Annotated in this window: 114 protein-coding genes (2 of these 114 cut by a window edge); 59 read left to right on the forward strand and 55 right to left on the reverse strand. The window is 62.6% G+C overall.

Annotation, left to right across the window (positions count from 1 at the left end; genetic code table 11):
* The 3 genes from CDO35_RS15875 to CDO35_RS15885 all read right to left on the reverse strand — a co-directional run.
* On the reverse strand, positions 1–78 hold the start of the coding sequence (locus tag CDO35_RS15875) for a PilZ domain-containing protein (protein WP_017362687.1). 279 nt of this gene lie to the left of the window's left edge; the window shows 78 of its 357 coding nt (coding positions 1–78); the start codon lies at positions 76–78; its stop codon lies beyond the left edge, outside the window.
* A 59-nt stretch (positions 79–137) separates the two neighbouring features.
* The gene (locus CDO35_RS15880; RefSeq protein WP_099525660.1) at positions 138–560 is read right to left on the reverse strand and encodes a DUF4124 domain-containing protein; all 423 of its coding nucleotides are present in this window, start codon (positions 558–560) and stop codon (positions 138–140) included.
* A gap of 74 nt (positions 561–634) precedes the next feature.
* Positions 635–1,009 (reverse strand): tetratricopeptide repeat protein, encoded by a 375-nt coding sequence (locus tag CDO35_RS15885; protein ID WP_099525661.1) that lies wholly within the window; start codon positions 1,007–1,009, stop codon positions 635–637.
* Between the two features lie 226 nt (positions 1,010–1,235).
* Between CDO35_RS15885 and CDO35_RS15890 the strand changes: the two genes are divergently transcribed.
* Together CDO35_RS15890 and pyk are read left to right on the forward strand one after the other, a co-directional pair.
* On the forward strand, positions 1,236–2,144 hold the full coding sequence (locus CDO35_RS15890; RefSeq protein ID WP_099525662.1) for a universal stress protein: 909 nt from the start codon (positions 1,236–1,238) through the stop codon (positions 2,142–2,144).
* A gap of 71 nt (positions 2,145–2,215) precedes the next feature.
* On the forward strand, positions 2,216–3,667 hold the full coding sequence (pyk, locus tag CDO35_RS15895) for a pyruvate kinase (protein WP_099525663.1): 1,452 nt from the start codon (positions 2,216–2,218) through the stop codon (positions 3,665–3,667).
* 61 nt (positions 3,668–3,728) lie between these two features.
* Here pyk and ycaC read toward each other — a convergent pair whose 3' ends face one another.
* Positions 3,729–4,343 (reverse strand): isochorismate family cysteine hydrolase YcaC, encoded by a 615-nt coding sequence (gene ycaC / locus CDO35_RS15900; RefSeq protein ID WP_079783123.1) that lies wholly within the window; start codon positions 4,341–4,343, stop codon positions 3,729–3,731.
* Between the two features lie 188 nt (positions 4,344–4,531).
* Here ycaC and CDO35_RS15905 point away from each other — a divergent pair, with 188 nt between their 5' ends.
* Positions 4,532–5,440 carry a LysR family transcriptional regulator gene (locus CDO35_RS15905; protein ID WP_099525664.1) on the forward strand — a complete coding sequence of 303 codons (909 nt, stop codon included), beginning with the start codon at positions 4,532–4,534 and terminating at the stop codon, positions 5,438–5,440.
* A 1-nt stretch (position 5,441) separates the two neighbouring features.
* Here the strand turns inward: CDO35_RS15905 and CDO35_RS15910 are convergent, their stop codons facing one another.
* From CDO35_RS15910 to CDO35_RS15920, 3 genes are all read right to left on the reverse strand, one after another.
* Positions 5,442–6,215, reverse strand: coding sequence for an enoyl-CoA hydratase (locus tag CDO35_RS15910; RefSeq protein WP_099525665.1), 774 nt, complete (start codon positions 6,213–6,215; stop codon positions 5,442–5,444).
* A gap of 61 nt (positions 6,216–6,276) precedes the next feature.
* On the reverse strand, positions 6,277–7,215 hold the full coding sequence (locus CDO35_RS15915; RefSeq protein ID WP_099525666.1) for an iron-sulfur-binding ferredoxin reductase: 939 nt from the start codon (positions 7,213–7,215) through the stop codon (positions 6,277–6,279).
* Positions 7,208–8,335, reverse strand: a complete 1,128-nt coding sequence (locus CDO35_RS15920) for a GGDEF domain-containing protein (RefSeq protein WP_099525667.1) — start codon at positions 8,333–8,335, stop codon at positions 7,208–7,210. The genes CDO35_RS15915 and CDO35_RS15920 overlap by 8 nt, the downstream gene beginning before the upstream one ends.
* A gap of 472 nt (positions 8,336–8,807) precedes the next feature.
* Here CDO35_RS15920 and CDO35_RS15925 point away from each other — a divergent pair, with 472 nt between their 5' ends.
* Positions 8,808–10,331 (forward strand): fumarate hydratase, encoded by a 1,524-nt coding sequence (locus tag CDO35_RS15925; RefSeq protein WP_099525668.1) that lies wholly within the window; start codon positions 8,808–8,810, stop codon positions 10,329–10,331.
* Between the two features lie 51 nt (positions 10,332–10,382).
* On the opposite strand, the gene dsdA is transcribed toward CDO35_RS15925, so the two are convergent.
* Positions 10,383–11,738 (reverse strand): D-serine ammonia-lyase, encoded by a 1,356-nt coding sequence (gene dsdA, locus CDO35_RS15930; RefSeq protein WP_099525669.1) that lies wholly within the window; start codon positions 11,736–11,738, stop codon positions 10,383–10,385.
* 140 nt (positions 11,739–11,878) lie between these two features.
* Here dsdA and CDO35_RS15935 point away from each other — a divergent pair, with 140 nt between their 5' ends.
* Entirely contained in the window at positions 11,879–12,553 is a 675-nt protein-coding gene (locus CDO35_RS15935; protein WP_099525670.1) for a DUF1028 domain-containing protein, read from the forward strand.
* Here CDO35_RS15935 and zapE read toward each other — a convergent pair.
* The 3 genes from zapE to CDO35_RS15950 are packed head-to-tail and all read right to left on the reverse strand — an operon-like array spanning position 12,550 to position 15,151.
* Positions 12,550–13,683, reverse strand: a complete 1,134-nt coding sequence (gene zapE / locus CDO35_RS15940) for a cell division protein ZapE (protein ID WP_099525671.1) — start codon at positions 13,681–13,683, stop codon at positions 12,550–12,552. The genes CDO35_RS15935 and zapE overlap by 4 nt on opposite strands.
* Positions 13,680–14,564, reverse strand: a complete 885-nt coding sequence (locus CDO35_RS15945; protein ID WP_099525672.1) for a carbon-nitrogen hydrolase family protein — start codon at positions 14,562–14,564, stop codon at positions 13,680–13,682. Before CDO35_RS15945 ends, zapE begins: the two co-directional genes overlap by 4 nt.
* A complete protein-coding gene (locus tag CDO35_RS15950) occupies positions 14,561–15,151 on the reverse strand; it encodes a GNAT family N-acetyltransferase (RefSeq protein ID WP_099525673.1) in 591 nt (196 codons plus the stop codon). The genes CDO35_RS15945 and CDO35_RS15950 overlap by 4 nt, the downstream gene beginning before the upstream one ends.
* 111 nt (positions 15,152–15,262) lie before the next feature.
* Between CDO35_RS15950 and CDO35_RS15955 the strand changes: the two genes are divergently transcribed.
* The 8 genes from CDO35_RS15955 to CDO35_RS15990 all read left to right on the forward strand — a co-directional run bounded on the left by CDO35_RS15955 (position 15,263) and on the right by CDO35_RS15990 (position 22,188).
* Positions 15,263–15,661: a nuclear transport factor 2 family protein gene (locus CDO35_RS15955; RefSeq protein WP_099525674.1), complete on the forward strand. Its 399-nt coding sequence runs from the start codon at positions 15,263–15,265 to the stop codon at positions 15,659–15,661.
* Positions 15,662–15,784: 123 nt separating this feature from the next.
* Entirely contained in the window at positions 15,785–16,474 is a 690-nt protein-coding gene (locus CDO35_RS15960; protein WP_099525675.1) for a thermostable hemolysin, read from the forward strand.
* Entirely contained in the window at positions 16,458–17,906 is a 1,449-nt protein-coding gene (locus CDO35_RS15965; protein ID WP_099525676.1) for an AMP-binding protein, read from the forward strand. The genes CDO35_RS15960 and CDO35_RS15965 overlap by 17 nt, the downstream gene beginning before the upstream one ends.
* Positions 17,903–18,562 (forward strand): iron-containing redox enzyme family protein, encoded by a 660-nt coding sequence (locus tag CDO35_RS15970; RefSeq protein WP_099525677.1) that lies wholly within the window; start codon positions 17,903–17,905, stop codon positions 18,560–18,562. Before CDO35_RS15965 ends, CDO35_RS15970 begins: the two co-directional genes overlap by 4 nt.
* Positions 18,563–18,566: 4 nt before the next feature.
* Complete coding sequence (locus tag CDO35_RS15975; RefSeq protein WP_099525678.1) at positions 18,567–19,358, forward strand: SDR family oxidoreductase; 792 nt, start codon at positions 18,567–18,569, stop codon at positions 19,356–19,358.
* Positions 19,359–19,369: 11 nt separating this feature from the next.
* The gene (locus tag CDO35_RS15980) at positions 19,370–20,020 is read left to right on the forward strand and encodes a tetratricopeptide repeat protein (protein ID WP_099525679.1); all 651 of its coding nucleotides are present in this window, start codon (positions 19,370–19,372) and stop codon (positions 20,018–20,020) included.
* A gap of 27 nt (positions 20,021–20,047) precedes the next feature.
* On the forward strand, positions 20,048–20,704 hold the full coding sequence (locus CDO35_RS15985; RefSeq protein ID WP_099525680.1) for a response regulator: 657 nt from the start codon (positions 20,048–20,050) through the stop codon (positions 20,702–20,704).
* Complete coding sequence (locus tag CDO35_RS15990) at positions 20,701–22,188, forward strand: ATP-binding protein (RefSeq protein WP_099525681.1); 1,488 nt, start codon at positions 20,701–20,703, stop codon at positions 22,186–22,188. Before CDO35_RS15985 ends, CDO35_RS15990 begins: the two co-directional genes overlap by 4 nt.
* 235 nt (positions 22,189–22,423) lie before the next feature.
* Here the strand turns inward: CDO35_RS15990 and CDO35_RS15995 are convergent, their stop codons facing one another.
* From CDO35_RS15995 to CDO35_RS16030, 8 genes are all read right to left on the reverse strand, one after another.
* On the reverse strand, positions 22,424–22,726 hold the full coding sequence (locus CDO35_RS15995) for a ribbon-helix-helix domain-containing protein (RefSeq protein WP_017675012.1): 303 nt from the start codon (positions 22,724–22,726) through the stop codon (positions 22,424–22,426).
* Positions 22,727–22,816: 90 nt separating this feature from the next.
* Positions 22,817–23,401 (reverse strand): DJ-1/PfpI family protein, encoded by a 585-nt coding sequence (locus CDO35_RS16000; RefSeq protein ID WP_208019969.1) that lies wholly within the window; start codon positions 23,399–23,401, stop codon positions 22,817–22,819.
* Between the two features lie 199 nt (positions 23,402–23,600).
* The gene (locus CDO35_RS16005; protein ID WP_099525683.1) at positions 23,601–24,512 is read right to left on the reverse strand and encodes an SDR family oxidoreductase; all 912 of its coding nucleotides are present in this window, start codon (positions 24,510–24,512) and stop codon (positions 23,601–23,603) included.
* A gap of 112 nt (positions 24,513–24,624) precedes the next feature.
* Positions 24,625–24,900: a hypothetical protein gene (locus tag CDO35_RS16010; protein WP_099525684.1), complete on the reverse strand. Its 276-nt coding sequence runs from the start codon at positions 24,898–24,900 to the stop codon at positions 24,625–24,627.
* A 106-nt stretch (positions 24,901–25,006) separates the two neighbouring features.
* Positions 25,007–25,537, reverse strand: coding sequence for a DUF1569 domain-containing protein (locus tag CDO35_RS16015; RefSeq protein ID WP_099525685.1), 531 nt, complete (start codon positions 25,535–25,537; stop codon positions 25,007–25,009).
* Positions 25,530–26,423, reverse strand: coding sequence for an alpha/beta fold hydrolase (locus CDO35_RS16020; RefSeq protein ID WP_099525686.1), 894 nt, complete (start codon positions 26,421–26,423; stop codon positions 25,530–25,532). The genes CDO35_RS16015 and CDO35_RS16020 overlap by 8 nt, the downstream gene beginning before the upstream one ends.
* The gene (locus CDO35_RS16025) at positions 26,420–27,196 is read right to left on the reverse strand and encodes a class II aldolase/adducin family protein (RefSeq protein ID WP_425048542.1); all 777 of its coding nucleotides are present in this window, start codon (positions 27,194–27,196) and stop codon (positions 26,420–26,422) included. Before CDO35_RS16025 ends, CDO35_RS16020 begins: the two co-directional genes overlap by 4 nt.
* Positions 27,197–27,385: 189 nt before the next feature.
* Positions 27,386–27,835 (reverse strand): flavodoxin, encoded by a 450-nt coding sequence (locus CDO35_RS16030; protein ID WP_099525688.1) that lies wholly within the window; start codon positions 27,833–27,835, stop codon positions 27,386–27,388.
* A 102-nt stretch (positions 27,836–27,937) separates the two neighbouring features.
* Here CDO35_RS16030 and CDO35_RS16035 point away from each other — a divergent pair, with 102 nt between their 5' ends.
* On the forward strand, positions 27,938–28,384 hold the full coding sequence (locus CDO35_RS16035; protein ID WP_099525689.1) for a PAS domain-containing protein: 447 nt from the start codon (positions 27,938–27,940) through the stop codon (positions 28,382–28,384).
* Between the two features lie 66 nt (positions 28,385–28,450).
* Positions 28,451–29,059, forward strand: a complete 609-nt coding sequence (locus CDO35_RS16040; protein ID WP_099525690.1) for a hypothetical protein — start codon at positions 28,451–28,453, stop codon at positions 29,057–29,059.
* A gap of 21 nt (positions 29,060–29,080) precedes the next feature.
* Here the strand turns inward: CDO35_RS16040 and CDO35_RS16045 are convergent, their stop codons facing one another.
* Complete coding sequence (locus CDO35_RS16045; RefSeq protein WP_099525798.1) at positions 29,081–30,034, reverse strand: MerR family transcriptional regulator; 954 nt, start codon at positions 30,032–30,034, stop codon at positions 29,081–29,083.
* 367 nt (positions 30,035–30,401) lie between these two features.
* Between CDO35_RS16045 and CDO35_RS16050 the strand changes: the two genes are divergently transcribed.
* The 7 genes from CDO35_RS16050 to CDO35_RS16080 all read left to right on the forward strand — a co-directional run bounded on the left by CDO35_RS16050 (position 30,402) and on the right by CDO35_RS16080 (position 34,406).
* Positions 30,402–30,968: an antibiotic biosynthesis monooxygenase gene (locus CDO35_RS16050; RefSeq protein ID WP_099525691.1), complete on the forward strand. Its 567-nt coding sequence runs from the start codon at positions 30,402–30,404 to the stop codon at positions 30,966–30,968.
* A 316-nt stretch (positions 30,969–31,284) separates the two neighbouring features.
* Positions 31,285–31,995, forward strand: a complete 711-nt coding sequence (gene folM, locus CDO35_RS16055; protein ID WP_099525692.1) for a dihydromonapterin reductase — start codon at positions 31,285–31,287, stop codon at positions 31,993–31,995.
* 22 nt (positions 31,996–32,017) lie between these two features.
* Positions 32,018–32,578, forward strand: coding sequence for a GTP cyclohydrolase I FolE (gene folE / locus CDO35_RS16060; protein ID WP_003462453.1), 561 nt, complete (start codon positions 32,018–32,020; stop codon positions 32,576–32,578).
* On the forward strand, positions 32,578–32,949 hold the full coding sequence (gene folX / locus CDO35_RS16065; RefSeq protein WP_003462464.1) for a dihydroneopterin triphosphate 2'-epimerase: 372 nt from the start codon (positions 32,578–32,580) through the stop codon (positions 32,947–32,949). Before folE ends, folX begins: the two co-directional genes overlap by 1 nt.
* Before the next feature lie 74 nt (positions 32,950–33,023).
* Complete coding sequence (locus CDO35_RS16070; RefSeq protein WP_099525693.1) at positions 33,024–33,317, forward strand: DUF1244 domain-containing protein; 294 nt, start codon at positions 33,024–33,026, stop codon at positions 33,315–33,317.
* The gene (locus tag CDO35_RS16075) at positions 33,314–33,655 is read left to right on the forward strand and encodes a HopJ type III effector protein (RefSeq protein ID WP_099525694.1); all 342 of its coding nucleotides are present in this window, start codon (positions 33,314–33,316) and stop codon (positions 33,653–33,655) included. The genes CDO35_RS16070 and CDO35_RS16075 overlap by 4 nt, the downstream gene beginning before the upstream one ends.
* A gap of 163 nt (positions 33,656–33,818) precedes the next feature.
* A complete protein-coding gene (locus CDO35_RS16080) occupies positions 33,819–34,406 on the forward strand; it encodes a putative glycolipid-binding domain-containing protein (RefSeq protein ID WP_099525695.1) in 588 nt (195 codons plus the stop codon).
* Positions 34,407–34,515: 109 nt separating this feature from the next.
* On the opposite strand, the gene CDO35_RS16085 is transcribed toward CDO35_RS16080, so the two are convergent.
* Both CDO35_RS16085 and CDO35_RS16090 read right to left on the reverse strand, forming a co-directional pair.
* Positions 34,516–34,845, reverse strand: a complete 330-nt coding sequence (locus CDO35_RS16085; RefSeq protein ID WP_003462471.1) for an AzlD domain-containing protein — start codon at positions 34,843–34,845, stop codon at positions 34,516–34,518.
* Complete coding sequence (locus CDO35_RS16090) at positions 34,845–35,555, reverse strand: AzlC family ABC transporter permease (protein WP_099525696.1); 711 nt, start codon at positions 35,553–35,555, stop codon at positions 34,845–34,847. Before CDO35_RS16090 ends, CDO35_RS16085 begins: the two co-directional genes overlap by 1 nt.
* Positions 35,556–35,810: 255 nt before the next feature.
* Between CDO35_RS16090 and CDO35_RS16095 the strand changes: the two genes are divergently transcribed.
* The 3 genes from CDO35_RS16095 to CDO35_RS16105 are packed head-to-tail and all read left to right on the forward strand — an operon-like array spanning position 35,811 to position 39,401.
* Complete coding sequence (locus CDO35_RS16095) at positions 35,811–37,223, forward strand: di-heme oxidoreductase family protein (protein ID WP_099525697.1); 1,413 nt, start codon at positions 35,811–35,813, stop codon at positions 37,221–37,223.
* Between the two features lie 10 nt (positions 37,224–37,233).
* Complete coding sequence (locus tag CDO35_RS16100; protein WP_099525698.1) at positions 37,234–38,295, forward strand: imelysin family protein; 1,062 nt, start codon at positions 37,234–37,236, stop codon at positions 38,293–38,295.
* 2 nt (positions 38,296–38,297) lie between these two features.
* Positions 38,298–39,401 (forward strand): DUF1513 domain-containing protein, encoded by a 1,104-nt coding sequence (locus CDO35_RS16105; protein WP_099525699.1) that lies wholly within the window; start codon positions 38,298–38,300, stop codon positions 39,399–39,401.
* On the opposite strand, the gene CDO35_RS16110 is transcribed toward CDO35_RS16105, so the two are convergent.
* Entirely contained in the window at positions 39,402–40,427 is a 1,026-nt protein-coding gene (locus CDO35_RS16110) for a LacI family DNA-binding transcriptional regulator (RefSeq protein WP_099525700.1), read from the reverse strand.
* Positions 40,428–40,799: 372 nt separating this feature from the next.
* On the opposite strand from CDO35_RS16110, the gene CDO35_RS16115 reads away from it, so the two are divergent.
* The 9 genes from CDO35_RS16115 (at position 40,800) to CDO35_RS16155 (ending at position 49,668) form a co-directional block, all read left to right on the forward strand.
* Positions 40,800–41,627: an NAD-dependent epimerase/dehydratase family protein gene (locus CDO35_RS16115; protein ID WP_099525701.1), complete on the forward strand. Its 828-nt coding sequence runs from the start codon at positions 40,800–40,802 to the stop codon at positions 41,625–41,627.
* 55 nt (positions 41,628–41,682) lie between these two features.
* The gene (locus tag CDO35_RS16120) at positions 41,683–42,564 is read left to right on the forward strand and encodes a glucurono-1,5-lactonase (RefSeq protein WP_099525702.1); all 882 of its coding nucleotides are present in this window, start codon (positions 41,683–41,685) and stop codon (positions 42,562–42,564) included.
* Between the two features lie 41 nt (positions 42,565–42,605).
* The gene (locus tag CDO35_RS16125; protein WP_099525703.1) at positions 42,606–43,577 is read left to right on the forward strand and encodes a TRAP transporter substrate-binding protein; all 972 of its coding nucleotides are present in this window, start codon (positions 42,606–42,608) and stop codon (positions 43,575–43,577) included.
* 60 nt (positions 43,578–43,637) lie between these two features.
* Entirely contained in the window at positions 43,638–44,468 is an 831-nt protein-coding gene (locus CDO35_RS16130; RefSeq protein ID WP_158233727.1) for an amidohydrolase family protein, read from the forward strand.
* The gene (locus CDO35_RS16135) at positions 44,465–45,463 is read left to right on the forward strand and encodes an NAD(P)-dependent oxidoreductase (RefSeq protein WP_099525705.1); all 999 of its coding nucleotides are present in this window, start codon (positions 44,465–44,467) and stop codon (positions 45,461–45,463) included. Before CDO35_RS16130 ends, CDO35_RS16135 begins: the two co-directional genes overlap by 4 nt.
* Positions 45,464–45,827: 364 nt before the next feature.
* Positions 45,828–46,802 carry a TRAP transporter substrate-binding protein gene (locus CDO35_RS16140; RefSeq protein ID WP_099525706.1) on the forward strand — a complete coding sequence of 325 codons (975 nt, stop codon included), beginning with the start codon at positions 45,828–45,830 and terminating at the stop codon, positions 46,800–46,802.
* 59 nt (positions 46,803–46,861) lie between these two features.
* Positions 46,862–47,389 (forward strand): TRAP transporter small permease, encoded by a 528-nt coding sequence (locus CDO35_RS16145; protein WP_099525707.1) that lies wholly within the window; start codon positions 46,862–46,864, stop codon positions 47,387–47,389.
* Positions 47,390–48,670, forward strand: a complete 1,281-nt coding sequence (locus CDO35_RS16150) for a TRAP transporter large permease (protein WP_099525708.1) — start codon at positions 47,390–47,392, stop codon at positions 48,668–48,670.
* A gap of 92 nt (positions 48,671–48,762) precedes the next feature.
* Entirely contained in the window at positions 48,763–49,668 is a 906-nt protein-coding gene (locus CDO35_RS16155; protein WP_099525709.1) for an EamA family transporter, read from the forward strand.
* 80 nt (positions 49,669–49,748) lie between these two features.
* Here CDO35_RS16155 and CDO35_RS16160 read toward each other — a convergent pair whose 3' ends face one another.
* A complete protein-coding gene (locus tag CDO35_RS16160; RefSeq protein ID WP_099525710.1) occupies positions 49,749–50,504 on the reverse strand; it encodes a FadR/GntR family transcriptional regulator in 756 nt (251 codons plus the stop codon).
* Between the two features lie 107 nt (positions 50,505–50,611).
* Here CDO35_RS16160 and CDO35_RS16165 point away from each other — a divergent pair, with 107 nt between their 5' ends.
* On the forward strand, positions 50,612–51,487 hold the full coding sequence (locus tag CDO35_RS16165) for an aldose 1-epimerase (protein ID WP_099525711.1): 876 nt from the start codon (positions 50,612–50,614) through the stop codon (positions 51,485–51,487).
* A gap of 244 nt (positions 51,488–51,731) precedes the next feature.
* Positions 51,732–51,950: a hypothetical protein gene (locus CDO35_RS16170; RefSeq protein ID WP_099525712.1), complete on the forward strand. Its 219-nt coding sequence runs from the start codon at positions 51,732–51,734 to the stop codon at positions 51,948–51,950.
* Between the two features lie 48 nt (positions 51,951–51,998).
* Here CDO35_RS16170 and CDO35_RS16175 read toward each other — a convergent pair whose 3' ends face one another.
* Positions 51,999–53,483 carry a helicase HerA-like domain-containing protein gene (locus tag CDO35_RS16175; protein ID WP_099525713.1) on the reverse strand — a complete coding sequence of 495 codons (1,485 nt, stop codon included), beginning with the start codon at positions 53,481–53,483 and terminating at the stop codon, positions 51,999–52,001.
* 155 nt (positions 53,484–53,638) lie between these two features.
* Between CDO35_RS16175 and CDO35_RS16180 the strand changes: the two genes are divergently transcribed.
* Entirely contained in the window at positions 53,639–55,516 is a 1,878-nt protein-coding gene (locus tag CDO35_RS16180; protein WP_099525714.1) for a methyl-accepting chemotaxis protein, read from the forward strand.
* Positions 55,517–55,557: 41 nt separating this feature from the next.
* Here the strand turns inward: CDO35_RS16180 and CDO35_RS16185 are convergent, their stop codons facing one another.
* The 3 genes from CDO35_RS16185 to purU are packed head-to-tail and all read right to left on the reverse strand — an operon-like array spanning position 55,558 to position 57,071.
* Positions 55,558–55,737 carry a hypothetical protein gene (locus CDO35_RS16185; protein WP_099525715.1) on the reverse strand — a complete coding sequence of 60 codons (180 nt, stop codon included), beginning with the start codon at positions 55,735–55,737 and terminating at the stop codon, positions 55,558–55,560.
* 11 nt (positions 55,738–55,748) lie between these two features.
* Complete coding sequence (locus CDO35_RS16190; RefSeq protein ID WP_099525716.1) at positions 55,749–56,174, reverse strand: CBS domain-containing protein; 426 nt, start codon at positions 56,172–56,174, stop codon at positions 55,749–55,751.
* Between the two features lie 45 nt (positions 56,175–56,219).
* On the reverse strand, positions 56,220–57,071 hold the full coding sequence (purU, locus tag CDO35_RS16195) for a formyltetrahydrofolate deformylase (protein ID WP_099525717.1): 852 nt from the start codon (positions 57,069–57,071) through the stop codon (positions 56,220–56,222).
* 296 nt (positions 57,072–57,367) lie between these two features.
* On the opposite strand from purU, the gene mvaT reads away from it, so the two are divergent.
* Positions 57,368–57,742: a histone-like nucleoid-structuring protein MvaT gene (gene mvaT, locus CDO35_RS16200; RefSeq protein ID WP_099525718.1), complete on the forward strand. Its 375-nt coding sequence runs from the start codon at positions 57,368–57,370 to the stop codon at positions 57,740–57,742.
* 197 nt (positions 57,743–57,939) lie between these two features.
* On the opposite strand, the gene sbcB is transcribed toward mvaT, so the two are convergent.
* Positions 57,940–59,388, reverse strand: a complete 1,449-nt coding sequence (gene sbcB, locus CDO35_RS16205) for an exodeoxyribonuclease I (RefSeq protein ID WP_099525719.1) — start codon at positions 59,386–59,388, stop codon at positions 57,940–57,942.
* Between the two features lie 181 nt (positions 59,389–59,569).
* Between sbcB and CDO35_RS16210 the strand changes: the two genes are divergently transcribed.
* The 8 genes from CDO35_RS16210 to CDO35_RS16245 all read left to right on the forward strand — a co-directional run bounded on the left by CDO35_RS16210 (position 59,570) and on the right by CDO35_RS16245 (position 68,056).
* A complete protein-coding gene (locus tag CDO35_RS16210; protein WP_099525720.1) occupies positions 59,570–60,328 on the forward strand; it encodes a hypothetical protein in 759 nt (252 codons plus the stop codon).
* 90 nt (positions 60,329–60,418) lie between these two features.
* Entirely contained in the window at positions 60,419–61,144 is a 726-nt protein-coding gene (locus tag CDO35_RS16215; protein ID WP_099525721.1) for an RDD family protein, read from the forward strand.
* Positions 61,141–62,121: a stage II sporulation protein M gene (locus CDO35_RS16220; protein ID WP_099525722.1), complete on the forward strand. Its 981-nt coding sequence runs from the start codon at positions 61,141–61,143 to the stop codon at positions 62,119–62,121. The genes CDO35_RS16215 and CDO35_RS16220 overlap by 4 nt, the downstream gene beginning before the upstream one ends.
* Positions 62,108–63,694, forward strand: coding sequence for a DUF4129 domain-containing protein (locus CDO35_RS16225; protein WP_099525723.1), 1,587 nt, complete (start codon positions 62,108–62,110; stop codon positions 63,692–63,694). The genes CDO35_RS16220 and CDO35_RS16225 overlap by 14 nt, the downstream gene beginning before the upstream one ends.
* Positions 63,691–64,872 carry a DUF4350 domain-containing protein gene (locus tag CDO35_RS16230; protein WP_099525724.1) on the forward strand — a complete coding sequence of 394 codons (1,182 nt, stop codon included), beginning with the start codon at positions 63,691–63,693 and terminating at the stop codon, positions 64,870–64,872. Before CDO35_RS16225 ends, CDO35_RS16230 begins: the two co-directional genes overlap by 4 nt.
* The gene (locus CDO35_RS16235; protein ID WP_099525725.1) at positions 64,869–65,903 is read left to right on the forward strand and encodes an AAA family ATPase; all 1,035 of its coding nucleotides are present in this window, start codon (positions 64,869–64,871) and stop codon (positions 65,901–65,903) included. Before CDO35_RS16230 ends, CDO35_RS16235 begins: the two co-directional genes overlap by 4 nt.
* Positions 65,900–67,231, forward strand: a complete 1,332-nt coding sequence (locus CDO35_RS16240; RefSeq protein ID WP_099525726.1) for a DUF58 domain-containing protein — start codon at positions 65,900–65,902, stop codon at positions 67,229–67,231. The genes CDO35_RS16235 and CDO35_RS16240 overlap by 4 nt, the downstream gene beginning before the upstream one ends.
* Before the next feature lie 243 nt (positions 67,232–67,474).
* Positions 67,475–68,056 carry a superoxide dismutase gene (locus CDO35_RS16245; RefSeq protein WP_003462535.1) on the forward strand — a complete coding sequence of 194 codons (582 nt, stop codon included), beginning with the start codon at positions 67,475–67,477 and terminating at the stop codon, positions 68,054–68,056.
* A gap of 66 nt (positions 68,057–68,122) precedes the next feature.
* Here CDO35_RS16245 and CDO35_RS16250 read toward each other — a convergent pair whose 3' ends face one another.
* A complete protein-coding gene (locus CDO35_RS16250; RefSeq protein ID WP_099525727.1) occupies positions 68,123–68,767 on the reverse strand; it encodes a hypothetical protein in 645 nt (214 codons plus the stop codon).
* A gap of 2 nt (positions 68,768–68,769) precedes the next feature.
* Positions 68,770–70,065 (reverse strand): ammonium transporter, encoded by a 1,296-nt coding sequence (locus tag CDO35_RS16255; protein ID WP_099525728.1) that lies wholly within the window; start codon positions 70,063–70,065, stop codon positions 68,770–68,772.
* A gap of 302 nt (positions 70,066–70,367) precedes the next feature.
* Here CDO35_RS16255 and CDO35_RS16260 point away from each other — a divergent pair, with 302 nt between their 5' ends.
* Positions 70,368–72,422, forward strand: coding sequence for a putative bifunctional diguanylate cyclase/phosphodiesterase (locus CDO35_RS16260; RefSeq protein WP_099525729.1), 2,055 nt, complete (start codon positions 70,368–70,370; stop codon positions 72,420–72,422).
* A 62-nt stretch (positions 72,423–72,484) separates the two neighbouring features.
* Here CDO35_RS16260 and CDO35_RS16265 read toward each other — a convergent pair whose 3' ends face one another.
* The gene (locus CDO35_RS16265; RefSeq protein WP_099525730.1) at positions 72,485–73,390 is read right to left on the reverse strand and encodes a GIDE domain-containing protein; all 906 of its coding nucleotides are present in this window, start codon (positions 73,388–73,390) and stop codon (positions 72,485–72,487) included.
* 10 nt (positions 73,391–73,400) lie between these two features.
* A complete protein-coding gene (locus CDO35_RS16270) occupies positions 73,401–73,973 on the reverse strand; it encodes a LemA family protein (protein ID WP_074917075.1) in 573 nt (190 codons plus the stop codon).
* Between the two features lie 190 nt (positions 73,974–74,163).
* Between CDO35_RS16270 and CDO35_RS16275 the strand changes: the two genes are divergently transcribed.
* Positions 74,164–75,501: an imelysin family protein gene (locus CDO35_RS16275; RefSeq protein ID WP_099525731.1), complete on the forward strand. Its 1,338-nt coding sequence runs from the start codon at positions 74,164–74,166 to the stop codon at positions 75,499–75,501.
* Between the two features lie 142 nt (positions 75,502–75,643).
* Here the strand turns inward: CDO35_RS16275 and CDO35_RS16280 are convergent, their stop codons facing one another.
* Positions 75,644–76,471, reverse strand: a complete 828-nt coding sequence (locus tag CDO35_RS16280; RefSeq protein ID WP_099525732.1) for a helix-turn-helix transcriptional regulator — start codon at positions 76,469–76,471, stop codon at positions 75,644–75,646.
* Between the two features lie 5 nt (positions 76,472–76,476).
* A complete protein-coding gene (locus CDO35_RS16285) occupies positions 76,477–77,046 on the reverse strand; it encodes a GNAT family N-acetyltransferase (protein ID WP_099525733.1) in 570 nt (189 codons plus the stop codon).
* A 205-nt stretch (positions 77,047–77,251) separates the two neighbouring features.
* Between CDO35_RS16285 and CDO35_RS16290 the strand changes: the two genes are divergently transcribed.
* Positions 77,252–80,740, forward strand: a complete 3,489-nt coding sequence (locus CDO35_RS16290) for a hybrid sensor histidine kinase/response regulator (RefSeq protein WP_099525734.1) — start codon at positions 77,252–77,254, stop codon at positions 80,738–80,740.
* 74 nt (positions 80,741–80,814) lie between these two features.
* Here CDO35_RS16290 and CDO35_RS16295 read toward each other — a convergent pair whose 3' ends face one another.
* The 4 genes from CDO35_RS16295 to CDO35_RS16310 form a co-directional block, all read right to left on the reverse strand.
* Entirely contained in the window at positions 80,815–82,176 is a 1,362-nt protein-coding gene (locus CDO35_RS16295) for a DNA recombination protein RmuC (protein ID WP_166432421.1), read from the reverse strand.
* A 179-nt stretch (positions 82,177–82,355) separates the two neighbouring features.
* Complete coding sequence (locus CDO35_RS16300) at positions 82,356–82,607, reverse strand: SEL1-like repeat protein (RefSeq protein WP_013716752.1); 252 nt, start codon at positions 82,605–82,607, stop codon at positions 82,356–82,358.
* 439 nt (positions 82,608–83,046) lie between these two features.
* Entirely contained in the window at positions 83,047–83,799 is a 753-nt protein-coding gene (locus CDO35_RS16305; protein WP_099525736.1) for an RES family NAD+ phosphorylase, read from the reverse strand.
* A 233-nt stretch (positions 83,800–84,032) separates the two neighbouring features.
* The gene (locus CDO35_RS16310; protein ID WP_099525737.1) at positions 84,033–84,404 is read right to left on the reverse strand and encodes an antitoxin Xre/MbcA/ParS toxin-binding domain-containing protein; all 372 of its coding nucleotides are present in this window, start codon (positions 84,402–84,404) and stop codon (positions 84,033–84,035) included.
* 132 nt (positions 84,405–84,536) lie between these two features.
* On the opposite strand from CDO35_RS16310, the gene CDO35_RS16315 reads away from it, so the two are divergent.
* Genes CDO35_RS16315 through CDO35_RS16325 form a run of 3 tightly spaced genes read left to right on the forward strand, consistent with a single transcriptional unit; the run spans position 84,537 to position 87,668 of the window.
* A complete protein-coding gene (locus CDO35_RS16315) occupies positions 84,537–87,092 on the forward strand; it encodes an intermembrane phospholipid transport YdbH family protein (RefSeq protein ID WP_099525738.1) in 2,556 nt (851 codons plus the stop codon).
* Between the two features lie 4 nt (positions 87,093–87,096).
* On the forward strand, positions 87,097–87,288 hold the full coding sequence (locus CDO35_RS16320; RefSeq protein ID WP_099525739.1) for a YnbE family lipoprotein: 192 nt from the start codon (positions 87,097–87,099) through the stop codon (positions 87,286–87,288).
* Positions 87,289–87,329: 41 nt separating this feature from the next.
* Positions 87,330–87,668 carry a YdbL family probable chaperone protein gene (locus tag CDO35_RS16325; protein ID WP_099525740.1) on the forward strand — a complete coding sequence of 113 codons (339 nt, stop codon included), beginning with the start codon at positions 87,330–87,332 and terminating at the stop codon, positions 87,666–87,668.
* A 62-nt stretch (positions 87,669–87,730) separates the two neighbouring features.
* Here the strand turns inward: CDO35_RS16325 and grxD are convergent, their stop codons facing one another.
* Both grxD and CDO35_RS16335 read right to left on the reverse strand, forming a co-directional pair.
* The gene (grxD, locus tag CDO35_RS16330) at positions 87,731–88,057 is read right to left on the reverse strand and encodes a Grx4 family monothiol glutaredoxin (RefSeq protein ID WP_074682640.1); all 327 of its coding nucleotides are present in this window, start codon (positions 88,055–88,057) and stop codon (positions 87,731–87,733) included.
* A gap of 352 nt (positions 88,058–88,409) precedes the next feature.
* Entirely contained in the window at positions 88,410–90,518 is a 2,109-nt protein-coding gene (locus CDO35_RS16335; protein ID WP_099525741.1) for a molybdopterin oxidoreductase family protein, read from the reverse strand.
* Between the two features lie 382 nt (positions 90,519–90,900).
* Between CDO35_RS16335 and argF the strand changes: the two genes are divergently transcribed.
* Both argF and CDO35_RS16345 read left to right on the forward strand, forming a co-directional pair.
* Entirely contained in the window at positions 90,901–91,821 is a 921-nt protein-coding gene (gene argF / locus CDO35_RS16340) for an ornithine carbamoyltransferase (protein WP_099525742.1), read from the forward strand.
* Entirely contained in the window at positions 91,818–92,924 is a 1,107-nt protein-coding gene (locus CDO35_RS16345) for an ABC transporter ATP-binding protein (RefSeq protein ID WP_099525743.1), read from the forward strand. Before argF ends, CDO35_RS16345 begins: the two co-directional genes overlap by 4 nt.
* Here the strand turns inward: CDO35_RS16345 and CDO35_RS16350 are convergent, their stop codons facing one another.
* The 4 genes from CDO35_RS16350 to ybaK all read right to left on the reverse strand — a co-directional run bounded on the left by CDO35_RS16350 (position 92,925) and on the right by ybaK (position 96,642).
* Entirely contained in the window at positions 92,925–93,731 is an 807-nt protein-coding gene (locus CDO35_RS16350) for a PhzF family phenazine biosynthesis protein (RefSeq protein ID WP_099525744.1), read from the reverse strand.
* Positions 93,732–93,828: 97 nt separating this feature from the next.
* The gene (locus tag CDO35_RS16355; protein WP_099525745.1) at positions 93,829–94,590 is read right to left on the reverse strand and encodes a substrate-binding periplasmic protein; all 762 of its coding nucleotides are present in this window, start codon (positions 94,588–94,590) and stop codon (positions 93,829–93,831) included.
* A gap of 11 nt (positions 94,591–94,601) precedes the next feature.
* Positions 94,602–96,089: a glycerol kinase GlpK gene (glpK, locus tag CDO35_RS16360; protein ID WP_099525746.1), complete on the reverse strand. Its 1,488-nt coding sequence runs from the start codon at positions 96,087–96,089 to the stop codon at positions 94,602–94,604.
* Between the two features lie 82 nt (positions 96,090–96,171).
* The gene (gene ybaK, locus CDO35_RS16365) at positions 96,172–96,642 is read right to left on the reverse strand and encodes a Cys-tRNA(Pro) deacylase (RefSeq protein ID WP_099525747.1); all 471 of its coding nucleotides are present in this window, start codon (positions 96,640–96,642) and stop codon (positions 96,172–96,174) included.
* A gap of 98 nt (positions 96,643–96,740) precedes the next feature.
* Between ybaK and CDO35_RS16370 the strand changes: the two genes are divergently transcribed.
* From CDO35_RS16370 to bfr, 3 genes are all read left to right on the forward strand, one after another.
* Complete coding sequence (locus CDO35_RS16370) at positions 96,741–97,499, forward strand: DeoR/GlpR family DNA-binding transcription regulator (protein WP_099525748.1); 759 nt, start codon at positions 96,741–96,743, stop codon at positions 97,497–97,499.
* A 211-nt stretch (positions 97,500–97,710) separates the two neighbouring features.
* Positions 97,711–99,240: a glycerol-3-phosphate dehydrogenase gene (gene glpD / locus CDO35_RS16375; RefSeq protein WP_099525749.1), complete on the forward strand. Its 1,530-nt coding sequence runs from the start codon at positions 97,711–97,713 to the stop codon at positions 99,238–99,240.
* Positions 99,241–99,509: 269 nt separating this feature from the next.
* Positions 99,510–99,980 (forward strand): bacterioferritin, encoded by a 471-nt coding sequence (bfr, locus tag CDO35_RS16380; protein WP_003462607.1) that lies wholly within the window; start codon positions 99,510–99,512, stop codon positions 99,978–99,980.
* A 114-nt stretch (positions 99,981–100,094) separates the two neighbouring features.
* On the opposite strand, the gene CDO35_RS16385 is transcribed toward bfr, so the two are convergent.
* Both CDO35_RS16385 and CDO35_RS16390 read right to left on the reverse strand, forming a co-directional pair.
* Positions 100,095–103,169 carry an efflux RND transporter permease subunit gene (locus tag CDO35_RS16385; protein ID WP_099525750.1) on the reverse strand — a complete coding sequence of 1,025 codons (3,075 nt, stop codon included), beginning with the start codon at positions 103,167–103,169 and terminating at the stop codon, positions 100,095–100,097.
* A gap of 6 nt (positions 103,170–103,175) precedes the next feature.
* Entirely contained in the window at positions 103,176–104,279 is a 1,104-nt protein-coding gene (locus tag CDO35_RS16390) for an efflux RND transporter periplasmic adaptor subunit (RefSeq protein WP_099525751.1), read from the reverse strand.
* Positions 104,280–104,421: 142 nt separating this feature from the next.
* On the opposite strand from CDO35_RS16390, the gene CDO35_RS16395 reads away from it, so the two are divergent.
* Positions 104,422–105,057 carry a TetR/AcrR family transcriptional regulator gene (locus tag CDO35_RS16395; protein WP_099525752.1) on the forward strand — a complete coding sequence of 212 codons (636 nt, stop codon included), beginning with the start codon at positions 104,422–104,424 and terminating at the stop codon, positions 105,055–105,057.
* 12 nt (positions 105,058–105,069) lie between these two features.
* On the opposite strand, the gene CDO35_RS16400 is transcribed toward CDO35_RS16395, so the two are convergent.
* On the reverse strand, positions 105,070–105,855 hold the full coding sequence (locus CDO35_RS16400; RefSeq protein WP_099525753.1) for a class I SAM-dependent methyltransferase: 786 nt from the start codon (positions 105,853–105,855) through the stop codon (positions 105,070–105,072).
* 106 nt (positions 105,856–105,961) lie between these two features.
* Between CDO35_RS16400 and CDO35_RS16405 the strand changes: the two genes are divergently transcribed.
* Positions 105,962–106,729, forward strand: a complete 768-nt coding sequence (locus CDO35_RS16405) for a hypothetical protein (protein WP_243699100.1) — start codon at positions 105,962–105,964, stop codon at positions 106,727–106,729.
* Here CDO35_RS16405 and CDO35_RS16410 read toward each other — a convergent pair.
* From CDO35_RS16410 to ppc, 7 genes are all read right to left on the reverse strand, one after another.
* Positions 106,726–107,427, reverse strand: coding sequence for an extensin-like domain-containing protein (locus tag CDO35_RS16410; RefSeq protein ID WP_099525755.1), 702 nt, complete (start codon positions 107,425–107,427; stop codon positions 106,726–106,728). The two genes, CDO35_RS16405 and CDO35_RS16410, sit on opposite strands and share 4 nt — an antisense overlap.
* 12 nt (positions 107,428–107,439) lie before the next feature.
* Positions 107,440–108,309, reverse strand: coding sequence for a DUF72 domain-containing protein (locus CDO35_RS16415; protein ID WP_099525756.1), 870 nt, complete (start codon positions 108,307–108,309; stop codon positions 107,440–107,442).
* A gap of 42 nt (positions 108,310–108,351) precedes the next feature.
* Complete coding sequence (locus CDO35_RS16420) at positions 108,352–108,696, reverse strand: hypothetical protein (protein ID WP_099525757.1); 345 nt, start codon at positions 108,694–108,696, stop codon at positions 108,352–108,354.
* Between the two features lie 113 nt (positions 108,697–108,809).
* Positions 108,810–109,493: a tRNA (adenosine(37)-N6)-threonylcarbamoyltransferase complex dimerization subunit type 1 TsaB gene (gene tsaB, locus CDO35_RS16425; RefSeq protein ID WP_099525758.1), complete on the reverse strand. Its 684-nt coding sequence runs from the start codon at positions 109,491–109,493 to the stop codon at positions 108,810–108,812.
* Between the two features lie 250 nt (positions 109,494–109,743).
* Positions 109,744–110,505 carry a 5'-nucleotidase, lipoprotein e(P4) family gene (locus tag CDO35_RS16430; protein ID WP_099525759.1) on the reverse strand — a complete coding sequence of 254 codons (762 nt, stop codon included), beginning with the start codon at positions 110,503–110,505 and terminating at the stop codon, positions 109,744–109,746.
* Positions 110,506–110,685: 180 nt separating this feature from the next.
* Positions 110,686–111,333 (reverse strand): adenylate kinase, encoded by a 648-nt coding sequence (gene adk / locus CDO35_RS16435; protein WP_099525760.1) that lies wholly within the window; start codon positions 111,331–111,333, stop codon positions 110,686–110,688.
* A gap of 223 nt (positions 111,334–111,556) precedes the next feature.
* Positions 111,557–111,728, reverse strand: partial view of a phosphoenolpyruvate carboxylase gene (gene ppc, locus CDO35_RS16440; protein ID WP_099525761.1) — the final stretch only. It continues 2,465 nt past the right edge of the window; the window shows 172 of its 2,637 coding nt (coding positions 2,466–2,637); the start codon falls outside the window, past its right edge; its stop codon occupies positions 111,557–111,559.

A 111,728-nucleotide genomic window follows, 5' to 3' on the forward strand; every position in this document is an offset into this window, starting at 1 on the left:
CGGTTTGTCGGTAATGCGATTGAACACCTTCAGGTAGTAGGGCAACTGATGGCGTTCGATTCGGCGCTGGCTACGCATAGTGGCAAATCGCTACAAAGGGACTTGAGTATGGCCCTACTACGACCACTTAACCACCCTCAAGAACAGCGTTGAGCTATCCGCTCGCGCAACTGGCGACGAGCGGTGTCGGTTTCTTCATCACTGTAGTAGATGCGCTCGCCGCCGGCGCCTTCGCGATAGTAGCGAAAACCCTCCGGCATCTGCGCCAGGTGTCGGCGCAGATCGCGGCATTCACTGGCCCGCTCTTCGCGCTGCGCAGTTGCTGTCGCCGCAGCCTGTTGTTGCTCTTCACGCCGCGCATCGTAGAAACGCTGACGGCGCTCCTCACGCTCACGCGTATGTTGGTCGCGCTCGATCACCTGCGGCTTCACCTGCACGGTTTCAGCCCCGGCCACGGGCCTTTGGCCAAAATGCACCCGCCCCTGCTCGTCCGTCCAGCGATAGATTTCCGCCGTGACCAGCGTGGGCAGCAGTGCAGCAATCAACAACCAGTAGCGCATGTTCATCCTCCATGAGAGACATACGCCAGCTTATACCGCCACGCGCCCCTGAAGAACGCCGAACGACCGAAGGCTCAGAGTGTGGCCGGGCTGACCTTGGCTGCCGGCGCCGGGCTGTGATGCCCCAACTGCTCCAGCGTCTGCAGACGCGCGCGGGCGCGGTAGGCGTACTCGCTGGCCGGATAGCGCGTGATGATGAACTGGTAAGTCTGCGCGGCATCGACGAACAGGCTCTCGCGCTCCAGGCATTGACCGCGCAACAGGGAAATCTCCGGCTGCAGGTAATTGCGCGAGCGGCTCTTGCGCTCGGCCTGCGACAGCTCCAGCGCGACCTGCGCACAATCACCTTCGTTGTAGGCGCGGTAGGCGTTGTTCAGATGATGGTCGAGCGAGACACGGGTACAGCCCGTGGCAACCAGGGCCACGGCCAGAATGATCAGGGTACGCATGGGCAATTCCTCCAATGAGCAGTGTATCGACAGCCGAGGGAAAAACTGAACAGCGATAGTTGTTCTGGAAACGCCCCGCATGACGCCATTGCCTCACCTTTTTGTCCGCGCCAGCGCCACGACCACTCGCCCTCTCGAACCAGCGCCAAATCGCTGATCCATATCAATGCCGCTTGCCTGAACATGGCCTGTAATGCAGGCACAGACTCCAGGTGAGGACGCTGCCATGAAACTGCAACGGCTGATGGTCGTCATCGACGCCGAACACCAGCAACAACCGGCTCTGCAGCGGGCCGTCGAAGTGGCGCGCGAGACCGGCGCCGCCCTGCACTTGCTGCAGGTCGAGTATCACCCGAGCCTGGAAAGCGGCCTGTTGGACAGCCGCCTGCTCGACCGCACCCGCGAAACCATCGTGCGGCAAGGCTGCGAGGCACTGCGCACCAGCGTCGCGCACCTGAGCGCTGAAGGACTCCAGATCGAAGTCGATGTGCGCTGGGGCAAACGCCGCCACGAGGAGATACTTTCACGCGTCGCGGGGCTGCAACCGGACATCCTGTTTAAATCGACCCATCCCAGCAGTGCGCTGCGCCGTCTGATATTCAGTGATACCAGCTGGCAACTGATCCGCCGCTGTCCGGTGCCGCTGTGGCTGGTGCACGACGCCGAATCTCGCGGCAAACGCCTGTGCGCCGCGCTGGACCCGCTGCACAGTGCCGACAAACCTGCCGCCCTCGATCATCAGTTGATTCGCACCAGCCAGGCTCTGCAGACTGCGCTTGGCTTGCAAGCCGAGTACCTGCACGCGCAGGCACCGCTGCCACGCTCGCTGCTGTTCGACGCCGAGGTAGCGCAGGAATATGAAGACTACGTGACCCAGTGCAGCCGTGAGCACCGCGAGGCCTTCGACAAACTGATCGCCCAGCACGCCATCGATAGAGCGCAAGCCCACCTGCAGGAAGGTTTTGCCGAGGAAGTCATCCCGCGTTTCGTGCGTGAGCACAATATCGGCCTGCTGGTAATGGGCGCCATCGCCCGCGGCCATCTGGACAGCCTGCTGATCGGCCACACCGAAGAGCGGGTGCTGGAACGCGTCGAGTGCGATCTGCTGGTGATCAAACCGGAGCACAAAGGGTAGTGCACAGGAACAATGACTACAGCTGAAGGGCGTAGTAGCCTCCCGAACATAGTTCACTAGGGAGTTCGTGCATGACCTTTCGCCGCACCAAAATCGTCGCCACCCTGGGCCCGGCCAGCAGCTCGCCGGAAGTACTGGAGCAACTGATCCTCGCCGGTCTCGACGTGGCCCGTCTGAACTTCTCCCACGGCACGCCGGACGACCACAAGGCGCGCGCCGCCCTGGTTCGCGAGCTGGCCGCCAAGCACGGCCGCCATGTTGCCCTGCTCGGCGACCTGCAAGGCCCGAAGATCCGCATCGCCAAGTTCGAAAACAAGCGTATCGAGCTCAAGGACGGCGACCTGTTCCGACTCTCCTCCAGCCACTCGCGCACGGCCGGCACCCAGGAAGTGGTCGGCATCGACTACCCGGCGCTGATCCAGGACTGCGGTGTCGGTGACGAACTGCTGCTCGACGACGGCCGCGTGGTCATGCGCGTCGAACTCAAAGGTGCCGATGAACTGCACTGCCGCGTACTGATCGGCGGTCCGCTGTCGGACAACAAGGGCATCAACCGCCGCGGTGGTGGTCTCACCGCGCCTGCCCTGACCGAGAAGGACATGGTCGACATCAAGGTTGCCGCCGAGATGGACCTGGACTACCTGGCCGTGTCCTTCCCGCGTGATGCCGCCGACATGGACTACGCCCGCCGCCTGCTCACCGAAGCCGGCGGTACCGCCTGGCTGGTGGCCAAGATCGAGCGCGCCGAAGCCGTGGCCGATGACGAAGCGCTGGACGGCCTGATCCGCGCCAGTGACGCGGTGATGGTCGCCCGTGGCGACCTGGCCGTGGAAATCGGCGACGCCGAACTGGTCGGTATCCAGAAGAAAATCATCGCCCACGCCCGACGCCTGAACAAAGCCGTGATCACTGCCACGCAGATGATGGAGTCGATGATCCACAGCCCGATGCCGACTCGCGCCGAAGTCTCCGACGTGGCCAACGCCGCGCTGGACTACACCGACGCAGTGATGCTGTCGGCCGAGAGCGCCGCTGGGGAATACCCGGTCGAAGCCGTGCAGGCCATGGCCCGCGTGTGCCTGGGCGCCGAGAAGCACCCGACCAGCAAGCAGTCCAGCCACCGCCTGGGCCGCACCTTCGAGCGCTGCGACGAAAGCATCGCCCTGGCGACCATGTACACCGCCAACCACTTCCCCGGCGTGAAGGCAATCATCAGCCTCACCGAGAGTGGCTACAGCCCGCTGATCATGTCGCGCATCCGCTCGTCGATCCCGATCTTCGCCTTCACCCCGCACCGTGAAGCCCAGGCCCGCGTGGCACTGTTCCGTGGCGTATACACCGTGCCGTTCGACCCGGCCTCGCTGCCAGCGAACAAGGTTAGCCAGGCGGCGGTGGACGAACTGCTCAAGCGCGGCGTGGTCGAGCCGGGCGACTGGGTGATCCTGACCAAGGGTGACAGCTACCACGGTACCGGCGGCACCAACACCATGAAGATCCTGCATGTCGGCGACCAGATGGTGTGATCCACCCTTGAACGCAAAAGGCCGCTCATCGAGCGGCCTTTTGCGTTTCAGCAGCCTCGTTTCACTTCTGGTTGTAGCTTTGGATCAGGTTGGCGTATGCCGGCAGGTGACCACCAAGAATGCCGCCGAACCCCTCGACATCGTTACGCCAGTCACGATGCAGTTCGCCACCGACGCTGAACCAGTTGAGCAGTTGGGCACCGGCATGAGCCATACGCGCCAAGGCAGCATCGCGCACCGCGGTGTTGAAGGTGCCGGAAGCGTCCGTCACCACGAATACGTCATAACCAGCCTCCAGCGCGGAGAGAGTGGGAAATGCCACGCAAACGTCGGTAACCACACCGGCAATGATCAGTTGCTTGCGCCCAGTGGCCTTGATCGCGTTGACGAAGTCCTCATTATCCCAAGCATTGATCTGCCCCGGACGAGCGATATAGGGCGCGTCGGGAAACATGGCCTTGAGCTCCGGCACGATCGGCCCGTTCGGCCCGGTTTCGAAGCTGGTGGTAAGAATGGTCGGCAGCTTGAAGAACTTGGCGATATCCGCCAGCGCCATGACGTTGTTCTTGAACTCGTCGGGCGAATAGTCGCGTACCAGCGAGAGCAAACCGGCCTGGTGATCGATCAACAATACGACGGCATCGTCCTTGTCCAAACGCTTGTAAGTGAAAGCCATGGGAAAACTCCTGTACGGTGATGAGGCTGAACCTCGAGACCATTGCAATCTCGAAGGACGCTCAGCCTAGTGGCCAAGGCCGCTGACAATCGACCGCGCAGAGGGAAAATAGCTTTTCGAAAAAACCGAACAAAAAACCGCGGCGAAGGCATTACCCTCACCTCATCGAATCGATGGGACACCCGCATATGAAGCTTGATCTGCAGGAAATCGAAACCTATCTGCGCGTGGTGGAACTGGGTGGCGTAAGCCGGGCAGCGGAAGACCTGGCGCTATCCAAGTCGGTGGTCAGCAAGCGTTTGAGCGATCTGGAACAACGTCTAGGTAGTAATCTGCTGCATCGTTCCACCCGCAAGGTCACGCCGACCGACACTGGCCTGGCCTTCTACCAGCAGGCCAAGCAGGCACTGCTGGAACTGAGCGAAGCAGCCGAGGCGGCAGCCTTCAATGACAGTAGTCTGTGCGGACGCCTGAACATGCTGGCGCCGATGAGTTTCGGCACGCTCTGGCTGGCGCCGCTGATCGCCGAATTCATGCGTCTGCATCCACAGCTGGAAGTCAGCCTGTATCTAGAGGATCGCATCAGCGATTTCGAGCGCGAAGGGTATGACCTCTGTGTACGGATCTCACGCATCGGTGACAGCGCGCTGATCGCCCGCAAGCTCGCCAGCAGCGCCCGGATACTCTGCGCCAGCCCGGAGTACCTGCAACGACAAGGCACGCCAGAGAATGTCGAAGCGCTGCGCGAGCACGACTGCATCGGCTACAGCAACGTCGCTTCACGGCAATTCTGGTCCTTCGAAAACGACGATGAGCAAGGCGAACTGGCGAACGTGGCACCACGCGGACGGTTTTCCAGCAACAACGGCGAAGTCATGCGCGAACTGGTGCTGGCCGGCCAGGGTCTGGCGCTGCTGCCAAGCTTTCTGGTCCACCAGCATCTGAAAGACGGCTCGCTGGTCGAGATACTGCCTCAGGCAAGGCCCAAGCCTTACTCAATCTATGCCATGTACCCGCGTTCCCGACGGGCGTCACGCAAGGTCATGGCGCTTTGCGAGTTTCTCCAGCAGCGCCTGCTCGAACCGCCTTGGGAATAAATCAGGCAAACCGAGAGAAATCCGGCTTTCTGCGCTGCATGAAGGCCGTCAACGCCTCAATGGCCTCTGGCGAACGCAGGCGCTGGCCGAACAACGCGCCCTCCTCCTCGATCACTTGGCGCAACTGCTCGCGATCCGGCGCGCGCATCAGGCGTTTGCTGTCGGCGACCGCCGAGGGTGCCAGCTGGAGAAAACGCTGTGCCATCTCGCGCGCCTTGTTCAACGTTGCCGCGCCATCCTCCAGCGCCTGGTTGGCGATGCCCCACTCTGCAGCCTGCTCCCCGCTGAAGCCCTGCCCGAGCAGCAACAACTCGGCAGCTCGCGCGTGTCCCAGCAGGCGCGGCAGAATCAGGCTGGAACCGTACTCCGGGCACAGACCAAGATTGACGAAGGGCATTTTCAACTGCGCATCACGGCTGACGTAGACCAGGTCGCAGTGCAGCAACAAGGTGGTACCAATGCCCACCGCCGGACCAGCCACTGCGGCGACCACCGGTTTGCTGAATTCGAACAGCGCGCGCATGAACTGGAACACTTCGCTGTTCAGGCCGGTGGGCGGCGCCTGGATGAAGTCGGCGACATCGTTACCGCTGGTGAAACACGCCTCACCACCAGTGAGTAGCACCACGCGCACGCTCGGGTCGCGCTCGGCCTCGTCCAGCACCTCGGCCATGCTGGCGTACATGGCGCGGGTCAGCGCATTCTTCTTGTCTGGACGATGCATGCGCAGGGTCAACAGACCGCCGTCGCGCTCGATATGCAGGTGCTCGCTCATGCCAGGGCTCCAATGGGTGCGTCATACGCACCGGCGCCAGGCCTGACCGGCCCGGCACAGCCTATGCGCGAGTGAGAAAGACGTCGGCGAGCATCTGACTGCGTGGCAAACCGGCCATATAGAGGCGCCGCGCGAAGCTGTCGACCGTCAAGGGATGGCCGCAGAGTAAGGCGAGGGTTTGCCGCGAAACAAGGCGCAGTTCGGCCAAAGCAGCCGGCAACTGCGCCGCCGTCACCAGTTCCACCTGCAGGTTGGCGTGCTGCGCAGCCAGTGCCTGAAGTTCGTGCGCCAGATAATGCTCGGCCGGCTCATGCGCCACGTGCAGCAGGCGGATGACGCCCTGGTGCTCCTGACGCAGCGCGTCACGCAAGACCCCGTACAACGGCGCCAGCCCCGTACCGGCGGCAAGCAACCATATTGGTCGCGCCTGCCAATCGGCGTCGTAATGCAGAGCACCACCGCGCAGCTCGCCGAGCCGCAGCGTGTCGCCAACCTGCAAGCGCCGCGCAGCATCGCAGAACGCGCCGGGCAGGCGGCAGTCGATGTGAAACTCCAGCCAGTCGTCCTCACCCGGCACGCTGGCCAAAGAATAAGGACGCGCTACACCCTGCTCATTCCAAAGCAGCAGGTGCTGGCCGGGGCGATAGCGCAGTGGTTTGGCCGGCTGCAAGCGCAGGCGCAAAACCTGCGGGCTGGGCCAGTCCAGTGCGAGCACCTTGGCTGACAGGCCGTCACGCTGCGGGTCGAAAGGCTCTACCTGCAGATCCTCCATTACCTGGCACTGGCAGGCCAGGCGCCAGCCCTCGGCGCGCTTGTCGACCGCCAGTGCCTCAGGCTGACGATCCAGCGGTTCGCCAGCGATGCAACGCACAAGGCAAGCATGGCAGCTGCCGGCACGACAGCTGTAGGGCACCGCCACACCGCCGCTGAGCAACGCATCGAGCAAGTTGGTTTGCTGGGCGACTTGCAGTAGCTGGTCACCGACGCGCAGCTCAGGCACCCGCGTTCTCCCAGCTGGCGTCGCAACGATTGCGGCCGCCGCGCTTGGCCTGATAGAGCGCCTGATCGGCACGCTGCAGCGCTTCATCGAGATCGTCACCGGCGACCAACAGTGTCATGCCGGCGGAGAGGCTCAGATTATCGACCTTCACGCCCACTGGCTCGGCCTTGGCGAAGGCTTCGCGCAAGCGCTCGCAGCAGGCGGTGAACTGATCAGCATCGGTATTGGGCAATAGCAGCACGAATTCCTCACCGCCATAGCGGGCAATGATGTCGCCGTCACGCAGACAGGCACGGGCCACAGCGGCGAAGGTTTGCAGCACCCGATCGCCCGCAGCATGGCCATGAGCATCGTTGATTCGCTTGAAATGGTCCAGGTCGATCAGCGCCAGACCGTGATGCCGCCCGTGGTCCAGATGCCCCAGTTCGCGAGTGGCCAGACGCAGGAAATGACGACGATTGAACAGGCCGGTGAGCTCATCGGTGGCGACCAGGTCCTCAAGCTGGCGCATCATCCCACGCAGGGTGTCCTGGTGCGCTTGCAGGGCGAAGCGGCGTTGGCGCATGCGTTTGCGCATGGCCTGCACGTAGCTGGAGAACAGACATAGCCAGACCAGCAGGATGAACAGCACCCACACCTGTAGCCACGCCATGCTCGGGTCCACCAACTGCATGCGGTAGGCCTCGACCAGTATCATCGCAGTGAAACCGAAGAAAGCGAACGCGGCGCAACGCACGAACACCCGCGGAGGTAGCTGGAACACGCCGAACAGCAGGATCAGTACATAGAAGACCATCATCACGCCACGCGCGCTATCGAACAACGCCAGCACCGGTGGCTGCCAGGCCAGCGCCACCAGTACCTGGGCTTCGGTCAGGCTGGGATCTTCACATCGCAGGTTGCGGCCGGACAGAAACAGCCAGAGAAACACCAATTGGCTGCCGAACACGCCCAAGGTCAACCAGACGGCGGCACTGATCTCACCGATGAAAAGGCCATTGAATACAGCGAACCAGCAGACGAGCGCCATCATCGCGTAAGTAGCGAAGGCCATGGCGAAGCGTTTGAGCAGGAGGCTCTGCAGGCTGCGTTGCGTTCCCCGGCGAGTCGTTGAGCTCATGGGCTCCATCCCATACTGGCATCTGGCCGTACTCTACCCCTGTGATCACAAAAAACCTAGGCCGCGGTAGGGGGCCGCCTAAAATCGCGGCGAACCAGTCGCGCAATAGAGAACAGTCGAAAACGCTTGCAGTCGTGCTCGACATTACAAGCGATGAATGAGCATTTAACCCGGCTGGCGTCCCGCCAATTATCAAATAGCGCTGACAACGCACGACCGTGTGGATGTAGTTGGCAGAGCGACGCAGAAAGCCAAAACCGAGGTCGTCCTGCAAACGCCCGATTACCGCCCACTGCGCTTGCCATCGACCTTTGGCTGCTGTGCCCGTCACGGCTGGCTGCGGTATACTGCCGCGCCTTTTTGGGCAGCTCTGAAAAATATCAAAGATAATTTTCAGAGCTGCCCTTCCGCCGTTGCGCCGGGTCTTGTCCGGCGCTTCCTTGTTGATGTTCCCTGATAGAGGAGCGCCCCAATGACCGTGATCAAGCAGGACGACCTGATTCAGAGCGTTGCCGACGCACTGCAGTTCATCTCCTATTACCACCCCGTCGACTTCATCCAGGCGATGCACGAGGCCTACCTGAAGGAAGAGTCGCCGGCCGCCAAGGACTCCATGGCGCAGATCCTGATCAACTCGCGCATGTGTGCCACCGGCCACCGCCCGATTTGCCAGGACACCGGCATCGTCACCGTGTTCATCAAGGTCGGTATGGATGTGCGCTGGGACGGCGCCACCATGAGCGTCGACGACATGATCAACGAGGGCGTGCGTCGCGCCTACAACCTGCCCGAGAACGTCCTGCGCGCCTCGATCCTGGCCGACCCGGCCGGTGCCCGCAAGAACACCAAGGACAACACCCCGGCGGTGATCCACTACTCCATCGTCCCTGGCGACAAGGTGGAAGTGGACGTCGCAGCCAAAGGCGGCGGTTCCGAGAACAAGTCGAAGATGGCCATGCTCAACCCGTCCGACTCGATCGTCGACTGGGTGCTCAAGACCGTGCCGACCATGGGCGCCGGCTGGTGCCCGCCCGGCATGCTCGGTATCGGCATCGGCGGTACCGCCGAGAAGGCCGCGGTAATGGCCAAGGAAGTGCTCATGGAGCACATCGACATCCACGAACTGCAGGCCCGCGGCCCGCAGAACCGTATCGAAGAGATCCGCCTGGAGCTGTTCGAGAAGGTCAACCAACTGGGCATCGGCGCCCAGGGCCTGGGCGGCCTGACCACCGTGCTCGACGTGAAGATCATGGATTACCCGACCCACGCAGCTTCGCTGCCGGTGTGCATGATCCCCAACTGCGCCGCCACCCGTCACGCCCACTTCGTGCTCGACGGCTCCGGCCCGGCCGAGTTGGAAGCACCGGATCTGGACGCCTACCCGGAAATCGTCTGGGAAGCCGGCCCGAGCGCGCGTCGCGTCGACCTCGACACCCTCACCCCGGAAGACGTGCAGAGCTGGAAGCCGGGCGAAACCATCCTGCTCAACGGCAAGATGCTCACCGGCCGCGACGCCGCGCACAAGCGCATGGTCGAGATGCTCAACAAGGGTGAACAACTGCCGGTCGATCTGAAAGGCCGCTTCATCTATTACGTGGGCCCGGTCGATCCGATCGGTGACGAAGTGGTAGGCCCGGCTGGCCCGACCACCGCCACGCGGATGGACAAGTTCACTCGCCAGATCCTCGAGCAGACTGGCCTGCTGGGCATGATCGGCAAATCCGAGCGCGGCCCGACCGCCATCGAAGCGATCAAGGACAACAAGGCCGTGTACCTGATGGCCGTCGGCGGCGCTGCCTATCTGGTGGCCCAGGCGATCAAGAAGTCCAAGGTGCTGGCATTCGCCGAACTGGGCATGGAAGCGATCTACGAGTTCGACGTGAAAGACATGCCCGTTACCGTAGCTGTCGACAGCAACGGCGAATCGGTACACATCACCGGCCCGGCGATCTGGAACAAGAAGATCGCCGAAAGCCTGGCGGTGGAAGTGAAGTAAGCGTCAACGCTGCAAAGCAGAAGCCCGGCCAAGTTCCGGGCTTCTGCGTTTTCAGGCGTCCCGCAGCAGCTGCCGGCCACGCGCGAGGTAATGGTCCATCTCCGCTTGCGGCACCATGCTACCGCCGGTCGCCCATACCAGATGGGTCGCCTGCGCCATGCGCTGCGGCGTAAAGCCCATGCGCTGGCGATAGCCCTGCTGCTCGCCCAGCACACGCAGCACACCCGGCATACCGGCCAGCGCCGAAGGTTCAAGGCGCTGACCTTCAGCGCGCTCAAGCAGTGCCAGGTAACGGAACAGCTGCTCATCACTGACCGTGTAATAGCCATCGATCAGGCGCTGCATGGCGCGGCCGACGAAGCCGGATGGTCGCCCCACGGCCAGTCCGTCAGCAGCCGTGCGGTTGTCGATACCGAAATCCTGCACCGCCAATGCCTCATGCCGTCCGGTATGCACGCCGAGCAGCATGCACGGTGAATGGGTCGGTTCGGCGAACAGGCAGTGCACCGCATCGCCGAACGCCAGTTTCAGGCCGAAGGCCACGCCACCCGGCCCACCACCGACGCCACAAGGCAGGTAGACGAACAGCGGATGCTCGGCATCGACAACGACATCGGCTGTCGCCAGTTGCTGCTTGAGACGCTCACCGGCCACCGCGTAGCCGAGGAACAGGTGCCTGGAATTTTCGTCATCGACGAAGTGGCAGCGCGGATCGGCCTCGGCCTGACGCCGCCCCTGCTCCACCGCAACGCTGTAATCGCTGGCGTACTCGACCACCGTCACACCATGGGCACGCAACTTGTCCTTCTTCCACTGACGCGCATCGGCGGACATGTGCACCGTGGCCTGAAACCCCAACTGCGCACTGATGATGCCGATGGACAACCCCAGGTTACCGGTAGAGCCGACAGCTACCTGGTAGCCACCGAAGAAGGCGCGCATCTCTTCGCTGTCGAGGCAGGCGTAATCGTCGTCGAGGCTCAGCAGCCCGGCGGCCAGTGCCAGGTCCTCGGTATGCTTGAGCACCTCGTAGATACCGCCGCGGGCCTTGATCGAGCCGGAAATGGGCAGATGGCTGTCACGCTTGAGCCACAGGGCGCCGATCTCGCCGTCTGCCTGGGCCTCTTCGCGAAGCAACTTGCGCATCTGCGGCAGGGGCAGGATGTCCGACTCGATAACCCCGCCGCTGGCGGCCGTCTGCGGGAACGCGCGAGCCAGATATGGCGCGAAACGCGCGAGACGGGCGCTGGCATCGGCCACGTCTGCTGCGTTCAAGCCCACATCGCCCAGCGCCTCGCTGGCAGGTGCCACGGCAGGGTTGAACCAGCTGGTTTCACGCAGGGCGATCAGCTCGTCGAGCAGCGGGTATTGCGCACGCCACTGGGCGAGCGGCTGACCAAGGATCATCGGCAGTTTCCTCATTGCAGGCCGTTAACAACGCCCATTAGATGACGCTGACAGCCATCTGGCAAAGGCCGCGAGCGGCAGGCAAGCGGAACGATACCTGCCCAGGCGTGGCCTAACCGGGAAACCGCCAAGGAGTTGCCATGACCTTTTCCATCGTTGCCCGCTGCCCACGTACCGGACAGTTCGGCGTCGCAGCGGCCACTGCCATGCCAGCCGTCGGCAAACTGCTCAGCCACGCCGCCGCTGGTGCGGGGGCGGTGGCGACCCAGGCACAGGTCAACCCCTATCTGGGTCTGGATGGACTGGCGCTACTGCGTCAAGGGTTATCGGCGAAAGAAGCGCTGGAGCGGCTGAAAGGCACCGACCCGTGCATGGAGCTGCGCCAATGCGCGCTGATCGACGCACAGGGCGACAGCCTGTGTTGGACCGGCGACAAGTGCCTGCCCTGGGCCGGCTCGCTGAGCGGCGAACAGTTCTCCGTGCAGGGCAATCGCCTGGTCGGCCCACAGGTGCTGGACGCCGTGGCCGAAGCCTTCCGCCACGCGGAGGAACGCCCACTGATCGAGCGCCTGATCGAAGCCCTGGCCGCTGGCGACCGCTGCGGCGGCGACCGTCATGGCGAATCCTCCGCAGTGATCTACGTGGTCGATCAGGAGGAGTATCCGCTGTGGGATATCCGCGTCGACCATAACCTCGACCCGGTGGCCGAGCTGCGCCGCCTGCATAAGGTGTTCGCCCGTGAAGTGCTGCCGGAGATTCTCGCTATGCCGACACGCGATAATCCAGCGGGCCTGGCGGCAGAGGATTCGGTCTAGGCCTTGCGGCCAACAGTGGGGCCAAAACGCTCCAGTTGCATCTCACGCAGACGACTCAACGTACGGCGGAAGGCAAAATCGAGGTAGCCCTGGGTGTAGAGTTCATCCAGTGCCACCGCGGCCTCGATGTAGAGTGGCACGCGACGGTCGTAGCACTCGTCGACCAGGGCGATAAAACGTCGTACCGCATCATCGTTACGCGACAGCGCCGGCAACTGTCGATCCCCGGCATCGACCCGTTCGGCACCATCCTCGGTGCCACGGGCGATGCGACCTTCACGCTGCTCACCACCCAGGCATGGCACCTCGCCGAGCAGGATGGCCGGAAAGCGCTCGCACAGTTCGATGAAGTCGGACGCGGCCAGCGGCTGTTCACACAGATCAGTGAAGCGACACCATAGCGCTGCCGGGCTATGACCGGCGGCCGAGACGCGGCGGTGAGCCAGCTCGATCGGCTCGCGGCTGATGGTTTGCCCCTCGCTCAGACCGGCGAACAGCTCGCCCAACGCCTGTGGCTGCCGTACCCAATAGCGCTGCACCTCAGCACCGGGATGCAGGCGGTGATCCTGCTCGCCGTCAACCGCCACCACCTGCATATGCGCCTCAAGCGCGGCGATAGCCGGGAGGAAGCGCTCGCGGTTGTAGCCCTCGGCGTAGAGCTGATCTGGTGGCTGGTTGGAGGTCGCCACCAGTACCACGCCCTGCTCCACCACCAGGCTGAGCAGGCGGCCGAGCAGCATGGCATCGCCGATATCGCTGACGAACAGCTCGTCGAAACACAGCACGCGCACCTCACGCCCCAACTCCTCGGCCAGCAGGCGCAGCGGGTCGGCATTGCCAGTGAGCTGAAACTGCCGGCGATGCACCCACTGCATGAAGTGATGAAAATGCTGCCGCCTCGCCGGCACGCGCAAAGCGTTGAAAAAGCTGTCCATCAGCCAGGTCTTGCCACGCCCGACCGGCCCCCAGAGGTAGACGCCAAGGGGCCGTTCGCCACGCTGCGCAGCCTCGAAGCACTGCTGCAGCGCCTCGACCGCACGGCGCTGCGCGGCATCGACCACGAAACCGGCAGCAAGCGCACGCTGATAGGCGGCCTGGGGCGAGTCCGGCAGGGCCTGCGGGGCGTTCAACGCAGCACCAGCCGGCCGTCATCGAACTGCCGTGGCCAGTCACGACGGGTGAACACCTGGCCCTGCTCACGCACGCGGCGTACTTCATCCAGATCCAGCTCGCAGATCAGCCAGTGGCTGCGCGTGGGGCACAGATCCTCGCTCTCGGCGACGATACCGCTGGCCGGCATGCCGTAGTCCGATGGTACGTACAGCGAGGCGCGGCCATAGCCTTCGTCCAGCGACGGCGACCAGGGTGCCAGGCCGACGGTGGGCGAATGCAGCACGGCGATCTGGTTCTCCAGCGCACGGGCCTGGGCGCCGATGCGCACGCGGTGAAAACCGGCCACGGTGTCGGTGCAACTGGGCGCGAGAATCAGGTCGACCCCGGCTTCGGCCAGGGTATGCGCCAGCAGCGGAAACTCGTTGTCGTAACAGATCAGGATACCCAGCTTACCCAACGCGGTATCGAACACCTTGAGGCCGTTACCCGCTGCGATGTGCCACTGCTCAAGCTCGAAGCGGGTCATGATCAGCTTGTCCTGAGTGCCCAGGCAGCCGTCCGGGCCGAACAGCCAGCCGCGATTGCGGTAAATGCCGTCATCATCCAGCACTGCCACCGAACCGGGCTGCAGGTAGATATTCAACCGCCGCGCCAGGCTCTCGCACAGTTCCAGCCAGCGTGGCAGCAGCGGCTGGATGCCGGCGATGGAGCCGTGCAGATCGCCCCGTTCAGCTTCCGGCAACTGGCCTGTCAGCACCAGGCCGGCGTATTCCGGCAGCAGCAGCAGCTCGGCGCCCTGCCCGGCCGCATCCTCACACAGCGTGGTGAGGTGCTCGGCATAGGCGTCCCAGGTGACGAACAGGTCGATGTGATATTGGCAGGCGGCGACCTTGATCATGAAGCGAGCTCCTTCAACCAGAACGACATGGGTTTGGCCGACTCCTCGGCCTCGTCCAGATCGCGCCAGTGGTAATAGGTGTGCAATTCGGGGTGATGGCGATAGCCGCGGCGCGCCCAGAAGGCGTCCAGCGGCTGGTAGTCGGCTGGCCGCCTCGGATGATCGACGGGGCGCTGCACGGCGCAGAAGGCGCACCAGTCGAAGCCGCCCAGTTTGCGCGCATGGGCCTCGCGCTCGACGAAGAAGCGTACGCCGAGGCCACGCCCTCGCCAGGCCGGCAGGACCACCGATTCGGCGCAGTAGAAAATCCGCGCAGGATCCCAGCCCGCAGCGATGAATGGCTGCTGGAATTCCTCGGTTTCATCAGCCAGCGGCAGTGCCGTGGACGCGCCGACCACATGGCCCTCGTCACGTACCAGCACGCAAAGACTATCGACACTGCGCACGTAGGTAGCCAGGTACTCGGCCTCGTAATCGAGGTTGCCGTCGTAGAGGTAGGGAAACTCGCGGAACACCTGGATGCGCAGGCGCGCCAGGTCGTCGATATGGGGTTCGATCTCCGCGCCCCGGAGCAGTCGGATATCCATTGCAGTCGCTCGCCAGCAACAGGGTGACGCCGGCAGCTATACCAGCGGTAAACGGCGAACTTATCATGCGGGCCAACGAACCACTAACCACGCTACGAAAGGAACTTAGCCATGACCGCCACCGAACTGGTTCAGGCCTACTACACCGCCTTCAACGCCGGCGACATGACCGCGTTCCTCGACCTGCTAGCAGACGACGTGGTGCACGACATCAACCAGGGTGAACGTCAGGTCGGCAAGGCCACCTTCGCTGCCTTCATGGACAAGATGAACCGTTGCTACCGCGAGCGCCTGAGCGACATCGTGGTGATGCAGAACGCTGACGGCGACCGCGCTGCCGCCGAGTTCGTGGTGCACGGCGAATATCTGGCCGACGACGAAGGCCTGCCACCGGCCAACGGCCAGACCTATGTGCTGCCGGCCGGTGCATTCTTCGAGATCAGGAACGGCAAGGTGGCGCGCATCAGCAACTACTACAACCTCAACGACTGGGTTGCGCAGGTCGGCTGAAAAGCACGAAAGCCACGTGGGCGTCCATCTGCGCAACGCCTGAAACATTCTGCAAAGGCTTAATACAGCGTTAAGCCAACCCCTCACACAATTGGCCCCAGGTTCATCACCGAGGTTCCGAGCATGGAACTACCCTGGGCGCATCATGATCGTCCCGTTGCCCGTATCGGGCGCGGCGATAGTTACGAACTCCACCTGGCGTCTCCCGGCAGCGCACGTCGCGTTGCCCTGGAGCAGTTCGTCCGCCAGCGCTTCGAACTGCAGCACGGCGCACGCATCCGTCACTTCATGCCCTGCCTGTTCGGCCTGGAAAACCAGACCGGCCAGTTGCTCGGCGCAGTCGGCGTGCGCAGCGGCAACAGCGGCCCGCTGTTTCTCGAACGTTACCTGGACGAGCCGATCCAGAGCGCCATCGGTGCACGCCTTGGCAACAGCGTGCCGGGCCGTGGCGAGCTGGTGGAAGTCGGCAACCTGGCTGCCGATAGCCCCGGCGCCGCGCGCCTGCTGATCGTCGCCCTGACCGATCTGCTGGTGGCCCTGGGTTTTCGCTGGGTCACCTTCACCGGTACCCCGACCCTGCTCAACAGTTTCCAGCGCCTGGGCCTGACTCCAATCGCCCTCGGCGAAGCCGATCCGGCGCGCATGGGTAATGAGCTGGCCGACTGGGGCAGCTACTACGACAACCGTCCGCTGGTGATGGCCGGCGACATCCATGGCGGCCATCAGCGTCTGCTGCAGCTGGGCGCCTATCCGCGTCTCGGTCATCAACCGCTGTATGCCCTGGAGGACATGCCCGATGTGGTCTGCAGCTGAATCCTTCTTCAACCGTCTTGGTGAGTTCGGCCCGCACATCGCCCTGGCCGAAGGCGAACGTACCCTGACCTATGCCGAAATGCTCGGTGCGGTCGCCGCACGAGGCAGACACCTGCGGGCCCTCGGCGCCCACCGCGTGGCACTGGCCCTGGACAACGGCATCGACTGGGTACTGTGGGACTTGGCGGCTCTACACGCAGGCCTGGTCTGCGTACCGGTGCCGGCGTTCTTCTCTGCCGAGCAGCAGCGTCATGTGCTCGACAGTGCCGGCATCGACTGCCTGATCGGCAACGGCGCTCCTGGTTTCGCTACCGTCGAGAACGACATTCATCGACGCATGGTGGCGCAACCGGCCGAGCTGCACGCCGGCACCTGCAAGATCACCTACACCTCCGGCACCACCGGTCAACCCAAGGGCGTGTGCCTGGACCTGGACACGCAACTGGCGGTGGCCGACAGCCTGGTCAAGGCCAGCGCCAGCCGCGAGGTGCAGCGGCACCTGTGCATCCTGCCGCTGGCCACCCTGCTGGAGAACATCGCCGGGGTTTACGCGCCGCTGCTGGCCGGCGCCCGGATCGAGCTGATGCCCATGGCGCAGATCGGCCTGACGGGTGCCAGCGGCTTCGATCTGGCGCGCTTTCTCCAGGCGCTGCACGCTGCTCAACCGCACAGCCTGATCCTGTTGCCACAACTGCTGCTGGCGCTGGTCAGCGCCAGCGAGCGCAAGTTGCCGGTACCGAATTCGCTGCGCTTCGTCGCGGTCGGTGGCGGGCGCGTCTCCACCCAGTTGCTGCAACGCGCCGATGCACTGGGCCTGCCGATCTTCGAGGGCTACGGGCTATCCGAGTGCGCCTCGGTGGTGTGCCTGAACACCCCCGAGCAGCGCCATATCGGCAGCACCGGCAAACCGCTCGGCCATCTGCAAGTCAGGCTGGCGGACGATGGCGAGGTGCTGGTCAAGGGCGCGCGCATGCTCGGCTACCTCGGTGAGCCGGCGCCGCAAGGCGAATGGCTGGGCACCGGCGATCTCGGTCATTTCGAGCACGGTTTTCTGGTGCTGCACGGGCGCAAGAAGCATCAGTTCATCACCGCCTTCGGGCGCAACGTCAACCCGGAATGGGTCGAGTCCGAGCTGGTGCAACAGTTGCCCATCGCCCAGGCCTGGCTGCACGGCGAGGCGCTGTCAGCCAACGTCGCGGTGCTGGTGCCGCGCTTCGCCAATACCCCTGATGTGCAGTTGCAGGAAGCCGTGGACGCCGTCAATCACGGCCTGCCGGACTACGCCCGCGTGCACCACTGGTTGCGCGCCGATGCCCCTTTCAGCGCGAGCAATGACCTGGCTACAGCCAATGGCCGCCTGCGCCGCGCTGCCCTGTTCAACCATTACCAAAGCGCCATCCATGACCTGGTGGCAGAAGGAGTACACGCATGAGCTTCTACGAATCCCTGCTGGCCCAGACCCAAGCCGAGCGCGACTACCTGCTCGGCGCACCGATCATCCAGCAGGCCATGACCGGCCAGGTCGCCCTGCGCAGCTACATCGCCTTCCTTACCGAGGCATACCACCACGTCAAGCACACCGTGCCGCTGTTGATGGCCTGCGGTGCGCGTCTGCCGGAACGTCTGGAATGGCTGCGCGAGGCCATCGCCGAGTACATCGAGGAGGAAACCGGCCACCAGGAGTGGGTACTCAACGACATCGCCGCCTGCGGTGCGGACAAGGAAGCGGTGCGCCATGGCACGCCGCACATGTCCACCGAATTGATGGTGGCCTATGTCTACGACCGCATCGCGCGGCACAACCCGGTGAGCTTCTTCGGCATGGTCAACGTGCTCGAAGGCACCAGCATCGCCCTGGCCACCCAGGCCGCCGGCATCATTCAGGACAAGCTGCAGTTGCCGAACAAGGCCTTCAGCTACCTCAACTCCCACGGCAGCCTGGACCTGGAGCACATCGAGTTCTTCAAGAAGCTGATGAACCAGCTGGACAACGACGATGACAAGGCTGCCGTGGTGCACACCGCCAAGGTCGTCTACCGCCTGTATGGCGACATGTTCCGCAGCCTGCCGCTGTCGAGCGAGGAGTAAGGTCATGCAACCGACGGATTGCCGTGCCCTGCTGACCGGTGCCAGTGGTGGCATCGGCCTGGCCCTGGCGCATCGTCTGGCCAGCGAGGGTGCCCATCTGCTGCTGGTGGGCCGTCGCCTGGAGCCCCTGCAACCGCTGCTGCAACGCTTCCCGCAGAACGTGCAGCTGGTGCAGGCCGACATCGCCACCCGCGGCGGCCGTGATGCACTGGTCTCTGCGGCGCAGAACTTCGGCGGGCTGAACTGCCTGATCAACGCGGCGGGGGTCAACCGCTTCGGCCTGCTCGACCAGCAGGACGAGCAGCAGATCGCCGAGCTGATCGGCCTCAACGTAACCGCCACGCTGCAACTGACCCAACGCCTGCTGCCATTGCTGCGCGCGCAACGGCGTGCCCTGGTGATCAACGTCGGCTCCACCTTTGGCGCCATCGGCTACCCCGGCTTCGCCGCCTACTGCGCCAGCAAGTTCGCCGTGCGCGGCTTCTCCGAGGCGCTGCGCCGCGAACTGGCCGACACTCACGTACGCGTCCTCTACTTCGCACCGCGCGCCACACGCACGTCGATGAACGCCCCTAGCGTGGTGGCGATGAACGATGAGCTTGGCGTAGCCATGGACGACCCCGCGCAGGTGGCCGAGGAACTGCTCGACACCATCCGCCGCGAGCAGGAGGAACGTCACCTGGGCTGGCCGGAACGCCTGTTCGTGCGCCTCAACGGCCTGCTGCCACGCGTGGTCGACCAGGCCCTGCGCAAGCAGTTGCCGATCATTCAACGCTTTGCCCGCCACAAGCACTGAGGAGATTTCCCGTGAACGCATTTCGCACCCTGATCATCGCCGCCCTCGGTTTCACCGCCCTGCCCGCCTTCGCCCTCAGTGACAACGGCCAGGCTCAGTTGCATCAGTTGCAGACACGTTGGGCAGAGATCAACTACCAGACGCCGGAGAAGCAGCGTGAAGAAGCCTTCGCCAAGCTCGTCACGCAAGCCGACGCGGCCCTGGTCAGCGAGCCCAAGGCACCGGAGCTGCTGATCTGGCGCGGCATCATCCTCAGCACAGAGGCCGGCGCCAAGGGTGGTCTCGGCGCCCTGGGCCTGGTCAAGGAAGCCAAGGCCAGCCTGGAACAGGCCCTGGCCATCGATCCGCAAGCCCTGGCCGGCTCGGCCTACACCAGCCTCGGCAGCCTGTACTATCAGGTACCGGGCTGGCCGATCGGCTTCGGCGATGACGAGAAGGCCGAGAAGATGCTTATCCAGGCCCTGGCCATCAACCCGGACGGTCTCGACCCGAATTACTTCTACGGCGACTACCTGCAACGGCAGAAACGCTACGAGGAATCCCGCGCAGCCCTGGAGAAAGCCCTGGCCGCCAAGGATCGCCCCGGCCGTGAACTGGCTGACAAGGGCCGCCGCGCAGAAGCCACGGCGCTTTTGCGGCAAGTCGAGAGTAAACTCCAGTAACTCGGACGCATCCCTACAGGAGTTGCCATGCGCATTCTTCTCGTCGAAGACGATCAGGCCCTGGGCGAAGGCATTCGCACCGCGCTGAAACCCGAAGGCTACACCGTGGACTGGCTGCAGGATGGCGCCAGTTCGCTGCATGCGCTGAGCCACGAGAGTTTCGAGCTGGCCATTCTCGACCTCGGCCTGCCGCGCATGGACGGCCTGCAGGTGCTCAAGCACCTGCGCGCCGCGGCCAATCCGGTGCCGGTGCTGATACTGACCGCGCGTGATGCCACCAGCGACCGCATCGCCGGGCTCGATGCCGGCGCTGACGACTACCTGATCAAGCCCTTCGACGTCGCCGAGCTCAAGGCGCGTCTACGCGCTTTGCTGCGGCGCAGCTTCCAACGCCCGCAACCGGCGCTGGAGTACCGCGGTATCAGCCTCGACCCGGCCAGCCAGGTGGTCGAATACCAGGGCCAGACCATCAACCTGCCACGCAAGGAATTCCTCTTGCTGCACGAGTTGCTGATCCAGCCCGGTCGCGTACTGACTCGCGACAAGCTGCAACAGGCGCTGTACGGCTGGGATGAGGAAGTGGAAAGCAACGCCCTGGAAGTGCACGTGCACCACCTGCGCAAGAAATTCTTCCCGGAACTGATCCGCACGGTACGCGGCGTCGGTTATCTGGTGGACAAATGAGGTTGCTGAAAACCTTCGGCTCCATCCGCACCCGTCTGCTCGCCCTGCTGCTACTGCTGGTAGCGGCCAGCTTTGGGTTGATCAGCCACAAGATCTACAACGACTCGGTGCATGAAGTACGCGAGCTGTTCGATGCGCAGCTGGCGCAGACCGCCCGCCTGCTCATGGGCTTGGTACGCCACGACCTCAGCGAGACCGAGCGCCGTGAGATGCAGGCAGTGCTCGATGAAGCCCTGCTGCTGCACAGCTCGCGCAATCCGGAGAACCTGTTCGGCCACGAATACGAAGGCAAGCTGGCCTTCCAGATGCTCGACGATGATGGCGAGCTGCTGTTCCAGTCTGCCAGCGCGCCACCCGGTCTGCTCAACGACATGATCCAGCAGCTTGGCCTGGCTCTGCCCAATGATGACCAACCGATGCGCGAACGCCTGGCGCAGCTGGCTCGCTACCTGATCGGCTACCACAACCTGACCATCGGCGAGCACAACTGGCGGGTGTTCGTCCTGCATGACAGCCGCGACTACCACTGGGTATTGGCGGGCGAGCGCGAGGATGTGCGCGGCGAGCTGATCGGCAAGATCGCCCGGCGCAGCCTGCAACCGCTGCTGATCGGCCTGCCCATCGTCGGCCTGCTGCTGTGGCTGACCGTGGGTTGGGGCCTGTATCCGCTCAAGCGCATGGCCGATGCCATTCGCGGCCGCGCACCGGACAACCTGGCGCCACTGGTCTTTCCGCCCTTGCCTAACGAACTGGAGCCGATGGCCGCCGCACTCAACCGCCTGCTGATGCAGGTCAACCAGTTGCTCGAGCAGGAAAAGCGCTTCATCGCCGATGCCGCCCACGAGTTGCGCACGCCGCTGGCGGTGCTGCGCATCCACGCGCAGAACGCCCTGGAGGCGCCGGACCCCGGTGACCGCGAAGAGGCGTTGAAACAGTTGGGTAGCGGCGTCGACCGTGCCACCCGCGTGGTCGCCCAACTGCTGACCCTGGCGCGACTGGACCCCAATGGCGTGCGCCTGAACATGAATGACCTCGACCTGCTGGCCTTCCTGCGCAGCGAACTGGCCGAGCTGACCCCGTTGGCCCTCAATCGCGGCCAGGAGCTGATCCTCGAGGCCCAGGAGCCGGGCGACTATCAGCTGCCGGCTGACGGCCCCAGCCTGGGTATCCTGCTGCAGAATCTGGTGAGCAATGCCGTGCAGTACACCCCGGCAGGCGGCTGCATTCAGGTGCAACTGCAAGCCACACCGCAAGAGCTAGTGCTGCAAGTGCTCGACAGTGGCCCAGGTGTGCCGGTGGAATTGCGCGAGCGCTTGTTCGAGCGCTTCTTCCGCGTTGGCGAAGGCCAGGGCGCTGGCCTGGGGCTGTCCATCGTGCGCCGCGTGGTGGAATTGCATCAGGGCAGCATCGCCCTGGACGAGTCACCGCTTGGCGGCCTGCGCGTCAGCGTGCGCCTGGCCCGGCGTCCCGGCAACCATGCTTGAGTGATCGCGATGGCACGTATCAAGATCAGGTATAGCCATACCCAATCACCAAGATAGAGACAATCCGTTTTATCAATCGAAGCGCATCTCCGATCATGCCCACCTGTTCAACAACCCCTACAGGAGTAACGTCGCATGAGCCTGATCAAACGCTTCTTCCAACCATCCCAGCCTAGCCAGCAACCGAACACCCCTAGCGCGCAGGAACATCCGAACTTCTGGATGTACCAGTGACTCAGCCGCTCGCCCCAACCACCCTCAGCGGCACCTGACGCCCGGCCTTCTGTGCCAGGTAGCGGGTGCAACTGACGCGCAGGAACGAGGCGAAATTGACCACTTCGCCGCGAAAATCCATGACTTCGTCATGCAGCTTGGCGATCAGCTGGTTGGTGGTCATGCCATCGACTTCGGCGATTTCGCGCAGGATGTCCCAGAACTGATTTTCCAGACGCAACGTGGTGACCACACCGCGGATGCGCAATGAGCGTGAGCGCGATTCGTAGAGGATGGGGTCGGCCTTTACATAGAGTTCGCACATCGGCTTTATCTCCTCAGTAGCGGCGTAGCCCGGATGCAATCCAGGGATGCCGACAATGGCGCTGCACCGGATAACATCCGGCTACGGAGGTTACAGGCGAATTTTCGTGCCGAGCACCTTGAGAAACGCTGCCAGCCATGCCGGATGCGCGGGCCAGGCCGGCGCGCTGACCAGCTTGCCCTGTACGTGCGCCTGGTCCACCGGGATTTCCACGTACTTGCCACCGGCCAGCGCCACTTCCGGCGCACAAGCAGGATAGGCGCTGCATTCACGTCCCTCCAGCACCCCTGCTGCCGCCAGCAACTGGGCACCGTGGCAGACGGCAGCGATGGGCTTGTCAGCCGCCGCGAACGCCTTGACCAGAGCAATGACATCGGCGTTCAGGCGCAGGTACTCGGGGGCGCGTCCACCGGGTACCAGCAACGCGTCGTAATCGTCGGCACGCACCTTGGCGAAGTCATAGTTGAGGGCGAAGTTGTGGCCAGGCTTTTCGCTGTAAGTCTGGTCGCCCTCGAAATCGTGGATGGCGGTGCGTACCGTCTGCCCGGTCACCTTGTCCGGGCAGACCGCATGCACGGTATGGCCAACCATCTGCAGTGCCTGGAACGGCACCATGGTTTCGTAGTCCTCGGCGTAGTCGCCGACCAGCATGAGAATCTTCTTGGCAGCCATGATCGTCTCCTGAAGGTAGGTGGAACGAACGCCATTATTCGCCCCTATTTCTTCCGACAGGTAACAGCCGAGTACTACTCCGCAAATGGTCAAGCGTCGATACAGCGACTGTGGATGGGCGGCGCCCCGCCGCGAACCAGAGCAGGACCACGAAACACCGCGTTGCCTGATCGCTACCGGCCTTACGGTGATCGCTCGCGATCTAGAGCGCGTACTTCTGCAGGTTCGCCATCATTTCCTTGAGCGCTTCGACGTTGTCCGCCGGGTGCGCAGCGCCCTCGAAATCGCAGATGCGTTTCCATTGCGCGGCAACGTCATCGGGGCTGAAGCCGGCCTTGGGGTCGAAGCCTGCGCCGAGGCTGCGCTCCCAGCGCACCTTGCCAACCCAACCACCACCGACCTCGAACAGGCCACCGGTGTCCTGGCAGGCGGCGCTACCGAGATACACCACCAACGGGCTGACCAGCTCGGGCTTGAGCTGTTCGAACACCTGCGGCGGGATCAATCCTTCGGTCATGCGCGTGGCACCGGTGGGGGCGATGGCATTGACCAGGATGTTGTTCTTGCGGCCTTCGATGGCCAGGGTGCGCGTCAGCCCGTACAGGCCGAGCTTGGCCATGCCGTAGTTGCTCTGACCGAAGTTGCCGTAGATACCGGATGTAGACGAGGTGAAGATAACGCGGCCGAAGTTTTGCTCGCGCAAGTGAGGCCAGGCAGCGTGAGTGGTCTTGTAGGCGCCCTCGACATGGACCTTGTAAACCAGATCCCAGTCGGCATCTTCCATTTTGTGGAAGCTCTTGTCGCGCAAGATGCCGGCGTTGTTGACCAGCACATCGATACGACCGAAATGATCCAGCGCGGTCTGCACGATCTTGTCGCCGTCAGTCACCGAATCATGGTTGGCCACCGCGGTCCCACCGAAGGCGCGAATCTCTTCCACTACCTTGTCGGCAGCAGAGGCGTTGGCTCCTTCACCGTGGGTGCTACCACCGAGGTCGTTGACCACCACCTTGGCACCGTGGCGGGCGAACAACAGCGCGTGGGCACGGCCCAGGCCACCGCCGGCACCGGTGACTATGACTACTTGATCTTCGAAACGGATGGCATCGCTCATCGACAGCGTCCTCGGGGCAGGTTGTTAATGCGCCGAGTGTCAAACAGCCCCACGCGCTTCACAAGGCGCGCGGGGCTGCTGAATGACGGCCGATAATGCGACCTTATGCGGATCAGTTACCGGCGCCGGAACCCGAGCCGTCGCCGCCACTGCCATCACCCGAACCACCCCGATCACCACCGGGATTGCCATCGGTTTTGGGCCCCTGAACAGGAGGGATACCCTCACCGTCATCGCCCGGGTTCATCGGATTGGTGTCGCCCGGAGTGGTCGGCGTAGTAGTCCCCGGAGTGCCCGGAGCATTGGTGTCGCTGCTAGCGAAGGCAGGCAAAGCAGCCATCGCGCCCAGAATCCCGCTCAGCAGCAGTGCAGATAACTTCTTGTTCATGGTTAACCTCTACTTTCCTGTGAGTGACAGAGTTACTGAGTCACTCCCGGCGGCAGAGGTTCGACAAAAATTGTTTCAGCGCCAACTGGTTCAAATTCACGCGTGCTCAAGCAATGCGGATCAAGCTCAGGTGGTTGTACAGGTGCAGCACGTGAGCCTCGGCATACTCGGCATGATCGAGCGCACCGTAGGCAAAGTGCGGTTGTAACTCGCCCGCGTGACCGGCAAAGCGTTCGAACGCCGCCTGCAAGCGCTGCAACGCCAACGCCTGACTGGCCGGCTCATTAAGCGTGGCGGCGCCGGGGATCGCTTCATCCAGCGGATGACGCATGGCGCCACGGGCGCTGAACACGGCGAATGCGGCTGGCCCGACGCTGTGGCGAAACCAGGCCGGCTTCAGCTCGGGATAACCGTCGATGGAATAGTCGATGCTCTGCGCACAGTGATTGAACACCTCGGTCGAACTCCAGCCACGCAGGCTTTGCAGCGTCTTGCCGTGTAGGTCCGCCAACACCTGGCGAGCGCCCTCCAGGCTGACAGCCGCAGGTCGCGGCCCCGCAGGCAACGCCCAGTAACCGACTCCGAGCGCTGCGACACCACCGAGCGCAGCGCCTTTCAACAGGGTACGTCTACGCATGCAAGCTCCTTGCGTGGCGAAATTGCAGGTAATGATCGAGCACCGCAGCCGGCGCTTCTAGCTGCGGATAGTGGCCGATGCCGTCGAGCAGCACCGTGTCGGCGTCCGCGATCAACTCACGGTAACGCGCCACCATGTGCGCTCCTGAAATGGGATCGAAGGCGCCATCTATCACCCGCATCGGCAGGGTCGTCGCCTGCATCGCTGCCACCCAGAGTTGCCGCTGCTGGCGGCGCTCGGGCATGTAGCGAATCAGACGATGCATCACCGCCGGGCCGTTGTTGTAGGCCACCAGTTGCCACAGGGCATCCAGTTCGGCCTCACTGGCCTGGGTGTGCGGGCCGAAGATGCGGGCAAAACTCTGCGCCAGCTTGCGCCGCGAAAACAGACGCCCGATCAGCGGTCCCAGCGGCCCGAGCAGCAACTTCTGCACCCGCACCGGATGATGCGTTTCAGGGAACAGGCCGCCGTTGAGGAACACACAACTCGCTAGTTTTATCCGCCCCTCCTGATGCCGCGCGATCAGCTCCTGCGCGACGCTGTCGCCGTAATCATGGGCCAGCACATGCACCGCGCGCTGCTCGTCGATATGGGCCAATAGTGCCTGCTGCAGGTCGGCCTGCTCCAGCAGGCTATAGGCGTGCCCACGCGGCTTGGCCGAATAACCGAAGCCGAGCATGTCGCAGGCGATAACCCGGTAACGCTCGGCCAGCGGCGCCCAAAGGCGATGCCAGTCCCAACTGGCGCTGGGAAAGCCGTGAATCAGCAGCAACGGCTCGGCATCGGCGTCACCGGCGACCCAGTAACGAATGGCATGGCCGCGAAAATCCAGCGTCCGGCTCTGAGCGCGCCAATCGTCCAGGGCGATGCCCGGCAAGTCGCTCACTGGTCGTAACCCGGCATCTGCAGGTCGAGCTTGCGCAGCAACGCTGGCCAGGGCAGCGAGCCCCCCATGCCCTGTGGCGTTTTCATCACACCGGCGATCATCGCCCGCGCACCGTCGAGAATCTGCTGCGGAATATGGATCAGTTCGGTTCCGCCGCTCTGCGCCATGATCTGGATCTCGCAGGCACGCTGCAGGATGAACATACCCAGGAAAGCGTCGGCGATGCCGCCGAAAGCAGTAAGCAAACCATGGTTGGGCAGGATCATGAAATTCTTGTCGCCCAGGTCCGCCTGCAGCCGCGCCTTCTCGTCATGATTCAGCGCCACCCCTTCATAGCCGTGGTAGGCCAGGCTGGCGAGGACGAACAGCGACTGCTGCGACAGCGGCAGCAAGCCCTGCTTCTGTGCCGATACGGCGATACCGGCAGGCGTATGGATGTGCAGTACGCAGCCGACGTCGTGGCGTACCTCGTGCACGGCGCTGTGGATGGTGTAGCCGGCCGGGTTGATGTCGAACGGGCTGTCCATCAACTTGTTGCCCGCCAGGTCTACCTTGATCAGGCTCGACGCGGTGATTTCATGAAACATCAGGCCATAGGGGTTGATGAGGAAATCCTCGGTGCCCGGAATCTTGGCGGATATGTGAGTGAAGATCAGGTCGTCCCAGCCATAGAGGGCGATCAGTCGGTAGCAGGCGGCAAGATCGACGCGCGCGCGCCATTCGGCCTCGGAAACCAGATTCTTCACAGCAGGGAGTTTCAGCGGAGCATTCACGGCGGTCACCTCGATATTCTTGTTGATCGGTGGTGTCCGCAGTCTAGCCAGGCGCGCCGCTGGCGGTAGTTGCCCTGGCAGCCATCTTGATGGCTTTGCAGGTCACGGCGCTGGCGCGCCGCGGTGCGATGGTGTGGTATTCGCCGCTTTTATCGGCTGCTCAAACCCGCTCAGGGTATTGGGTGCATGTCAGGCCTTCAGCGCAGCAGCGAATGCTTGCAGCCAGGGCTCGGCATCGGTTTCCGGGGTCACCGTCTCACTGGAATCCAGGCGCAGCATCTCTACCACTTCGCGCAGACCCAGCTCGGCATACAGCTCACGAATCAGCTCGCCGCCGCCGCAGAAGGTGTCGTAGCTGGAGTCGCCCAGCGCCAGCACCGCAGCCGGTTTGCCGCTCCAGGCCGGCAGACGATCGCGGATTTCGCTGTACAGCGGCAGCAGGTTGTCAGGCAGCTCGCCCATGCCGGTGGTGGAGGTCACGGTGAGGAACGCGTCCGGCGCGAAGGCCAGCAACTCCTCGAGGCTCATATTCGCTTTGTGCCAGGCATCCAACCCGGCGGCCTTGAGCTGGCGCTCGGCGTGGCGTGCAACTTCTTCGGCCGTACCGTAGACCGAACCCGAGACAATGGCGACTTTCATGACAACTCCGGAAACAGGAAAAACGCCGCGCATTATGCCGCAAGTGGACAGCCCGACCCGATGTTTTAGAATGCAGCGCATATCCATCGCGGAACCGGACTCATGATCAATGCCAAACTGCTGCAACTGGTAGTCGACGCCTCCAACGATGGAATCGTGGTGGCCGAGCAGGAGGGCGAAGACAATATCCTGATCTACGCCAACGCGGCATTCGAACGCCTGACTGGCTACCCCAGCGATGACATCCTCTACCAGGACTGCCGCTTCCTACAGGGCAGTGACCGGGCCCAGTTCGGCTTGCAGGCCATTCGCGAAGCCGTCAAGGCCAGCAAACCCTGCCGACAGATCATCCGCAACTACCGCAAGGACGGCAGCGCTTTCTGGAACGAGCTGTCGATCACTCCAGTGCTCAATGAAAGCGACCAACTGACCTACTACATCGGTATCCAGAAGGATGTCACCGAACAGGTCGAAGCCAAGCAGCGCGTACGCGAGCTGGAGGTGGAAGTGGCGGAGCTGAAGGCCGAACTGGCGCGTCTGAAAAGCTGACGAACGGATAAAACTATCGTCTGGCGCGGCAGTCAGAAGGGTTTGCCCCCTTGCAGTATTTACTCCATGCAAAGCGACCCGCTGCTGACTCAGGACGAACTGGATTTCCTCCAGAAGATCCTCTTCAAACCTCCGCAAAAGCGGCGCTCTACCGCAGCGCCGCAGTTGGCTCTGGGCGATCGACTCAGTGAGCTTCTGGCTCGCCTGGGCAACGAAGAGCAGCTAAGCCTAGACACTCATAGCGACAATCAGCATCTGAGCTTTCCCCTGCACCTGATTCAGGACGACCACAGCCAGTCGCGCCTGGAACTGGGGGCCCCGCTGATCTTCGAACAAGGGGTGAACGAACGCCCATGGCGCCTCGTTCTACCCACTGCGCTGACGCTACTGGACAGCAGCGACCAGCCAAGCGGCCTGAAGGCGCTGGAGCTATCGAACAATGGAATCCTGGTGGAATACAGCAAAGCAGGCATGCCGGCCAAGGATCAGTTGCTGCAACTGATCTTGCCTCAGGAGCGTCGCGTTCAACTGCGCGCGCAGCTGGCAAGACGTGTCAGCCAGACGTGTTACGCCTACAGCCTGCAGACGCTACATGAAGAAGATGAACAGACCCTGCGTCAGTACCTGTTCGAACAGCACAACGAACAACAACCGCAGACCGTAGCAGCCAACTGAGACTCAGCAGCCAGGGCCATCTCAGGTATCGAGATGGCCAGCCAGGAACTGCTGGAGACGACGCTGCATCAGACGCCCTTCGTTACCCAGGCACGCGATGGGCGAGCCGGCCAAGCTCTCCTCCGCCAGATCGGCACTGTCTCCGGCCAGCAGCACCGGACATTCCAGACCAAGCGCCAGGCGCGCCAGTTGCCGCGGAAATTCATCACCTGGCGGCTGATTGCTGAAAACCACCAGCGCCTGCGGCTGCATGCGTTCGCAAACCAGGGCCAGATCGGCCATCGGAACACCGGGCCCCATCACCGCCACGTCGACGTCCTGATTGCCCAACAGCAACGCTGCAACCAGCAGCTCAAGCTCTCGGCAGTGGCCAGGTAGCGCCACCAGCAGCACGCGCTCGCGCGAATCATCGCGTCCCAGTTGCAGTCGCTGCCAGCAACGCCCACGCAGGAAGCCGTCGAGCATCAGCCACTCGCCGCGCTGACCGACTTCATCCTGACGCAGCAGAAGCTCCTGCCAGACCGGCATGAAGATGCTCTGAAATACCACCGGCAGCGGATAGCAGGAGAAAATCTGCCCGTACACACGCTCAAGACGAGACTCATCGAAGTTCTGCAGCGCGCTGCGCAGTTGATCCTGCCACTGGCTCCAGTCGTCACTGACGACGTCGTTATAGGCGGGCGTGGCGACGCTGCGACTGCTGGCGCTCTTGGCCAGGATCGAACCGACCTTGCTGACCGCGACGCCACGCTCGATCCAGGCGAGGATGCTGCGCACCGCGTCTATGTCGGCCTGCGAATACAGGCGATGGCCGCTATCGGTCCGTGTCGGCTGAATCAGACCGTAACGCCGTTCCCAGGCACGCAGGGTGACCGGATTGACACCGGTAAGGCGGGAAACCTCGCGAATGGGGAACAGCTCTTCCTGTTTCAAAGCGCTGGACGCGAGCGATGTGACGGAGGCGAGTTCGGGCATGGCTTCGGGCATCACGGCAACGAATATTCGGCAATTGTAACCCAGCAACAGCTCACTGGCATTGTGCAAGATATGTACAAAACCGCACCAAGCACAACAACAAGGATAACGGCAGCCTCAAGCGCGGTGTTTATCCATGCCTGGCGCCCTTCACCGAACCATCGCACACAGCTCATGCCCTTGAATGGTGCAAATTCCGACCAAGATTTCTCCTTTAACCCGTCTGGAGCCCCTTGTCAGGCGGGGCTGGCTAATTTTCGTAAAACGGGAATAATCCTTGCTGCAATTTTCGTCGAGCACACCACCCCGTGCTTGATCGTGCCCTACGCCACACCCCGGCTGACGGCAATACTCGAGGAGATACACAATGTCCCCCGTAACCCTGATGGTGGCGCGCCGCGTCGCCAATGGTCGTTATCACGACTTCATTGCCTGGCTGCGTGAAGGAGAACACCTGGCCACCGACTTTCCCGGTTATCTTGGCTCCGGCGTACTGGCACCACCAGCCGGTGACGATGAGTTCCAGATCGTTTTCCGTTTCAGCGACGAACAGACCATGGCCTCCTGGGAGCATTCCGCCTCACGCCAGGCCTGGCTGCAGCGTGGCGCAGGTCTTTTTGCCCAACCACAGGAAAAGCGCGCAATCGGCCTCGACGCCTGGTTCGGCAGTGCCCATCGCCAAGCGCCGCGCTGGAAGCAGAGCGTGGCGATATGGCTGGCGTTCTTTCCGGTGTCGCTGGCCTTCAATCTGCTGCTCGGTCCCTGGCTCGCCGACCTGTCGCTGGTGACCCGTGTGCTGTTGTCGACGCTGGCCCTGACGCCCCTGATGACCTACTTGTTCATCCCGCTGTCCACCCGCTTGCTGGAACCCTGGTTGCAGGGCAACTGCCCGCAGCGCCTGAACCGGCGAGTTGCCAGCGTCGGCAAATCCTGATCGCCCCCTACCTACTCCATCGGCCAGCCTCGTGCTGGCCGATTTCGTTGTACAAGCAGCCAACACCTGTACAAAAAGGACAACACGTACAGGTAAAGTACAAAAAACCTTCTCAAGACACCCGAAAAAAAAGCCTTGAAACTCAATAAAATAGGCCTAATCGCCGGCCGCAACACCAAAACCACATGGCGCGCATGGTTGTACAACTTGTAGCTCTGGTATAGCTTTATCCCAGGTCTGGTGAGTACCGCCTGCCGCGGACCCACTAACCCGAGGCGTAGACGCCTAGCCCCTCCACCTCTTACACGAGTTGCACATGAGCGCTGCCAGCTTCCCCATTCTGATCACCGGCGCCGGCCAGCGGGTGGGCCTCTACTGTGCCGCGCGCCTGCTCGACGCGGGCCAGCCGGTGATCATCAGCTACCGCCAGGAGCGCGATAGCATCGCGCGGCTGCGTGAGCGCGGCGCCATCGCCTTGCAGGCCGATTTCAGTGACGAGGCTGGCATTCTGGCATTTATCGAACAGGTCAAGGCGCAATGCAGCGGCCTGCGCGCGATCGTACACAACGCCTCGGATTGGCTGGCCGAAACACCCGGCGAAGAAGCCGATGCGTTTCGCCAACTGTTCAGCGTGCACATGCTCGCGCCCTACCTGATCAACCTGCACTGCAGTGACCTGCTGCTGCAGTCGGAACAGGCCGATATCGTTCACGTCAGCGATGACGTGGTGCGCAAGGGCAGCGCCAATCGCCCCGCCTACTGCGCCAGCAAGGCAGGCCTGGAAAGCCTGACGCTGTCGTTCGCCGCACGCCTGGCGCCGCGCATCAAGGTCAATACCATCGCCCCGGCCTTGCTGATGTTCAACACTGACGATGACGACACCTACCGTACCAAGACGCTGGCCAAATCGGCGCTGGGCATAGAACCCGGCCCGCAGGCCTTCTACCAGACCTTGCGCTACTTGCTGGACAACTCCTACGTAACCGGAACCACCCTTACCCTCAACGGCGGCCGCCACCTCAAGTGACGCGACTGCTCAGGACACTGCCATGAGCCAACCTCTTTCCCAGCAATACCGTGAGATTCTCGTAGGCCTCGGTGAAAACCCGGAGCGCGAAGGTCTGCTCGATACGCCCAAACGCGCGGCCAAGGCCATGCAGTATCTATGTCATGGTTACCAGCAGTCGCTGGACGAGATCGTCAACGGCGCGCTGTTTGAGTCCGACAATGACGAGATGGTGATCGTCAAGGACATCGAGCTGTACTCGCTGTGCGAACACCACCTGCTGCCCTTCATCGGCAAGGCACATGTCGCCTACATCCCCACCGGCAAGGTACTCGGGTTGTCCAAGGTGGCGCGCATCGTCGACATGTACGCACGGCGCCTGCAGATCCAGGAAAACCTCACCAAGCAGATCGCCGATGCCATCCAGCAGGTGACAAATGCCGCTGGCGTCGCGGTGGTGATCGAGGCCAAGCACATGTGCATGATGATGCGTGGCGTGGAGAAGCAGAACTCGGTGATGAGCAGCTCGGTGATGCTTGGCGCTTTCCGCGAGTCCTGCAACACTCGCCACGAATTCCTGCAACTGATCGGACGGAACAACTAATGCCGCGACTGGAACCCGGAATGGCGCGAATCCGCGTCAAGGACCTGCGCCTGCGCACCTACATCGGCATCAAGGAAGAAGAGATCAACAACAAGCAGGACGTGTTGATCAACCTGACCATCCTCTACCCCGCCGTGGATGCGGTAGAGGTCAACGATATCGAACATGCGCTGAACTACCGCACCATCACCAAGGCGATCATCGCCCACGTCGAAGGCAATCGCTTCGCTCTGCTCGAGCGCCTGACCCAGGAAATCCTCGACCTGGTGATGACCCATCAGGCCGTGCGTTACGCCGAAGTGGAAGTGGACAAACCGCATGCCCTGCGTTTCGCCGAGTCGGTATCCATTACTCTGGCAGGCCATCGCTGACAGCCGCCTTCGGCGGCTTGTCGCCTCCCTGCGCGGCTCTTATCATCGCCGCCACCTAATCCGGAGAGCCCACCATGACCGAGCAAGAACGCCTCGAACTGGAAGCTGCAGCCTTTCGCGCACTGGTGCAGCACCTGCGCAGCCGTCCTGACGTGCAGAACATCGACCTGATGAACCTGGCCGGTTTCTGCCGCAACTGCCTGTCCAAGTGGTACAAGGCCGCCGCCGACGACTTCGGTGTCGAGGTCAGCGCCGACCAGGCCCGCGAGACCGTCTACGGCATGCCCTATGCCGACTGGAAGGCCAAGTACCAGAAAGAAGCCTCGGCCGAGCAGAACGCTGCATTTGCAAAAGGAAAGCATGAATGACCGCTCTCAACGAGCTACGTAAGCGCCTGCAACAGGATGACTACGTGTTCAGTGAAACCCTGGCGTTCGTCGCCGCGCACTACGACTATCAGCCCAGCGCCTTCCGCAACGGTGACGTGGAAAACGCAACCGGGCAGAACGAAGGCTCCTGCAAGACCCTGGGCCTGGCCCTGCTGGAAGGGTTCAGCAACGACGAGGCGCTGCGTGCCTTCGGCGAGCACTACCGCAGCGTGCTGGCCACGCCGCAAGGCAGCGACCACGGCAACATCCGCGCGCTGATGGTGCATGGCCTGGACGGCGTGAAGTTCGAACAGCAACCACTGAAGTCGAAAGCCTGAATCCATAGCGCAAAAACCTGCGCAACTGTCGGCAAAAGCTGACAGACATCACATCGCTATCGCTTTATCCTGCGCGCCACAACAAACATGGAACACGAGGGAATGTGTTCTGCGCGCAGTGGCGCCCTTCCCTCCTGTTTCGCGCTCGGCATGGAGTCGACCGATGCAGCAAACCCTGGTATGGAAGCCCTGGTACACCCCTGGCGTGGAAACCCTGCGCCTGAGTCAGGATGCCAATGGCATCCACGCGACCAGCCATCTCATGCAAGTCATCAAGGGCGACAGCATCGTTGCCAACTATCTGATCGATTGCGACCCGCGCTGGCGCTTCCGTCGTCTCTGGCTGAAAGTCGACAACCACGGCCAGCGCAACCTCTGCCTGCAGCGTGATCTGCGCGGTAACTGGCTGCTCAATGGCGTACCACGTCCCGATCTGCAGCAATGCCAGCACGTCATGCTCTCGGCCTCGCCCTTCACCCACACCCCAGCCCTGCAACGCAGCGCTCTGGAAGCCGGGCAGAGTGATGAGATGCAGGTCGCCTATATCGACATGCTCAGCCTCAAGGTGGAACCGCGCCAGCAGCGCTATCACTGCCTGCGTCGTCGCCCAGGCGAAAGCCTCTATCGCAGCCAGGCCGAAGGGCGTGCGCACGAGGAACTGAGCGTCGACGACCAGGCACTGCTGCTCAAGGCAGACGAACAGTACCTGCGCCTGAGCCAGCGCGATCTGAAGGTCAGCGCGCTGGTGTAGCGAGTTTCCAGCGATCCTCCCCGGTAGGGTGCGCCACGCGCGCTGCGAATACGGCGGTATCTATCTGGTGCGCGCAACGCACCCTACGCAAAGCTAGGGCAGGCGCCACTCAGATCGGTAACTGTCCGAACGCCCAGCGCAGCAGAAAGAACACCAGCAACCCGCCACCGATGGTCGCCAGCAAGTGCCGCGTGAACGCCGCGATGGCAATGGCCGCCACGCCTGCCAGCAGGTAAGCGTTGTTCCAGCTGAGCATCCAGGACTGTCCGTCCGGCATCAGCATGCCGGGCACCACGATGGCCGTCAGCACCGCAGTCGGCACGTAATGCAGCCCCTGCCTGATCAGCGGCGGAAAACGTAGATCAGGGAAGGCAAACAGGCTATAGCGGGTGATGAAAGTGATCGCCAGCATGCCCAGAATCAGCAACCAGATATCCATCAGAGCAATTCCTCCTGCAGCACCGGGTTGCGCCGTTCCAACCACACGCCGACGACGATGCCACTGGCCGCAGCAGCCATCAGCCCGAGCTTGTAGGGCAAGGCATGACACGCCAGCGCCACGGCGCCCGCCACCAGGGCGGCCGCCACTTGTGGTTGGTTACGTAACATCGGCACGACGATGCCGATGAAGGTCGCCAGCATGGCGAAATCCAGCCCCCACTCACCGATATTTGGTACCGCCTGGCCGAACAGCACGCCGCCCAGCGTGCACAGCTGCCAGTTGCAGTACATGGCCAGGGCCGCGCCGAGAAAGTACCAATGGCGGTAGGTGCCTTGGTCACCCCGCGCATAGCGCTGCACCACCACCGCATAGGCCTCATCGGTCAGGCCGAAGGCCAACGGCACGCGCCAGCGCTTGGGCAGATGGCGGACGTGGGGCTGCATGCTGGCGCTGTACAGGGCATGGCGCAGATTGACCACCAGAGTGGTCAGCAGAACCACGGCGATACCGGCGCCACCGCTCAACAGGCTGATGGCGATGAACTGCGCCGAACCGGCGAAAACCAGCAAGGACATGCCCTGGGTCTGCCAGGGATCGAGCCCGGCAGCGCCTGCCAGGCTGCCGAAGATGATGCCGAATGGAATCGCGCCGAGCAGCATGGGCAGCATATCGCGGGCGCCCTGGGTGAATTCGTGTTGACGGGACATGGAACCTCCTTGGGCAGGCGAGCTTAGCCAAACGCCCCAGGCAGGTCTTGAACGTTCTTGCTCTCAATCAGCACCATTCTCTGAAGCCGCAGCCACTGCATAGATAATCGAAGAAGCTGATGGCAGGGAAGGAATGATGCCGGCATACCCCGCGACCTCTGGCCACGCCCAGATAACGCTAATCCATCTTATTTAAATTCCGTTAGCCTGCTAATCTTGGCGCCCCGCTTCCCTGCCAGTTCGGATTGTTCCTCAATGTCGCCGCTCCAGCGCTGCCTGCTGCCCTTTCTGGCCCTGTCTTTGATCGCTTGCGAACAGCAGCCTGAATTCACCCAGGCAGAGCCTGGTGAACACCTCTCGGCCGGTACGGCGACGGTACGCAAGTTCGATCAAAACGCCTTCTCCCTGCCTTCGGCGAACCTCGCACCCAGCCGTCGCCTGGATTTCGCGGTGGGCAACAGCTTCTTCCGCAACCCCTGGGTCACGGCGCCAGCCACCACCACCGCGCGCGATGGCCTGGGCCCGCTGTTCAATACCAATGCCTGCCAGAACTGCCATATCAAGGACGGTCGCGGCCATCCACCGGGACCTGATGCGGTCAGTGCCGTCTCGATGCTGGTGCGCCTATCTATACCGGCCGGCCCGGAGCATGCCGAGCTGCTGATCCACCAGGGCGTGGTCGCCGAACCGACATATGGTGCGCAACTGCAGGACATGGCCAACCCGGGCGTCACTCCAGAAGGCAAGGTACGCGTGACCTACAGCAGCGCGCCGGTGCGCTTCGCCGACGGCACCGTGGTGGAACTGCGCAAGCCAGAGTTGGTCATCAGCCAGCTCGGTTACGGCGACATGCACCCCGATACCCGGTTCTCGGCACGCATCGCCCCGCCGATGATCGGCCTCGGCCTGCTCGAAGCCATCGCCGAAGAAGACATCCTGGCCGGTGCCGACCCGGACGACGCCGATGGCGATGGTATTTCCGGTCGTCCCAATTGGGTCTGGGACCGCCAGCAGCAGCGCAGCGCACTTGGCCGTTTCGGCTGGAAGGCTGGCCAACCCAACCTCAATCAGCAAAATGCCGAAGCCTTCGCCAATGACATGGGCCTGACCAGCTCGCTGATACCTCACGACAACTGCACCACGACGCAAACCGATTGCCTGGCCGCGCCCCATGGCGGCGAACCGGAAGTCAGCGACAACATCCTCGCCAGCGTGCTGTTCTACAGTCGTAACCTGGGCGTGCCGGCACGGCGTGACGTCGACTCGCCCGACGTGCTCAAGGGCAAGAGCCTGTTCCACCAGGCCGGTTGCCAGAAGTGCCACACTCCCAGTTTCACCACGTCGGCCGATGCCGCCGAGCCAGAACTGGCCAGCCAACTGATCCGGCCTTATACGGACCTGCTGCTGCACGACATGGGCGAGGGGCTGGCCGATGGCCGCGAGGAGTTTCTCGCCAACGGTCGTGAATGGCGCACGGCGCCGCTGTGGGGCATTGGTTTGACGCAAACGGTCAATGGCCATACTCAGTTCCTGCATGACGGCCGTGCCAGTAACCTGCTGGAAGCCATTCTCTGGCACGGTGGCGAGGCCGAAACGGCCAAGCAGCAGGTGCTGCGTTTCGATAGCGATGAGCGAGCAGCGCTGCTCGCCTTCCTGAATTCTCTTTAAGGAGCCTGCGATGTTGCACAAAACCCTGATCGCCTCTCTGCTCGGCCTGGCCCTGGTCGGCTGCGGCCAGCAGGACCCGAAAGCCAAGGTCAGCGCGGCGCTGACCGATGGCGTGCTGCTGCCGGCCTACAGCAGCTGGCAGGAAGCCGACCGCCAGTTGGCCGTGAATGCCGAAGCCTTCTGCGCCGGCAACGCCGATCTGAGCACCGCTCGCCAGGCCTTTCTCGGCGCCCAGAGTGCCTGGGCCGGCTTGCAGCCGTTGCTGGTCGGGCCGCTGGCCGAAGGCAACCGCGCCTGGCAGATTCAGTTCTGGCCGGACAAGAAGAATCTGGTGCAGCGCCAGGTCGAAGCCCTGCTGAAGAACAAACCGCAGTTGAGCGCGGAAGACCTGTCCAACGCCAGCGTGGTGGTGCAGGGCCTGACCGCCTACGAATACATTCTCTTCGACCCCAACCTGGACCTCGCCCAGGCCGAGCAGAAAACCCGCTACTGCCCGCTGCTGCAGGCTATCGGCAAGCACCAGCAAGCCCTGGCTGCGGAGATCGTCGGCGAGTGGCAAGCCAAACCAGGCATGGCCGAACAGCTGAAGCAGTTTCCCAATGATCGCTACGCCGACGCCAACGAGGCCATCGCCGAACTGCTGCGGGTGCAAGTCAGCGCCCTGGACGGCCTGAAGAAGAAGCTCGGTGCGCCGATGGGGCGGCAGAGCAAGGGCATTGCCCAGCCGTACCAGGCCGAAGCCTGGCGCAGTGCCGCCAGCCTGGCCAACCAGGCCGCCGCATTGGCCAGCGCCGAACTGCTGTGGCACGGCAGCAACCGTGACGGCATTCAATCGCTGCTGGGCGACGATCAGGCCGATCTGGCCAAACGCATCGACGCCGCCTACCAGGACACTCGTCAGCGCCTGGCCGCACTCGACAGCCCACTGGTCGAACTGCTCGCCGACGAAGCCGGTCACAGCGCCTTGAACGAGCTGTACGACAGCCTCAATCGCCTGCACCGCCTGCAGGAAAGCGAGCTGGCCAAGGCACTCGGCGTGCAGATCGGCTTCAACGCCCACGACGGAGACTGAACATGCAACGCAGAGCCTTTCTCGGCCTCAGTGCAGCCGCCGCCAGCCTCGCGGCCGCAGGCGCATTTGGCGGCTGGACGCTGTTCGGCCCGTCAGGCCAACCGTTGCTGCTGTCTGCCCGTGACGATGGCGACGGCAAGCACTACGCGGTCGGCTATCGACTCAACGGCGAGCGCGCCTTCGCCACCCCGGTGACCGAGCGCTGCCACGACGTGGTGCCGCACCCCAGCCTGCCCATGGCCCTGTTCGTCGGTCGCCGCCCCAGCACCGAGAGCTACCTGATCGATACCCGCGACGGTCGCCTGCTGCAAGCGCTTACCTCGCCGGCCGGGCGCCATTTCAACGGCCACGCGGTATTCCACAAGGGCGGCGAGTGGCTGTACGCCACCGAGAACGACACCACCGAGCCTGGCCGTGGCGTGATTGGCGCCTATCGCCTGCAGGGTGAGCAGTTGCTGCGCGCAGCTGAACACAGCAGCCACGGCGTAGGCCCGCACCAACTGCTGTGGATGCCGGATGGCGAAACCCTGGTGGTGGCCAACGGCGGCATCCGCACCGAAGCGGAAAGCCGCGTCGACATGAACCTAGACGCCATGCAGGCCAGCCTGGTGCTGATGCAGCGCGACGGCAGCCTGGTCAACCAGGAGTATCTGGCCGACCAGCAGAACAGCATCCGCCACCTCGCTGTCGCGCGCGACGGCACGGTGGTCAGCGGCCAGCAGTACATGGGCGACCTGCACGATCAAGTGCCGCTGCTGGCGATCAAACGTCCCGGTCAGCCCTTCCAGCCGTTCGCCCTGGGCGAGCCGCAGCGTGCGGCGATGAACCAGTACACCGCCAGCGTGGCGATCCATGACGAGCTGCGCCTGCTGGCGATGACCGCACCGCGCGGCAACCGCTTCTTCATCTGGGATCTGGACAGTGCACAGGTGCGCCTGGACGTGCCGCTGCCGGACTGCGCAGGTGTCGGTGCGGTGGCCGATGGTTTCGTGGTGACCTCGGGCCAGGGCCGTTGTCGCCTGTACGATTGCCGCGGCGAGCGCATTGCCACCCAGGCTCTGCAGCTACCCGCCGGGTTGTGGGACAACCACCTGCGTCTGGCCTGATCAGGCGCTCCCGCGTTCGATCAACTCGAACCCCACATCCATGCGCAGCGGCTGACGCGCCGCGGCCGGCTCGGCAATACGCGCCAGCAGCGCATCGGCGATGGCACAGCCGATACGCGGCCCGTCCACTCGCACGGTGGAAAGTGGCGGATGGGTATGGGCGGCGCTGGACAGGTCGCCGAAACCCATCACCGCCAGATCCTCGGGAATGCGCAGGCCGCGGCTGAGCGCCTCGGCCATCACCCCTTGCGCCACGGTGTCGGAACTGCAGACCACCACGTCGCCAGCGACGCCCTCGCGCAGCAGTCTGCCCAGCCCCTCGCGGCCGACAGCCAGAGTCGCTGGCGCGGGCAAAATCTGTGCAGCCACCGGCGCATCTACATGACCTTGCAGCGCCTCTGTCAGGCTTCTATAACGGCGCATGCCACGTGGGTCATCGATGCCCACCACCGACACGCGACGGTAGCCCTTGCCGATCAGATAGCTCGCCACCGCCTGGCCAACGGCCTCGTGCGAGAAGCCGACCAGCATATCTACCGGGTGCTCACACAGATCCCAGGCCTCGACCAGGGGGATACCAACTCGCGCCAGGCGCTCGCGGCTGGCCTGGGTGTGCTCGGTACCGGTCAGCACGATGCCATCCGGTCGACGCCCCAGCACCGCCTCGAGCAAGGCTTCCTCCTGCTCCGGGCGGTAGCCGGTCAGGCCCAGCAGAGTCTGATAGCCCGCCGCTGCCAGGCGGTCGGTCAGCGCCTGCACGGTGTCAGCGAAGATGGAGTTGGCAATGGTCGGCAGGAAAATCGCCACCAGCCGACTACGACTTGAAGCCAGCGCCCCCGCCGCAAGGTTGGGGACATAGCCGGTCGCCCGAACCGCTTCCAGCACGCGCTTACGGGTCGCATCGGTGACCACTTCAGGCCGGCCGAGCGCACGCGATACGGTAATCGGCGACACCCCTGCAACCTTGGCGACATCGATCAAAGTCGGGGCCGCACTGCTGCGGATGCCAGCAGGTTTCCTGCCCATGTCACGCCTCCAGTCACTCGAACACCTCGCATAAGGAGGCACGCCAACCTGATTGAGATATGTTGTCATACAACTTTAGTCAAACAGGCGTCGAGCATGCCGACCCTGCACCAGACTGATGCTACCTGAACTGCTCGAATAAACTGTACCAACACGATTAACTGCCGTGTTAGAGCCAACCAAGCTATATTTCCGCTCCCCAGATCGACTCATTAAGCAGACCGAATCGACTCAGTTACAAGCAAACGAGCCACCTCGATTTCCACCTCTGTCGCGTTGACATTGCCGGAGTGGGTGCTGATAATCGATCCTAGTCATACGACAACGTATGACAAACCAATAACAACAAGCAACAAGAGTTCAGGCCCCGCCATGACTACGACCTCCAGCGAACTGCGCCCCTTCAATCGCCTGCTGCTGACCGGCGCCGCCGGCGGCCTGGGCAAGGTACTGCGCGAACGCCTGCGCCCCTACGCCACTATCCTGCGTCTCTCCGATATCGGTGAGATGGCCCCTGCTGCCGGCCCCCACGAAGAAGTGGTGCGCTGCGACCTGGCAGACAAAGCCGCCGTGCATCAACTGATCGAGGGCGTCGACGCCATCCTGCACTTCGGTGGTGTATCGGTCGAGCGTCCCTTCGAGGAAATTCTCGGCGCCAACATCAGCGGCGTATTCCATGTCTACGAAGCGGCCCGTCGTCACGGGGTGAAACGCGTGGTGTTCGCCAGCTCCAACCACGTCATCGGCTTCTACAAGCAGGACGAACACCTCGACGCCAACTGTCTGCGTCGCCCGGATGGCTACTACGGCCTGTCCAAGTCCTATGGCGAAGACATGGCCAGTTTCTACTTCGATCGCTACGGCATCGAGACCGTCAGCATCCGCATCGGCTCGTCATTCCCCGAGCCAGCCAACCGCCGCATGATGAGCACCTGGCTGAGCTACGATGACCTCACCCACCTGATCGAACGCTGCCTGTACGCCCCGAATGTTGGCCACACGGTGGTCTACGGCATGTCTAGCAACCGCGACGTGTGGTGGGACAACAGCAAGGCCGCGCACCTGGGCTTCCAGCCCAAGGACAGTTCGGAAATCTTCCGCGACAAGGTGGAAGCACAGCCGATGCCTGCAGCCGACGACCCTGCACGTATTTACCAGGGTGGAGCCTTCGTCGCCGCCGGCCCGTTCGGCGACGACTGAACACGGCGCCACCGCTGCCCTACGCCATAACAACAAAATAGAGCGCCTGAATGCCATGACAGCCGAACTGATTGTCGATGCGCGCAACGCCACGGGTGAAAGCCCTGTCTGGAACGCTGCCGAACAGGCTTTGTACTGGGCCGATATCCCTGCCGCCCGCCTGCACCGCTGGTCCGCGGCTGATGGTCAGACGCAGAGCTGGCAGGCTGACGAGATGCTCGCTTGCATCGCCATGCATCCCGCTGGTGGCTGGATTGCAGGCATGCAGAGCGGCATCTTCCACCTGCGTCCGCAAGACGATGGCAGCGTAAAAGCCGAGCGCCTGGCGCAGGTCGAACATGCCCGCGCGGAAATGCGTTTCAACGATGGCCGCTGCGACCGCCAAGGCCGCCTCTGGGCCGGCACCATGCTGCTGGACATGGCCCAGGGCGCACGTGTCGGCGCGCTGTATCGCTACGACGGCCAGTTGCAACAGGTGCTTGACGACCTCATCGTGCCCAACGGCCTGGCCTTCAGCCCCGATGGCCGCACCATGTACCTGTCCGATTCGCACCCGAGCGTACAAAGCGTCTGGGCCTTCGATTACGACACCGAGAGCGGCACGCCGCACAACCGCCGCCTGTTCATCGACATGAACCAGCATCCAGGCCGCCCAGACGGCGCGGCGATGGATGTCGACGGCTGCTACTGGATTTGCGGCAACGACGAAGGCCTGATCCACCGCTTCACCCCCGATGGCCGCCTCGACCGCTCGCTCGCCGTACCGGTGAAGAAGCCCGCCATGTGCGCCTTCGGCGGCGCGAATCTGGACACCCTGTTCGTTACCTCGATCCGCCCCGGCGGCGACCTCTCCGACCAGCCACTGGCCGGCGGAGTGTTCGCTCTGAAACCCGGAACCTCAGGCCTGGAAGAACCGGCTTACGCCCCGAGAACCTAGCGCCGATCCAGCAACACCCATCAATAACAAGGATAAAAACGATGAAATTGAAAAAGGTCTTGCTCACCACCCTGCTGCCTATCGCCCTGAGCGCGCCAACCCTGTGCGCAGCGATCACCCTGCAGGTCGCCGACACCCAGCCGAAGGGGTATCCGGCCATCACCGCCATCGAGCACATGGGTGAGAAGCTGAACGAAGCCACCGCCGGCGATATCAACATGAGGGTCTTCGCTGGCGGCGTGCTCGGTGGTGAAAAAGAAGCCATCGAACAGGTCCAGATCAACGCCCTTCAACTGACCCGCGTATCGCTGGGCGTCATCGGCCCAATCGTCGCCGACGTCAACGTCTTCAACATGCCATTCGTGTTTCGTGACAGCGCCCATATGCGCAAAGTGATCGACGGCGAAATCGGCCAGGAGATTCTCGACAGGATCAGCGATTCCAACCATGGCCTGGTCGGCCTGGCGTGGATGGACGCCGGCTCGCGCAATTTCTACAGCAAGACCCCGATTCGCAGCATCGAAGACCTCAAGGGCAAGAAGATGCGAATGATGGAAAACCCGCTGTTTCTCGACACGATGAACGCACTGGGCGGTAGTGGCATCGCCATGTCCACCGGCGAGACCTTCAGCGCCCTGCAGGCCGGCGTGATCGATGGCGCCGAGAACAATCCGGCGGTAATGCTCGCGCAGAACCACAACACGGTCGCCAAGTACTTCAGCAACACCAGCCACCTGATCATTCCCGAGCCACTGGTCATGTCGAAAAAGGCATGGGACTCCCTGAGCACGGAGCGGCAGGCACTGGTGAAGAAGTTCGCCCGCGAGGCACAGCTCGAGCAACGCGCCCTGTGGGACAAGCAGGTTGCCGAAAGCGAGCAGGCACTGAAACAAGCCGGCGTGGAATTCATCGACGTGGACCGCAAGCCGTTCTATGACGCCACAGCCTCTGTACGCGAAAAGTACGGCGCAGACTATGCCGACCTGATTCAACGCATCGAAGCTGTCGAGTAAATGAAAATGCCCGCTGCCGTGCGCAGCGGGCTCCGCCGCTTTGCCATGAGCTGCTCCCCCATGCCCACTCCTATCGAAAATACCTGTGACTGCCATGCTCACGTTTTCGCGGACCCGAGCCAGTTTCCGCTTGATCCCAGCGCCGACTACACCCCGCCAGTCGCCACTGCCGAGCATTACCGGCAACAGCTCGATCAGCTCGGCATAAAGCGCTGCGTCCTGGTACAACCCAGTGTCTATGGCACTGACAACAGTGCCCTGCTCGCCGCGCTGGGCCAGCTAGGCCCAGGCGCACGTGGCGTGGCAGTGATTGCTTTGGACACACCGACAAGCGATCTGCAGGTCATGCATCGCCAGGGGGTTCGCGGCATCCGTCTGAACACCCTGGCCAACAACGGCCCGACGCTGGAGCAGCTGCCAGCCTTCGAGCGCTGCATCAACGGGCTGCCCTGGCACCTGCAAGTGCTGCTGCGCCCACAGCAGATGCTAGGAGCCATCGAGCAACTGGAGAAAGTCTCGGCACCCCTGGTGCTGGATCACTTCGCCTCCTACACCCCGGAAACCAGCGACCAGGAGATCGATGCCCTGTTCGCCCTGGCCCAACGTAAAGACAACCTGTGGATCAAGCTCTCGGCGCCTTACCTGTTCAGTGATTGTTCACCGCAGGCACTCGATGGCTATCGTCGTTTCAGCGAACGCGCCATCGAACTGATGCCGGAGCGGCTGCTGTGGGGCACGGACTGGCCACACACCGCAAGGCGAGATGTGCCGATCGATGCCGAGCAGCTGTATTCAACGATTACCGGCTGGATAAGGGATAACGCTGTACTGCGGAAGATCACCGTCGACAATCCAGCGGCCCTCTACCAGCTGGAAGAGGACGCAGCATGAGCAGAATCCTCCTCACCTATCCTCGCTCCGACCTGCACGCCTGGTATGGCCCGCAAGCGCAACAGGCGCTACGCGAGCTGGGCGAACTGGTCCTGCGCGAAGACGATGGCGTCATCCACGAGGATGACCTGATCGAGTTGGCCGATGGCTGCGACCTGATCATCTCCGACAAACCGACAGGCGCCAGCGAGCGACTGTTCAAGGCACAGCCACAGTTGCAGGCTTTCCTGCGTTGCGCCATGGACCTGCGCGGCATCGACGTGGAAGCAGCTTCCCGCCATGGCGTACTGGTGACCCATGCCGGCCCCGGCTTCATCAATGCCGTCAGCGAATGGATCGTCGCCCAGATGATCAACCTCGCGCGGGGCCTGCCGCAGTACTACGCCGCCTACCAGAACGGCCTCGTGCCAGCGCAGCGCATGGGACGCCAAGTGGCCGGCAGTACCGCCGGCATCATCGGCTTCGGCCAGATTGCCGCGACCCTTACACCGGTCTTGCAGGCCATGGGGCAGAAAGTCGTCACCTACGATCCTTACCTCGGCAGGGAACCGGCAGGCGTCGAGCGCCTGAGTCTCGACGAGTTGCTCACCCGCTCCGACTATGTGATCTGCCTGGCCAGCCATAACGCCGAAACCGAAAACCTGGCCGATGCCGCCTTCTTCTCGCGCATGAAAAAGGGCGCCTTCTTCATCAATGCCTCACGCGGCAGGCTGGTCGATGAACAGGCTCTCAACGATGCGCTCGGCGCAGACCACCTCGCAGGCGCCGCCATCGATGTCGGGCGAGGTCATGACGATCACCCGACCACCTTGCTGGCACGGCGTGATGATCTGCTCGCCACCCCTCATATCGGCGGCATGGTGCCCGAGGCCATCAGCTACCAGGTACAGCAGACCATCGACCAGGCGCGCACGATTCTGGCGGGACGGATTCCCGACGGTGCTGTCAACCCCTCGCCCCCCCTACGAATGCAGGGCAGACCAAGGGCCTCATGATATGGTTGTCATACAACCAGCACTGCATATAACGACTACCTATTCTGAATAACTCTCACAGAGAATTTATTGCAGGCAATAAAAACCGAAAAAATCGTGCCAATACGCGCTTAAAATCTGCAAAAAACTGCGTTGACAGTCAAAAAGGGCGCGTGAATAATCTTCAATGTCGTATGACAACATACGACATTGAATAAAGAGGAATAACCCAAGAACTGCCTGTGTTCACCTGGTTGTTCTTGTAGCTGCCATGGCCTGATTGGGTGTTTCCCAATCAGGCCGGGCGGTCTGGAGCCTCGACTCAGCCCGCCCACGACAGCGATTTCGCAACACCTACCAACAACAACAAGACGGAGTTTTCCGCATGAACCTGAAACGTAAGTTGCTTCTCGCCACACTTCCTCTAGCGCTCAGTCTGTCCTCCTTCGTGCAGGCCGAGACGACCCTGAAAATTGCCGAAATCCACCCGGCCGGCTACCCGACCGTAGTCGCCATGGAAAACCTCGGCAAGAAGCTGGAAGCGGCCACCAACGGCGAAATCAAGTCCCGGATGTTCTCGGGTGGTGTGCTGGGTTCCGAGAAGGAAGTGATCGAACAGACCCAGATCGGCGCCGTCCAGCTGACTCGCGTCAGCCTTGGCTCGGTCGGCCCGGTAGTGCCTGCCACCAACGTCTTCAACATGCCGTTCGTGTTCCGCGATATCGACCACATGCGCAAAGTGGTCGACGGTGAAATCGGTCAGGAAATCCTCGACGCCATCACCAACTCCGATTTCAACATGGTCGGCCTGGCGTGGATGGAAGCCGGTAGCCGCAGCCTGTACACCAAGAAGCCGGTACGCAAACTCGAAGACCTCAAGGGCATGAAGATCCGTGTGATCGGCAACCCGCTGTTCATCGACACCCTCAACGCCATGGGCGCCAACGGCATCGCCATGGACACCGGCGAGATCTTCAGCGCCCTGCAGAGCGGCGTGATCGACGGCGCCGAGAACAACTCGCCGACCCTGCTCGAGCACAACCACTTCCGTGCGGCCAAGTACTACACCCAGACGCATCACCTGATCCTCCCCGAACCGCTGCTGATGTCCAAGACCACCTGGGAGAAGCTCACCCCCGAGCAACAGGCCCTGGTCAAGAAGCTGGCCAAAGAAGCCCAGCTGGAAGAGCGCGACCTGTGGGTTGCCAAGGAAAAGGCCAGCGACGAGAAGCTCAAGGCTGAAGGCGTCGAGTTCATCGAAGTCGACACCAAGCCGTTCTACGACGCTACCGCCCCGGTACGTGAGAAGTACGGTGCTCAGTTCGCCGATCTGATCAAGCGCATCGAAGCCGTTCAGTAATCCACGCGCAAGCGCGCGGCGCCGGCATCTCGCCTGCGCCGCGCAACCGGTGAAGTCTCATGAAAAACCTGGTTCTGGGCGTCAATGACGCCATCTACCGTGCCTGTATCGCGACCGCCGGCCTGGCGATCGTGATCATGGCCACGATCATCCCCTGGGGCGTCTTCAGCCGTTATGTGCTGGGTCAAGGGCTGGGCTGGCCCGAGCCCATTTCAGTGCTATTGATGGTGCTGTTCACCTTCGTCGGTGCCGCTGCCGGCTACCGCGCGAGTGCCCACATGGCCGTGACCTCACTGACCGATCGCCTGCCTCAAACACTGGAGCCGCTGATCACGCTGTTCGTGCGCCTGGTCATGGGCGGCATCGCGCTGTTCATGCTGATCTGGGGTTACAAGCTCTGCGCAGCGACCTGGAACCAGTACCTCAGCACACTGCCTTCGGTACGCGTCGGCATCAGCTACATGCCTATTCCGCTGGGCGGTTTCATCACCCTCCTGTTCGTCATCGAACAACTGCTGTACGGCGATCAACACAAGCGCCGTGCCGTCGACTTCGAACACACTGAAGATTCCAAGGAGGCAGTGTAAATGGATGCCGCCATTCTCCTGGGCAGTTTTATTGTCCTTATCCTCCTGCGCGTTCCGGTTGCTTATTCGCTCGGCGTTTCCGCGCTGATCGGCGCCTGGTGGATCGATATTCCCCTGCATGCCGTGATGATCCAGATCTCCGGCGGCGTGAACAAATTCTCTCTGCTGGCCATTCCGTTCTTCGTCCTGGCCGGCGCGATCATGGCCGAAGGTGGCATGGCTCGCCGCCTGGTGGCGTTCGCCGGGGTGCTGGTCGGTTTTGTCCGTGGCGGTCTGTCGCTGGTCAACATCACCGCCTCGACCTTCTTCGGTGCCATTTCCGGCTCCTCCCTGGCCGATACCGCCTCGGTCGGCTCGGTGCTGATCCCGGAAATGGAAAAGAAAGGCTACCCGCGCGAGTTTTCCACTGCGGTCACCGTGTCCGGTTCGGTGCAAGCACTGCTCACTCCGCCCAGCCACAACTCGGTGATCTATTCACTGGCCGCTGGCGGCACAGTGTCCATCGCCGCGCTGTTCGTGGCCGGTATCGGCCCGGGTCTGTTGATGAGTGCAACCCTGGCCACGCTGTGCCTGTGGTTCGCGAAGAAACGTAACTACCCGAAAGGCGAAGTCATTCCGCTGCGCCAGGCGATCAAGATCTGCGTGGAAGCGCTGTGGGGCCTGATGACCATGTTCATCATCCTCGGCGGCATTCTCTCCGGCATCTTCACCGCCACCGAGTCCGCTGCCGTGGCCGTGATCTGGGCCTTCTTCGTGACCATGTTCATCTACCGCGACTACAAGTGGCGTGAACTGCCGAAGATGCTGCACCGCACCGTACGTACGCTGTCGATCGTGATGATCCTCATCGCCTTCGCCGCCGCGTTCGGCTACATCATGACCCTGATGCAGATTCCGTCGAAGATCACCACTGCGTTCCTGGCCTTCTCGGACAACCGCTACGTGATCCTGATGTGCGTGAACTTCATGTTGCTGGTGCTGGGCACGCTCATGGACATGGCACCGCTGATCCTGATCCTCACCCCGATCCTGCTGCCTGTCGTCACCTCTTTCGGTGTAGACCCGGTACACTTCGGCATGATCATGCTGGTCAACCTGGGTATCGGCCTGATCACGCCACCGGTAGGGGCTGTGCTCTTCGTCGGCGCCGCAATCGGCAAGGTCACCATCGAAAATACCGTGAAGGCACTGCTGCCGTTCTACGTGGCACTGTTCATGGTGCTGATGTTGGTGACCTACGTCCCAGCTATCTCCCTGTGGCTGCCGAGCGTCGTGCTCTGACAGCAACCCGGGCATTGAACGACAACGCCGCCCAATCGGGCGGCGTTTTGCTTCAGGGCCTGATTTCAAGGCCATGACAACAGGATTTCGTCATGCAAGGTTCCACCCCGTTTCCGCGTCACATCGCCGTCCTGATCCTCGCCACACTGGCTTGCTCGTTCGCGGGCAACCACATCGCTGCGCGGATCGCCTTCGACCACGACACCGGACTGCTGCTGGCCATGCTCGCGCGTGCCGGCGTGACGCTGGTCGCGCTGGCCGCCTTGGTACTGTGGCGACGTGAATCGCTGAAACTGGGTAGCGCTACCTGGGGCTGGCAAATCCTGCTGGGCCTGCTGATCGCCATCCAGAGCTTCTGCATCTACTCGGCGGTAGCGCGTATTCCAGTGGCACTGGCACTGCTGGTGGTCAACCTTTCGCCGATCCTGCTGGCTTTGCTCACCTGGGCGCTCGGCGGTGCGGCGCCAACCCGCCAGGCGCTGGCCATCATGGGCGTGATTCTCTTCGGTCTGGTGCTGGTGCTCGATGTTCCGGGTCGCCTGACCAGCGCCGATGCGCCGGATGGTGAGTGGGTCGCCGGCATCCTGTTCAGTCTGACCGCTGCAGCCGTGTTCGCCGTGGCGCTATGGGTCACCGAAAATCGCCTGTCGAAAATCGCCGGCTCGGTGCGCAGCATGCTGACCTTGGCCGTGGTGTTCAGCGCCTCGACCCTGCTGGGTAGCAGCGGCCTGATTCCGGGCGGTCTGAGCCTGCCCAACGCCAGCGCTGGCTGGATCGCGCTGGCCTGCCTGGTGCTGCTCTACGGCGCGGCCTTCTCCACCCTGTTCATCTGCATGCCGCGCCTGAACATCGCGCGCAATGCCCCCGTGATGAACATGGAGCCGGTGGCCGGCATGATCCTGGGCTGGCTGGTTCTGGGTCAGGTACTGGGGGCGTTGCAGGTCATCGGTGGTCTGATCGTGGTCGGCGGCATCGTCGCCCTGGCCTACCGCCGCTAGAGGGCGGCACGCGCATCCAGTTTTCCCTATCGCTAAAACGCACTCGGCGGCTCAAGGCCGCCGAGTGCATTCAACAAGTTTCAGCCGTGCAGCGCTTCCGCCTCGGCCGCTTCGTGCGCCTGACGCAGACGCTCGCGGCTGTTGGTCAGGTGCAGGCGCATCGCTGCCCGCGCCGCCTCGGCATCCTGGCGCGCGATGGCTTCGAAGATCTGCTCGTGCTCGCGCTCCAGGCGCGCCATGTAGTGGGTCTGATCGTCACGCGCCAAGCTGGCGGAATTGACCCGGGTACGCGGGATGATGCTGGTGCCCAGGTGACTGAGAATATCGGTGAAGTAGCGGTTGCCGGTGGCCTCGGCAATGCGCAGATGAAAATGGAAGTCCGAGGAAACTGCATCGCTGGCATGCATAGCACTCTCGTTGATGGCATCCAGCGCCTCGCGAATGGCCTTCAGCTGGACGTCATTACGACGCTGAGCAGCCATCCCGGCAGACTCCACCTCAAGGCTGATACGCAGCTCAAGAATGGCCAGAACGTCGCGCAAGGTGACGATGGTCGCCGGGTCGATGCGAAAACCACTGGCACTCGGCGTATCCAGCACGAAGGTGCCGATGCCGTGACGAGTTTCAACCAGGCCAGCGGCCTGCAAACGCGACAGCGCCTCGCGCACCACGGTGCGACTGACGCCCTGCTCTTCCATGATCGCCGACTCTGTCGGCAGCTTCTCACCGCGCTTGATCAACCCATCGCGAATGCGCTGCGACAGATCGGCTACCAGTTCCTGAGCCAGACTGCGGTGCTTGCGACGAGCACGAGGTTGAGCGTTTTGCATTTCCATGGCGGACGGGTTCTCGAATTAAGACTTGAGGCTTTGCCGTAATGATAGCCTAGCAGTTGTACGATGACACTATGAATTCCCGACAATTAAAGCCCTAGGAGCGTCAAATGCCAACGACCCTGCTGACTCTGAGCGATAACTTGACACAGTTGACTCTCGCCCCGGAACTGGGTGCAAGCCTGGTCAACTGGGTGCGCCTAAGCGATGGTCAGCCGCTGTTGCGCCACAGTGACGAACTGGGGCTGGCCACCTCCAATCCCCGGCGCCTGGCCTGCTACCCGTTGCTGCCCTGGTCCAACCGCATTGGCGGGGGCGGCTTCGCTACGCCTACCGGTTGGCAAGCACTAAGTGCCAACACCGAACACGAAGCACTGCCGATACACGGCAGTGCCTGGCAACAACCCTGGCAGGTAGTCGATGTGACGTCCGACAGCGCCAGTCTGGAACTGCAGAGCCAATCGCCTTTTCCCTATCGCGCCAATTTCCACATACAACTAACTGACGGCTGCCTGCGACTGACGTTACAAGCCACCCATCTTGGCGAGCAGCCCACCTGGTACGGACTCGGCCTGCATCCTTATCTGCCGCGCACTGCGCATACACGCGTGCAAGCGCAAGCAGGCGGCGTCTGGTTATGCGGTGAAGACAAACTGTCCAGTCAGTGGGTCGAATTACCGCAGGCCTGGAACTTCACCAAACCCACCTTGTTGCCACAGCAACTTGTCGATAATGCCTTTACCCACTGGCCCGGCAAGGCTCTCATCATTCAAGCAGACGCCGGTTATCAGCTAGTCTGCGAGACGGAGGGCTGCGATGTGTTTCTATTGTTCTGCCCAGAGGCACAGAATTTCTTCTGTTTCGAACCCGTCACCCATCCGGTCAACGCCCATCATTTACCGGGGCAGCCTGGGCTAAAGCTACTGGCAGCGAAGGAAAGCTGCCAGATGAGTTTCAGCCTGCATTATCAGGCGCTTGTGGGCTGATTACTGGACATTCAAAAGGCGTTGGTGATAATACCCGCCAGTTGCTCCATGCAACTTTTCTCGAAAAAAACTTACAAATAGATAAGTAACTGAAGAGAAAAGAGAAAGATGCAAAGCGTGAAACTTTGCAAATTTTTCTCCCAGCCTACCAAGGCGAAGCACTTTAGATTGATCCCTCAGCGCAACAATGAAACCTGGCGTTTCAGCTGTCGTGTGGGCCGATCACAACCTACAGGTAAAAACAGTGACGAAAGACGAACTGCGCGCCGAACTCGAGCGCCAGGCGCAGCGTTACAAGGATGTATACGGCGGAGAGGTCATTACCTACGCCGCTCAACCGGACCCCGATCGCAAACCCTGGCGCAAGAAACCCAGCCTGCTCGACCAGGCCTTCGATAAAGAAATCGAGAAAATCGAGAAAGAACGCCTGGAAAAGAAAGAAGCCGCCAGCGAATACGACTGATGCCCCGAGGGCGCATTGCAGCCGCGCGAAACGCGGCTGCAAATGACTTCAGCGCTTCTTGCCACCCATAAGCGACCCCATCAGCCCCCGCACCAGTTGCCGACCGAGTTGATTGGCCGCTTGCCGCAGGGCGCTCTTCATCGCACCGCCAAGCAACTCGCCGGCCATCTGTCCAAGCCCTTGCTCCTGCGCTGCGGGCTTGCCCTTGGTAGTCGATTGCACGGATACCTCAGCGGATGCCTGCGCAGCACGAGCAGTGAGCAGCTCATAGGCCGACTCGCGGTCGATGGGTTTGTCGTAACGCCCAGCCAAGGGTGACTGACGCACCAACGCCGCACGCTCGGATTCATTCAGCGGGCCGATGCGCGATTGCGGCGGAGCGATAGCCACTCGCTGAACCATGGCCGGCGTGCCCTTCTCCTCCAGCGTACCGACCAACGCCTCGCCAATCCCCAACTCGGTGAGCACGCTGAGCGTGCTGAACGCCGGGTTCGGGCGAAAACCGTCAGCCACTGCCCGCAGGGATTTCTGCTCCTTGGCGGTGAAGGCGCGTAGGCCGTGCTGGATGCGCAACCCCAGCTGGGCCAGGACATCGTCCGGCAGATCGCTCGGTGACTGAGTGACGAAATACACCCCGACGCCCTTGGAGCGAATCAGCCGCACCACTTGCTCCAGACGCTCTTGCAGGGCCTTTGGAGTACCCTGAAAGAGCAGGTGCGCCTCGTCGAAGAACAACGCCAGTACCGGTTTATCGGCGTCGCCACGCTCCGGCAGTTGCTCGAACAGTTCCGCCAACAGCCACAACAGGAAGGTCGCATAAACCTTGGGCGCCTCATGAACCAGGCGGGAGGCATCGAGCAGGTGCACACGACCGCGGCCATCGCGGTCAGGGTGCAACAGATCCTCGAGCTGCAATGCAGGCTCACCGAACAAGGCTTCGGCGCCCTGCTGCTCCAGCCCTGCCAGGCGACGCAACAACGCTTGTGCCGAGGTGCTGGTGAACAGCGCGCTGTCCTCGCCCAACACCTGCGGACTGTCCTTCAGGTAGCCGAGCAGCGCCTTAAGGTCTTTCAGGTCGAGCAGCAGTAGACCTTCGCGGTCAGCCACCTTGAACGCCGCGTAGAGCGCCGCCTGCTGGCTGTCGGTCAGCTCGAGCAAGGCGCCAAGCAGCAGCGGCCCCATCTCGCTGAGGGTGGTACGCAGTGGGTGGCCACTCTGGCCATGCACATCCCACAGCGTCACCGGGTAGGCCTGTGGTTGATGATTTAGCCAGGGCATGCTGGCGATACGCTCGGCGACCTTGCCTTGCGGCGCACCGGCAGCGCCCAGACCACACAGATCCCCTTTGACGTCAGCGGCGAACACCGCCACCCCGGCGTCGCTGAACGTCTCGATCAACCGTTGCAGGGTTACCGTCTTGCCGGTGCCGGTAGTACCCGCAATAAGGCCGTGACGGTTGGCCAGGCGCAAAGGCTGACCAACCGCCTGACCATCACTGCCAGCACCCAATACGAACTGTGAATTCAAAGGCATCTTGCCATCCCTCGGGTTAAAGCTTTACTGCAGATATACCGACAAAAAGGCAGAACAAACACCCATTCCCTCTGCCACAACAGCCCACGAAGCGCCCTTGCAAGCGCGCCGTGGAATACAAGACTGGTTCCAGAGCCATCCGGACGCAAGACAACATGAGCAAAAACCTGCAGTTCAGCCACAAGATTCTGCTCGCAGCCTCACTGGTGGTGATCGCCGCCTTCTCGCTGTTCACCCTTTACAACGATTACCTGCAACGCAACGCCATCCGCGAGGACCTGGAAAGCTATCTGCGTGAAATGGGCAATGTGACTGCCAGCAATATCCAGAACTGGCTGTCCGGACGCATCCTGCTGGTGGAAAGCGCTGCGCAGTCGATCAGCAACGATAGCGAGCCGGATCGCGTGATCAAACTGCTGGAGCAGAAGGCGCTAACCTCTTCCTTCGCCTTTACCTATCTGGGCACCGAAAGCGGTGGTTTCACCATGCGCCCGGACGAGCAGATGCCCGCCGACTACGACCCACGCACCCGCCCCTGGTACAAGGACGCCCTGGCCGCCGGCGGCACCACCCTTACCGAGCCTTACGTCGATGCCGCTACCGGCGAGCTGATCATCACCATCGCGACCCCGGCCAGGCCGGCTGGTGTCGTAGGCGGTGACCTGAGCCTGCAAACCCTGGTCAACATCATCAACGCGCTGGACTTCGACGGGATCGGTTATGCATTTCTGGTCAGCGCCGATGGCAAGGTTCTGGTCCACCCGGACAAGAGCCTGGTGATGAAGAATCTCAAGGACATCTACCCGCAGAACACACCACGCATCAGCAACGAGTTCAGCGAGGCTCAGCTCGATGGCAACACCCGCATCCTGACCTTCACGCCGGTCAAGGGCCTGCCTTCGGTCAACTGGCATATCGGTTTGTCGGTCGACAAGGCCAAGGCCTATTCCATGCTCAGTGAATTCCGCGCCTCGGCCATCATCGTCACGGTGATTGCCGTGGTGCTGATCATTGTCCTGCTCGGCCTGCTGATCCGCGTGTTGATGCAGCCGCTGAACACCATGGGCAAAGCCATGGAGGATATTGCTCAGGGTGAAGGTGACCTGACCAAGCGCCTGGCGATTCACTCCAACGACGAATTCGGCGCCCTCGCCAGCTCCTTCAATCGCTTCGTCGAGCGCATCCACAGCTCCATCCGTGAAGTGTCATCGGCAACCGTACAGGTCAATGAAGTGGCCAAGCTGGTGGTCAATGCCTCCAACTCGTCGATGGCCAACTCCGACGAACAGGCCAGCCGCACCAACAGCGTGGCTGCGGCGATCAACCAGCTCGGCGCGGCTGCACAGGAAATCGCGCGCAACGCCGCCGATGCCTCGAATCAGGCATCGGATGCCCGTCATCAGGCAGAAGACGGCGGCAAGGTGGTGCAGCAGGCGATCCGTTCGATGAGCGAGCTATCGAACAAGATCAGCGACGCCTGCGCCAAGATCGAAATGCTCAACAGCAAGACCGTGGACATCGGCCAGATTCTCGAAGTGATCAAGAGCATTTCCCAGCAGACCAACCTGCTCGCGCTCAACGCCGCCATCGAGGCGGCTCGTGCCGGCGAAGCGGGACGCGGCTTCGCCGTGGTGGCCGACGAGGTGCGCAACCTGGCGCACCGTACTCAGGAGTCGGCGCAGGAAATCGAGAAAATGATCGAAGAACTGCAGGTAGGATCGCGCGAGTCAGTCACCACCATGACCGAAAGCCAACGCTACAGCGAAGAAAGCGTGGACATCGCCAATCAGGCCGGCGAACGATTGGGCACGGTGACAGCCCGCATCGGCGAGATCGATGGGATGAACCAGTCGGTGGCCACTGCCACCGAGGAACAGACCTCGGTGATCGAATCACTGAACATGGACATCATCGAGATCAACACCCTCAACCAGGAAGGTGTGGAGAACCTGCAGGCCACCCTGCGTGCCTGCGGCGACCTTGAGCAACAAGCCGTGCGCCTCAAGCACCTGGTCGACAGCTTCCGCATCTGAAACTGTCGACAATAAGAAAGGCGCCGCGGCGCCCTTCCTGTTTATCGCTCGTGCTCAGGCTTGTCCTGGGTCTGCTCCTGCAACTGGCGCCACAGCTCGGCCGCATCGGCGAACTCGGTACCATCCTCTTCGCTCAATGCATCGGGGTCGTAACGCCGCACGCAGCCTTCCCCGAGTGTCGGAGGCGCCTTGGAGGTCGCCTTATCCAGCGGATCGCTCATTGCACCTCTCCTCAACCGACGCTCAATTCACCCTGCTCATGCTGGGCGAATTCCTTGACGGCACGAAGCACGTCATGACGACTGATCTGACCGATCAGACGACCGCTCTCAATCACCGGCATGCGCCGACGCCGCCCCCGCAGAAAGCGTTCTGACAGCTCGATGATGTCCGCCTCCGGGCTCACCGTCTCGACTTCGGTGGTCATGTAGGTGCTAACGGTACCGCCAACCGCTTCGTAGTAGGCACCGGAGAGAATGCCACGCAAACAGTCACCCTCCGACAGCAAGCCAATCAGGTGGCCCTGGGAATCGACCACCGGAGCCCCGGAAATACGGTGTTCCAGCAATCGATTGATGGCGGTGAACAGATCGGTATCCGACCTGAAGGTCACCAGATGGCGAGTCATGTAGTCGCGCACCTTGATGGACTTGAGCATGGGCGTTCTCCTCTGACGTGCATCGGGCCGGCCCACGCAGCAAGATCAGTCGAACACCACCGTCTTGTTGTCGTGCACCAGCACTCGGTCTTCCAAGTGATAGCGTAGCCCACGCGCCAGCACCATCTTTTCCACGTCCTTGCCCAAACGCACCATTTCCTCGATGTCGTCGCGGTGGGTAACGCGGACTACATCCTGTTCGATGATCGGGCCGGCATCCAGTTCTTCGGTAACGTAATGAGATGTTGCACCGATCAGCTTCACGCCACGCAGCGAGGCCTGGTGATAGGGCTTGGCGCCGACGAACGAGGGCAGGAAGCTGTGGTGGATATTGATCACACGCTGAGAGAACTCGGCACACAGCGCCGGCGGCAAGATCTGCATGTAACGCGCCAGGACGATGACATCGGCCTGATGCTCTTTGACCAGCCGCTCCACCTCGGCGAAGGCCGGTGCCTTGTCCTTGGGGTCCACCGGAACATGGAAGTACGGAATGCCGTGCCACTCGACCATGCTGCGCAGATCGTCATGGTTGGCGATCACACAGGGAATCTCGCAGTCGAGTTCATTGCTGTGCCAACGATGCAGCAGATCGGCCAGGCAGTGCGACTCGCGACTGGCCATCAGCACCACGCGCTTTTTCTGCGCCGAATCGGTGACGCGCCACTCCATGGAGAACTCACGGGCAATCGGCGAGAACGCCTGCTTGAAACCATCCAGATCGAACGGCAGCGAGTCGGCACGGATTTCGTGGCGCATGAAGAACCAGCCACTCTGTGTATCGGAGTGGTGACTGGCTTCGGTAATCCAGCCGTTATAGGTGGCAAGGAAATTACTGACTTTGGCAACGATACCGACGCGGTCAGGGCAGGAGATGACTAATCTGAACGTGCGCATAACTAAAACCCCAATGGCGGCGCAAAAGTCGGCCATTCTAACGATATGGCGAAAAAACTGCAGCAGCCACGCACCTGCAACAGCCCGCGAATGAGCACCTAGAAAACGCACTATTTGAGCGCACGGAAAACTTCATGACCTAGTTGCAGTCGCCGATTTAACTTAAGCCGGAGCGACACATAGGGTTGCATTGCATTTCGGTAATTTTGTGGCCTGCTGTTTACTTGTTATAAGTGCGTGACTATTATTGGATCACTGTTGACTACCACAGATTTATTCACGCCAAGGTAATGCCCATGTCGCTGATCAACGAATACCGCAACATCGAAGAAAGCATCAAAGAGCTCCAAGAGCGTCTGAAGAACATGTCGCAAGACGACAAGCTGAAGAAAGAGCTGGAATTCGAAGGCAAGCTGCGCACCCTGATGGGCGAATATCAGAAGTCGCTGCGCGACGTCATCGCCCTGCTCGATCCTGAAGCCAAAAGCGCTAAAGGCGTACGCGCCAGCAAGCCTGCTGCTGCCAAGCGCGCGCGCAAGGTCAAGCAGTACAAGAACCCGCACAGCGGCGAAGTGATCGAAACCAAAGGCGGCAACCACAAGACGCTGAAAGAGTGGAAAGCCAAGTGGGGCGCCGACGTCGTCGAAGGCTGGGCCACTCTGCTGGGCTAACTCCCGAGCGACACCCAAAACGCCAGCCATGCTGGCGTTTTTTATTGCCGATGTTTTTTCAGAAGTAGCCGCCCCGGGTAATTGCTTGCATCAGCAGTAATGCTGAACGAACGAAAAGTTCCCGTATCCCGATTTTTCTTACAACGCACAGAAACGGTCATCGCCCCGCGCATTGCCCCGGCAGCCTGCTGTCCGCTTTAAACGCCAGCGGGATTGATAGCAAAACGCGCCTGCAGCGCCTGTGCATACGTCTGCCACTGCTGCAAAAGTTGCAATTGGCTTGGGCTGCAGTCAGCGCGCAACTGCTCCAACGCTGCGTGAAATTGCGTCAGTGTATTGGGGGCACCGAACTCCGGATCGTTCAGACGCTGCCGGCAGAACTCTGCCCAGCGCTGAGATTCAGCTGCTGACAGACTGGCGGGAAAATTGCGCGCGCGATAACGAAACAACAACTCTGGCAGCCGGGCATCATCGAATGGCCACTTTTTGTCGTTGGCCAATGCATCGGGTTGAGCGTTACGCACCTGCTCACACAAACGACGGTCACGGTCACCGATAAACCCATCGTACAGCTGTTGCTCGGGGTCGTTACTGCCCGCGAAAGCCTCTTCACGGTAAATGACCGCTAACTTGTCCTGCCAAAGCGGCTGTTCATTTTTCAACACTTCGACATTGCGCTCACAACTCGGCCAGTCCAGCTGCAAACGCTGTCGATCCGCCTCGCGCAGCACCGAAAGCGGCGCCACGACCGGACAGCGATTGATGTGCAGCAGCTTCAGCGGCACCGGCAACTCGCCCTCGGCGAGATCCTCACGGCGCGTGTAGAGACGACTACGCAGCGTGTCGGCATCCAGACTCAGCAAGGGTGACGGATCGGCCTGCAGATCACAGACGATCAGCGCATTGCGGTTGCGCGGATGCCAAGCCAAGGGCAATACGGGCGCCAGATAATGACGTGCCGCAGAGAAGCGTCCGGAAATGTGCAACTGCGGCTGCAGCAGTCGAATCTGATCCAGCACTCGCTGCTTGCTGCGCAGTTGGTAGAGAAAGTCGTAAAGCTTTGGCTGGCGCTCACGCAGCAGCCGTGCCAGGCCAATGGTGGCGCGCACGTCGGACAGCGCGTCATGCGCCTGGCCATGATCGATGCCATTGGCCTGGGTCAGCCGCTCCAGCTTGAGCGAGACCCGCCCCTCCTCCTCAGGCCACTCGATGCCTTCGGGACGCAGCGCATAGGCCGTGCGTACCAGATCGATCAGGTCCCAGCGGCTGTTGCCGCCCTGCCACTCGCGCGCATAGGGGTCGAAGAAGTTGCGATAGAGGCTGTAGCGCGTCACCTCGTCATCGAAACGCAAGCTGTTGTATCCGGCGCCACAGGTGCCCGGTGCCGAGAGCGCGGCATGCACGCGGGTCATGAACTCGCCTTCGTCGAGCCCCAACTGCTGCAGGCGCTGCGGATCGATACCGGTCACCAGGCAGGCAGCCGGGTGCGGCAAGATATCGTCACTGGGGCGGCAGTAGATGTTCAGTGGCTCGCCAATCTCGTTCAGCGCCTCATCGGTACGGATGCCCGCCACCTGCAGCGGGCGGTCACACCGCGGATTGATACCGGTGGTCTCGTAGTCGTACCAGAAGATGCTGGAAGTCATTGGCGGCTCCGTACCCAAGGCAAAATTACCGCCAGTCTATCATCCACCTCCGGCCTCGCCGCCGCCGGCAAAAGCATGAACCAGCGCACAGGTGCCGTATGAGCGGATGCGCTGCACTTGAGAAAAATGCTGTAACCATTAGCATTGGCATTTCTCTACCACTCTGTACAAGGACGCAGCCATGAGTGACGCAATCACCCCCAATCCCTATGCCGCCCCCACCAGCAACCTGCAACAATTGCCGTCCAACCAGGTACCGAGCATCGAAGAAGCTCTGGCACGCGGCTATGACTTCAACATCGGCGACCTGCTGAGCGAGTCGTGGAGCAAGGTCAAAGGCACCAAAGGCATCATCATCGGTGGCTTCCTGGTGTTCTACGTGGTGCTGCTGGCAGCCACTTTCATCCTCGGCGGCGTAGTGGGCATCTTCGGCGCGCTGAGCGATAACATCGCCCTGATGTTCATCGGCGAGATCCTGATTTCGCTGCTGGCATCGGCGCTGGCGTACCCCTTCATGGCCGGCATCAACATGGTCGGCATTCGCCGCGCCGCCGACCAGCCGCTGAACTTCAACGAAATCTTCAGCCACTTCGGCCGCACCGTGCCGCTGATCATCACCGCCGTGGTGATGATGCTGCTGATCTACCTCGGCATGATCCTGCTGCTGATCCCCGGCATCTATCTGGGCGTCGCCTACCTGCTGGCTGTACCGCTGGTAGTCGAGCGCGGCCTGTCGCCCTGGCAGGCTCTGGAAGCCTCGCGCAAAGCCATCACCCAGCACTGGTTCAAGGTCTTCGGTCTGTTCATCGTGCTCGGCCTGATCGTCATGGTCAGCGCCATCCCGCTGGGTATCGGCCTGGTATGGAGCATCCCGCTGATGGTAGTGGCCATGGGCGTGCTGTATCGCACCATCTTCGGCGTGCTGCCGGCCGCCCAGTAAAGCCGACGTGACTCGGGCCAGTTCACTGGCCCGGTTGCGTTCGTGGCCCGCTGCTCGCTAGCATCGGGCTTTCCTTGATGCAGTCCGCCGATGCCCTCACGCTCAAGCGCCAGCTTTTCATCCCCACTGCCGCCCCTGGATACTCGCTATCAGGTCGAAACGCCGGAAGGTATCGATCTGCATCTGCGACCAGCCGGGCTGGTCCCGCGCGCCCTGGCGTTCGCCATCGACCTGGCCATTCGCGGCCTGATCCTGAGCGCGACGTTCATTGTGCTCGGCCTGCTTGGTCAGTTCGGCATGGGCCTGGGCACCATCCTGCTGTTTCTCGTGACCTGGTGGTACATGGTGCTGTTCGAGGTGCTCAACCAGGGCCGCTCTCCCGGCAAGCAGATGCTTGGCCTACGCGTGGTGCACGATGACGGTACGCCCATCGGCTGGGCCGCATCGCTGACGCGCAACCTGCTGCGCTTCGTCGATATTTTGCCGTTTGGCTACACCCTGGGCATCATCAGTTGCCTTAACCACCCGGCCTTCAAGCGCCTTGGCGATATCGCTGCCGGCACGCTGGTGGTCTATCGCGATGCGCCACTGAGCAAACCGCTACTCGCCGACGCAGAGCCGCTGCCAGCGCCCTTCACGCTCAACCTTGACGAGCAGCGCGCCGTCCTCGGTTTTGCCGAACGTGGCGGGCAACTCTCCGCAGCGCGCCGCGCCGAACTGGCGGCGCTGCTGGCCGAGCCACTGCAAGTGCCTGCCGAACAGGCCGAACCGCGCCTCAACGGCATCGCGCGCGGCCTTCTGGGAAGTGCACCGTGAAACAGAGCCTGTTCGAAAGTCGCCATCAGCCGGATTGGGATGCCTTCAACAGCCAACTCGAGGCGCTTGAACGCGGCAAGTCCAAAACGCAGGCCTACCATGGCTTCGCCGCCAGCTACCGGCAGCTTTGCCAACATCTGGCGCTGGCTCAGGCGCGCGGCTACAGCAGCCATCTGATCGATCAGTTGCAGCAACTGGCGATGCGCGGCCACCAGCAGTTCTACCGTCATCGCAGCCACCTTGGCGCGCAGATGATCCGCTTTCTGTTCGGCGGCTTCCCGCGCCTGGTACGCAGCGAGTGGCGCAGCGTGTGCGTGGCCAGCCTGCTGTTCTTCGGCAGCCTGGCATTGATGGGGCTGCTGACCTATCTCTATCCCGAGCTTATTTTCAGCCTGGTCAGTCCCGATCAGGTCAGCGAAATGGAAGGCATGTACGACCCAGACGCGCGACGCCTCGGCCGCTTCAGCGAACGCGGTTCGGGCGACGACTGGGTGATGTTCGGCTTCTACATCATGAACAACATCGGCATCGCCTTTCAGACCTTCGCCAGCGGTCTGCTGCTGGGCCTCGGCAGCCTGTTCTTCCTGCTGTTCAACGGCCTGATGATAGGCGCAGTGGCCGGCCATCTGACGCGCATCGGCTACGGCGAGCCGTTCTGGTCCTTCGTCATCGGCCATGGTGCCTTCGAGCTGACCGCTATCGCCCTGGCAGGCGCGGCCGGTTTCAAGCTAGGCTGGGCGCTGCTCGCCCCCGGCCGCCTGCCCCGTGGCGAGGCCTTGCGCCTGGCCGCTGGCAAGGCAATACAGCTGGTGGCCGGGGTGATCCTGTTCCTGCTGCTGGCCGCCTTCATCGAGGCGTTCTGGTCATCCACCACCTTCGCCAGCCCGAATATCAAGTACGCCGTCGGCGCGGGGCTCTGGGCGCTGGTGCTTAGTTATCTGTTGCTGGCCGGGCGGAGGCAGCATGCGCCTGACTGAAGCCAGCGTCGCCATCCGCCCGCGCAGCGCCTGGGAAGCCATTGACCTCGGCGTGCTGCTTGCCCGCCGTCATGCTGGTTTGCTGATGGCCAGTTGGGCACTGGTCACACTGCCCCTTTTCGCCCTGCTCTGCGCCTTGCTCTGGCAGTATCCAGGCTGGGCCATCTTCCTGTTCTGGTGGCTCAAACCCGCCTATGAACGGCTGCCGCTGTACATCCTTTCGCAAGCCCTGTTCGGCAACACACCCTCGCTGAAACAGGCCCTGCGCGCCCTGCCAAAACTGCTGCGCCCGCAATTGCTGGCCAGCCTGACCTGGCGTCGCCTGAGCCCGACACGCAGCTTCGATCTACCCGTGCTGCAACTCGAAGGCCTGGCCGGCCAGGCACGCAGCCAGCGCTTGGTAGTGCTCGGCCAGCGAGACAGTGCCGCCGCTACCTGGCTGACGCTGGTGGGCATGCACCTGGAAGTCGCCCTATGGATGGGCCTGGTCGCCCTGTTCTATCTGATGCTGCCACAACAGGTGGAGCTGAACTGGACCTGGGAAAGCATGATCGCCGCCAGCAGTGGCCAATGGCTGTGGCTGGAGCACCTGTCCAACCTGCTTTACGTGCTACTGCTGATCATCTGGGAGCCGGTCTACGTCGCCTGCGGTTTCACCCTCTACCTCAACCGCCGCACCGCCCTGGAAGCCTGGGATATCGAGCTGACCTTCCGCCGCCTGCGCCAACGTATGACCGGCAGCGCCTACGCCCTGTTGCTCGGTTGCGCCGCGCTGCTGACGCAGTTGCCAAGCAACGCCTGGGCCGACACGCAACCAATCGTCAGTGAAGAAGTTGAGCAGGCCGATCCACAAGGCCCCGACGCACCGCGCCTGCTCCAGCAGCCGCTGAGCAGCCAGGCCGCGCGTGAAAGCATCGAAGCGCTGCTCGACGAGCCGCCCTTCCAGCACCGCGAAACCGTCACGCGCTGGCGCCTGGGCGAAGAAAAGCCCGCTGAGGAGCCCAAACCGGAGGACGTCGAAGCCTTCCTCGACATGCTCAAGAACCTGCTCAAGCTCGGCGAATGGTGGAAGAGCCTGGATATCGTCGCACAGATCTTCGAAGTGCTGCTGTGGACGGCGCTGGCCGCGCTGCTGACCTTCGTTCTGTGGCGCTACCGCGAGTGGCTGCAGGCCTTTGGCGAACATATCGGCCTGCCGACACGACGCCGGCAGGTCGCGCCGCAACAGCTGTTCGGTCTGGAACTGGCGCCGGAGACACTGCCCGATGACGTCGCCAGCGAAGCCGAACGGCTCTGGGCCGAACAGCCGCGCGCAGCACTCGGTTTGCTCTACCGCGCCTTGCTCAGCCGGCTTTTGCACGAGCACCGCCTGCCCCTGAAACAGTCGCACACCGAAGGCGAAGTGCTGCATCTGGTCGCAGGTCTTGGACAGCAGAATCTGGAAGACTACAGTCGCCAGCTCACCCTGCATTGGCAGGTCCTGGCCTATGGTCATCGCCTGCCTGACGAGTCATTGCGCCAGGGCCTGTGCCAGGGCTGGCGTAGCCTCTTCGGTCAGGAGCGTGCAGCATGAGTCGGCGCGCCGGTTTCATCCTCGCCATGGCCCTGCTGCTGGGCCTGGGACTGCTCGCCAGTTATGTGCTGGGCAAGCTCGAACCTTATGAGGACGTGGTCGAACACGGCCCTTCTCCCGAGGTTGCCAGCAGCCCTTACCTGGCGGCCGAGCACTTCCTGCGCAAACAGGGCATCGCCGCTCGCCGCGCCGAAGGCCTGGACGTGCTGGACGGCCTGCCCAGCGAAGGTCAGACCCTGATGCTACTGGCCGACCGCGGCAACATGACGCCACGCCAGGTCGAGCGCGTGCTGCAATGGACGGCCAATGGCGGTCACCTGCTGTTCATCGCCGAACGCCTGTGGGACGAAGAGGAAGGCAAGAGCGGCGACCTGCTGCTCGATCTGCTCGGCATCCAGCAATACATGAGTGACGACCTGGATGACGAAGATGCCAGTGAGCCCGAGCCGGACAACGAAGAGCACGAGGCCTACCCGCAGCTCACCAAGCTCTACCTGGAGAACGAACAGGCCCCGGCCTACATCGCCTTCGACACCGACTTTCATCTGTACGATGCGCAGAACCGGGCGCACGCCTGGGCCAACAGCGACTCTGCCACGCACTTGCTGCAGCTTTACCACGGCGATGGCCTGATCACCGTACTGAGCGATCCGTGGATCTGGCAGAACCGCAACATCAACGAATACGACCACGCCTGGCTGCTCTGGTACCTGAGCCAGGACAGCGCCGTGACCCTGCTCTATCACGCCGACAGTGACGGCCTGGCCCGCCTGCTGCTGCGCCATTTCCCGCTGGCCCTGCTGGTGCTGGCGCTGTTGATCATCGCCACCCTGTGGCACGTCGGCGTGCGCCATGGCCCACTGCAGGCACCGGCCAGCAGAGCCCGTCGCCAGCTCGAAGAACACCTGCGCGGCAGTGCCGACTTCCTCCTCCGTCGCAGTGGTCAGCACAGCCTGCTCAAAGGCCTGCAGCAGGACATCAATCGCCGCGCGCGCCGCCGCCACCCCGGTTTCGAGAAACTCGCCGTCGCCGAACAATGGCAAGTGCTCGGTCGCCTGACCCGCCTGCCCGCCAAGAACATCAGCCAGGCCATGCGCCCATTGCCGCCGCAGCGCCTGTCCGCCAGTGACTTCACCCGCCAGGTCGCCCACCTGCAAACCCTCAGGAATGCCCTATGAGCGAGATCCCCGAGAACGACAACCTGCCGGTGCAGGAAACCCCGACCGCCGCGCCAAGCAACCCGCAAGCGCAGCAGCGCCAGCGAGCCAGCCAGTTGGCCCAGGCTCTGCGCGCCGAGCTGCGCAAGGCCGTGATCGGCCAGAGCGCGGTGATCGACGATGTGCTCACCGCGCTGATCGCCGGTGGCCATGTGCTGGTCGAAGGTGTACCGGGGCTGGGCAAGACCCTGCTGGTACGCGCCCTGGCGCGCTGCTTCGGCGGCGAGTTCGCGCGCATCCAGTTCACCCCGGACCTGATGCCCAGCGATGTCACCGGCCATGCCGTGTACGACATGCAGAGCGAACAGTTCAAGCTGCGCAAGGGCCCGGTGTTCACCAACCTGCTGCTGGCCGACGAAATCAACCGCGCACCGGCCAAGACCCAGGCCGCCCTGCTGGAAGTAATGCAGGAACGCCAGGTAACCCTGGAAGGTCGCGCCCTGCCCGTGCAGTTGCCGTTCATGGTGCTGGCGACCATGAACCCGATCGAGCAGGAAGGCACCTACCCGCTGCCGGAAGCCGAGCTGGACCGCTTCATGCTCAAACTGCGCATGGATTATCCGCAGCAGGACGAAGAGCTGAACATGGTGCGCCAGGTGACGCGCTCGGCCAAGGCAGACATGCTCGAAGTCAGCCCGCTGCGCAACCTGCTGCAAGCCAAGGACGTGCTGGCGCTGCAAAAGATCGCCAGCGATCTGGCCCTGGATGATCAGGTCCTCGATTACGCCGTGCGCCTGGCCCGCGCCACCCGCAGTTGGCCAGGCCTGGCCATGGGCGCCGGGCCGCGCGCCTCGATCGCCCTGGTACGCGGCGCCCGTGCGCGTGCGCTGCTGCGCGGCGGCGACTTCGTCCTGCCGGATGACATCAAGAGCTGCGCCCTGGCCGTGCTGCGCCATCGCGTACGTCTGGCGCCGGAGCTGGATATCGAAGGCCTGTCGGTGGATCAGGTTCTACAACAGTTGCTCGATCAGGTGCCGGCACCGCGCCTATGAAACCTTCGCGCCTGCTCCTAGGGCTGCTCGGCGGCCTGTTCGCCGCCGCCGTATTGCTCGGCGCCTTGCCCCTGCTCGGCATTCGCCTGGCAGACAGCCTGATGCCAGTGGCCTGGGGGCTGTTGCTGGCGTTGCTGCTGATCGCCGCTGTCGACGCCCTGTGGCTGCGTCGTCAGCCATCTCCGCGCCTGGAGCGCGTGTTACCGGGTAATCTGCCGCTCGGGCGCTGGAGCGAGGTGCAACTGATCGTTCATCATGACTTTGCCCAAACCCAGGAAATCGAGGTCTTCGACCATGTGCCGGAAGGCATGGCCTTCGACTTCCTGCCACAACGCATCACCCTGCATCCGGGCCAGCAAACCCAGGCCAGCTATCGCCTGAAACCGCTTATCCGCGGGCATTTCCACTTCGCCCAGTGCGAACTGAAACTGCCCAGCCCACTGCGCCTGTGGCAAGCCAAGCGTCTGCTGCCGCTGGCTGATGAGAGTCGCGTCTACCCGGACTTCGCCCGCCTCTACGGCGCGCAGCTCAAGGCCGTGGACGACTGGCTGAGTCAGTTGGGCGTGCGCCAACGCCCGCGTCGCGGCCTGGGTCTGGAATTTCACCAGCTGCGCGAATTTCGTGACGGCGACACCTTGCGCCAGATCGACTGGAAGGCCACCGCTCGCAAGCGCACGCCCATCGCTCGCGAGTATCAGGACGAGCGCGACCAGCAGATCGTCTTCCTCCTCGATTGCGGCCGACGCATGCGCAGCCAGGACGACGAACTGTCGCACTTCGACCATGCGCTCAACGCCTGCCTGCTGCTCAGCTACGTCGCCCTGCGCCAGGGCGATGCCGTCGGCCTGGCGACCTTCGCCGGCAACCAGTCGCGTTACCTGGCGCCGGTCAAAGGCCCGGCTCAGCTGAACGTGCTGCTCAATGCCGTTTACGACCTCGACACCAGCCAGCAACCTGCCGACTTCAGCGCCGCCGCCGATCTGCTGCTGGCGCGTCAGCGGCGTCGCTCGCTGGTGGTACTGGTGACCAACCTGCGCGATGAAGACGATCAGGACCTGCTCGCCGCCGTGCGTCGCCTGTCACGCCAGCATCGCGTGCTGATCACCAGCCTGCGTGAGGAAGCGCTGGATCGCCTGCGCCAGACGCCCGTAGAGCAATTCGATCAGGCCCTGGCCTACTGCGGCACGCTGGACTACCTCAACGCCCGCGCCGACCTGCACGAGCGCCTGGCCGCCCACGACGTACCGGTGCTCGATGCCCGCCCAGGCGAACTCGGCCCGGAACTGGTGAGCAGCTATCTGGCCTGGAAAAAAGCCGGCGCGCTTTAAGGTCTGTTGGTGTTTCGGCACCACCGCGCAGAAAGAGGCAACTGCTGGCGTCCCTGGCTGTCGAACCCAATGCTGCAGAGGCCCTGGCACCGGCTTTCCCACACAGATGTTGCGTGGTTATGGCCGTGGCTGGGTGCTATGATCCCGAGTCTGCGGCGCAAAGAGTACAAACTCGACGCCGCCTATAGGCCGCCCGTGATCGGCCTTGCGCATACCGCACACGACCTGAGTAGGAGATAGACCATGGCTTTTGAATTGCCGCCGCTGCCTTACGAAAAGAATGCCCTCGAGCCGCACATTTCCGCCGAGACCCTCGAGTTCCACCACGACAAACACCACAACACCTACGTCGTGAACCTGAACAACCTGGTGCCGGGCACCGAGTTCGAAGGCAAGAGCCTGGAAGAAATCGTCAAGACCTCCTCGGGCGGCATCTTCAACAACGCCGCTCAGGTGTGGAACCACACCTTCTACTGGAACTGCCTGTCGCCGAACGGCGGTGGCCAGCCGACCGGCGCACTGGCTGACGCCATCAACGCTGCCTTCGGTTCCTTCGACAAGTTCAAGGAAGAGTTCAGCAAAGTTTCCATCGGTACCTTCGGTTCCGGCTGGGGCTGGCTGGTGAAGAAAGCTGACGGCTCCCTGGCCCTGGCCAGCACCATCGGCGCTGGCTGCCCGCTGACCTCCGGCGACACCCCGCTGCTGACCTGCGACGTCTGGGAACACGCCTACTACATCGACTACCGCAACCTGCGTCCGAAGTACGTCGAGGCGTTCTGGAACCTGGTGAACTGGGACTTCGTCGCCCAGAACTACGCGGCCTGAATCTCAGCCCCGTAATGCGAAAACCCGGCCTTGATGGCCGGGTTTTTCGTTTCTGACACTGGCTATCTAGAGCAGTCGACGTGGTGAGAACTCCACCCCCTGCCCCTCCACACGGTTGACCGCCTGACTCAGTACGCGATCAGCACGTACCGGCCCGAGAAACTCGCAGAGCCCGATATAGAGCAGGTTCAACAGCTTGCGCAGCTGCTCCAGCCCCAGATTGGCGATGCCGTCGCCACCACCCTGCTCCAACCAGATACGCAAACGCGTCGACAGCTCGGAGCTCACGCCCATACCGGACAGGTTGCCGGCGGCAAAGCGCCTTAGCGCCGCCTGCTGCGTGCCATCGAGTTGCTCCAGCAAGGCCTGATTCAGAGCCAGGAAAGTCGTTTGCGCGGCGCTATCCGGAGTCGCCACTTGCCTTACGGCTTCATTGCGTCCCTGGCGCCAGGCAGCCAGCTGCTCCTCCGGGTCAGGCAACAGTTGCGAGGGCGGCCCTGTCAGGGCGCCGACCAGTTCGCGATATAGGCGTGCACGTTCGAGCTTGCGCTCGGTACGCAGCACCACCTCGGCGAGAAACCCATTGAGAGCGAACGGCGGCTGCTCCGCGTACTTGTTCTCCCACAGCGCCAGCAGTGGCCAGACCTCTTCATCCGAAAAGTGTCCGGCCAGGCCGGTGTAGATCGCGCGACGACGCAGGCTCAATCTCATACTCAGCCCCTCCTCGACCATTGCTCGCTGTCGAAGGTCTGCGTCAGGTTGAACTCCGGATAACCGACCTCGGCATGTTCGGCAAAATCCAGCCCGCGCTGCTCATGCTGGGTCGAAACCCGTAGCCCCATGGTCTTGGCCAGCAGGAAGTAGAACACCAGGGTGACCGGGAAGGCCCAAAGAAAGGCTGCCGCAGCACCCAATGCCTGCACCGCGACACGCTCCCAGTTGAACAGGTCGCCCTGATAGAACAGACCTGCAGCCAGGGTGCCCCAGATACCGGCGAATCCGTGGACTGGAATCGCACCGACCACATCGTCGAGCTGCAGGCGATCGAGCAAACGCATGCCGTAGACCACGACAAACCCGGCGATCAGACCACTGAGCAAAGCGAAACCCGGTGCCATGCTGGCGCAGCCGGCGGTGATGCCGACCAGCCCGCCAATCGAGCCATTCACCGTAGTGGTCAACAGTACCGGGCTGGCCGTGCTGCGCTGCGCCAGCAGAGCGCCGAGCGCGCCAGCGACCGCTGCCAGATGCGTATTCAGGGCGATCAACCCGAGACTGCTGCTGACCTCAAGGTTGCTGCCGGCGTTGAAGCCGAACCAGCCTACCCAGAGGATGAAACCGCCCAATGCCACCAGCCCGAGGTTGTGCCCGGGAATCAAACGCGCCCTGCCATCAGGTGAGAAACGCCCGAGGCGCGGGCCAAGCACCAGAATCCCAGCCAGCGCGCACCAGGCACCGATGCTGTGCACCACGGTCGAGCCGGCAAAATCGATGAAGCCGAGCTTGGCCAGCCAGCCCTGGCCGCCGTACAAACCACCCCACACCCAGCTGCCGAATATCGGGTAGATCACACCGCTGATCAGCACCGCCCCGATCAAATAGGCGCCATACCGCGTGCGCTCGGCCATGGCACCACTGGCGATGGTCGCAGCGGTGGCGGCGAACATCATCTGGAACAGCAGGAAGGTGTAGTCCCAGGGCTCGCCGTCATTCGGTGCGAAATGACTCATGCCGAACCAGCCGGTGACATTGGCGCCAAACATCAAACCGAAGCCGAACAACCAGAACACGATGCCACCCACGCAACCGTCCATGTAGTTCTTCATCATCACGTTGACCGCGTTCTTGGCCCTCGACATACCGCTCTCCAGCAAGGCGAAGCCCGCCTGCATGAAGAACACCAGCACGCTGGCCAACACCAGCCAGGCCGTATTGACGGCCTCCTCGCTGGCGGCATGAGCCTGTGGGGCAAAGCTGACAGCGACGAGCAACAGCATGAGCGTTTTCATCACGAGTCCCCTCCTGGTCGATGCCCGGCCTTCGCAACTCTTGTGCCAGCCTCGAAACAGGCGACGAACGGCGCGAAACAAGGCGTAACAGCAACAGGGGTCAATGCGACCAAGGGTACTCAAGTCCGTAACAATCGCACCGACACAGAGCAAGGAGCCGACCTAGAGGCCGCGATGCGCACCAAGAGCGTTCCTTGTGAATAAATAGTGCCACCAGGCATGATGGCCCTTTGACGGCCAGGCCTAGATTGCCAATACTCTCGTCTGACTGACGCTGTAAGCATCGACATAAGGAATTGCCTTTGAAGCTGGAATTGAAGAACAGCTTGTCACTCAAGTTGCTCCGCGTGGTGCTGTTATCAGCACTCGTAGTCGGGGTGGTATTGAGTTGTGCGCAGATTGTCTTCGACGCCTACAAGACACGTCAGGCGGTGGCCAACGATGCCCATCGCATCCTCGGCATGTTCCGTGACCCCTCCACTCAGGCGGTATACAGCCTGGACCGCGAGATGGGCATGCAGGTGATCGAGGGGCTGTTCCAGCACGAATCGGTGCGTCACGCCTCCATTGGCCACCCCAACGAACCCATGCTCGCCGAGCGCACTCGCGATCTGGCACAGATGCCGACTCGCTGGCTGACCGACCCGATTCTCGGGCAGGAGCAGCAGTTCGCCACCAAACTGGTCGGCCGCGGCCCCTACAGCGAGTATTACGGTGACCTCAACATCACCCTCGATACGGCGCCTTACGGTGAAAGTTTCGTCACCAACTCGGTGATCATCTTCATCTCAGGGGTGCTGCGCGCCATGGCCATGGGCCTGGTGCTTTATCTGGTTTATCACTGGCTGCTGACCAAACCGCTGTCGAAGATCATCGAGCACCTCACCAACATCAATCCCGACCGCCCCAGCGAACACAAGCTGCCCATGCTCAAGGGCAACGAGAAGAACGAGCTGGGCTTGTGGATCAACACCGCCAACCAGTTGCTGGCCTCCATCGAGCGCAATACCCACCTGCGCCGTGAAGCCGAGAACAGCCTGCTGCGCATGGCTCAGTACGACTTCCTCACAGGTCTGCCCAATCGCCAGCAACTGCAACAGCAACTCGACCAGATTCTCGAAGATGCCGGCCGCCTGCAGCGCCGCGTAGCCGTACTCTGCGTCGGCCTGGATGATTTCAAGGGTATCAACGAACAATTCAGTTACCAGAGCGGCGACCAGTTGCTACTCGCACTGTCCGACCGCCTGCGCAGCCATAGCGGCCGTCTCGGCGCTCTGGCCCGCCTGGGCGGCGACCAGTTCGCCCTGGTTCAAGCCGATATAGAACAACCCTACGAAGCTGCCGAGCTGGCGCAGAGCGTACTCGACGACCTGGAGCTGCCCTTCCTGCTCGATCAGCACGAAGTACGCCTGCGCGCCACCATCGGCATCACCCTGTTCCCGGAAGACGGCGATAGCACTGAAAAGCTGCTGCAGAAAGCCGAGCAGACCATGACTCTGGCCAAGAGTCGTTCGCGCAATCGCTACCAGTTCTACATCGCCAGCGTCGACAGCGAGATGCGTCGCCGTCGTGAGCTGGAAAAGGATCTGCGCGATGCTCTGGCGCAGAACCAGTTGCACCTGGTCTACCAGCCCCAGATAGACTATCGCGACCACCGCGTGGTCGGCGTCGAAGCACTGCTGCGCTGGCAGCACCCGCAGCATGGCTTTGTAGCACCGGACCTGTTCATCCCGCTGGCCGAACAGAACGGCACCATCATTCCCATTGGTGAATGGATTCTCGACCAGACCTGCCGCCAACTGCGCGAATGGCATGACCAGGGCTTCAGCGATCTGCGCATGGCCATCAACCTGTCCACCGTGCAGTTGCACCACGCCGAGCTGCCGCGCGTGGTCAACAATCTGATGCAGGTCTATCGCCTGCCGCCCAAAAGCCTGGAGCTGGAAGTCACCGAGACCGGCCTGATGGAAGACATCAGCACCGCCGCCCAGCACCTGCTCAGCCTGCGCCGCTCCGGCGCGCTGATCGCCATCGACGACTTCGGTACCGGCTATTCCTCGCTGAGCTATCTGAAGAGCCTGCCGCTGGACAAGATCAAGATCGACAAGAGCTTCGTGCAGGATCTGCTCGAGGACGAAGACGACGCCACCATCGTTCGCGCCATCATCCAGCTGGGCAAGAGCCTGGGCATGCAAGTCATCGCCGAAGGCGTGGAAACCGCCGAGCAGGAGGCCTACATCATCGCCCAGGGCTGCCATGAGGGTCAGGGCTACCTGTACAGCAAGCCGCTGCTAGCGCGCGATTTGACGCTGTTCCTCAAGCAGTCACGCCGCCTGAGTTCAGCCGCGACGCTCTAAACGTCAGCCACAAAAAACGCCGCGATTCGTCGCGGCGTTTTTGTTCTAGCCCGCCACACGGCTTACCAGTTCTGCACACCGAATAACCAGGCCGTGGCCAACGCACCTGCCAGGCACAGCAGGGCGCCACCGGCGGCTTGCCAGTAGAAGCTGCGAGCCAGTTCGTCCTCACCGCTATTGGAAAGAATGAACGGCTGCCGTTCGCCGGGCTTGGCCATGTGATGCCGCGCCGGCTCGGATACCTTTTGCCGATGGCGATCCTCTGCCTCCAGCTGCGCCGCCAGTCGCACGCGATTCCATTCCTGCTCGTCGAGTTCGCCGTTGCCATCGCTGTCGAAGCGCCGCAGCAGGCCGACGTAATCGCTTTTCCATTCACGGATCACTTCGCCCTGAGCGGCCTGCCTGTCGAACCCCTGCTGCGCAGCGCCACGGGTGCGAAAATCGCCGATGGCATACAGCGGCTGGCCAACGTGAAAGCGTTCCTCGCAGTAGCGATAACGCTGACCGCTGGTGAGAAAACCGAACAATCCGCTCTTGGCCGGGCCCAGCGGGTGCCGCAGGTTGCCCTCCCAGACGTCACGCACCGCCGCATGAATCTCGGCACCACGTGGGTCGATCAGACATTCGCCGGTGCCATCGACCAGGCGTAACCAGGCATCGCTGGCGCCACTCTCGATTACCCGCCAGCTGCGCTTCTTGCCGCTGGAACGATATTCCTCGATGCGAAAGCGCCACCACAGGCAGGGCTTGCCAGTCAGCGGCCCGCGCAACTGCATGTCCGGCAGCGTCTCAAGCACCCCATAGAGCTCAACGTAACCCTGCGCCGCCGAGCGAATCTTCGAGGTCGGCGTGTCGAGCAGATGGCGCGCCTGCGACCAACCCCGCAGGCACCACCAGGCGCCGCCCAGGCAGGCGCCTAGAGTGAACGTCAGCGTGAAAAAGAAGCCGAAGGGGTCCGCCTGCATCATCGGCTGACGCTCAATTGAATAGCGACTTCATATCTACATCGGCTTTTTCCGCCTCGCTGAACACCAGCAGTTCGGCAGCCTGGAAGTTGAACATGCGCGCGATGAGTACATCGGGGAACTGCTCGATGCGCACGTTGTTGAGGTTAACCGCCTCGTTGTACAGCTCGCGGCGATCGGCGATGCCGTTTTCCAGGCCGCTGATGCGCTGCTGCAGGTGCTGGAAGCTGTCGTTGGCCTTCAGCTCGGGATAGTTCTCGGCAAGCGCGAATAGCTGGCCGAGGCCCGCGCGCAAACCACTCTCGGCCTTGCCCAGAGCGCCGACATCATGTTGTTCGCGAGCACTGGCAACGGCGCTACGCGCTGCAATCACCCGCTCCAGGGTCGAGCCTTCGTACTGCATGTACTGCTTGCAGGTTTCCACCAGCTTGGGCAGTTCGTCATGCCGCTGCTTGAGCAGCACATCGATGTTCGACCAAGCCTTGCTCACGCCATGCTTGAGGCGTACCAGCCCGTTGTACAACGACACCGCGTAGGCGCCGAGCAGGACGAGGACAACGATGATGATCACAGCGGTCAGGCTCATGCAGTTTTCTCCATGCAGAACTGCGAATCGGGTGCTGGCATTCTAACGGCAACAAGCTGGCCCGATAGCGATATCCCGCACAACGACAAATAATGGCCTTTACACATAATGCGAAACATTTGCATTATGTCGCAGTTTTTCAGGTACCACTGAGTACCGTCCACATTTCGTACATGCAAAGGACCCCGCCATGATTCGTATGCCTCTGGCCTCCGCCAGCCTGCTGGCCATCGCCATTTCCCTCGCTGGCTGTGGCGAAGACAAAGCCCCCGCCCCCCAGGCTGCAGCGCCTGCCGCCGCCACCGAGAGCGCAGCGCCAGCCACTGCGGCGAAGGTCGACGAAGCAGCGGCGAAGGCCGTGGTCAATCATTACGCCGATCTCGCCCTGGCCGTGTTCAGCGACGCAGCGAGCACCGGCAAGGCCCTGCAAAGCGCGGTAGACGCCCTGCTCGCCGCCCCCAGCGAAGCGACTCTGAAAGCTGCGCGCGAAGCCTGGTTGGCCGCACGCGTGCCGTACATGCAGACCGAAGTGTTCCGTTTCGGTAACCCGGTGGTCGACGAATGGGAAGGTCAGCTCAACGCCTGGCCGCTGGACGAAGGCCTGATCGACTACGTGGCCGAAGACTACCAGCACGCTCTGGGCAACCCGGGCGCACAAGCCAATATCATCGCCAACACCGAAATCCAGGTCGGTGAAGACAAGATCGACGTCAGCGAAATCACTGGCGAGCTGCTGGCCAGCCTGAACGAACTGGGTGGCTCCGAGGCCAACGTCGCCACCGGCTACCACGCCATCGAATTCCTGCTCTGGGGCCAGGACCTCAATGGCACCGAACCGGGTGCTGGCGAGCGTCCCTACACCGACTACCTGGTGGGTGAAGGCGCTACCGGTGGCCACAACGAACGCCGCCGCACTTACCTGAAAGCCGCCACCGACCTGCTGGTCAGCGACCTGAACGACATGGTCGAGCAGTGGAAGGACGGCGTAGAAGGCAACTACCGCAGCGAACTGGTCGCCGATTCGGCAGACAACGGTCTGCGCAAGATGCTGTTCGGCATGGGCAGCCTGTCGCTCGGCGAACTGGCCGGCGAGCGCATGAAGGTCGCACTGGAGGCCAACTCCACCGAAGACGAGCATGACTGCTTCAGCGACAACACCCACAACTCGCACTTCTACAACGGCAAAGGCATTCGCAACGTTTACCTGGGCGAGTACAAGAAGGTCGACGGCAGCACCCTGACCGGCCCGAGCCTGTCCGAACTGGTGGCAAAGGCTGACGCCCAGGCCGACGCCACGCTCAAGGCCGACCTGCAGGAAACCGAAGCCAAGCTGCAAGCGCTGGTCGACAGTGCCGAGAAGAACAACGTGCACTTCGATCAGTTGATCGCGGAAGGCAACGCGGAAGGTCAGCAACTGGTACGTGATGCCATCGCCGCACTGGTCAAGCAGACCGGCGCCATCGAACAGGCCGCGGGCAAGCTGGGCATCAGCGACCTGAACCCGGACACCGCCGATCACGAATTCTGATCGACATAGCGGGCTGAAAGAGCCGGCGCCTCCGTAAGGAGCGCCGGTTTTTTTATGGCGGCCGTTACCGTTCGGTAGGGTGCGCCGCGCGCACCGGGGAAATGTACGGAGTCCTGGTGCGCACGGCGCACCCTACGAACTATCAGCTTCGTGCCACCGCGCTGCGATATTCGCCTGGGCTCACGCCATAAACCTGCTTGAACTGTCGCGACAAGTGGCTCTGATCGGCGAAGCCCAGTTGCATCGCCACAGCGACCGCCGTGCAACCCGTCTTGAGCAACGCCCGCGCCTGTTCGAGGCGACGCTGTTTGAGCCAGGCATGCGGCGGCAAGCCGGTCGCGCGGCGAAATACGCGCGCGAAGTGAAAAGGTGAGAGGTTGACCGCAGCCGCCAGCTCTTCCAGCGACGGCGGCTCGACCAGTCGCTCGGCGAGCATCTGCTTGGCACAAGCCACGGCCCAGGGCTCGCGCCCAGGCACAGGTGGTTCGGCGAGCTGTGCATGATGCTGGAACAGCAACAGGATCGCCTCACGCCAGGCCAATTGCTGCTGCAACGCCTCGGCGCCATGTTCGAGCAGTTGGTGCAGTTGCAGAAAGGCCGCGTGCAAACGCGGATCATGCAGCACGCTGAAGGTAAACGACGGCATGCCAGCCTTGGCCAGACCCAGCTCCTGTAGCGCTCCCAGTACCTGGGCGTTGTCGGGATAGAAACCGCGATAGCGCCAGCCGTCTTCGTGCGCCTTGGAGCCGGTGTGCACTTCATCAGGGTTGATCAGCACCATACTGCCCTGCGGCGCCAAATGATCGCAGCCACGGTGGCGAAAGCGCTGGGCGCCATGCTCGATCACGGTGAAGACGAACCCTTCATGTACGTGCGGCGCGAAACGCTGCTCGAGGTAGCGCGCCTGCAACAGCTCGACTCCGCTCAATGCGGAGGCTTGCCAGAAGCGGGTCTGCTCACGACTGTGCATACGGCTCAGGCGTTGAAGCCCGCCTCCATCGCCTCACGCAGCGCCGGCCATTCCAGGTCGGTGATGCTGTACAGCACGGTGTCATCGAGCCGGCCATCAGCCAGGCGGCGATGGTTGCGCAGCAACCCTTCACGAACTGCGCCGAGCTTCTCGATAGCGCGTTGCGAACGCAGGTTGCTGGCGGCAGTTTTCAGCTGCACGCGGACCATGCCCCAATTTTCGAAAGCGTGCTTGAGCATCAAATACTTGATGCTGGCGTTCAACCCGCTGCCATGCTGGCGGTGATCAAGCCAGGTCCAGCCAATTTCACAGGCCGGCAGGGTGTTCATGAAGTCGGCGAAGCGCGTGGTACCCACCATTTCGTCACCCAGGCGAATGACGAACGGCAGTGCCCGCTGCTCACGCAGATCGGCCAGCGCGCTGCGGTACCAGTCCAGCCGCTGGGTACCGCTCATGTACAGCAGCTCCTCGCGGTTAGCCTCGGCCAGCGCCACCAGGCCAGGGATATCGGCGTCGGAGAGCGGTTCCAGGCGCAGAGCGCCACGTTGCAAAGTCACCAGCTGCGGCTTGAACATAGGGTCCTTCCTCGGACAGAGTCGCAAACCAGCCAAGCTATCAGCCCCTGCGCTGCGGCACAATCGAGTCCCGTCGCAAAGCACGCCGGCTTGGCTGCTACCTTGGTCGCAGCCGACAGCGCGTGGCTTTGTGCAACACTGATCAACATCGGCCTCGCCTCGGCGGCCAGGCTCATTTCGTTCCAGCGCGCGTTTCGGAGTCTGCATGTCGTTGTCCCCCGGGTTGATCGCCGCGGTCGCCCTGATCTACATGACCATTCTTTTCGCCATCGCTTTCTATGGCGACCGCCGCAGCGCGCCCATGCCGCCGAAGATTCGCGCCTGGGTGTACTCGCTGTCGCTGGCCGTCTACTGCACCAGCTGGACCTTCTTCGGCGCCGTCGGCCAAGCCGCCGAACAGTTGTGGTCGTTCCTGCCGATCTACCTGGGCCCGATCATTCTGCTGCTGACCATGCCCTGGGTACTGCAGAAGATGGTGATGATCAGCAAGCAGGAGAACATCACCTCCATCGCCGACTTCATCGCCGCGCGCTACGGCAAGTCGCAGTCCCTGGCCATCGTCGTGGCGCTGATCTGCCTGGTCGGTGTGTTGCCCTATATCGCCCTGCAACTCAAGGGCATCGTGCTCGGGGTCAACCTGCTGATCGGCGTTCATGCCCAGGACACCGGTACCAGCGCCCAGGACACCGCGCTGATCGTGTCACTGGCCCTGGCGTTGTTCACCATTCTATTCGGCACCCGCAACCTCGACGTCACCGAGCACCATCGCGGCATGGTGCTGGCGATTGCCTTCGAGTCGCTGGTCAAGCTGCTGGCCTTCCTCGCCGTGGGCGCCTTCGTCACCTTCGGCCTGTACAACGGTTTCAACGACCTGCTGGAGCAGGCGCACAACACCGCCGAGCTGGATGACTTCTGGAACGAAGCGGTGAACTGGCCGGCCATGCTGGTGCAGACCGGCATGGCGATGATTGCCATCGTCTGCCTGCCGCGGCAGTTCCACGTCACCGTGGTGGAGAACATCGAACCCAAGGACCTGCGCCTGGCGCGCTGGGTATTCCCGGCCTATCTGGTGCTGGCCGTGCTGTTCGTCGTGCCCATCGCCCTCGCCGGACAGATGCTGCTGCCAGCAGGCGTGACACCGGACTCCTTCGTGATCAGCCTGCCCCTGGCCGAAGCCCATCCGGGCCTGGCGGTACTAGCCTTCATCGGCGGCGCCTCGGCCGCCACCGGCATGGTGATCGTCGCTTCGGTGGCGCTGTCGACCATGATATCCAACGATATGCTGCTGCCCTGGCTGTTGCGTCGGCAGAGTACCGAGCGGCCGTTCGAGGCTTTCCGTCACTGGATGCTCACCGCGCGCCGGGTCAGCATCGTGCTGATCCTCTTACTGGCCTACGTCTGCTATCGCCTGCTCGGCGAAGGCGCCAGCCTGGCCACCATTGGCCAGGTGTCGTTTGCCGCCATTGGCCAACTGGCCCCCGCCATGTTCGGCGCCTTGGTGTGGAAGCAAGCCAACCGCCGCGGCGTATTCGCTGGCCTGATCTTCGGCGCCATGCTCTGGTTCTACACCCTGGTGCTGCCGCTGGCGGCACGTGGCATGGGTTGGTCGCTGGACAGCTTCCCCGGGCTCACCGCCCTGCTCTACGCCCCCATCGGCCTGCAGGTCGACCCGCTGACGCGCGGCGTGGTGCTGTCACTGGCTGGCAACATGCTGCTGTTCGCCTGGGTTTCCTGGTTCTCTCGAACCCGAGTTTCCGAGCATTGGCAGGCCGGGCGCTTCATCGGCCATGACCTGGGCACCAAACCCAGCAACCGCAGCCTGCTGGCAGTGCAGGTGGCCGATTTGCTGATGCTGTCCAGCCGTTTCGTCGGCGAAGAACGCGCACGCCAGAGCTTCAATCGCTTCGCCCTGCGACAGGGCAAAGGCAAGGACTTCGATCCCAACCAGCCGGCCAATAGTGAGTGGATCGCCCACACCGAACGTCTGCTCGCTGGCGTGCTGGGCGCATCCTCGACCCGCGCAGTGGTCAAGGCCGCCATCGAAGGCCGCGAGATGCAGGTCGAGGATGTGGTACGCATCGTCGACGAGGCCAGCGAGGTACTGCAGTTCAACCGCGCCTTGCTGCAGGGTGCGATCGAGAACATCACCCAGGGCATCAGCGTGGTCGACCAGAACCTGCGTCTGGTGGCCTGGAACCACCGTTACCTGGAATTGTTCGAGTACCCCGAGGGCCTGATCTACGTAGGGCGCCCCATTGCCGAGATCATTCGCTTCAATGCCGAGCGTGGCATGCTGGGCAGCGGCGATCTGGAGGAGAACGTCGCCAAGCGCCTGTACTGGATGCGCCAGGGTACCGCTCACAGCTATGAGCGGGTATTCCCCAACGGCCGGGTGATCGAGCTGATCGGCAATCCCATGCCGGGCGGTGGTTTCGTCATGAGCTTCACCGACATCACCGAATTCCGCGAAGCCGAGCGCGCCCTTAAGGACGCCAACGAAAGCCTCGAACGACGGGTTGCCGAACGCACCCATGAGCTGTCGAAGCTGAACCAGGCACTGACCGAAGCCAAGGCCCACGCCGAAGCCGCCAACCAATCGAAAACGCGCTTCCTCGCCGCCGTCAGCCATGACCTGATGCAACCGCTCAATGCAGCCAGACTGTTCTCCGCAGCGCTGGCCCACCAGGATGACGCCCTGCCCAACGAGGCCCAGGAGCTGGTACGGCATCTGGACAGCTCGTTGCGTTCGGCCGAGGACCTGATCACCGACCTGCTGGATATCTCGCGCCTGGAAAACGGCCGGATCACGCCGGACCGTCACGCCTTCGCCCTCTCCAGCCTGTTCGACACCCTCGCCGCCGAGTTCGGCGTGCTGGCTGCTGAACAGGGTATCGACCTGCGCGTACGCGGCAGTCGGCAATGGATCGACAGCGACATCAAGCTGCTACGTCGAGTGCTGCAGAACTTCCTGACCAACGCCTTCCGCTACGCCAAAGGCCGCGTGGTGTTGGGAGTACGCCGTGAAGGCAATCAGTTGCGCCTGGAAGTCTGGGACCGCGGCATGGGTATCCCCGAGGACAAGCGCAAGGTGATCTTCGAGGAATTCAAGCGCCTCGACAGCCACCAGACGCGCGCCGAGAAAGGCCTGGGTTTGGGCCTGGCGATTGCCGACGGTCTCTGCCGCGTGCTCGCCCACCGCCTGGAAGTGCGCTCCTGGCCAGGTAAAGGCAGCGTGTTCAGCGTCAGCGTGCCGCTGGCGAGAAAACCGGCGCCGAAGCCACAAGGCCCAGTCGTACCGGCAGTCGATGGCCAGCCCTTGCAGGGCACCCAGGTGATCTGCATCGACAACGAAGACAGCATCCTCACCGGCATGTACAGCCTGCTGTCACGCTGGGGCTGCCAGGTGTGGACAGCGCGTAATCGTCTGGAGTGCGAGCACCTGCTCAGCGAGGACGTACGCCCGCAACTGGCGCTGATCGACTACCACCTCGACGAGGGCGAAACCGGCACCGAACTGATGGCCTGGCTACGCACGCGCCTGGGCGAACCGGTACCGGGAGTAGTGATCAGCGCTGACGGCCGCCCGGAACTGGTCGCCGAGGTCCATGCCGCCGGCCTCGACTACCTGCCTAAACCGGTCAAGCCTGCGGCCCTGCGGGCATTGCTCAGCCGCCACCTGACGTTGCGTGGCTAGCCGCATCTTGGCCGGAGGCTTGCGCCCTTTTAACCACTGCTGAGCGTGTCACCGGCGCGGCATGCGGTGTCAGCTCACTCGCCCAGCTCATCCAGTGCTGGCAGATCAGCGGAGCGCTCGAGCAGCTCGCCTGGCAGGCTCTTGCTCGCACGAGCGCCCAGCAGCTTGAGATTCTCCACACGGCCGATGAGGTTGCCGCGACCGTCCACCAGCTTGTTGCGGGCACTGGCGTAAGCCTTGTCCAACTGCTGCAGACGGCTGCCCATCTCGTCCAGATCGGCGACGAAGGCGACGAACTTGTCGTATAGCTGACCGGCGCGCTCAGCGATCTCGCGGGCGTTCTGGCCCTGACGCTCCTGGCGCCAGAGGCTGTCGATCACCCGCAGCGTAGCCAGCAAGGTAGTCGGGCTGACGATCACCACCTGCTGCTCGAAGGCCTCCTGGAACAGGTCCGGCTCGGCCTGCAGCGCCGCGGCGAAGGCCGCCTCGATGGGCACGAAGAGCAGCACGAAATCCAGACTGTGCAGCCCTTCCAAGCGCTGATAATCCTTGCCGGACAGACCCTTGAGGTGGCTACGCAGCGAGATAAGGTGTTGCTTGAGCGCCTGTTGGCGAATCGGTTCGTCCACTGCCGCGACATACTGCTGGTAAGCGCTGAGGCTGACCTTGGCATCGACGATCACCTGCCTGTCGCCTGGAAGGCGGATGAGCACGTCAGGCTGAAAACGCTCGCCACCGGCGCCCTTGAGGCTGACCTGGGTGTGGTACTCACGCCCCTTCTCCAGGCCGGCATGTTCCAACACCCGCTCCAGCACCAACTCGCCCCAGTTGCCCTGAGTCTTCTGGCCCTTGAGTGCACGGGTCAGATTGGTTGCCTCGTCGCCCAGGCGCTGATTGAGCTGCTGCAGGCGCTCCAACTCCTTGTTCAGGGAAAAACGCTCTCGCGCTTCTTGTTGATAACTCTCGTCGACGCGCTTCTCGAACGCCTGGATGCGCTCCTTGAGTGGGTCGAGCAACTGGCCGAGGCGCTGCTGGCTGGTCTCCGCGAAACGCTGCTCACGCTCATCGAAGATCTTCGTTGCCAGTTCGGAGAACTGGGCGCGCAGCTCGTTGCGCGCGCCCTGCAGATCATCAAGACGCTGCTGCTGGTTGTCGCGGTTTTCCTGCAGCTCGGCAGCCAGCGCCGCACACTCGGCGGTGAGCCGACGCAATTCAGCTTCGTTACGTTCGCGCTGCTGATTCCAAGACTGCGCGGCCTCGCGGGCAATCTGCCGCTCCTGCTGCAGCAGCTCATTCTCACGGCGCAAACCGGCCAACTCGGTTTGCTGCTCCACCTTGATCTCGCTGACCTCGGCCAACTCGGCGCGACAATCATCGAGTTGCGCCAGCAAACCGGTCTGGCTGAGCTGCGCATGCTCCAGGCGCTCCTGCAGCAACGCCTGTTCGCCTTGCTCGCGAGCCAGCCGGCGCTGCAAGGACCAAAGGCCTGCCAATAGCGGAACCAGCGCAACGGCGATGCCGATAGCGAGAGAGAGGGGATCGATTGGCATAGACGCTCCATGTTTGACCGCCGTGCAGTATACCCGCCGGCGATTTACACGGGGCCAGCACGCAATCAGCGTGAAAGACGCTCCAGCTCCAGCTGGGCGCCACGGTCGCCCGCGCGCGCGGCCTGGCGCAGCAGCTCATAACCGATGCGGCGATCACGGGTATTACCGCAGTCGCGGCAGAGCAGTTGGCCCAACCGGCTTTGTGCCTGGACACAGCCCTTGCGCGCAGGCTGCTTGAGCAGGTTGCCGGCGATGCGTTTGACACTGGGGGTTTGCCCCAGACGCGGGCTGTCGAGCAGCCACAGCGCAACGCGCATGGGCAGACGAGAAGAACCGGGACGGGTCGCAGAGGATGAAGCAGGTAAAGCGCGAGGCATAAATACAGAGGGGGGTGACTGCCGGGGCGCGCCACTCTACTCCTTTTTTCTCGAAGGTAAAGCCTTGCCTGCCAGATCGATTACGGCTGCTAGAAAGAGTTCCCTCACAATCCACAGAAGCTGTGGATAACTCCGTGCACAACTTGGGCGAAAGAACTCACAGGCCTGATGCCATGGGGCTCGCAGTCAAACTGTCGATTTTTTCACCAATGGAAAAAGTGCATATTTTTCATTGACTTAAAAATCAACCACGGAAAATCAAGCGCTTAGCGGCGTTTCTGACAGTGATGTGACAGCCTGCTTCAGCATTGTGCACAACTCCCTGCGACAGATCCGCGCAGCGCTCTGTTTCGGGGCATCTACCGCACCAGCGCAGGCGTTACGCGGGGTGAGGCAATTGCCCTTGCACCAGAAACTGCTCCCAGTGAAACAGCCGCGGTTGATCCGGAGTTTGGGCATGCTTGAACGCTACGTACTCACCCGTGGTTTCACACAACCAGGCGGTCAGATTGCGCGGGCGCTTCTCCGCAAACGCAGCCGGCACGTAGAGCGCGACATTGCTGCCACCATCCGGGCAGCGCGCCGAGCGGTACTCGAAGGCCTGGATGCCCGCTGCACGCATCGCCACACCGAGGCGCTGGGGCACGCTGTAGTCGCTAGGGTGAGCCAACAGGACGCCATGCCCCTCGAAGGGTGGCTTGTGCAACTGGATACCGCGTTCGACGCGATAACGCGCCTCGAAGGTGGAATGCTCGGAGAGGATGCGGCCACTGGGCGGCGCAGTGGCCATGCCATTCCACAGGACGAAACGGTAGTAGGCAGCCTCGGCCATCGCCGTTTCCAGGCGCTGAGCGGCGTAGAACAGGCTGGGTTCGTGTACGGTGCCGAAGCGCGAACCCCAGCGCAGCGGTGGATAACGAAACGGCGTCTTCAACAGATAGTGCAGTGGCTCGGTAGCCTCCGGCAGCGGCGGTTTGCTGTTCTCGAGCAACTCCTCGAGCAGGGCCTGCTCGGCGAGGTTATCCACCAGTTGCAGGGTCGCGACCTGCGCCTGGCTCTCCACCATGCGCAACAGCTTGCCGCGCAGCGGTCGCACCTGCCGCTCGCCGTCGCATAGTTGCCAGATGTCCATGGCGATACCTCCTTAAAGCGCAGAGCCTGCTCAAAGCATCGCGAGCTAGAGCCGTGCAAGGCAAAAATAGGCGAGGAACGGTCGGAGTCGCGCGCGACTGTACTTTTGTACGTTCGCATGACTCGCTGCGCTCGCCCCTTCGAGGCCGCACTAGCGTGCGTTGGCCGCAAACGGCCTACCGAGTCTGTTTTTAACGCAGCAGGGCCGACGCGCAGCAGGCTTTGAGCAGGCTCTCAGACCTTGCCGCGAATGGCGTCCAAATACTCGACGACACGCACCAACCCCTGCACCTGACTCATCTGCTGCAGCGGTACGCCAGCCAGATGGCGATTCTCGGTACGCAGGAAATGGCGCATATCCTGCTGATTGCCGCCAAACAGGGCGAACAACGCGCGGTAGGCGCGTATCAACAGCAGGGCCAGTTCGCCGGTCTTGCTTTGCGGGCGCAAACCGCCCTGCTCGTTCCAGCGGCTGATGGCACTGCGATGGACGCCGACGATATCGGCCAACTCCTGCTGGGTCAGCCCCAGGTGCTCACGAGTATTGAGCAAGGCCTTGGCCAGTACCGCATCGGCGTCAGGCTGGCTGCGAGTCACTGCACTCATCATGTCCTCCTACGCGTGTTTAGAACAAATAAATCAAAAAAAGCTGTAAACACACAATAGCACGGAAAGCTGCTTGGCACCCACCCGAGCATGGGTTACCGTCCCCTGCACGGCATCTGGCAAGGAGAACTCATGAGCCGCCGGCGTTTCTGGCTGAGCATCTGCGTAGCGACTCTGGCAGTGTTGTCGCTACTCGCCTGCTATGCCGGCTACCGCTTGCAACAACTGCTCGAGGAGCAGCACATCGAGCTGGACTGGCAACGCCTGAGCCTGTCCTGGCGCGGCGTGCAGTTGCACGATGTGCGTATGACCCAGCGTCAGAGCGGTGAGTTGCGTGCACAGGCCAGCCAACTGCAACTCGAATGGCTGGCCAGCGAGGCGCCGCGCTATCGCCTGCTTGCCCAAGGCCTGCAAGTTGCCTGGCAACCCGCCCCGGCAGCGACGCCAAACCAGGCCGACAGTGACCTCGGTGCCCTCGTCGAGCGCACGCTCAACACCCTGCCATGGCTGCCACGACAGATCGAGGTGCGCGACGCCCACGCGCAGCTGCCTTGCCATGGCGGTCAATGCACGCTCGACGGCAACCTCAGCCTGCAGCACCTGGACGATGCACTGCAGTTGCACCTGCAACTTGAGCGTGAGACGCACAGTGCACGGCTACACGCGCGCCTGCAGGGTCTGGACAGTACGCCGGACAGCACACGCCAGTTGGAGATGAGCCTGCACCTCGACGACCAGCAGCAAATGGAGCTGCACAGCGATGTCCTCGCCCAGGGCAATGCGCTGCAGTGGTCTGGCAACCTGCTGCTCGCCCCTCTGCAGGAGATTGCCTGGGTCGGCGCCTGGCTGAGCGAATGGACCCCACTCGACGCAGCCAACCTGCCCGCAACGCCGCAGCAAGCCGGCATCATCGCTCAGTGGCAACTGCAGCTGCCACAGACCACCCGCCAGCTCGAAGAGCTGCTGGCCGCGCCGGGATGGCTGCGTGTCGATGCCCAGTTGCCACAACCCTGGCCACTGCCCAGCGTCGGCATGATCAGCGGCGAACTGCAGCTCGACCTGCTCAACGCCAGCGGCACCTGGCAGGCGCGCAAGCTGCACGGCAATCTGCTACTCGACACGCAGGACGCATCCTGGCTGTCCGCCCTGCCAAGTGGCTTGCGCCCCAACAAGTTGCAGATGCAGCTCACGCTACTGCAGAGCAGCCTCGACAACGAACTGACCGTGCAACTGAAGCTCGCCGGCCAGGGAGCGCTCAAGCTGCAAGCAAGTGCCGAGCTCGGTCTGCATCAATCCCCTGACTGGTCGCTGAACGTCCGTCAGCTGCAACTCGACGCCCGTAGCAAGCGCACGGATCTGCCAGGCAGCCGTGCCGATGGCCTGCACCTGAACCTGGGCCTGACTGGTAGTGCAACCACGCAGCAGGTGCAATTCAAGACCACCGGCACCTCTCGCCTGGCAATCCAGCGCCTGCGCAGCAGCGATCTGGAGCTGCTGCAGGCTCAACTGACACTCGCCGGTCTCAACCTTGCTGGCGCGCCACGCTCACCCATGCTGTCCGGACCGCTGACGCTGCGCATACAGAGTCTGCAACACCCGCAACTGCAGGCGCAGGGCTGGCAATGGCAAGGGCGGCTGGAAGCCGACAGCGCCAGCCAGGCACTCGATGGTGCATTGCTGGCGGACTCTGGGCTGAGCATGGCACTGCGCCTGAACAACACCGCCGATGCACTGGGGCTGAACGCCACAGTCGATGAACTCTTCCTGCGCGCAGGCAACCCGCTGGCCCATACGCTAGCGAGCTGGCCGCCGCTGTTGACGCTGGATAATGGCCGTATCCAGGCCGACGCCAGCCTCAGCCTGCCCACTGGCAAGCCCGTGCAACTGAGGGCGAAGCTCAGCGGCAAAGGCCTGGCCGGCATCTATGACCGCAGCACGCTGAGCGGTGTGGACGCCGAATTGCACCTGCGCCTCGCGGGCGAGCGCCTGACACTGGAGCTGCCGAGCCTGAGCGCGAAACAGCTCGACCCCGGTATCGCCCTAGGCCCTTTGCAACTGCAGGCCAGTTATCAGGCCAGCCTGCAACGCCCTCTGGCCGGCAGCTTCAGCCATCAACGCGCGGAACTGGGCATCCTTGGCGGCAGCCTGAGCCTGGAACCAGCGACCTGGGCACTGGATCGCCCCAGCCAGTTGCTGCCACTGAAGCTCAGCGGCCTGGATCTGCAGGAGCTGTTTCGCGTCTATCCAGCCGAAGGGCTCGCCGGCAATGGGCTGATCGACGGCACCTTGCCGCTGCGCCTGGGCGGCGCCATCAGCATCGAACAGGGCCTGATCGAAGCCAGGCCGCCAGGAGGGCAACTGAGTTTTCACTCGCCGCGCATTCGCGCCATGGGCCAGGCCAACCCGGGTATGAAGCTGGTCACCGACGCACTGGAGGACTTCCACTACGATCTGCTCAGCAGTAGCGTCGACTATGATCAGTCCGGCACACTGCAGCTAGGTATGCGCCTGCATGGGCAGAACCCGGCCATCGAGAAGGGCCGGCCCATCCACTTCAATATCAATCTGGAAGAAGACATTCCGGCCTTGCTGGCCAGCCTGCAACTGACCGACAAGGTGAGTGGGATCATCCAGCAACGGATTCAGCAATGGATGCGCCAGCGTGTCCCCCAAGAATCAAAGGAGTAGCGCCATGCGCACGTACCGCCTCCTCGCAGTCCTGAGCCTGGGGCTGCTGTGCCAGGCCTGTACCCCAACGGTACAACTGGCGATGCCGAACGAACCGATCAACATCAACCTGAACGTCAAGGTCGAGCACGAAATCTACATCAAGGTGGACAAGGCGCTGGACAGTGTATTTAGCGAAGGCAGCGGTCTGTTTTGAGCCCACTGTTTCGGCATGAACAGGTCCTACGGAGAGAGACGATGATTCGATACATTTCGACCCTGCTGCTGGCACTCACCCTCAGCCTGCCGGCCTACGCACTGAACCTCAACCAGGCCATGAGCGCGCTGGGCGACGCCAAGGCCAGCGGCCAGCTCGGCGAGCAACCCAACGGCTATCTGGGCGTGGTCAAAGCCGGCGGCCAGGCCGATGAAATCGCCCGACTGATCAACCAGGCACGTCGCGCAGAATACCAGAAGGTCGCGCAGGACAACGGTATCAGCCTGAACGACGTGGAAGCCATCGCCGGCAAGAAGGCCATCGAGCGCACGCCCAAGGGCCAGTTCATCCAGCTGAACGGCCAGTGGCTGCAGAAATAGACAGCAGATGGCAGAAACGAAAGAACCCGCCTAGGCGGGTTCTTTTTTTGCAAATGCAGTGATCAGGCGTCGGCCTTACCCACAGCATCCTTGATCAGGGTCTGCAGCTCGCCCTTCTCGTACATCTCGGTGAGGATGTCGCTACCGCCGACCAGCTCACCGCCGACCCACAGCTGCGGGAAGGTCGGCCAGTTGGCGTACTTCGGCAGGTTGGCGCGGATTTCCGGGTTCTGCAGGATGTCGACGTAGGCGAACTTCTCGCCGCAGCCCATCACGACCTGAGCAGCACGGGCCGAGAAGCCACACTGCGGCGCGTTGGGCGAGCCTTTCATGTACAGCAGAACAGTGTTGTTGGCGATCTGCTCTTTGATGGTTTCGATGATATCCATGGGGCACCTCAGCATAGACTTCGCGACCCAACGGTCGCCACGGTGGCGCGATTGTAGCGAAAAGCCGAGCATAATGCTCGGCCTTGCCGTCCTCCCTAGACCTGCTTACGACCTCGCGAGCTAGAGACATGCAAGGCGCAACGACCAACGGGTGTATCAGCCGAAGGCTGCCCCGAAGGGTGAGCGCCAGCGAGCCAACAGGCGAGGAGCGGTCGGAGTCGCGTTCGACTTTACGAGTTGTAAATGAGCAGTACTCACTTCGTTCGCCCTTCGGGCCGCGCTAAAGCGCGTTAGCCGCAAGCGGCTTTCCGAGCCTGTTTTTAACGCAGCAGGGCCGACGCGCAGCAGGTCGTTACGCAGCCACCACCTCCACCGGCACACCATTAAGCACCGCATTACCGGACAGCGCATCGAGCTGGCGCTCGTCGGTCAGGTCATTCGCGCTGACACCCGGCTGGGCACGCGCAATGCCCATCTGCACGCCGGGACGGGCATGCCCCCAGCCATGGGGCAGGCTGACCACGCCAGCCATCACCTCATCGCTGGCTGCCACCTCTACCTCGATGCTGCCAACTCGCGAGCGCACCCGTACCCGCTGACCATCGGCCAAGCCACGACTGGCCAGATCCTGCGGGTTCATCAACAACTGATGACGCGGCTTGCCCTTCACCAGGCGGTGATAGTTGTGCATCCAAGAGTTGTTGCTGCGCACGTGACGACGACCGATCAGCAGTAGCTCATCGGCTGCCGGCTGCGGCTGTTCGGCGAAGCGTGCCAGATCGGCGAGCAGCAACTCAGGTGCAGCCTGCACCGCCTTGCTCGGCGTTTTCAGGCGCGCGGCCAGGTTCGGCTGCAAGGGCCCCAGGTCGACCCCATGCGGATGCTCACGCAATGCAGCCAGACTGAGCTTGCGCTCACTGCGATCACCATAGGGGCCGAAACGCATTCCCATGTCGATCATCTGCTCAGGCGCCATGGTCGGTTTCAGCTCAAGGCCATTGCGCGCCGCGAACGCCTTGGCCAGACCGACGAAGATTTCCCAGTCGTGCAAGGCACCCTCCGGCTTGGCCAGGATTGCCTCGTTGAAGCGGGTGACGTTGCGCACCGCGAACACATTGAAAGTGGTGTCGTAATGATCGTGCTCCAGCGGCGCGGTCGGCGGCAGGATCAGGTCGGCGTAACGGGTGGTCTCGTTGATGTAGAAATCCACCGAGAGCATGAAGTCCAGGCCGTCCAGCGCCTGCTCCAGTTGACGCCCATTGGGTGTCGACAACACCGGGTTGCCGGCCACCGTGACCAGGGCACGGATCTGCCCTTCGCCCGGCGTCAGCATCTCTTCGGCCAGCGCCGAAACCGGCAGCTCGCCACCGTATTCCGGCAGGCCGGATACCCGGCTCTGCCAGCGATTGAAATGGCCACCGGAGGTGCTCGCCACCAGATCCACCGCCGGCGTGGTGCAGAGCACGCCGCCCGCTCGATCGAGGTTGCCGGTCACCAGATTGATGATCTGCACCAACCATTGGCACAGGGTGCCGAACGCCTGGGTGGAAACGCCCATGCGTCCGTAACACACGGCCTTGTCTGCGGCGGCGAAATCCCGCGCCAGTTGGCGGATGGTTTCTGCCGGCACACCACAGCGGGCGCTCATGGCCTCGGCGTCAAAGCCGGCAATCGCTTCGCGCACCTGTTCCAACCCTTCCACCGGCAGATGGCTGTCGCGCGTCAGGCCTTCCTCGAACAGGGTGTTGAGCAGCGCCAGCAGCAGCGCGGCATCGCTACCGGGGCGCACGAACAGGTGCTGGTCGGCGATGGCGGCGGTCTCGCTGCGCCGCGGGTCGACCACCACCAGCTTGCCACCGCGGGCCTGGATGGCTTTCAAGCGCTTCTCCACATCCGGCACGGTCATGATGCTGCCGTTGGAGGCCAAGGGGTTGCCGCCCAGAATCAGCATGAAGTCGGTGTGGTCGATATCGGGAATCGGAATCAGCAGACCGTGGCCATACATCAGATGGCTGGTCAGGTGGTGCGGCAGTTGATCGACCGAGGTGGCGGAAAAGCGATTGCGGGTTTTCAACTGACCGAGGAAATAGTTGCTGTGGGTCATCAGCCCATAGTTATGCACGCTGGGGTTGCCCTGATACACCGCCACGGCATTTTGCCCATGGGCGGCCTGAATCGTGCTCAGGCGCTCAGCCACCAGCTCGAACGCCTCCTCCCAGTCGATGGCCTGCCACTGCTCGCCAATGCGGCGCATGGGCTGACGAATACGGTCGGGGTCGTTCTGGATATCCTGCAGCGCCACGGCCTTGGGGCAGATATGGCCACGGCTGAAGCTATCCTGGGCATCGCCCTTGATCGAGCGAATCTGCGTGCTGCCATCAGGCTGCGCTTCAGTTTCGATGGCAAGGCCGCAGATGGCTTCGCATAGATGGCATGCACGGTAATGGAGGGACTTGGTCATGGCCTGGCCTCTTGTTCTGATCCGAGACGACCGGTCAGGTCGCAGGTCATGAACTATGAGCCGAGCAAGAGGGCGACGCCAGCAGCGTTCGCCTCATGAATCGACAGGCATCAAGCCTGCCGATTCAGCAGCACCACGTACGTGGCCCCTGGCACGACTGCGTTCAATATCACTGGCGCCAGCGCTTTGGCTAAAAAGGCTTGTAAAACATCATTCTGCGCGCCCGTAGGCGTTAACTTGCGCCGTCTCGTCATTTCCTTATAGGATCGCGCCTTCCCCTGTTTCGTCGCACCCTGCGGCCTCCTGCCGCAAGCTCTGCTGTTTTTGTCGGTTTTAGCCCCGAACGCAAGCTTGCGAAATGTAGTGATAAAGGTAGTTAACGATGAGCGTCAGACACTTTCTCTCGATGATGGATTACACACCGGACGAACTGGTGGGACTGATCCGCCGAGGCATCGAGCTGAAGAATCTGCGCAACAGTGGCGTACTCTTCGAGCCGCTGAAGAACCGCGTGCTGGGCATGATCTTCGAGAAGGCCTCGACCCGCACCCGCCTGTCCTTCGAAGCCGGCATGATCCAGCTCGGCGGCCAGGCCATCTTCCTCTCGCCGCGCGATACCCAGCTGGGCCGTGGCGAACCGATTGGCGACGCCGCCATCGTCATGTCGAGCATGCTCGATGCGGTGATGATCCGCACCTTCGCCCACAGCAACCTCACCGAGTTCGCCGCCAAGTCCAAGGTGCCGGTAATCAACGGCCTGTCCGACGACCTGCACCCCTGCCAGTTGCTCGCCGACATGCAGACCTTCCTCGAACACCGCGGCAGCATCGCCGGCAAGACGGTGGCCTGGATCGGTGATGGCAACAATATGTGCAACTCCTACATCGAAGCGGCGATGCAGTTCGACTTCCAGCTGAAGGTCGCCTGCCCTGCTGGCTATGAGCCGGACGCACGTTTCCTGGCCCAGGCCGGCGAGCGTGTGCAGGTGCTGCGTGACCCGCGCGAAGCGGTGGCCGGCACCCATCTGGTCAGCACCGACGTGTGGGCCTCGATGGGCCAGGAAGACGAGGCCGAGCAGCGCATGGCGTTGTTCCGCCCCTATCAGGTCACCCGCGAGCTGCTCGACGCCGCCGCCGAAGACGTGCTGTTCATGCATTGCCTGCCGGCGCACCGTGGCGAAGAAATCAGCTTCGACCTGCTCGACGACCCGCGCTCGGTTGCATGGGACCAAGCCGAGAACCGCCTGCACGCACAGAAGGCGCTGCTGGAGATGCTGGTCGAACCGGCGTACCACCACGCATGAGCCAGCCCCTGCTGCAGCTACGCGGGCTGAACTGCGGCTACCACGCCCATAAGGTGGTGCAGGATCTCGACCTGCACCTGAACCCGGGCGATATCGGTTGCCTGCTTGGCCCATCGGGTTGCGGCAAGACCACTACGCTGCGCGCCATCGCCGGCTTCGAGCCAGTGCTCGAAGGTGAGATCGAACTCGACGGCGAGGTGATCTCCCGCGCCGGCTTCACCCTGGCACCGGAGAAACGCCAGATCGGCATGGTGTTTCAGGACTATGCCCTGTTCCCCCACCTGAGCGTTGCGGAGAACGTCGCCTTTGGCATTCGTAAGCACGCCAATGCCGAGCGCATAACTCAGGAGTTGCTGGAGCTGGTCAAGCTCGGGCACCTGGCCAAGCGTTACCCCCACGAACTGTCCGGCGGCCAACAACAACGCGTGGCCCTGGCCCGCGCCCTGGCACCGGAGCCAAAGCTGCTGCTGCTCGACGAGCCCTTCTCCAACCTCGATGGCGAGCTGCGTCGGCGCCTGAGCCATGAAGTGCGCGAGATACTCAAGACGCGCGGCACCAGCGCCATCCTGGTGACCCACGATCAGGAAGAAGCCTTCGCTGTCAGCGATCACGTCGGCGTGTTCAAGGATGGCCGTCTGGAGCAGTGGGATACGCCGTTCAACCTGTACCACGAGCCGCTGACACCTTTCGTCGCCAGCTTCATTGGCCAGGGTTATTTCATCCGCGGCCAGTTGCTCAGCCCGGAAACGGTGCAGACCGAACTCGGTATTATCCGCGGCAACCGTGCCTATACCTGGGCGCAGGGCAGCGCGGTGGACGTATTACTACGCCCGGACGACATCGTTCCGGACGAAAGCAGCGAACTGAAGGCGCGCATCGTCGGCAAAACTTTCCTCGGCGCAGCCACGCTCTACCGCCTGCAGCTGCCGACCGGCAGCCAGCTGGAATCGATCTTTCCCAGTCATGCCGATCACCAGCCGGGCGACGAGGTGGGCATCCGCATCGCCGCCGACCACCTGGTTGCCTTCCCGGCCCTTGGCAGCGTCGCCGCGCAATTGCAGCTGAGCGAATCAGCTGGCGTACGCCGGGTCAGCAGCAACTGATCAGACCATCAGCTGGCCACTGGCGATATGCCGCGCGTGGCCAGCGATCTTCACTCGCTCACCCTCCAGACGACAAAGCAGCTCGCCGCCACGCGCCGAGCACTGGAAAGCGCTGAGCGTATTGCGGCCCAGACGCTCGACCCAATAGGGCATAAGTATGCAGTGGGTCGAACCGGTGACCGGGTCTTCATCGATACCGATACTGGGCGCGAAGTAGCGCGAAACGAAGTCATGTTGGGCCCCGGCTGCCGTGACCAGCACGCCAAGCCCAGGCAAGGTAGCCAGCGCGGGCAGGTTTGGCTTCAGCTCACGGAGCTCGGCCTCGGAATCCAGCACCACCATCAGTTCCTGCACGCTGCCATCGGCGTTACCTAGCGCCAGCACCTGCTCCACCTGGCGCTCCAGCGCACGCTCGGTCTGGTCGTGTAATTCCCGCGTCACCAACTCCGCGCGCCGCACCGGGAAATCCAATTGCAGACGTTCGCCCTGCCGGGTGACCTGCAGCGCTCCGGACAAGCAGGTGAAATCCAGCACCTCGGCCGGTTCCCGATAGATGTCGAAAAGCACCTTGGCCGCCGCCAGGGTGGCATGCCCGCACAGCGGCACCTCGCTGACCGGAGTGAACCAGCGGATATGCCAGGCGCTGCCCTCTTTCACCACGAATGCGGTCTCGGCCAGGTTGTGCTCAGCGGCGATGCGCTGCATCAGTGAATCGTCGAGCCAACGCTCAAGGCGATAGACGATGGCCGGATTACCGGCGAAGGGCTGATCGGTGAACGCGTCGATCTGGTGAAATTCGAGAGGCATGAAGCATTCCTGATCAGGATAGGGGAACCAGAGCATGCCGCGCTCAGCGCAGGCGAACCACGTACAGAGGGCCTGTATTTTCCCCGAACAGTACGCCTCAGCGGATGCCGTAGCGCCGTAACAGTTCATCCAGGCGCCCGTCCTCGCGAAAGCGCTGCAGGCCCTGCTCGAACAGTTCGGCATAGCGCGGGCTACCAGCCAGGCCCGGCGCGAACGCTAGATAGATGGGAATATCCGGCTGCCGGCAGCCGACTTCGACGATCTCGCCATGCAGGTAGCGCTCACTGAGCAGCGCCTGCATCACCCAGGCATTCTCCACCAGCGCATCGATGCGGCCATGGCGCAGCTTGCGCAGGTTGCTGATCAGCGCATGATCACCGGTCATCACCTGCACCTGGGACGGGTCATGGTGATTGCGCAGATACAGGTCGAGTTCGGCGCCATAGCTGTAACCATTGATCGCGCCGAGGCGCACGCTTTGCAGAGACACCAGCCCTTGGTAACGCCAAGTACCACCGCGGGAGGCGTAGAAGCACATGCGCGACAAACCGGGCGCCGTAGGCGTGAAGATGAAGTCCGGCGCATCCTGTACCCCGGCGCCGATCAACGCATCCAGCTTGCCGCGCCGGGTATCGTGCACCGCGCGCGCCCAATTGATCACGCGGTACTCCACCTCAATGCCGGACTCGGCAAAGATCTGTTCGGCTAGCTCGACGAAGATGCCGCGCTTCTCCGCATCTACCGCACAGTTGATCGGGCACCAGAGATCACCAGCGATCAGCAGCTTCTCAGCCCACGCCAGACCGCTGCTGCACAGCAGCAGCGACAGCAGCACGCCTGCACCGATCCGGCTCAGCATGGCCGGATTTCTCACGCTTCGCTGCGCACGCGTTTAACGGCGTCCAGCCAACCGGCGTACAGCCGTTCGCGGTGCGCCTCGTTCATCCGCGGCTCGAAACGCTGCTGACGATGCCAGTGACTGGCGATGGCGTTCAGGTCCTGGTACAGGCCTAGCTTCAGGCCTGCCAGATAGGCGACGCCGAGCGCAGTGGTCTCGGTGACCTCCGGGCGTTCGACGCTGACGCCGAGAATGTCGGCGAGAAACTGCATGACCCAGTTGTTCTCTACCATGCCGCCGTCGACACGCAGCGCACTGGGCGCCGCCGCGCCGTCCTGGCGCATGGCTTCGAGCAGGTCACGGGTCTGGTAGCACACCGACTGCAGGCCGGCGGTGACGATCTCCTTGATCCCGGTATCGCGGGTCAAACCGAAGATGGCACCGCGTGCCTTCGGGTCCCAATACGGCGCGCCCAGGCCGGTGAATGCCGGCACCAGGTAGACGCCGCAGGCTTCACCGGTGGCCTCGGCCAGCGCCTCACTCTCGCGCGCATGGCTGATCAGCTTGATACCGTCACGCAGCCACTGCACCGCCGCGCCCGCGACGAAGATGCTGCCCTCCACCGCGTAGGTGACCTTGCCATCGAGGCGATAGCCGACCGTGGTCAGCAGACGGTTCTTCGAACTCACCGGCTGATCGCCAGTGTTCTGGATCATGAAACAGCCAGTGCCGTAGGTGCTCTTGACCATGCCCGGCTCGAAGCAGGCCTGGCCGATCAGGGCCGCCTGCTGGTCACCGGCCATGCCCAGCACCGGAATACTGGCGCCGAGCAGCGCGCTGTCGGTGTGACCGAACTCGGCAGCGCAGTCGAGCACCTCGGGCAGCAGGCTGGCCGGGATCTCGAACAGCTTGAGCAGCTCTTCGTCCCACTGCTGGGTGTGGATGTTGAACATCAGCGTGCGCGAGGCGTTGCTGGCGTCGGTGCGGTGCACCTTGCCATCGGTCAGACGCCACAACAGGAAGCTGTCGACGGTGCCGAAGCGCAGCTCACCGCGCTCGGCCCGCTCACGAGCGCCCGGCACGTTATGCAGAATCCAGCGCAGCTTGGTGGCGGAGAAATACGGATCGATCAGCAGGCCGGTCTTGGCCGAGACCGCCGCCTCGTGGCCTTGCTCCTTGAGCCCGGCGCAATAGTCGGCGGTGCGGCGATCCTGCCAGACGATGGCCGGATGGATGGGCGTACCAGTGACGGAATCCCACACCAGGGTGGTTTCGCGCTGGTTGGTGATGCCGATGGCGGCAATCGCCTCGGGCTGCAGACCGCTGCTGGCAATGGCATCGTGGCAAACCTTGAGCGTGGAGGACCATATCTCCTCACCGTCGTGCTCGACCCAGCCATCCTGAGGGAAGTACTGCTTGAACTCCTGCTGAGCACGCGCAACCGGCAGCCCCTGATCATTGAAGATGATGGCGCGGGAGCTGGTGGTGCCCTGGTCGATGGCTAGCAGGTATTGGGTCATGCGAGATTCCTTGTTGTTATCGGTAGCATTCACTGCAGTTGACTGCAGACTGGCTTATTTTGCTGGCAGCATACTGCTCGCTTCAGGCTTTGCCGATAGCGGCGAACTGCCCCTGAGTGTGCTGCGCCAGGGTCTCGGCCGAAAGCTCCAGCTCTAGCCCTCGCCGGCCACCACTGACGTGAATGGTGGGATGCTGGCGTGCACTTTCGTCGATAAAGGTACGCAGGCGCTTCTTCTGCCCTAGCGGGCTGATACCGCCAACCAGATAACCGGTGGCGCGCTGTGCGGCCGCCGGGTCGGCCATGTCCGCTTTCTTCGCCCTAGCAGCTGCTGCCAGCGCCTTGAGATCGAGGCTGCCCGCCACCGGCACGACCGCCACCAGCAGCTCGCCCTTCTCGGTCGCTGCGAGCAGGGTCTTGTACACGCACTCGGGTGCCAGCCCCAGCTTCTCGGCCGCCTCTAGCCCGTAAGACGGCGCCTTGGGATCGTGCTGGTAGCTGTGCACGCGGTGTTCGGCCTTGGCCTTTTTCAACAGATCGATTGCGGGAGTCATGTTCGAATGTGAAAACGCGATAAAAGATGCCTTACAGTAACAGGCCCAAATCCACCACCGCCACACCCTATAATGAGTGACCATCACAGGAAGCGCTCATGAACCTCGCTCCGCGCCAGCACGACATTCTCAACCTCGCCCGCGAACGCGGCTACGTCAGCATCGACGAACTGGCCCAGGCGTTCGCCGTGACCCCGCAGACCATTCGCCGCGACATCAACCAGCTGGCCGAGCACGGCCTGCTGCGCCGTACCCATGGCGGCGCGGCCTGCGAATCGTCAAGCATCCAGAACACCGCCTACGGCATGCGCGCGGGGCAGATGCGCGAGGAGAAACAGCGCATCGCCGAGGCGGTGGCCGCGCAGATCCCCGATCACGCCTCGCTGTTCATCAACATCGGCACCACCACCGAAGCCATCGCCCGCGAGCTGCAGAACCACAAGGGTCTGAAGATCATCACCAACAACCTGCACGTCGCCGCCCAGCTCAGCGCCAAGGCCGACTTCGAGGTGCTGGTGGCCGGCGGCACGGTGCGCGGCGACGGCGGTATCGTCGGCCAGGCCGCAGTGGATTTCATCCAGCAATTCAAGGTCGATTACGCCATCGTCGGCATCAGCGGTATCGACGACGACGGTAGCCTGCTCGACTTCGACTACCAGGAAGTACGGGTTTCCCAGGCGATCATCGACAACGCCAGACAGGTCTTCCTCGCCGCCGACTCCAGCAAGTTCGGCCGCAACGCCTTGGTGCGCCTGGGCTCCATCGCCCTGGTCGACCGCGTCTTCACCGACAGCGCGCCGTCGGCTGCCATCACCCGCCTGCTGCACAGCCACAAGGTTCAGCTCGACCTGGTTTGACTAGTCTCTCAACGGCTATCGCGTAGGGCGGGTGCAACCCGCCGGCAACGTATCGGCGGATTGCACCCGCTCTACAACTACAGCAAACACGATCCCTCAATACCGCTCGGCGCGCAATCGCGTGCCGGGGTAGCGAAGCTGCGCATCTTCGTCTAGCATATTTTCGAAAGTGAACATCAACACATTCGAATCCAATAGCCGAGCGTGCCACATGCCCCACGACCAGTTCGCCAGCCCCGTTGCGGAAGTCTATGACCTCGCGGTCGTTGGCGGTGGAATCAATGGAGCGGGCATCGCCGCCGATGCAGCCGGTCGCGGCCTGTCCGTGTTCCTTTGCGAAAAGGATGATCTGGCCAGCCACACCTCCTCGGCCAGCAGCAAGTTGATCCACGGCGGTCTGCGCTATCTGGAACACCATGAGTTTCGCCTGGTGCGTGAGGCCCTGGCCGAACGCGAAGTGCTGCTGGCCAAGGCGCCGCATATCGTCAAACCGATGCGCTTCGTTCTGCCGCACCGCCCGCACCTGCGTCCGGCCTGGATGATTCGCGCCGGCCTGTTCCTCTACGATCACCTAGGCAAACGTGAGCGCCTGCCGGCTTCGCGCGGCCTGCGTTTCGGCGCTGGCAGCCCGCTGAAGGCGGAGATCAGCCGCGGCTTCGAATATTCCGACTGCTGGGTGGACGATGCTCGCTTGGTGGTGCTCAACGCTATGGCCGCACGGGAAAAAGGCGCGCACATCCACCCGCGCACCCGTTGCGTCAGCGCCCGACGCAGCAAGGGGTTGTGGCATATCCACCTGGAGCGCAGCGACGGCAGCCTGCTGTCCATCCGTGCGCGGGCGCTGGTCAATGCCGCTGGCCCCTGGGTCGCGCGCTTCATCCGTGACGACCTCAAGCAGCAATCGCCGTATGGCATTCGTCTTATCCAGGGCAGCCACATCGTCGTGCCGCGCCTGTACGAAGGCGAGCAGGCCTACATCCTGCAAAACGAAGACCGCCGCATCGTCTTCGCCATCCCTTATCTGGAACGTTTCACCCTGATCGGCACCACCGACCGTGAATACCAGGGCGACCCTGCTCAGGTCACGATCACCGCCGAGGAAACTGACTACCTGCTCAAAGTGGTCAATGACCATTTCAAACAGCAGCTCAGCCGCGACGATGTGCTGCACAGCTTCGCAGGCGTACGGCCGCTGTGCGACGACGAATCCGATGAGCCGTCGGCCATTACCCGCGACTACACCCTGTCGCTCTCCGGTGCTCCGGGTGAAGCGCCGCTGCTGTCGGTATTCGGCGGCAAGCTGACCACCTACCGCAAGCTGGCCGAGTCCGCCATGCAACAGCTGGCGCCGCACTTCACTAAACTGGGCCCGAGCTGGACAGCCAGTGCCCCGTTGCCCGGCGGCGAAGATCTGCAAAGCCAGAGCGCCCTGGTTGAAGCACTCTGCGAACGCCACGGCTGGTTGCCCACCAGCCTGGCCATACGCTGGGCCACCAGCTATGGCAGCCGCACCTGGCGACTGCTCGACGGCGTACACAACCTCACCGACCTTGGCGAACACCTGGGTGCCGGGCTCTACACCCGCGAAGTGGACTACCTGCGCCGCGAAGAGTGGGCGCGCAGCAGCGCCGACATCCTCTGGCGGCGCAGCAAGCTGGGCCTGTTCATGACTCCGGCGCAGCAGACACGTCTGCAGGACTACCTGAATAGCCGCGACCCGCATTCGGCTCATGCCGCCTGAATTCTGCGTGCCCCATGCCCCGCTTTGCGGGGCTTTTTTATGGGCGCGAAAAAATAAAATACCGGCGCTAGTTGCCCGATGGCGTCATGCCTGAACTTTCAGCAACTTATTTATTGCGTCAATTCAATAACTTGGCGCCATGATGCGGAATAAAAACATTCTTATTCGGTTTTATTTTTACTTATGTTTCAAACACTTAGGTTTGACATAAAGAAGAACGAGGCCGAAAATTCAAGGCTATCACTGTCATTGAAACTGCAGGAGCGGTCATGAAAGGCGACAAGAAGGTCATTCAACACCTGAACAAGATTCTTGGTAACGAACTGGTCGCCATCAACCAGTACTTCCTGCATGCGCGCATGTATGAAGACTGGGGCCTGAAAAAACTCGGCGAGCATGAGTACCACGAGTCCATCGACGAGATGAAGCACGCCGACAAGCTGATCAAGCGCATCCTGTTCCTCGAGGGCATTCCGAACCTGCAGGACCTGGGCAAGATCCTGATCGGTGAAAACACCAAGGAAATGCTCGAATGCGACCTGAAGATCGAGCACAAGGCCCATGGTGACCTGAAGGCTGCCATAGCCTATTGCGAGAGCATTGGTGACTACGCCAGCCGTGAGTTGCTGGAAGAAATCCTCTGCTCCGAGGAAGATCACATCGACTGGCTGGAAACCCAGCTCAGCCTGATCGAAGCAGTAGGCCTGCAGAACTACCTGCAGTCGCAGATGGACGAATAAGCCTTACCCGCTACATAAAAGAATGGGAGCCAATGGCTCCCGTTTTTTATTGCCATGACGAACCCCGTGGAAGGGGCTCAAGCAGCGACGGTCAGTCGCCGCTGATGCCACGACTCAACGCGCCTCGCTCTCCTTGACCCGGAACCACGCCGCATACAGCGCCGGCAGGAACAGCAGAGTCAATGCCGTGGCCACCACCAGTCCGCCCATGATGGCCACCGCCATCGGCCCGAAGAACACGCTGCGCGACAGCGGAATCATCGCCAGCACCGCCGCCAGGGCGGTCAGCACGATCGGCCGGAAGCGGCGCACCGTCGCCTCGATGATGGCGTGCCAGCGGTCCAGGCCGTGGCTGATGTCCTGCTCGATCTGATCGACCAGGATCACCGAGTTGCGCATGATCATCCCAGCCAGGGCGATGGTGCCGAGCATGGCGACGAAGCCGAACGGCTGGCGGAAGATCAGCAGGAACAGGGTCACGCCGATCAGGCCCAACGGCGCGGTGAGAAATACCATCGCCGAACGCGAGAAGCTTTTCAGCTGCAGCATCAGCAGCGTCAGTACCACCACGATGAACAGCGGGACACCCGCGTTGACCGACTTCTGTCCGCGCTGGGAATCCTCAACCGTGCCTCCGACCTCCAGCAGATAACCCGCAGGCAGCTCGGCGCGGATCGGGTCGAGCGTCGGCAGGATCTGCTGGGTCAGGTTGGCCGGCTGCTGCTTGCCATAGACGTCGGCACGCACGGTGACGTTGGGCAGACGGTTGCGGTGCCAGATGATGCCTTCCTCGAAGCCGTACTCCAGGGTCGCCACCTGCGACAGTGCCACACTGCGACCGCTGTCGGTCGGCACCGCCAGGCTCGGCAGCAGGCTCAGCGCCTTGCGCTCCTGCGGCGTGCCGCGCTGGAGAATCTCGATCAGCTCATTACCTTCGCGATACTGGCTGACACTGGTACCGGACAGCGAACCCTGCAGGAAGCGCGACAACTCGGCGGTGTTGACGCCCAGCGCGCGGGCGCGATCCTGATCGATATTGAGGATCACCACCTTGCTCGGCTCCTCCCAGTCCAGGTGCACATTCACCACATGCGGGTTCTCGCGCACCTTGTCCGCCACCTGACGGGCCAGCGCGCGCACCTCGGCGATGTGCTCACCGCTGACGCGGAACTGGATCGGGTAGCCCACGGGCGGCCCGTTCTCCAGGCGGCTGACGCGACTGCGCAAGGTCGGGAACTCGTCGTTCATCACCTTGATCAGCCAACCACGCAGGCGCTCTCGCTCTTCAATGCTTTTGGCCAGTACCACGAACTGGGCAAAGCTGGCCGCCGGCAACTGTTGATCCAACGGCAGGTAAAAACGCGGCGACCCCGTGCCGACGTAGGCCACGTAGTTGTCGATGCCGGGCTGCTCCTTGAGCAGCTTTTCCAGGCGATGCACCTCGGCCTCGGTAGCGCTCAGCGAAGCGCCCTCCTCCAGTTTGATGTCGACCATCAGCTCCAAGCGTCCAGAGGCCGGGAAGAACTGTTGCGGCACGAAACGAAACAGCAGCACCGACGCAACGAATAGTGCAATGGTCAGCAGGATCACGATGCCACGGCGGCGCACGCACCATTCCACCGTGGCGCGAACGCGGCGGTAGAACGGCGTCGAATAGGGGTCATGACCTGAATCGCTGCCGCCGTGCTTGGCAGCGTGCAGTTTGGCCAGATCCGGCAGCAGCTTGTCGCCCAGATAGGGTACGAACATCACTGCCGCGATCCATGAGGCGATCAGCGAAATGGCCACCACCTGGAAGATCGAGCGGGTGTACTCACCGGTACCGGACTGCGCAGTGGCGATGGGCAGGAAACCGGCAGCGGTGATCAGGGTGCCGGTGAGCATGGGGAAAGCCGTACTGGTCCAGGCGAAACTGGCCGCTTTGAAGCGGTCGTAGCCCTGCTCCATCTTGATCGCCATCATCTCCACCGCGATGATCGCGTCGTCCACCAGTAGGCCGAGGCCGAGCACCAGCGCGCCGAGAGAAATCTTGTGCAGGCCGATGCCGAGGTAGTACATAGCAGCGAAGGTCATCGCCAATACCAACGGGATCACCAGCGCCACCACCAGGCCGGTGCGCAGACCGAGGGAGAAGAAGCTGACCGCGAGCACGATCACCAACGCCTCCACCAGCACCTTGACGAACTCGCCCACGCCGGTCTTCACCGCCGCCGGCTGATCCGACACCTTGCGCAGCTCCATACCCAACGGCAACGTCTGTTGCAGACGGGCGAACTCGTCTTCCAATGCCTTGCCCAGCACCAGGATATCGCCGCCGTCCTTCATCGATACGGCAATGCCCAGGGCGTCCTCGCCCATGAAACGCATGCGCGGCGCGGGTGGGTCGTTGAAACCGCGCTTGACCTCGGCAACGTCAGCAATGCGGAAGGTGCGATCAGCAACGCGAATGGGAAAATCGCGGATTTCCTCCACCGACTCGAAACGCCCGGTCACGCGCAGTTGAATACGTTCGCTGGGGGTTTCGAAAAAGCCGGCAGCGGCTACCGCGTTCTGCGCCTCCAGCGCCTGCTGCACGGCAGACAGTGGCAAACCGAGGGTAGCCAGCTTGGTGTTGGACAGTTCGATCCAGATCTTCTCGTCCTGCAGCCCCACCAGTTCGACCTTGCCCACATCCTTGACCCGCTGCAGTTGCAGCTGCAGACGGTCGGCGTAGTCCTTGAGCACCGCGTAGTCGAAACCGCTACCGGTCAGCGCATAGATATTGCCGAAGGTGGTGCCGAATTCATCGTTGAAAAACGGCCCCTGAATACCGGGCGGCAGCGTGTGGCGAATGTCGCTGATCTTCTTGCGCACCTGATACCACAGCTCGGGAATCTCGGAGCTGCGCATCGAGTCGCGCGCCATGAAGGTGACCTGCGACTCGCCCGGGCGGGAGAAGCTGGTGATGCGGTCGTACTCGCCGGTCTCCATCAACTTCTTCTCGATGCGCTCGGTGACCTGACGCGACACCTCTTCGGCGCTGGCGCCCGGCCAGTTGGTGCGGATCACCATGGCCTTGAAGGTGAACGGCGGGTCTTCGCTCTGGCCCAGCTTGGTGTAGGAGAGCGCCCCTACCACGGCGAACAACAGCATGATGTAGAGGACGATCTGACGATGACGCAGCGCCCAGGCAGACAGGTTGAAGCTCATGCGGGCTTACTCCTTGGCGGCCAGTTCGACGTTGCGATTGTCCCGATCGACCGGGCGCACCTGCTGGCCTTCGCGAAGAATCTGCACCCCGGCGGCGACCACCCAATCGGAAGCGGTCAGCCCCTCCAGCACCGGCACCCGATCATCACCATAGGCACCGATACGCACCGGACGGCGCTGCACGCGGTGTTCCTTCGGATCGACGACCCAGACGAACGCCTGATCCTGCTCGGCGCTGAGTGCCGATAGCGGTACCGCCAGCGGTACCTCGCCATTGCTGGCGATGAATACCCGCGCGCTCTGCCCCAACTCAGCCGGCACCTTGCCTTCGGTGAACGCGACACGTGCGGCGAAAGTGCGCGACTGCGGATCGGCCGCCGGGGCCATCTCGCGGATGCGGCCGGGGAAACGCTGATCAGGCTGCGACCACAGTTCGACCTCGACCACCTGACCAATCTCGAAGCGACCAAAGCTCTGTTCCGGCAGGCTGATCGACACCTCACGTTCGCCGTCGGCAGCCAGGGTGAACACCGTCTGACCAGCCGCCACCACCTGCCCCACCTCAACCACACGACGGGCGATCACGCCGTCCTGTGAGGCGCGCAGCACGGCATAGTCGGTCTGATTGCGGGCCACGTCGTATTCGGCCTTGACCTGCTTCAAGCGTGCTTCGCCGGAACGGTATTGGTTTTCGACGTTGTCGAACTGCGAACGGCTGACCAGATTGCGCTCAAGCAGCTTCTTGTAGCGCTCACGCTCGGCGCGCACGGTCTGCAGGTTGGCCTCGGCTGCCGCCATCTGCGCGCGAGTGGCCTCCAGTTGCAGGCGCACGTCTTGCGGATCCAGTTCGGCCAGGGCCTGATCCTTCTTCACCCGGTCACCGACATCCACCGTGCGCTTGCTCACCTTGCCGGCGATGCGGAAGGCCAGCTCCGGCTCGTAGCGTGCGCGCACCTCACCCGGATAGCTGTCGACCAGCGCGGTCGCCGGCTGCGGCTGCACCACCATGGCAGGACGGATCGGCTGCTCCGCCTGCTCGGTATTACCGCAGGCAGACAACAGAAATGCGAGACCCAAAGACGCAACGAGCGGGAGAACGTGGCGAGACATGTGCAAGACCTTTCGGAGAAGGTTTCGGGCCACCCCAAAGCTGACTGACTAGTCGACGCCTTTGGAGATATCCCTTGGAATATTTGTACTGGCGGGTATAGTAAAAATAGCAAACTCGCCAGTCCAGTATTAAAATTCGCCAATGCCTGACAAGTTGTTACAACCTTCCGGCCCCGGTCGTCCGAAAGACCCCGCCAAACGTCGCGCCATCCTCGAGGCAGCCAAGAGCCTGTTCCTGCGTAATGGTTATGACGGTAGCAGCATGGACGCCATCGCTGCCGAGGCGGGCGTTTCCAAGCTCACGGTGTACAGCCACTTCACCGACAAGGAGACCCTGTTCTCCGCGGCGATCAAGGCCAAATGCGAAGAGCAACTCCCCGAACTGTTGTTCGAGCTACCGGACAACGTACCGCTGGAAAGCCAGTTGATGGGCATTGCGCGCGGCTTCCTGGCACTGGTCAACAGCCGCGAATCGGTGGAGATGCACCGGATGATGGTGAACCTGGCCAGCCAGGGCTCGAAGCTGTCGCAGATGTTCTACGAAGCTGGCCCAAAGCGGGTTCAGGAAGAGATGGAAGTGCTGCTGCACAAAGCGGCCCAGCGCGGACTGCTGAGCCTGGACAATCCGCATCTGGCCGCCGACCACTTCTTCAGCCTGCTCAAGGGCGGCGCGCATTTCCGCCTGCTGATCGGCTGTGGCGAGCCGCTTGAGGGTGAAGCCGCGGAACATCATGTGCAGGACGCGGTACAGCTGTTTCTGCGCGCTTTCCGACCCTGAACCGAGGAGGCGCTACGCGTTGGCTTCCAGCTTCTTCTTCGGGTAGATGTCGTAACGGCTCGACTTGCCTTCCAGCACATAGCCCGGCTTGCTCCCTTCAATGGCCGGCGCCTTGCGTGGGCGCTTGACCACCACGCGATGGGTGGCCAGCGCCAGCGCCGCTTCGAGCAACGCCGGCGCATCCAGATCATCACCGACGAACGGACGAAACAGGCGCATTTCCTTCTTCACCAGCGCACTCTTGTCACGATGCGGGAACATCGGATCGAGGTAGATCACCTGCGGTGTCTCGTCCTGCCAGTTGCGCATCAGCTCGATGGCATTTCCGGTAAGCAGGCGCATGCGCGCGACGATGGGCGCCACATCGAAATCCAGCGCCGCACGCTGCAGGCCGTCTTCCAACAGCGCAGCGACCAGCGGCTGACGCTCGATCAGGGTCATTTCGCAGCCCAGGCTGGCCAGCACGAACGAGTCACGCCCCAGCCCCGCCGTCGCATCGAGAATCCGTGGCCGAATGCCCGATTGCACGCCTACGGCCTTGGCAATCATCTGCCCACTGCCGCCGCCGAACTGGCGGCGATGCGCCGCAGCCCCCTCGACGAAATCCACCCGCACCGGACCAGGCGCCTTGTCGCCCAGCTCGACCAGTTGCAGCCCGTCGTCACCCAGTTGCAGGGCGAACTCGGTCTCGCCCTCCTGCGCCAGACCTAAGCGCTGCGCCCAGCGGGCGGCCGCTTCGGCGTACTGAGGATGCAAGGCTTGGATACGGATGCTGGCGTTGTGCCGCTCGTCGGTCATTGGCTCATTCTGCTCAAAAATCACTCAAAGCACCGGCCACACGGCCGATATCGAAGAAGCGGCATTCTGCCAGACCCGGCCGCCGACAGCCGCATCGAGAGTGAACATGTTCGACGCCCTCTCCGCCCCACGCCCAAGCAGCAGCCCCAGCAGCGCTCGTCCTCTCGATGAAGAGCTCGACCGCGCAACGCACGAATCCATCAACTACCAGATTCTGCGGCGCACTCTAGGTATCGAAGACGAGCAGAAGCCCGGTGAGATAGCTCGCGAGCTGCGGGAAACCGCCGAGCCACCTGCCGTATCCAGCAGCGCCGCAGTGGTCAGCCAGGCGGTAATCGAGCAGCGCGGCCTGGAACTGAATGTCAGCGCGGGCCAGGCGCCCCAGCAGGTCGACCCGCTGGTACTGGATATGGCTGGCAACGGTTTCTCCACCAGTGGTCTTGGCCGCCCGGTGCGTTTCGATCTGGATGCCGACGGCCGTGTGGATTCGATCAGCGCGCCCACCGGTAACAATGCGCTACTGGCGCTGGATCGCAACGGCAATGGGCGCATCGACGATGGCCGCGAACTATTCGGTGATCAGCATGGGGCTGCCAATGGCTTCGCCGAACTGGCAGGCTTCGACGATAACGGCGACGGCCGTATCGATGCAGCCGATGCAGTGTTCGACAAACTGCGCCTGCTGCGTTTCGACGCCCAGGGCCGCCAGCAGTTGCAAACGCTTGGCGAAGCCGGTGTCAGCGCCATCGACCTGCGCGCCCGCGACGTCAGCATCGCCCTCGGCGCTTACGACCAGATCGCCCAGTTGGGCCGATTCGAATTCGCCGATGGGCGCAGCGGGCAGGCAGCCGACCTGCTGTTGGCCAAACGTTAGCGGCACATGCGCCACATGCCCATGTCCACGTGAAAATGGTCGCGGTGCGCAGCGTTGTATTCAGGCCCCAGGGTGACATTGAAGCTGTCACAGGCTGCTTCCTGTACCAGGCGCAGAAAGCGCGCCTTGTCGCCCTGCCCCGGCCAGTCGCGCAGCACGCTGATGTGCTGGCCGTCGCGCAGTCGGAAGCCGACCATGTCCAGCGCGTTGGCATAGGAATGCTGGCTAGGCCGCTGACTGCCAGCAATGCTGCGACAGGCGAAACTGCCGACGTGTTCGACACGGGTGACCGGCTGGCCGAACACCGCCTGCGCAGCCGGCTGCAAGCCATGTCGCTCGAACAAAGCGAAGCTCACCGCCAACGGACAGGTAGCCATGAAACTGCTGCTCAGGCCAACGCTGGCCCCCTGAATACGCACGGCATTTTCAATCGGGCAGCCAGGATGCGGCGTGCTGTCGGGCAGACGGGTAAAACGCAGCTCAGAAGTCGCCAGGGCCAGATCGCATAGCTCACGATCCTCGCTCAGGCGCCAGAGTTTTAAGGGGGTCAGCAGGTTCGGCGTTTCTCGCACGTCCAGCGGCGCCCAGGGGTTGAAACGCGGCGCCACATCCAGCCAACCACGCCACAGCGCTACCAGCAACGCCGCGCCCAGTAGCACGGAGAGAAACAGCAAACGGCCGATTATCCGTATCAGCATATCCATGCTCCATCAGAGTAAGCCAAGCTGCTCCAGTTCCGGCTCCGTCTGCAACACCGGCAGTTCGGGCAAGCCAGGCAGGCGCTGCATCAGCTGCTCATGAAAACGCCGCGCCAGCTCCGGTGCCAGGCGGTTGTCCGAGGTATGGGCGAAGACATAAGGGCGCAGCCCCTGTTCGATCCAGCCGGCAACCTTGTCCAGCCAGGGCAGCATGAAGGGGTCATTGGCCAACAACTCGGGATGGCCGATGAAGCGCAACTGCGGGCTCTGACTGAACGCGGTAGGCCGAGTCGGCAAGCGCGGCTTCTTGGCTTGCGCATGCAGCACGGCGGGCTCCTGCGAATCGCAGCTGAACAGCGCACGCGAATCCAGACAGATGCGCTCTATACCACGCTCGTGCAACAGGCGATTGAGCACGCGCTCGGCATCGCCCTTGGCGAAGAACTCCGGGTGGCGCACCTCTATCGCCAGCGGCCAATCACGCCACTGCTCGATGAACGTTGCCAGCTCCGCCAACCGCGACGGGCCGAAGCTGGCCGGCAGTTGCAGCCAGTATGGCGCCACCCGTTCGCCGAGCGGCGCCAGCAACTGGCGAAACTGCGTGACTTCATCCAGTTGCTGGCAAAGATCCTCGCTATGGCTGATGTCTCGCGGCAACTTGGCGCAGAACCGAAAGTGCGCCGGCATGGCCTGCGCCCAGCGCGCCACTGTTTGCTCGCTGGGTCTGGCATAGAACGTGGTGTTGCCTTCCACCACGTTGAATACCTCGGTGTAGCGGCTGAGAAACTCGGTTGGCCGGGTATCCTGCGGATACAGCGTGGCGCGCCAGGCCGCTTCGCTCCAGGATGGACAACCGAGGTAATAGGGAAGCGCAGCGCTCATCGATCGGTTTAGCGGGCCTGGCTGAGAGGGTATGAAACGGGGTTACGCGTAGAGATCGAGCCCGAGCACTTCCTGCGCATCGTAATCGCTGGCGTAAGCGGCGGTGGTGCTGTAGCTGGCCAACGCCTGAGTAGCACGGTTGCTCAGCGCAGGCTGTGGATAACCGAGATCCTGCGAACGGGTCGGCAGGCTGTCGGTGTTACTGCTGCTGGCCTGTACGCGGCGAATCTGCGGCGCCTGCTCCAGCCCCTGGCTACTGGCGGGTGCAGCCGGTTGTTCACGCTGAGCCTCGACCTCCCGCTGTGCCTCGCGATAGGGCGTGACCGCGGTGCCCGAACGGGGGCCACGATCTGGCGAGTAGGAGGGTAAGTAACCGTCGATCCGCATCTAGGACTGCTCGGTGGGCTCGGCTGAACAAGGGACAGTGCTGGCAATGTAGCGGCGGCCTGCGTCGTTGGCAAATGCCAAGGGAATACTGACGTCAAGCATCCGACCAGCTGTCATGCCGGCGGTGCTTTCGGCGTGGCGACCTGATCACGCAGGTACACCGGTTGCGCCTGATCAGCCGGCAACGCCTCGCCACGGGCCCAGGCAAAACGAGCCAGGCTCAGCAAGTCTTCGGCATGCGGCAGCAAGCTGCCATCCATGCCCACAGGCCTGAGGGCGATACGCGCGGCGAAGGTGCCCCAGCCCGTGCCGGCGCCGAACCACTCACCATCGCTGCCACGCGGCGCTTCAGCTTGCTCCGGCGGCAACACCGCTTCCTGGCCAAGCAGGCGCATCTCGCCGGCTTCTGCGCGGTAGCAACCCCAGTAAACCTCGTCCATGCGCGCGTCGATGGCGGCGGCAACCTGAGTCGCGCCCTGCTCACGCAGCGCGCGCTGGGCCAGCACGGCCAGATTGGAAACCGGCAGCACCGGTCGATCCAGTGCAAAGGCCAGGCCCTGTACCACGCCGATAGCGATACGCACCCCGGTGAACGCACCCGGACCACGGCCGAAGGCAATGGCATCGAGTGCCGAAGCGGCGATACCCGCCTCACCCAGCAGTTGCTGAATCATCGGCAACAGACGCTGCGCGTGCATACGCGGGGCGACTTCGTAGTGGCTGAGCACGCGACCATCATGCAGCAGCGCGACGGAGCAGGCTTCGGTGGCGGTATCGAGGGCCAGGAGAGTGGTCATTGCATTCGGACAGCTGAAGAAAAAAGAGCCGGCATTAGACCGGCTCGAAGACATTTTTTCCAGCACCATGTCGGCGCCCGACTTGCGCCGAGCGACCGATGGGCACCCTTAGAGCCTGCTCAAAGTCTCGCGAGCTAGAGCAATGCAAGGCAAAAACAGGCGAGAAAGCGGAGTGTACTTTTGTACATGAGCATTTCGAGCCTGTTTTTAACGCGGCAGGGCCGACGCGCAGCAGACTTTGAACAGGCTCTTACCAGGGCTCGACTACCGGCTCGGCCTCCCAGCCTTTGAGCGGCGCTTTGGACCAGGTGCCGTATCCGGCATTGGGGAACACGATCCACTCCACACCCCACTTGTCCGACTCTTCGGCAACGGTCTTGCGCTGCGCATCGAGCGGCGTTTTGCGGAAACGCGCATCGAAGTCATGCAGCGTATCGCCCAGCAGCATGATGATCTGGTGATCGGCACTGACGATGGCGCGACGCTCGACCTTGGGCGGCCCGAGCAGCAGCACGCTCTCTTCCGATACCTGCGGCAGGCCCAGTTTGCTCAGGGTGGCCAGGGTGTATTTCTTCTGCTCGTCGGCACGATCGGAGACGTAGCGGATGGTCACGCCGAGCTTGTCGGCATGCTCGAGAAACTTCTTCGCGCCAGGGATCAGCTCCGGCGTACCGTCACGTTCCCATGGCAGCCAGGTGTCCCAGGCATCGTACTGATGACAGTTGGCCAGATCGCGCGCCAGCAGCGCGCTGTTGTCGATCACGGTTTCGTCGAGGTCGGTGACGATGGCCAGCTTCGAGGGATCCTTCGCCGCCGCCACAGCCTTGTCGAGCTTCTCCGTGGCGATGTTGTAGGCCTGCAGTTGCAGCGCCTGGACCTCTGCGGACTGCTGCTGAAAGCGCAAACCCATGGTGAATTCGGCGACGGAACAATCTTCTTTGCTGTCAGCAAATGCCAGCGGAGTGGCCAGCAGCGATACCGCAAGGCCCAGCCAGATGCGTTTCTCGGTCATTGAATGCCCTCTTCCTTATAGGTTATCGACACGCCCCGGCGCCGGCCGGAGGCTGCATCGTCGATATTAGTCGGCCCGCATTGCGCGGCCATGCTTGAGAGCGACCAGAACGTATCAGGTTCCATAAACGAGCAAGGCCCCTTTCGGGGCCTTGTTGCGATGACACTCGGCGAGCTGGACTCAGCCCAGGGCTGCCAGGGTCTTCGCGGTGATTTCTTCGACGCTGCCGACACCCGGGATATGACTGTATTTCGGGGTACCGGATGCAGCGGAGAGCTTCTGATAGAAGTCCACCAGCGGCTTGGTCTGCGAATGATAGACGGACAGGCGATGACGCACGGTTTCTTCCTTGTCGTCTTCGCGCTGGACCAGTTCCTCACCGCTGATATCGTCCTTGCCGGCAACCTTCGGCGGGTTGTACTCGGTGTGGTAGACACGGCCGGAAGCCGGGTGAACGCGACGGCCAGACAGACGCTTGACGATCTCTTCGTCTTCCACGGCAATCTCGACCACGTGATCGAGAGCGACGCCAGCATCACGCAGCGCTTCGGCTTGCGGAATGGTGCGCGGGAAGCCGTCGAACAGGAAGCCATTGGCGCAATCGGCCTGAGCGATGCGCTCCTTGACCAGATTGATGATCAGGTCGTCGGAGACCAGACCACCGGCATCCATCACGCTCTTGGCCTTCAGGCCGAGCTCGGTGCCAGCCTTGACCGCAGCACGCAGCATGTCACCAGTGGAGATTTGCGGAATGCCGAATTTCTCGGTGATGTAGCGAGCCTGGGTACCTTTGCCGGCACCGGGCGCCCCCAGCAGAATCACGCGCATCGATGTGCTCCTCAAGAGTTATGTAGTAATCGGTCGGACTCGCCTCGTGGGGCCAATCTCTTGAATGTAGTGCGGCTGCCGTAGCGGCCAAAAGGCTGCTCAAGATACACAGCGCACCCCAGGCGCACAAGCCGCCAAAAGTCGGATAAAACCCCTCCTCCTGACGGCCTGAATCCGGCATATGACGCTGGCCAGGCATATGCCGACCAGCACCTGCCGCCCTTCAACCGGTGTTGCGCAAACCTGCCGCAATACCTGCCACGCTGACCAGCAACGCCTGCTCCAGAGGGCTCTCCGGCGCCTGTTCACGTTGCCGGCAGCGCGCCAGCAGCTCGGCCTGCAGCAGGTGCAGCGGGTCGAGGTAGGTGTTGCGCACGCTGATCGATTCCAGGGTT

This window comes from Pseudomonas sediminis (genome assembly GCF_002741105.1).
GTDB lineage: Bacteria > Pseudomonadota > Gammaproteobacteria > Pseudomonadales > Pseudomonadaceae > Aquipseudomonas > Aquipseudomonas sediminis.

Excerpts from the sequence above, each read along its gene's own strand:
- CDO35_RS16300 (WP_013716752.1), bottom strand. The coding sequence starts at position 82,607 with ATGCGCGTTGCGCTGTGGCTGCTCGACAGCCCGCGTCTGGGGCAAACC.
- grxD (WP_074682640.1), bottom strand. The coding sequence starts at position 88,057 with ATGGATATCATCGAAACCATCAAAGAGCAGATCGCCAACAACACTGTT.
- CDO35_RS15935 (WP_099525670.1), top strand. The coding sequence starts at position 11,879 with ATGACCTTTTCCATCGTTGCCCGCTGCCCACGTACCGGACAGTTCGGC.
- CDO35_RS16190 (WP_099525716.1), bottom strand. The coding sequence starts at position 56,174 with ATGCTCAAGTCCATCAAGGTGCGCGACTACATGACTCGCCATCTGGTG.
- CDO35_RS16215 (WP_099525721.1), top strand. The coding sequence starts at position 60,419 with ATGCCCTCACGCTCAAGCGCCAGCTTTTCATCCCCACTGCCGCCCCTG.
- CDO35_RS16235 (WP_099525725.1), top strand. The coding sequence starts at position 64,869 with ATGAGCGAGATCCCCGAGAACGACAACCTGCCGGTGCAGGAAACCCCG.
- CDO35_RS16335 (WP_099525741.1), bottom strand. The coding sequence starts at position 90,518 with ATGACCAAGTCCCTCCATTACCGTGCATGCCATCTATGCGAAGCCATC.
- CDO35_RS15890 (WP_099525662.1), top strand. The coding sequence starts at position 1,236 with ATGAAACTGCAACGGCTGATGGTCGTCATCGACGCCGAACACCAGCAA.
- CDO35_RS15960 (WP_099525675.1), top strand. The coding sequence starts at position 15,785 with ATGGAACTACCCTGGGCGCATCATGATCGTCCCGTTGCCCGTATCGGG.
- CDO35_RS15950 (WP_099525673.1), bottom strand. The coding sequence starts at position 15,151 with ATGGATATCCGACTGCTCCGGGGCGCGGAGATCGAACCCCATATCGAC.
- CDO35_RS16390 (WP_099525751.1), bottom strand. The coding sequence starts at position 104,279 with ATGTCTCGCCACGTTCTCCCGCTCGTTGCGTCTTTGGGTCTCGCATTT.
- CDO35_RS16230 (WP_099525724.1), top strand. The coding sequence starts at position 63,691 with ATGAGTCGGCGCGCCGGTTTCATCCTCGCCATGGCCCTGCTGCTGGGC.
- CDO35_RS15905 (WP_099525664.1), top strand. The coding sequence starts at position 4,532 with ATGAAGCTTGATCTGCAGGAAATCGAAACCTATCTGCGCGTGGTGGAA.
- CDO35_RS16420 (WP_099525757.1), bottom strand. The coding sequence starts at position 108,696 with ATGCGGATCGACGGTTACTTACCCTCCTACTCGCCAGATCGTGGCCCC.
- CDO35_RS16010 (WP_099525684.1), bottom strand. The coding sequence starts at position 24,900 with ATGAACAAGAAGTTATCTGCACTGCTGCTGAGCGGGATTCTGGGCGCG.
- CDO35_RS15965 (WP_099525676.1), top strand. The coding sequence starts at position 16,458 with ATGTGGTCTGCAGCTGAATCCTTCTTCAACCGTCTTGGTGAGTTCGGC.
- CDO35_RS15920 (WP_099525667.1), bottom strand. The coding sequence starts at position 8,335 with ATGAGCTCAACGACTCGCCGGGGAACGCAACGCAGCCTGCAGAGCCTC.
- dsdA (WP_099525669.1), bottom strand. The coding sequence starts at position 11,738 with ATGATCCTTGGTCAGCCGCTCGCCCAGTGGCGTGCGCAATACCCGCTG.
- CDO35_RS16150 (WP_099525708.1), top strand. The coding sequence starts at position 47,390 with ATGGATGCCGCCATTCTCCTGGGCAGTTTTATTGTCCTTATCCTCCTG.
- CDO35_RS16115 (WP_099525701.1), top strand. The coding sequence starts at position 40,800 with ATGACTACGACCTCCAGCGAACTGCGCCCCTTCAATCGCCTGCTGCTG.
- CDO35_RS16275 (WP_099525731.1), top strand. The coding sequence starts at position 74,164 with ATGATTCGTATGCCTCTGGCCTCCGCCAGCCTGCTGGCCATCGCCATT.
- mvaT (WP_099525718.1), top strand. The coding sequence starts at position 57,368 with ATGTCGCTGATCAACGAATACCGCAACATCGAAGAAAGCATCAAAGAG.
- CDO35_RS16040 (WP_099525690.1), top strand. The coding sequence starts at position 28,451 with ATGCAAAGCGACCCGCTGCTGACTCAGGACGAACTGGATTTCCTCCAG.
- argF (WP_099525742.1), top strand. The coding sequence starts at position 90,901 with ATGAGCGTCAGACACTTTCTCTCGATGATGGATTACACACCGGACGAA.
- CDO35_RS16015 (WP_099525685.1), bottom strand. The coding sequence starts at position 25,537 with ATGCGTAGACGTACCCTGTTGAAAGGCGCTGCGCTCGGTGGTGTCGCA.
- CDO35_RS16090 (WP_099525696.1), bottom strand. The coding sequence starts at position 35,555 with ATGTCCCGTCAACACGAATTCACCCAGGGCGCCCGCGATATGCTGCCC.
- CDO35_RS16250 (WP_099525727.1), bottom strand. The coding sequence starts at position 68,767 with ATGAGATTGAGCCTGCGTCGTCGCGCGATCTACACCGGCCTGGCCGGA.
- sbcB (WP_099525719.1), bottom strand. The coding sequence starts at position 59,388 with ATGACTTCCAGCATCTTCTGGTACGACTACGAGACCACCGGTATCAAT.
- CDO35_RS16320 (WP_099525739.1), top strand. The coding sequence starts at position 87,097 with ATGCGCACGTACCGCCTCCTCGCAGTCCTGAGCCTGGGGCTGCTGTGC.
- CDO35_RS16140 (WP_099525706.1), top strand. The coding sequence starts at position 45,828 with ATGAACCTGAAACGTAAGTTGCTTCTCGCCACACTTCCTCTAGCGCTC.
- CDO35_RS16280 (WP_099525732.1), bottom strand. The coding sequence starts at position 76,471 with ATGCACAGTCGTGAGCAGACCCGCTTCTGGCAAGCCTCCGCATTGAGC.
- CDO35_RS16160 (WP_099525710.1), bottom strand. The coding sequence starts at position 50,504 with ATGGAAATGCAAAACGCTCAACCTCGTGCTCGTCGCAAGCACCGCAGT.
- CDO35_RS16130 (WP_158233727.1), top strand. The coding sequence starts at position 43,638 with ATGCCCACTCCTATCGAAAATACCTGTGACTGCCATGCTCACGTTTTC.
- CDO35_RS15995 (WP_017675012.1), bottom strand. The coding sequence starts at position 22,726 with ATGTGCGAACTCTATGTAAAGGCCGACCCCATCCTCTACGAATCGCGC.
- folE (WP_003462453.1), top strand. The coding sequence starts at position 32,018 with ATGAGCCAACCTCTTTCCCAGCAATACCGTGAGATTCTCGTAGGCCTC.
- CDO35_RS16370 (WP_099525748.1), top strand. The coding sequence starts at position 96,741 with ATGAACCTCGCTCCGCGCCAGCACGACATTCTCAACCTCGCCCGCGAA.
- CDO35_RS16430 (WP_099525759.1), bottom strand. The coding sequence starts at position 110,505 with ATGACCGAGAAACGCATCTGGCTGGGCCTTGCGGTATCGCTGCTGGCC.
- CDO35_RS16080 (WP_099525695.1), top strand. The coding sequence starts at position 33,819 with ATGCAGCAAACCCTGGTATGGAAGCCCTGGTACACCCCTGGCGTGGAA.
- CDO35_RS15910 (WP_099525665.1), bottom strand. The coding sequence starts at position 6,215 with ATGAGCGAGCACCTGCATATCGAGCGCGACGGCGGTCTGTTGACCCTG.
- CDO35_RS16155 (WP_099525709.1), top strand. The coding sequence starts at position 48,763 with ATGCAAGGTTCCACCCCGTTTCCGCGTCACATCGCCGTCCTGATCCTC.
- CDO35_RS16350 (WP_099525744.1), bottom strand. The coding sequence starts at position 93,731 with ATGCCTCTCGAATTTCACCAGATCGACGCGTTCACCGATCAGCCCTTC.
- CDO35_RS16135 (WP_099525705.1), top strand. The coding sequence starts at position 44,465 with ATGAGCAGAATCCTCCTCACCTATCCTCGCTCCGACCTGCACGCCTGG.
- CDO35_RS16385 (WP_099525750.1), bottom strand. The coding sequence starts at position 103,169 with ATGAGCTTCAACCTGTCTGCCTGGGCGCTGCGTCATCGTCAGATCGTC.
- folX (WP_003462464.1), top strand. The coding sequence starts at position 32,578 with ATGCCGCGACTGGAACCCGGAATGGCGCGAATCCGCGTCAAGGACCTG.
- ybaK (WP_099525747.1), bottom strand. The coding sequence starts at position 96,642 with ATGACTCCCGCAATCGATCTGTTGAAAAAGGCCAAGGCCGAACACCGC.
- folM (WP_099525692.1), top strand. The coding sequence starts at position 31,285 with ATGAGCGCTGCCAGCTTCCCCATTCTGATCACCGGCGCCGGCCAGCGG.
- CDO35_RS16035 (WP_099525689.1), top strand. The coding sequence starts at position 27,938 with ATGATCAATGCCAAACTGCTGCAACTGGTAGTCGACGCCTCCAACGAT.
- CDO35_RS16145 (WP_099525707.1), top strand. The coding sequence starts at position 46,862 with ATGAAAAACCTGGTTCTGGGCGTCAATGACGCCATCTACCGTGCCTGT.
- CDO35_RS16085 (WP_003462471.1), bottom strand. The coding sequence starts at position 34,845 with ATGGATATCTGGTTGCTGATTCTGGGCATGCTGGCGATCACTTTCATC.
- CDO35_RS16405 (WP_243699100.1), top strand. The coding sequence starts at position 105,962 with ATGTTCGACGCCCTCTCCGCCCCACGCCCAAGCAGCAGCCCCAGCAGC.
- glpK (WP_099525746.1), bottom strand. The coding sequence starts at position 96,089 with ATGACCCAATACCTGCTAGCCATCGACCAGGGCACCACCAGCTCCCGC.
- CDO35_RS16270 (WP_074917075.1), bottom strand. The coding sequence starts at position 73,973 with ATGAGCCTGACCGCTGTGATCATCATCGTTGTCCTCGTCCTGCTCGGC.
- pyk (WP_099525663.1), top strand. The coding sequence starts at position 2,216 with ATGACCTTTCGCCGCACCAAAATCGTCGCCACCCTGGGCCCGGCCAGC.
- CDO35_RS16325 (WP_099525740.1), top strand. The coding sequence starts at position 87,330 with ATGATTCGATACATTTCGACCCTGCTGCTGGCACTCACCCTCAGCCTG.
- CDO35_RS16210 (WP_099525720.1), top strand. The coding sequence starts at position 59,570 with ATGAGTGACGCAATCACCCCCAATCCCTATGCCGCCCCCACCAGCAAC.
- CDO35_RS15970 (WP_099525677.1), top strand. The coding sequence starts at position 17,903 with ATGAGCTTCTACGAATCCCTGCTGGCCCAGACCCAAGCCGAGCGCGAC.
- CDO35_RS16305 (WP_099525736.1), bottom strand. The coding sequence starts at position 83,799 with ATGGACATCTGGCAACTATGCGACGGCGAGCGGCAGGTGCGACCGCTG.
- glpD (WP_099525749.1), top strand. The coding sequence starts at position 97,711 with ATGCCCCACGACCAGTTCGCCAGCCCCGTTGCGGAAGTCTATGACCTC.
- CDO35_RS15885 (WP_099525661.1), bottom strand. The coding sequence starts at position 1,009 with ATGCGTACCCTGATCATTCTGGCCGTGGCCCTGGTTGCCACGGGCTGT.
- CDO35_RS16310 (WP_099525737.1), bottom strand. The coding sequence starts at position 84,404 with ATGAGTGCAGTGACTCGCAGCCAGCCTGACGCCGATGCGGTACTGGCC.
- CDO35_RS16005 (WP_099525683.1), bottom strand. The coding sequence starts at position 24,512 with ATGAGCGATGCCATCCGTTTCGAAGATCAAGTAGTCATAGTCACCGGT.
- CDO35_RS16075 (WP_099525694.1), top strand. The coding sequence starts at position 33,314 with ATGACCGCTCTCAACGAGCTACGTAAGCGCCTGCAACAGGATGACTAC.
- CDO35_RS16285 (WP_099525733.1), bottom strand. The coding sequence starts at position 77,046 with ATGTTCAAGCCGCAGCTGGTGACTTTGCAACGTGGCGCTCTGCGCCTG.
- CDO35_RS15955 (WP_099525674.1), top strand. The coding sequence starts at position 15,263 with ATGACCGCCACCGAACTGGTTCAGGCCTACTACACCGCCTTCAACGCC.
- CDO35_RS16355 (WP_099525745.1), bottom strand. The coding sequence starts at position 94,590 with ATGCTGAGCCGGATCGGTGCAGGCGTGCTGCTGTCGCTGCTGCTGTGC.
- CDO35_RS16030 (WP_099525688.1), bottom strand. The coding sequence starts at position 27,835 with ATGAAAGTCGCCATTGTCTCGGGTTCGGTCTACGGTACGGCCGAAGAA.
- ycaC (WP_079783123.1), bottom strand. The coding sequence starts at position 4,343 with ATGGCTTTCACTTACAAGCGTTTGGACAAGGACGATGCCGTCGTATTG.
- purU (WP_099525717.1), bottom strand. The coding sequence starts at position 57,071 with ATGCGCACGTTCAGATTAGTCATCTCCTGCCCTGACCGCGTCGGTATC.
- CDO35_RS16175 (WP_099525713.1), bottom strand. The coding sequence starts at position 53,483 with ATGCCTTTGAATTCACAGTTCGTATTGGGTGCTGGCAGTGATGGTCAG.
- CDO35_RS16290 (WP_099525734.1), top strand. The coding sequence starts at position 77,252 with ATGTCGTTGTCCCCCGGGTTGATCGCCGCGGTCGCCCTGATCTACATG.
- CDO35_RS16245 (WP_003462535.1), top strand. The coding sequence starts at position 67,475 with ATGGCTTTTGAATTGCCGCCGCTGCCTTACGAAAAGAATGCCCTCGAG.
- adk (WP_099525760.1), bottom strand. The coding sequence starts at position 111,333 with ATGCGCGTGATTCTGCTGGGGGCGCCCGGTGCCGGCAAAGGTACCCAG.
- CDO35_RS16345 (WP_099525743.1), top strand. The coding sequence starts at position 91,818 with ATGAGCCAGCCCCTGCTGCAGCTACGCGGGCTGAACTGCGGCTACCAC.
- CDO35_RS16165 (WP_099525711.1), top strand. The coding sequence starts at position 50,612 with ATGCCAACGACCCTGCTGACTCTGAGCGATAACTTGACACAGTTGACT.
- CDO35_RS16315 (WP_099525738.1), top strand. The coding sequence starts at position 84,537 with ATGAGCCGCCGGCGTTTCTGGCTGAGCATCTGCGTAGCGACTCTGGCA.
- CDO35_RS16070 (WP_099525693.1), top strand. The coding sequence starts at position 33,024 with ATGACCGAGCAAGAACGCCTCGAACTGGAAGCTGCAGCCTTTCGCGCA.
- CDO35_RS16265 (WP_099525730.1), bottom strand. The coding sequence starts at position 73,390 with ATGATGCAGGCGGACCCCTTCGGCTTCTTTTTCACGCTGACGTTCACT.
- CDO35_RS16400 (WP_099525753.1), bottom strand. The coding sequence starts at position 105,855 with ATGACCGACGAGCGGCACAACGCCAGCATCCGTATCCAAGCCTTGCAT.
- CDO35_RS16225 (WP_099525723.1), top strand. The coding sequence starts at position 62,108 with ATGCGCCTGACTGAAGCCAGCGTCGCCATCCGCCCGCGCAGCGCCTGG.
- CDO35_RS15985 (WP_099525680.1), top strand. The coding sequence starts at position 20,048 with ATGCGCATTCTTCTCGTCGAAGACGATCAGGCCCTGGGCGAAGGCATT.
- CDO35_RS16125 (WP_099525703.1), top strand. The coding sequence starts at position 42,606 with ATGAAATTGAAAAAGGTCTTGCTCACCACCCTGCTGCCTATCGCCCTG.
- CDO35_RS15945 (WP_099525672.1), bottom strand. The coding sequence starts at position 14,564 with ATGATCAAGGTCGCCGCCTGCCAATATCACATCGACCTGTTCGTCACC.
- CDO35_RS16240 (WP_099525726.1), top strand. The coding sequence starts at position 65,900 with ATGAAACCTTCGCGCCTGCTCCTAGGGCTGCTCGGCGGCCTGTTCGCC.
- CDO35_RS16255 (WP_099525728.1), bottom strand. The coding sequence starts at position 70,065 with ATGAAAACGCTCATGCTGTTGCTCGTCGCTGTCAGCTTTGCCCCACAG.
- CDO35_RS16415 (WP_099525756.1), bottom strand. The coding sequence starts at position 108,309 with ATGAGCGCTGCGCTTCCCTATTACCTCGGTTGTCCATCCTGGAGCGAA.
- CDO35_RS16410 (WP_099525755.1), bottom strand. The coding sequence starts at position 107,427 with ATGCTGATACGGATAATCGGCCGTTTGCTGTTTCTCTCCGTGCTACTG.
- tsaB (WP_099525758.1), bottom strand. The coding sequence starts at position 109,493 with ATGACCACTCTCCTGGCCCTCGATACCGCCACCGAAGCCTGCTCCGTC.
- CDO35_RS15880 (WP_099525660.1), bottom strand. The coding sequence starts at position 560 with ATGCGCTACTGGTTGTTGATTGCTGCACTGCTGCCCACGCTGGTCACG.
- CDO35_RS16050 (WP_099525691.1), top strand. The coding sequence starts at position 30,402 with ATGTCCCCCGTAACCCTGATGGTGGCGCGCCGCGTCGCCAATGGTCGT.
- CDO35_RS16395 (WP_099525752.1), top strand. The coding sequence starts at position 104,422 with ATGCCTGACAAGTTGTTACAACCTTCCGGCCCCGGTCGTCCGAAAGAC.
- CDO35_RS15975 (WP_099525678.1), top strand. The coding sequence starts at position 18,567 with ATGCAACCGACGGATTGCCGTGCCCTGCTGACCGGTGCCAGTGGTGGC.
- CDO35_RS16095 (WP_099525697.1), top strand. The coding sequence starts at position 35,811 with ATGTCGCCGCTCCAGCGCTGCCTGCTGCCCTTTCTGGCCCTGTCTTTG.
- CDO35_RS16105 (WP_099525699.1), top strand. The coding sequence starts at position 38,298 with ATGCAACGCAGAGCCTTTCTCGGCCTCAGTGCAGCCGCCGCCAGCCTC.
- CDO35_RS15990 (WP_099525681.1), top strand. The coding sequence starts at position 20,701 with ATGAGGTTGCTGAAAACCTTCGGCTCCATCCGCACCCGTCTGCTCGCC.
- CDO35_RS16045 (WP_099525798.1), bottom strand. The coding sequence starts at position 30,034 with ATGCCCGAACTCGCCTCCGTCACATCGCTCGCGTCCAGCGCTTTGAAA.
- CDO35_RS16110 (WP_099525700.1), bottom strand. The coding sequence starts at position 40,427 with ATGGGCAGGAAACCTGCTGGCATCCGCAGCAGTGCGGCCCCGACTTTG.
- CDO35_RS16100 (WP_099525698.1), top strand. The coding sequence starts at position 37,234 with ATGTTGCACAAAACCCTGATCGCCTCTCTGCTCGGCCTGGCCCTGGTC.
- CDO35_RS16185 (WP_099525715.1), bottom strand. The coding sequence starts at position 55,737 with ATGAGCGATCCGCTGGATAAGGCGACCTCCAAGGCGCCTCCGACACTC.
- CDO35_RS16180 (WP_099525714.1), top strand. The coding sequence starts at position 53,639 with ATGAGCAAAAACCTGCAGTTCAGCCACAAGATTCTGCTCGCAGCCTCA.
- CDO35_RS16120 (WP_099525702.1), top strand. The coding sequence starts at position 41,683 with ATGACAGCCGAACTGATTGTCGATGCGCGCAACGCCACGGGTGAAAGC.
- CDO35_RS15925 (WP_099525668.1), top strand. The coding sequence starts at position 8,808 with ATGACCGTGATCAAGCAGGACGACCTGATTCAGAGCGTTGCCGACGCA.
- bfr (WP_003462607.1), top strand. The coding sequence starts at position 99,510 with ATGAAAGGCGACAAGAAGGTCATTCAACACCTGAACAAGATTCTTGGT.